General features: G+C 54.5%; 111 protein-coding genes (1 of these 111 only partly in view). 48 read left to right on the plus strand and 63 right to left on the minus strand.

The features are described from left to right. Positions 1–1,156: 1,156 nt before the first annotated feature. The 10 genes from ACR0CZ_RS04220 to ACR0CZ_RS04265 all read right to left on the minus strand — a co-directional run bounded on the left by ACR0CZ_RS04220 (position 1,157) and on the right by ACR0CZ_RS04265 (position 10,658). The gene (locus ACR0CZ_RS04220; RefSeq protein WP_480544554.1) at positions 1,157–1,417 is read right to left on the minus strand and encodes a transposase; all 261 of its coding nucleotides are present in this window, start codon (positions 1,415–1,417) and stop codon (positions 1,157–1,159) included. 267 nt (positions 1,418–1,684) lie between these two features. Beyond that, the gene (locus tag ACR0CZ_RS04225) at positions 1,685–2,782 is read right to left on the minus strand and encodes a M56 family metallopeptidase (RefSeq protein ID WP_170392849.1); all 1,098 of its coding nucleotides are present in this window, start codon (positions 2,780–2,782) and stop codon (positions 1,685–1,687) included. Then, on the minus strand, positions 2,769–3,164 hold the full coding sequence (locus ACR0CZ_RS04230; RefSeq protein ID WP_170392848.1) for a BlaI/MecI/CopY family transcriptional regulator: 396 nt from the start codon (positions 3,162–3,164) through the stop codon (positions 2,769–2,771). The genes ACR0CZ_RS04225 and ACR0CZ_RS04230 overlap by 14 nt, the downstream gene beginning before the upstream one ends. Positions 3,165–3,230: 66 nt before the next feature. Continuing rightward, positions 3,231–3,632 (minus strand): DUF2160 domain-containing protein, encoded by a 402-nt coding sequence (locus ACR0CZ_RS04235; RefSeq protein ID WP_170392847.1) that lies wholly within the window; start codon positions 3,630–3,632, stop codon positions 3,231–3,233. 8 nt (positions 3,633–3,640) lie between these two features. After that, positions 3,641–4,438 (minus strand): carbohydrate ABC transporter permease, encoded by a 798-nt coding sequence (locus tag ACR0CZ_RS04240; RefSeq protein ID WP_058280831.1) that lies wholly within the window; start codon positions 4,436–4,438, stop codon positions 3,641–3,643. Then, positions 4,435–5,298: a carbohydrate ABC transporter permease gene (locus ACR0CZ_RS04245; RefSeq protein ID WP_170392846.1), complete on the minus strand. Its 864-nt coding sequence runs from the start codon at positions 5,296–5,298 to the stop codon at positions 4,435–4,437. Before ACR0CZ_RS04245 ends, ACR0CZ_RS04240 begins: the two co-directional genes overlap by 4 nt. Then, positions 5,295–6,371 (minus strand): ABC transporter ATP-binding protein, encoded by a 1,077-nt coding sequence (locus tag ACR0CZ_RS04250; RefSeq protein WP_170392845.1) that lies wholly within the window; start codon positions 6,369–6,371, stop codon positions 5,295–5,297. Before ACR0CZ_RS04250 ends, ACR0CZ_RS04245 begins: the two co-directional genes overlap by 4 nt. A gap of 1 nt (position 6,372) precedes the next feature. Further along, positions 6,373–7,422 (minus strand): ABC transporter ATP-binding protein, encoded by a 1,050-nt coding sequence (locus ACR0CZ_RS04255; protein ID WP_170392844.1) that lies wholly within the window; start codon positions 7,420–7,422, stop codon positions 6,373–6,375. A gap of 81 nt (positions 7,423–7,503) precedes the next feature. Beyond that, on the minus strand, positions 7,504–9,243 hold the full coding sequence (locus ACR0CZ_RS04260) for an ABC transporter substrate-binding protein (RefSeq protein WP_170392843.1): 1,740 nt from the start codon (positions 9,241–9,243) through the stop codon (positions 7,504–7,506). Positions 9,244–9,725: 482 nt separating this feature from the next. Beyond that, positions 9,726–10,658, minus strand: a complete 933-nt coding sequence (locus tag ACR0CZ_RS04265; RefSeq protein WP_480544522.1) for a LysR family transcriptional regulator — start codon at positions 10,656–10,658, stop codon at positions 9,726–9,728. A gap of 189 nt (positions 10,659–10,847) precedes the next feature. On the opposite strand from ACR0CZ_RS04265, the gene ACR0CZ_RS04270 reads away from it, so the two are divergent. Then, positions 10,848–11,828: an alpha/beta hydrolase gene (locus tag ACR0CZ_RS04270; RefSeq protein WP_170465199.1), complete on the plus strand. Its 981-nt coding sequence runs from the start codon at positions 10,848–10,850 to the stop codon at positions 11,826–11,828. A 107-nt stretch (positions 11,829–11,935) separates the two neighbouring features. Further along, a complete protein-coding gene (locus tag ACR0CZ_RS04275) occupies positions 11,936–12,814 on the plus strand; it encodes a hypothetical protein (protein ID WP_170392840.1) in 879 nt (292 codons plus the stop codon). Between the two features lie 259 nt (positions 12,815–13,073). Here ACR0CZ_RS04275 and ACR0CZ_RS04280 read toward each other — a convergent pair whose 3' ends face one another. After that, a complete protein-coding gene (locus ACR0CZ_RS04280; protein WP_170392839.1) occupies positions 13,074–13,667 on the minus strand; it encodes a TetR family transcriptional regulator C-terminal domain-containing protein in 594 nt (197 codons plus the stop codon). 118 nt (positions 13,668–13,785) lie between these two features. Between ACR0CZ_RS04280 and ACR0CZ_RS04285 the strand changes: the two genes are divergently transcribed. The 6 genes from ACR0CZ_RS04285 (at position 13,786) to ACR0CZ_RS04310 (ending at position 18,623) form a co-directional block, all read left to right on the plus strand. After that, entirely contained in the window at positions 13,786–14,163 is a 378-nt protein-coding gene (locus ACR0CZ_RS04285) for a hypothetical protein (RefSeq protein WP_170392838.1), read from the plus strand. A gap of 9 nt (positions 14,164–14,172) precedes the next feature. After that, on the plus strand, positions 14,173–14,598 hold the full coding sequence (locus ACR0CZ_RS04290) for a GFA family protein (protein ID WP_170392837.1): 426 nt from the start codon (positions 14,173–14,175) through the stop codon (positions 14,596–14,598). Continuing rightward, the gene (locus ACR0CZ_RS04295; RefSeq protein ID WP_170392836.1) at positions 14,595–15,485 is read left to right on the plus strand and encodes a haloalkane dehalogenase; all 891 of its coding nucleotides are present in this window, start codon (positions 14,595–14,597) and stop codon (positions 15,483–15,485) included. The genes ACR0CZ_RS04290 and ACR0CZ_RS04295 overlap by 4 nt, the downstream gene beginning before the upstream one ends. A 113-nt stretch (positions 15,486–15,598) precedes the next feature. Next, positions 15,599–16,558 (plus strand): HlyD family secretion protein, encoded by a 960-nt coding sequence (locus ACR0CZ_RS04300; protein WP_480503697.1) that lies wholly within the window; start codon positions 15,599–15,601, stop codon positions 16,556–16,558. After that, positions 16,555–17,481 carry an ABC transporter ATP-binding protein gene (locus ACR0CZ_RS04305; protein ID WP_170392835.1) on the plus strand — a complete coding sequence of 309 codons (927 nt, stop codon included), beginning with the start codon at positions 16,555–16,557 and terminating at the stop codon, positions 17,479–17,481. The genes ACR0CZ_RS04300 and ACR0CZ_RS04305 overlap by 4 nt, the downstream gene beginning before the upstream one ends. Further along, the gene (locus ACR0CZ_RS04310; protein WP_170392834.1) at positions 17,478–18,623 is read left to right on the plus strand and encodes an ABC transporter permease; all 1,146 of its coding nucleotides are present in this window, start codon (positions 17,478–17,480) and stop codon (positions 18,621–18,623) included. The genes ACR0CZ_RS04305 and ACR0CZ_RS04310 overlap by 4 nt, the downstream gene beginning before the upstream one ends. Positions 18,624–18,738: 115 nt before the next feature. On the opposite strand, the gene ACR0CZ_RS04315 is transcribed toward ACR0CZ_RS04310, so the two are convergent. From ACR0CZ_RS04315 to ACR0CZ_RS04330, 4 genes are read right to left on the minus strand one after another with little or no spacing between them, the layout of a single operon-like run. Next, positions 18,739–19,419, minus strand: coding sequence for an NAD-dependent epimerase/dehydratase family protein (locus tag ACR0CZ_RS04315; RefSeq protein ID WP_480503694.1), 681 nt, complete (start codon positions 19,417–19,419; stop codon positions 18,739–18,741). After that, positions 19,403–19,882, minus strand: a complete 480-nt coding sequence (locus ACR0CZ_RS04320; RefSeq protein WP_170392832.1) for an SRPBCC domain-containing protein — start codon at positions 19,880–19,882, stop codon at positions 19,403–19,405. The genes ACR0CZ_RS04315 and ACR0CZ_RS04320 overlap by 17 nt, the downstream gene beginning before the upstream one ends. A 21-nt stretch (positions 19,883–19,903) precedes the next feature. After that, positions 19,904–20,347 (minus strand): hypothetical protein, encoded by a 444-nt coding sequence (locus tag ACR0CZ_RS04325; protein ID WP_170392831.1) that lies wholly within the window; start codon positions 20,345–20,347, stop codon positions 19,904–19,906. A gap of 21 nt (positions 20,348–20,368) precedes the next feature. Then, positions 20,369–21,250 carry an oxidoreductase gene (locus ACR0CZ_RS04330; RefSeq protein ID WP_170392830.1) on the minus strand — a complete coding sequence of 294 codons (882 nt, stop codon included), beginning with the start codon at positions 21,248–21,250 and terminating at the stop codon, positions 20,369–20,371. Positions 21,251–21,328: 78 nt separating this feature from the next. On the opposite strand from ACR0CZ_RS04330, the gene ACR0CZ_RS04335 reads away from it, so the two are divergent. Then, positions 21,329–21,901: a TetR/AcrR family transcriptional regulator gene (locus tag ACR0CZ_RS04335; protein WP_170392829.1), complete on the plus strand. Its 573-nt coding sequence runs from the start codon at positions 21,329–21,331 to the stop codon at positions 21,899–21,901. Between the two features lie 99 nt (positions 21,902–22,000). On the opposite strand, the gene ACR0CZ_RS04340 is transcribed toward ACR0CZ_RS04335, so the two are convergent. Beyond that, positions 22,001–22,987: an aldo/keto reductase gene (locus ACR0CZ_RS04340; protein WP_170392828.1), complete on the minus strand. Its 987-nt coding sequence runs from the start codon at positions 22,985–22,987 to the stop codon at positions 22,001–22,003. 82 nt (positions 22,988–23,069) lie between these two features. Between ACR0CZ_RS04340 and ACR0CZ_RS04345 the strand changes: the two genes are divergently transcribed. Continuing rightward, complete coding sequence (locus ACR0CZ_RS04345) at positions 23,070–23,897, plus strand: LysR family transcriptional regulator (protein ID WP_480537057.1); 828 nt, start codon at positions 23,070–23,072, stop codon at positions 23,895–23,897. Between the two features lie 20 nt (positions 23,898–23,917). Here ACR0CZ_RS04345 and ACR0CZ_RS04350 read toward each other — a convergent pair whose 3' ends face one another. The 12 genes from ACR0CZ_RS04350 to ACR0CZ_RS04405 form a co-directional block, all read right to left on the minus strand. Then, positions 23,918–25,285: a dipeptidase gene (locus ACR0CZ_RS04350; RefSeq protein ID WP_170392826.1), complete on the minus strand. Its 1,368-nt coding sequence runs from the start codon at positions 25,283–25,285 to the stop codon at positions 23,918–23,920. A 370-nt stretch (positions 25,286–25,655) separates the two neighbouring features. Continuing rightward, on the minus strand, positions 25,656–26,693 hold the full coding sequence (locus tag ACR0CZ_RS04355) for a glutathione S-transferase C-terminal domain-containing protein (RefSeq protein WP_170392825.1): 1,038 nt from the start codon (positions 26,691–26,693) through the stop codon (positions 25,656–25,658). A 10-nt stretch (positions 26,694–26,703) separates the two neighbouring features. Next, on the minus strand, positions 26,704–27,270 hold the full coding sequence (locus ACR0CZ_RS04360) for a hemerythrin domain-containing protein (RefSeq protein WP_170392824.1): 567 nt from the start codon (positions 27,268–27,270) through the stop codon (positions 26,704–26,706). Positions 27,271–28,183: 913 nt separating this feature from the next. Then, on the minus strand, positions 28,184–30,844 hold the full coding sequence (locus ACR0CZ_RS04365) for a nitrate reductase (protein WP_170465187.1): 2,661 nt from the start codon (positions 30,842–30,844) through the stop codon (positions 28,184–28,186). After that, positions 30,844–31,176, minus strand: coding sequence for a nitrite reductase small subunit NirD (gene nirD / locus ACR0CZ_RS04370; RefSeq protein ID WP_170392822.1), 333 nt, complete (start codon positions 31,174–31,176; stop codon positions 30,844–30,846). Before nirD ends, ACR0CZ_RS04365 begins: the two co-directional genes overlap by 1 nt. Continuing rightward, complete coding sequence (gene nirB / locus ACR0CZ_RS04375) at positions 31,173–33,608, minus strand: nitrite reductase large subunit NirB (protein WP_170392821.1); 2,436 nt, start codon at positions 33,606–33,608, stop codon at positions 31,173–31,175. Before nirB ends, nirD begins: the two co-directional genes overlap by 4 nt. 4 nt (positions 33,609–33,612) lie before the next feature. Continuing rightward, positions 33,613–35,292, minus strand: coding sequence for an ABC transporter ATP-binding protein (locus ACR0CZ_RS04380; RefSeq protein ID WP_170392820.1), 1,680 nt, complete (start codon positions 35,290–35,292; stop codon positions 33,613–33,615). 5 nt (positions 35,293–35,297) lie between these two features. After that, on the minus strand, positions 35,298–36,380 hold the full coding sequence (locus ACR0CZ_RS04385; protein ID WP_170392819.1) for an ABC transporter permease: 1,083 nt from the start codon (positions 36,378–36,380) through the stop codon (positions 35,298–35,300). 73 nt (positions 36,381–36,453) lie between these two features. Beyond that, a complete protein-coding gene (locus tag ACR0CZ_RS04390) occupies positions 36,454–37,818 on the minus strand; it encodes a CmpA/NrtA family ABC transporter substrate-binding protein (protein WP_170392818.1) in 1,365 nt (454 codons plus the stop codon). A 270-nt stretch (positions 37,819–38,088) separates the two neighbouring features. Further along, positions 38,089–39,258 (minus strand): ABC transporter substrate-binding protein, encoded by a 1,170-nt coding sequence (locus ACR0CZ_RS04395; protein ID WP_170392817.1) that lies wholly within the window; start codon positions 39,256–39,258, stop codon positions 38,089–38,091. Beyond that, positions 39,255–39,839, minus strand: coding sequence for an ANTAR domain-containing protein (locus ACR0CZ_RS04400; RefSeq protein ID WP_170392816.1), 585 nt, complete (start codon positions 39,837–39,839; stop codon positions 39,255–39,257). Before ACR0CZ_RS04400 ends, ACR0CZ_RS04395 begins: the two co-directional genes overlap by 4 nt. 908 nt (positions 39,840–40,747) lie before the next feature. Further along, entirely contained in the window at positions 40,748–41,668 is a 921-nt protein-coding gene (locus ACR0CZ_RS04405; RefSeq protein ID WP_170392815.1) for a LysR family transcriptional regulator, read from the minus strand. Positions 41,669–41,779: 111 nt separating this feature from the next. Here ACR0CZ_RS04405 and ACR0CZ_RS04410 point away from each other — a divergent pair, with 111 nt between their 5' ends. From ACR0CZ_RS04410 to ACR0CZ_RS04425, 4 genes are all read left to right on the plus strand, one after another. Continuing rightward, positions 41,780–42,703, plus strand: coding sequence for an SDR family NAD(P)-dependent oxidoreductase (locus tag ACR0CZ_RS04410; protein ID WP_170392814.1), 924 nt, complete (start codon positions 41,780–41,782; stop codon positions 42,701–42,703). A gap of 17 nt (positions 42,704–42,720) precedes the next feature. Continuing rightward, positions 42,721–43,095, plus strand: coding sequence for a DUF4345 family protein (locus tag ACR0CZ_RS04415; RefSeq protein ID WP_170392813.1), 375 nt, complete (start codon positions 42,721–42,723; stop codon positions 43,093–43,095). Between the two features lie 272 nt (positions 43,096–43,367). Beyond that, on the plus strand, positions 43,368–43,682 hold the full coding sequence (locus ACR0CZ_RS04420) for a winged helix-turn-helix domain-containing protein (RefSeq protein ID WP_170392812.1): 315 nt from the start codon (positions 43,368–43,370) through the stop codon (positions 43,680–43,682). Next, positions 43,679–44,068, plus strand: coding sequence for a VOC family protein (locus tag ACR0CZ_RS04425; protein WP_170392811.1), 390 nt, complete (start codon positions 43,679–43,681; stop codon positions 44,066–44,068). The genes ACR0CZ_RS04420 and ACR0CZ_RS04425 overlap by 4 nt, the downstream gene beginning before the upstream one ends. A 103-nt stretch (positions 44,069–44,171) precedes the next feature. Here the strand turns inward: ACR0CZ_RS04425 and ACR0CZ_RS04430 are convergent, their stop codons facing one another. Beyond that, positions 44,172–45,125, minus strand: a complete 954-nt coding sequence (locus ACR0CZ_RS04430; protein ID WP_170392810.1) for an SDR family oxidoreductase — start codon at positions 45,123–45,125, stop codon at positions 44,172–44,174. 168 nt (positions 45,126–45,293) lie between these two features. Here ACR0CZ_RS04430 and ACR0CZ_RS04435 point away from each other — a divergent pair, with 168 nt between their 5' ends. Then, on the plus strand, positions 45,294–46,193 hold the full coding sequence (locus tag ACR0CZ_RS04435) for an AraC family transcriptional regulator (RefSeq protein ID WP_170392809.1): 900 nt from the start codon (positions 45,294–45,296) through the stop codon (positions 46,191–46,193). A gap of 242 nt (positions 46,194–46,435) precedes the next feature. Here ACR0CZ_RS04435 and ACR0CZ_RS04440 read toward each other — a convergent pair whose 3' ends face one another. From ACR0CZ_RS04440 to ACR0CZ_RS04455, 4 genes are all read right to left on the minus strand, one after another. Then, complete coding sequence (locus tag ACR0CZ_RS04440) at positions 46,436–47,446, minus strand: DUF2955 domain-containing protein (RefSeq protein WP_170392808.1); 1,011 nt, start codon at positions 47,444–47,446, stop codon at positions 46,436–46,438. Next, positions 47,436–48,392 carry an HlyD family secretion protein gene (locus ACR0CZ_RS04445; protein WP_170392807.1) on the minus strand — a complete coding sequence of 319 codons (957 nt, stop codon included), beginning with the start codon at positions 48,390–48,392 and terminating at the stop codon, positions 47,436–47,438. Before ACR0CZ_RS04445 ends, ACR0CZ_RS04440 begins: the two co-directional genes overlap by 11 nt. Positions 48,393–48,496: 104 nt before the next feature. Then, positions 48,497–49,576, minus strand: a complete 1,080-nt coding sequence (locus tag ACR0CZ_RS04450) for an AI-2E family transporter (RefSeq protein ID WP_170465183.1) — start codon at positions 49,574–49,576, stop codon at positions 48,497–48,499. Positions 49,577–49,756: 180 nt separating this feature from the next. Then, the gene (locus ACR0CZ_RS04455) at positions 49,757–50,026 is read right to left on the minus strand and encodes a potassium channel family protein (protein WP_480439390.1); all 270 of its coding nucleotides are present in this window, start codon (positions 50,024–50,026) and stop codon (positions 49,757–49,759) included. A 423-nt stretch (positions 50,027–50,449) separates the two neighbouring features. Here ACR0CZ_RS04455 and ACR0CZ_RS04460 point away from each other — a divergent pair, with 423 nt between their 5' ends. Beyond that, a complete protein-coding gene (locus tag ACR0CZ_RS04460; protein ID WP_480537056.1) occupies positions 50,450–53,098 on the plus strand; it encodes an AsmA family protein in 2,649 nt (882 codons plus the stop codon). 529 nt (positions 53,099–53,627) lie between these two features. Here the strand turns inward: ACR0CZ_RS04460 and ACR0CZ_RS04465 are convergent. From ACR0CZ_RS04465 to ACR0CZ_RS04480, 4 genes are all read right to left on the minus strand, one after another. Then, entirely contained in the window at positions 53,628–53,969 is a 342-nt protein-coding gene (locus ACR0CZ_RS04465) for a dienelactone hydrolase family protein (RefSeq protein WP_480503684.1), read from the minus strand. 157 nt (positions 53,970–54,126) lie between these two features. After that, positions 54,127–54,306 carry a hypothetical protein gene (locus ACR0CZ_RS04470; protein WP_480503682.1) on the minus strand — a complete coding sequence of 60 codons (180 nt, stop codon included), beginning with the start codon at positions 54,304–54,306 and terminating at the stop codon, positions 54,127–54,129. Between the two features lies 1 nt (position 54,307). Further along, on the minus strand, positions 54,308–54,964 hold the full coding sequence (locus ACR0CZ_RS04475; protein WP_255611858.1) for a GntR family transcriptional regulator: 657 nt from the start codon (positions 54,962–54,964) through the stop codon (positions 54,308–54,310). A gap of 51 nt (positions 54,965–55,015) precedes the next feature. Then, complete coding sequence (locus tag ACR0CZ_RS04480) at positions 55,016–55,402, minus strand: YciI family protein (protein ID WP_170392802.1); 387 nt, start codon at positions 55,400–55,402, stop codon at positions 55,016–55,018. A gap of 84 nt (positions 55,403–55,486) precedes the next feature. On the opposite strand from ACR0CZ_RS04480, the gene ACR0CZ_RS04485 reads away from it, so the two are divergent. The 10 genes from ACR0CZ_RS04485 to ACR0CZ_RS04530 all read left to right on the plus strand — a co-directional run bounded on the left by ACR0CZ_RS04485 (position 55,487) and on the right by ACR0CZ_RS04530 (position 63,699). Continuing rightward, positions 55,487–56,371: a fumarylacetoacetate hydrolase family protein gene (locus ACR0CZ_RS04485; RefSeq protein ID WP_170392801.1), complete on the plus strand. Its 885-nt coding sequence runs from the start codon at positions 55,487–55,489 to the stop codon at positions 56,369–56,371. Beyond that, a complete protein-coding gene (locus ACR0CZ_RS04490) occupies positions 56,368–57,033 on the plus strand; it encodes a malonic semialdehyde reductase (RefSeq protein WP_170392800.1) in 666 nt (221 codons plus the stop codon). The genes ACR0CZ_RS04485 and ACR0CZ_RS04490 overlap by 4 nt, the downstream gene beginning before the upstream one ends. A gap of 18 nt (positions 57,034–57,051) precedes the next feature. Then, entirely contained in the window at positions 57,052–57,507 is a 456-nt protein-coding gene (locus tag ACR0CZ_RS04495) for an OsmC family protein (protein ID WP_480537055.1), read from the plus strand. Between the two features lie 35 nt (positions 57,508–57,542). Continuing rightward, on the plus strand, positions 57,543–58,616 hold the full coding sequence (locus ACR0CZ_RS04500; protein WP_170392798.1) for a C4-dicarboxylate TRAP transporter substrate-binding protein: 1,074 nt from the start codon (positions 57,543–57,545) through the stop codon (positions 58,614–58,616). Positions 58,617–58,646: 30 nt separating this feature from the next. Continuing rightward, on the plus strand, positions 58,647–59,198 hold the full coding sequence (locus ACR0CZ_RS04505; RefSeq protein ID WP_170392797.1) for a TRAP transporter small permease subunit: 552 nt from the start codon (positions 58,647–58,649) through the stop codon (positions 59,196–59,198). Beyond that, positions 59,195–60,499, plus strand: coding sequence for a TRAP transporter large permease subunit (locus ACR0CZ_RS04510; RefSeq protein ID WP_170392796.1), 1,305 nt, complete (start codon positions 59,195–59,197; stop codon positions 60,497–60,499). The genes ACR0CZ_RS04505 and ACR0CZ_RS04510 overlap by 4 nt, the downstream gene beginning before the upstream one ends. Before the next feature lie 10 nt (positions 60,500–60,509). After that, positions 60,510–61,376: a dioxygenase family protein gene (locus ACR0CZ_RS04515; protein WP_170392795.1), complete on the plus strand. Its 867-nt coding sequence runs from the start codon at positions 60,510–60,512 to the stop codon at positions 61,374–61,376. A gap of 21 nt (positions 61,377–61,397) precedes the next feature. Then, positions 61,398–62,204, plus strand: coding sequence for an amidohydrolase family protein (locus ACR0CZ_RS04520; protein WP_170392794.1), 807 nt, complete (start codon positions 61,398–61,400; stop codon positions 62,202–62,204). 68 nt (positions 62,205–62,272) lie between these two features. Then, positions 62,273–62,578 (plus strand): hypothetical protein, encoded by a 306-nt coding sequence (locus ACR0CZ_RS04525; RefSeq protein WP_170392793.1) that lies wholly within the window; start codon positions 62,273–62,275, stop codon positions 62,576–62,578. Further along, complete coding sequence (locus tag ACR0CZ_RS04530; RefSeq protein WP_480537054.1) at positions 62,575–63,699, plus strand: cytochrome-c peroxidase; 1,125 nt, start codon at positions 62,575–62,577, stop codon at positions 63,697–63,699. Before ACR0CZ_RS04525 ends, ACR0CZ_RS04530 begins: the two co-directional genes overlap by 4 nt. 70 nt (positions 63,700–63,769) lie before the next feature. On the opposite strand, the gene ureG is transcribed toward ACR0CZ_RS04530, so the two are convergent. The 9 genes from ureG to ACR0CZ_RS04575 form a co-directional block, all read right to left on the minus strand. Next, on the minus strand, positions 63,770–64,399 hold the full coding sequence (gene ureG, locus ACR0CZ_RS04535) for an urease accessory protein UreG (RefSeq protein WP_170392791.1): 630 nt from the start codon (positions 64,397–64,399) through the stop codon (positions 63,770–63,772). After that, positions 64,396–65,049: an urease accessory UreF family protein gene (locus ACR0CZ_RS04540; protein ID WP_170392790.1), complete on the minus strand. Its 654-nt coding sequence runs from the start codon at positions 65,047–65,049 to the stop codon at positions 64,396–64,398. The genes ureG and ACR0CZ_RS04540 overlap by 4 nt, the downstream gene beginning before the upstream one ends. Then, positions 65,033–65,485 carry an urease accessory protein UreE gene (locus ACR0CZ_RS04545; protein ID WP_170392789.1) on the minus strand — a complete coding sequence of 151 codons (453 nt, stop codon included), beginning with the start codon at positions 65,483–65,485 and terminating at the stop codon, positions 65,033–65,035. Before ACR0CZ_RS04545 ends, ACR0CZ_RS04540 begins: the two co-directional genes overlap by 17 nt. 28 nt (positions 65,486–65,513) lie before the next feature. Beyond that, complete coding sequence (locus tag ACR0CZ_RS04550) at positions 65,514–65,738, minus strand: DUF1127 domain-containing protein (RefSeq protein ID WP_170392788.1); 225 nt, start codon at positions 65,736–65,738, stop codon at positions 65,514–65,516. Between the two features lie 121 nt (positions 65,739–65,859). Further along, positions 65,860–67,569, minus strand: coding sequence for an urease subunit alpha (gene ureC / locus ACR0CZ_RS04555; protein ID WP_170465177.1), 1,710 nt, complete (start codon positions 67,567–67,569; stop codon positions 65,860–65,862). Then, positions 67,569–67,874, minus strand: coding sequence for an urease subunit beta (locus ACR0CZ_RS04560; protein WP_480537053.1), 306 nt, complete (start codon positions 67,872–67,874; stop codon positions 67,569–67,571). The genes ureC and ACR0CZ_RS04560 overlap by 1 nt, the downstream gene beginning before the upstream one ends. Further along, a complete protein-coding gene (locus ACR0CZ_RS04565; RefSeq protein WP_170392785.1) occupies positions 67,871–68,032 on the minus strand; it encodes a peptidase M23 in 162 nt (53 codons plus the stop codon). Before ACR0CZ_RS04565 ends, ACR0CZ_RS04560 begins: the two co-directional genes overlap by 4 nt. 14 nt (positions 68,033–68,046) lie before the next feature. Then, positions 68,047–68,349 carry an urease subunit gamma gene (locus tag ACR0CZ_RS04570; RefSeq protein WP_170392784.1) on the minus strand — a complete coding sequence of 101 codons (303 nt, stop codon included), beginning with the start codon at positions 68,347–68,349 and terminating at the stop codon, positions 68,047–68,049. Position 68,350: 1 nt separating this feature from the next. Beyond that, positions 68,351–69,118, minus strand: coding sequence for an urease accessory protein UreD (locus tag ACR0CZ_RS04575; RefSeq protein ID WP_480503672.1), 768 nt, complete (start codon positions 69,116–69,118; stop codon positions 68,351–68,353). A 443-nt stretch (positions 69,119–69,561) separates the two neighbouring features. On the opposite strand from ACR0CZ_RS04575, the gene urtA reads away from it, so the two are divergent. From urtA to urtE, 5 genes are all read left to right on the plus strand, one after another. Then, positions 69,562–70,842 carry an urea ABC transporter substrate-binding protein gene (gene urtA, locus ACR0CZ_RS04580; RefSeq protein ID WP_170392782.1) on the plus strand — a complete coding sequence of 427 codons (1,281 nt, stop codon included), beginning with the start codon at positions 69,562–69,564 and terminating at the stop codon, positions 70,840–70,842. Between the two features lie 63 nt (positions 70,843–70,905). Next, positions 70,906–72,858, plus strand: a complete 1,953-nt coding sequence (urtB, locus tag ACR0CZ_RS04585) for an urea ABC transporter permease subunit UrtB (RefSeq protein WP_480537052.1) — start codon at positions 70,906–70,908, stop codon at positions 72,856–72,858. Positions 72,859–72,861: 3 nt separating this feature from the next. Next, the gene (gene urtC, locus ACR0CZ_RS04590; RefSeq protein ID WP_170424908.1) at positions 72,862–74,091 is read left to right on the plus strand and encodes an urea ABC transporter permease subunit UrtC; all 1,230 of its coding nucleotides are present in this window, start codon (positions 72,862–72,864) and stop codon (positions 74,089–74,091) included. After that, on the plus strand, positions 74,088–74,828 hold the full coding sequence (urtD, locus tag ACR0CZ_RS04595) for an urea ABC transporter ATP-binding protein UrtD (RefSeq protein ID WP_480537051.1): 741 nt from the start codon (positions 74,088–74,090) through the stop codon (positions 74,826–74,828). Before urtC ends, urtD begins: the two co-directional genes overlap by 4 nt. A 3-nt stretch (positions 74,829–74,831) precedes the next feature. Then, on the plus strand, positions 74,832–75,527 hold the full coding sequence (urtE, locus tag ACR0CZ_RS04600; protein ID WP_170392778.1) for an urea ABC transporter ATP-binding subunit UrtE: 696 nt from the start codon (positions 74,832–74,834) through the stop codon (positions 75,525–75,527). Between the two features lie 834 nt (positions 75,528–76,361). Here urtE and ACR0CZ_RS04605 read toward each other — a convergent pair. Continuing rightward, positions 76,362–77,333, minus strand: coding sequence for a prephenate dehydrogenase/arogenate dehydrogenase family protein (locus tag ACR0CZ_RS04605; RefSeq protein WP_480544526.1), 972 nt, complete (start codon positions 77,331–77,333; stop codon positions 76,362–76,364). Positions 77,334–77,480: 147 nt separating this feature from the next. Next, positions 77,481–79,127 carry a hypothetical protein gene (locus ACR0CZ_RS04610; RefSeq protein WP_170392777.1) on the minus strand — a complete coding sequence of 549 codons (1,647 nt, stop codon included), beginning with the start codon at positions 79,125–79,127 and terminating at the stop codon, positions 77,481–77,483. Between the two features lie 450 nt (positions 79,128–79,577). On the opposite strand from ACR0CZ_RS04610, the gene ACR0CZ_RS04615 reads away from it, so the two are divergent. Next, positions 79,578–80,972 carry an alpha/beta fold hydrolase gene (locus ACR0CZ_RS04615; protein WP_170392776.1) on the plus strand — a complete coding sequence of 465 codons (1,395 nt, stop codon included), beginning with the start codon at positions 79,578–79,580 and terminating at the stop codon, positions 80,970–80,972. A 351-nt stretch (positions 80,973–81,323) separates the two neighbouring features. On the opposite strand, the gene ACR0CZ_RS04620 is transcribed toward ACR0CZ_RS04615, so the two are convergent. The 4 genes from ACR0CZ_RS04620 to ACR0CZ_RS04635 form a co-directional block, all read right to left on the minus strand. After that, positions 81,324–81,524 carry a hypothetical protein gene (locus tag ACR0CZ_RS04620; RefSeq protein ID WP_170392775.1) on the minus strand — a complete coding sequence of 67 codons (201 nt, stop codon included), beginning with the start codon at positions 81,522–81,524 and terminating at the stop codon, positions 81,324–81,326. 657 nt (positions 81,525–82,181) lie between these two features. Next, on the minus strand, positions 82,182–83,171 hold the full coding sequence (locus ACR0CZ_RS04625) for a HupE/UreJ family protein (RefSeq protein ID WP_170392774.1): 990 nt from the start codon (positions 83,169–83,171) through the stop codon (positions 82,182–82,184). Next, positions 83,168–83,998: a peptidyl-prolyl cis-trans isomerase gene (locus ACR0CZ_RS04630; RefSeq protein ID WP_170392773.1), complete on the minus strand. Its 831-nt coding sequence runs from the start codon at positions 83,996–83,998 to the stop codon at positions 83,168–83,170. Before ACR0CZ_RS04630 ends, ACR0CZ_RS04625 begins: the two co-directional genes overlap by 4 nt. Before the next feature lie 158 nt (positions 83,999–84,156). Beyond that, a complete protein-coding gene (locus ACR0CZ_RS04635; protein WP_170392772.1) occupies positions 84,157–86,079 on the minus strand; it encodes a DUF3604 domain-containing protein in 1,923 nt (640 codons plus the stop codon). A gap of 712 nt (positions 86,080–86,791) precedes the next feature. Here ACR0CZ_RS04635 and ACR0CZ_RS04640 point away from each other — a divergent pair. Both ACR0CZ_RS04640 and ACR0CZ_RS04645 read left to right on the plus strand, forming a co-directional pair. Beyond that, complete coding sequence (locus ACR0CZ_RS04640; protein ID WP_170392771.1) at positions 86,792–88,567, plus strand: amidohydrolase; 1,776 nt, start codon at positions 86,792–86,794, stop codon at positions 88,565–88,567. Positions 88,568–89,005: 438 nt separating this feature from the next. Beyond that, positions 89,006–89,707 (plus strand): hypothetical protein, encoded by a 702-nt coding sequence (locus ACR0CZ_RS04645; RefSeq protein ID WP_480544982.1) that lies wholly within the window; start codon positions 89,006–89,008, stop codon positions 89,705–89,707. 171 nt (positions 89,708–89,878) lie between these two features. On the opposite strand, the gene ACR0CZ_RS04650 is transcribed toward ACR0CZ_RS04645, so the two are convergent. From ACR0CZ_RS04650 to ACR0CZ_RS04665, 4 genes are read right to left on the minus strand one after another with little or no spacing between them, the layout of a single operon-like run. Further along, positions 89,879–91,396, minus strand: coding sequence for an ABC transporter permease (locus tag ACR0CZ_RS04650; protein WP_170392769.1), 1,518 nt, complete (start codon positions 91,394–91,396; stop codon positions 89,879–89,881). Between the two features lie 10 nt (positions 91,397–91,406). Further along, complete coding sequence (locus ACR0CZ_RS04655; protein ID WP_170392768.1) at positions 91,407–92,456, minus strand: quaternary amine ABC transporter ATP-binding protein; 1,050 nt, start codon at positions 92,454–92,456, stop codon at positions 91,407–91,409. 58 nt (positions 92,457–92,514) lie between these two features. Next, positions 92,515–93,483 carry an ABC transporter substrate-binding protein gene (locus ACR0CZ_RS04660; RefSeq protein WP_170392767.1) on the minus strand — a complete coding sequence of 323 codons (969 nt, stop codon included), beginning with the start codon at positions 93,481–93,483 and terminating at the stop codon, positions 92,515–92,517. Between the two features lie 35 nt (positions 93,484–93,518). After that, on the minus strand, positions 93,519–95,744 hold the full coding sequence (locus tag ACR0CZ_RS04665; RefSeq protein WP_480503667.1) for a DUF1989 domain-containing protein: 2,226 nt from the start codon (positions 95,742–95,744) through the stop codon (positions 93,519–93,521). A 203-nt stretch (positions 95,745–95,947) separates the two neighbouring features. Here ACR0CZ_RS04665 and ACR0CZ_RS04670 point away from each other — a divergent pair, with 203 nt between their 5' ends. After that, positions 95,948–96,958, plus strand: coding sequence for a LacI family DNA-binding transcriptional regulator (locus ACR0CZ_RS04670; RefSeq protein WP_170392765.1), 1,011 nt, complete (start codon positions 95,948–95,950; stop codon positions 96,956–96,958). Between the two features lie 737 nt (positions 96,959–97,695). Here the strand turns inward: ACR0CZ_RS04670 and ACR0CZ_RS04675 are convergent. Then, complete coding sequence (locus ACR0CZ_RS04675; RefSeq protein ID WP_170392764.1) at positions 97,696–98,544, minus strand: LysR family transcriptional regulator; 849 nt, start codon at positions 98,542–98,544, stop codon at positions 97,696–97,698. 86 nt (positions 98,545–98,630) lie between these two features. On the opposite strand from ACR0CZ_RS04675, the gene ACR0CZ_RS04680 reads away from it, so the two are divergent. The 4 genes from ACR0CZ_RS04680 to ACR0CZ_RS04695 all read left to right on the plus strand — a co-directional run bounded on the left by ACR0CZ_RS04680 (position 98,631) and on the right by ACR0CZ_RS04695 (position 102,044). Next, complete coding sequence (locus tag ACR0CZ_RS04680) at positions 98,631–99,098, plus strand: cytochrome c (protein WP_170392763.1); 468 nt, start codon at positions 98,631–98,633, stop codon at positions 99,096–99,098. Positions 99,099–99,111: 13 nt separating this feature from the next. Next, the gene (locus ACR0CZ_RS04685) at positions 99,112–100,020 is read left to right on the plus strand and encodes a cytochrome c (protein WP_480503664.1); all 909 of its coding nucleotides are present in this window, start codon (positions 99,112–99,114) and stop codon (positions 100,018–100,020) included. A 158-nt stretch (positions 100,021–100,178) separates the two neighbouring features. Further along, positions 100,179–101,060 carry a cation diffusion facilitator family transporter gene (locus ACR0CZ_RS04690; RefSeq protein WP_170392762.1) on the plus strand — a complete coding sequence of 294 codons (882 nt, stop codon included), beginning with the start codon at positions 100,179–100,181 and terminating at the stop codon, positions 101,058–101,060. A gap of 159 nt (positions 101,061–101,219) precedes the next feature. After that, entirely contained in the window at positions 101,220–102,044 is an 825-nt protein-coding gene (locus ACR0CZ_RS04695; protein ID WP_480537048.1) for a hypothetical protein, read from the plus strand. A 75-nt stretch (positions 102,045–102,119) separates the two neighbouring features. Here ACR0CZ_RS04695 and ACR0CZ_RS04700 read toward each other — a convergent pair whose 3' ends face one another. The 3 genes from ACR0CZ_RS04700 to ACR0CZ_RS04710 all read right to left on the minus strand — a co-directional run bounded on the left by ACR0CZ_RS04700 (position 102,120) and on the right by ACR0CZ_RS04710 (position 104,669). Then, on the minus strand, positions 102,120–102,767 hold the full coding sequence (locus ACR0CZ_RS04700) for a response regulator (protein ID WP_480537047.1): 648 nt from the start codon (positions 102,765–102,767) through the stop codon (positions 102,120–102,122). Further along, positions 102,764–104,167, minus strand: a complete 1,404-nt coding sequence (locus tag ACR0CZ_RS04705) for a sensor histidine kinase (protein ID WP_480537046.1) — start codon at positions 104,165–104,167, stop codon at positions 102,764–102,766. The genes ACR0CZ_RS04700 and ACR0CZ_RS04705 overlap by 4 nt, the downstream gene beginning before the upstream one ends. 103 nt (positions 104,168–104,270) lie before the next feature. Then, complete coding sequence (locus ACR0CZ_RS04710; RefSeq protein ID WP_170392759.1) at positions 104,271–104,669, minus strand: MerR family transcriptional regulator; 399 nt, start codon at positions 104,667–104,669, stop codon at positions 104,271–104,273. Between the two features lie 99 nt (positions 104,670–104,768). Between ACR0CZ_RS04710 and ACR0CZ_RS04715 the strand changes: the two genes are divergently transcribed. Together ACR0CZ_RS04715 and ACR0CZ_RS04720 are read left to right on the plus strand one after the other, a co-directional pair. Beyond that, the gene (locus ACR0CZ_RS04715) at positions 104,769–104,984 is read left to right on the plus strand and encodes a hypothetical protein (RefSeq protein ID WP_480562724.1); all 216 of its coding nucleotides are present in this window, start codon (positions 104,769–104,771) and stop codon (positions 104,982–104,984) included. 112 nt (positions 104,985–105,096) lie between these two features. Further along, on the plus strand, positions 105,097–105,348 hold the full coding sequence (locus ACR0CZ_RS04720; protein WP_480503660.1) for a GDCCVxC domain-containing (seleno)protein: 252 nt from the start codon (positions 105,097–105,099) through the stop codon (positions 105,346–105,348). A 199-nt stretch (positions 105,349–105,547) separates the two neighbouring features. Here the strand turns inward: ACR0CZ_RS04720 and mntR are convergent, their stop codons facing one another. Further along, complete coding sequence (mntR, locus tag ACR0CZ_RS04725) at positions 105,548–106,000, minus strand: manganese-binding transcriptional regulator MntR (protein WP_170392758.1); 453 nt, start codon at positions 105,998–106,000, stop codon at positions 105,548–105,550. Positions 106,001–106,116: 116 nt separating this feature from the next. Here mntR and ACR0CZ_RS04730 point away from each other — a divergent pair, with 116 nt between their 5' ends. From ACR0CZ_RS04730 to phnE, 4 genes are read left to right on the plus strand one after another with little or no spacing between them, the layout of a single operon-like run. Continuing rightward, positions 106,117–107,970 (plus strand): cytochrome c peroxidase, encoded by a 1,854-nt coding sequence (locus ACR0CZ_RS04730; RefSeq protein WP_170392757.1) that lies wholly within the window; start codon positions 106,117–106,119, stop codon positions 107,968–107,970. Next, positions 107,970–108,830: a phosphate/phosphite/phosphonate ABC transporter substrate-binding protein gene (locus ACR0CZ_RS04735; RefSeq protein WP_170392756.1), complete on the plus strand. Its 861-nt coding sequence runs from the start codon at positions 107,970–107,972 to the stop codon at positions 108,828–108,830. Before ACR0CZ_RS04730 ends, ACR0CZ_RS04735 begins: the two co-directional genes overlap by 1 nt. Then, positions 108,827–109,597 carry an ATP-binding cassette domain-containing protein gene (locus ACR0CZ_RS04740; RefSeq protein WP_170392755.1) on the plus strand — a complete coding sequence of 257 codons (771 nt, stop codon included), beginning with the start codon at positions 108,827–108,829 and terminating at the stop codon, positions 109,595–109,597. Before ACR0CZ_RS04735 ends, ACR0CZ_RS04740 begins: the two co-directional genes overlap by 4 nt. Further along, entirely contained in the window at positions 109,597–110,340 is a 744-nt protein-coding gene (gene phnE / locus ACR0CZ_RS04745; protein ID WP_170392754.1) for a phosphonate ABC transporter, permease protein PhnE, read from the plus strand. Before ACR0CZ_RS04740 ends, phnE begins: the two co-directional genes overlap by 1 nt. Positions 110,341–110,347: 7 nt before the next feature. Here phnE and ACR0CZ_RS04750 read toward each other — a convergent pair whose 3' ends face one another. Both ACR0CZ_RS04750 and ACR0CZ_RS04755 read right to left on the minus strand, forming a co-directional pair. Next, positions 110,348–111,097, minus strand: coding sequence for a transglutaminase-like domain-containing protein (locus ACR0CZ_RS04750; protein ID WP_170392753.1), 750 nt, complete (start codon positions 111,095–111,097; stop codon positions 110,348–110,350). Positions 111,098–111,194: 97 nt separating this feature from the next. Beyond that, a complete protein-coding gene (locus ACR0CZ_RS04755; protein WP_170392752.1) occupies positions 111,195–111,623 on the minus strand; it encodes a MerR family transcriptional regulator in 429 nt (142 codons plus the stop codon). A 177-nt stretch (positions 111,624–111,800) separates the two neighbouring features. Between ACR0CZ_RS04755 and ACR0CZ_RS04760 the strand changes: the two genes are divergently transcribed. The 3 genes in view from ACR0CZ_RS04760 to ACR0CZ_RS04770 are tightly spaced (at most 5 nt apart) and all read left to right on the plus strand, a layout consistent with a single transcriptional unit that may run on beyond the window. Beyond that, positions 111,801–112,400 (plus strand): SCO family protein, encoded by a 600-nt coding sequence (locus ACR0CZ_RS04760; RefSeq protein ID WP_480459756.1) that lies wholly within the window; start codon positions 111,801–111,803, stop codon positions 112,398–112,400. 5 nt (positions 112,401–112,405) lie between these two features. Continuing rightward, positions 112,406–112,828: a disulfide bond formation protein B gene (locus ACR0CZ_RS04765; RefSeq protein ID WP_170392751.1), complete on the plus strand. Its 423-nt coding sequence runs from the start codon at positions 112,406–112,408 to the stop codon at positions 112,826–112,828. Continuing rightward, a protein-coding gene (locus tag ACR0CZ_RS04770; protein WP_170392750.1) for a DsbA family protein crosses the window boundary here: on the plus strand, positions 112,825–113,281 show its 5' portion. The gene runs 203 nt beyond the window's last position; 457 of the gene's 660 nt are visible here — the first part of the coding sequence; the start codon lies at positions 112,825–112,827; its stop codon lies off the right edge, out of view. The genes ACR0CZ_RS04765 and ACR0CZ_RS04770 overlap by 4 nt, the downstream gene beginning before the upstream one ends.

Here is a 113,281-nt window from a genome sequence, read left to right on the forward strand (position 1 = left end):
GTGTCGCCCGACATTTCTGTTGAACTTCACACGAACCTGAGCCAACCGTCGCAGTTGGTCCAGAAAAGCAGTGAACGTTCGACGTCAGAAGGCGCCCCCAAAGTTGGACATCAGTTGAATTTGACCTTTGCGTTATAAACTAACACGCCGCCCCCATTTTTTGCTACCGCAGGCAGTTTGGTTTGTTCTGACTTCCCTTCCGAAAATCAGGGCTGAATTGCAGGTCAGACTGCGAAGCTGCCTGTTCCTGCTAATCTGCCACGTGGCGAACGCGGAAGGGGGCGAGGCAACGCTATTCGACAGGGGTGGTGCGGCCCGCAGGCAAAGCCGAGGACACGACCCTGTCTAAAAGGGTTGCCCGAGGGGGAGGGCCACGCCCTCACCCTGACGGCCAATGGCGTTTGGCTTGTCCAAATCCGCTGGCCCACCAAAGGAAGGTGATGGGAAAGAGGGCTTGCTGCTGTTTGCTATTGAACCCGTCTCTCAAGCTTCAAAAATAGTGGTGGCAACACAGCGGACTTTCGCTGCGCTTGAAAAACCTGGCTAGGCTCTGGGCGGTGCCTTCACAGCGGTGCAGCTCCGCAATGCTGTCCTCGCGCTTCAGGCCGTCCAGCACGATCTTGATTTGCTCTTCTGCTGAAAATTGCTATCGGGTCACACGGCGAGTGTCCTTTACACCTTCTCACCGTGGCTATGCTTGGTTCCGGGTTTCTTTCTCCTCGCTACTCCTTGGCGGTTATGGTGAGTCCGAAACCCTTCTGTAATCGGGCCCGGTATTGCAAGGATATTGCGCCCGAAAGTGCTTGCTTCTGTCCGTGATCTGCGTAGTGCACTCAAATGATGCGGTTGGCTCTGACGGGGAAAGCTTATTTCCCTTGCGGCATATATTTTTATCAGGGTTTCTGTCGGCATTTCCCGCGCTGCGTCCTTTCAGGGGCGCCTTCCTCGCGGAAGAGTTGGTACTCGTTGTCTTTCAGACGGTTCTGAATTCCGTGCCGTCTATCCACATCCGATGCATGATGACTGCCAGTTTCCTCGCGAGGGCAATTTTGGCGCGCTTTGCACCACATCGGGCGGCAACACGCATCGGCCATGCCTTCAACGGAGTCCATCAGGTGGTTCTCACAAGCATCACATGCGCTGCTTCGTAAAGCGTCTATCCCACACTGGCATCGCCGGCCTTGGTATTTGATGTGACTCGATCCGTTTGTCTGGATTGGTTTCGCCATGGCGTCAGGCAAAAGCAGGCTCCCACCGAATTAGATGAACGGAGACGTTTGGGTCCCTCAATGGCAACACGGAAGGTCATTGCAACTATGGCGCCGACACCGGGAGTTGTCATGAGGCGACGACAGACATTATCTTTGCGAGACTGATCTCGAACCTGCTTGTCCAATTCAACAAATTCTTCTGCCATCGCATCACGCGCTGACGGGAGCGGGAAGATTGCCGCCACCAGGACCGGGTTACCTGCGATCACGCAAATTGCCGCGCTCTTGACTGAAACATCAAGACCCACGAAATAAGTCTTGGTCCTCTCCTTTGAGCTTCAAATCACTACCACAATTATGGTGAACCGGCCCGATGACCGCATCTCCCTTATCAAATCAACCTAAACTAATCCATTGGCGCCGACGTCAGACACGTCTGCATGCCTGATCCGAGACGGCACATTGTTAACCCGTCAGTTCCCTCGATTGCGAGCCTCCAGCCGTTCCAGATTGATGACTGTAGACAGCATCAGTCGATCGTGGCTCCAGTCCTGTGTTTGGCGAACTGATGCTGATCCGATGGCGAGAACAAATGCAAATGAAAGTATCAGTCCAAGAAATACGGCAGGTAGTCGGGTGTCTGCCATCGGCGCTTCGGTCAACGCTAACACGCGCTGCCGCAGTACGTGCTTTGCCTTTGTTCCGTAAACCAGTGCCACATTAAGAACACGTGGATTGTTCAACGTAATCGATCGCGCGCAGAATTCCAGCAAACAGGTCGTATACTCCTTTGAATCTATGCCCTTACGAGACACGACGGATTGGTCACAGGCCAATTCGCGTAGCCGGTCGAATTGGTGTTTGAGCACCAGATAGGCCGGGTTCCAGAACAGCAAAGGTCGCAAAAGCTCGAACCCAAGCTCCCATTCCACGTCATTGGCTCGGATGTGCTGAAACTCGTGCGCCAGGGCAAATCGCAACTCATTTGGTGTGTTCAACAGATGACTGGGCAGCACGACGTGCCGGCGGCGAAGGCCACGCACAGCGAACGGTACGGTAATCCGATCTGACAGGCGAATGTCCACCTTGGCGGATTGCCGCCAAAGAAAACTGGTCGTGATCGCGCTGCGGATGGCCCATGCATCGCGCATCACACGAACTGTCAGCACCGCTGCAATAAGAGCGAATGCGATCAAGGCGCAGTTTGCGGCCATGCTTGCGCCTGCCAGTACGTGGTCCAGCCACCGCTCGCGCGTGTTCAGTAGGGTTTCAAATTGTGCTGCTGGCATGGCAATGTCGCCGCGCAGATAAGCGGCCACGGCAATATCCCCCAGTGCAACAGGTTGCCCCGGCCAGACCAGTCCTGCAAGGCTCGAGACCCCTGTAGCCAAAATGGGGCTGACAAGAACGCAGATACAAAGTGCCTTGAGCAAGCGAAGCTGAGCCACAAATCCATATCGCATCGATGTCCTATCCAGCGCCGCGCGCACTGCCAACCAGATAAAGGCCGACAATCCAAGCACGACATTCAGATCAAGAAACGTATCGAGAACCGGTTTAACCGCTGTCATTTTGCAGTCTCCTCTCTACCAGTGCTCGAATTTCCTCCAAATCATCTTCTGTCAGCCCCTCATCGTCGACCAGCCTTGCAACCAGCGTCGCGGGTGTGTCGTCAAACAGGGTCCGAGAAAGATTCTGCAGCGACCGCGACTGGTACCTGTCCTTTTCCAGCAGGGGTCTGTAGATCAGCGACTTGCCGTTCTTCTCGCTTTCGACGAACCCTTTTTCATCAAGGATACGCAGAATAGTCGCGCCGGATGTATAGGCCAAATTACGATCAGAAGGCAGGCGATCAAGGACATCACGGACCGAACCCTGACCCAGCGCCCAGAGTTCGTTCATGAACTCAAGTTCCACGTCGGTCAGAAGATTTGTTGTCTTTTTCTTTCGCATCGATCTCGGTGTCGCCATTTTCTAGTATGCCTGACAGACAAGCATCCTTTCGCTGTTTCTCAAAGCTTAAACTTTCCAGAAGACGAAGACGCCCCAACCGATGGACAGGAAAAGAGGCGTCCATACAGGTTGGCCTACCAGCCCAAGCCAGGCCAGGAAGATATAGGTCGAGCCGAGCAGTGTTATGAACAACCGATCGCCCAACGTGGTTGTCAGACCAAGTACACCGCGACGTTCAAGGCCGTCGCGGAACTTGAACCCTTCCAATAGTCCAATTAGTGCGATGGCCGCGAAGATACCCACGAATACCGCCAACGTCGCCGGGGTCCAGGCCATCCAGAAATCAGGCCAAAGAGGGGCGGTCCACGAGAATCCCTTTTCCTCTTGCTGGCCAACATTGCCCCATCCGGCTTGCTGGGCGAATGCCATCGAAGGCAGGAAGGAGAGGGTGAGAAGAAGTCTACGCATATCGAACCTCACACACGGCCCATCGCGAAACCGCGCGCGATGTAGTTGCGGACAAACCAGATGACAATGGCACCAGGGATAATGGTCAGTGTTCCGGCTGCTGCCAGCAGACCCAACTCATACCCCGCGCTGGAGGCGGTGCGGGTCATCACGGCGGCGATGGGCTTGGCCTCGACCGCGGTGAGGGTCTTGGCCAGCAACATCTCGACCCATGAAAACATGAAGCAGAAGAAGGCCGCGACGCCGACACCCGCTTTGATGTTGGGCAGGAAGATCGTCACGAAGAAGCGCGGGAAAGAATAGCCGTCGACATAGGCTGTCTCATCCAATTCTTTCGGGATGCCGCGCATGAAGCCTTCGAGAATCCAGACCGCCAGCGGCACGTTGAACAGCGTGTGCGCGAGCGCCACGGCCAGATAGGTGTCGAACAGGTGGATTGACGAATAGAGCTGGAAGAAGGGCAGCGCGAACACCGCCGCCGGCGCCATCCGGTTGGTCAGCAGCCAGAAGAATAACTGCTTGTCGCCCAGAAACCGATAGCGCGAGAACGCATAGGCCGCTGGCAGCGCTACACAGACCGACAGCACCGTGTTGATCGTCACGTAGATTATCGAGTTGATATAGCCCCAATACCACGTCGGATCGGTGAAGATGGTAATGTAGTTCTCCAGCGTGAAGGTCTGGGGAAACAGGGAAAAGCCCGACAGGATCTCGTTCGTGGTCTTGAAGGACATCGCCACCAGCCAATAGATCGGCAGCATCAGGAACGCGATATAGAGGATCGGGATAAGGGACCGCTTCTTCATTGCGCGTCATCCTTTGTCATCAGAGTGTAGAAGACCCAGCTGACCAGCAGCGTGATGGCGAAGTAGATCAGGCTCATCGCGGCCGCAGGGCCAAGGTCGAACTGTCCCAGCGCGATCTTCACAAGGTCGATCGACAGTAAGGTGGTTGAGTTGCCGGGACCGCCGCCGGTCAGAACGAAAGGCTCGGTATAGATGTTGAAACTGTCCATAAAGCGCAGCAGAACGGCGATGGTTAGTACAGTCTTCATCTTGGGCAGCTGGATATAGCGAAACACTGACCAGGGGCTGGCACCGTCTATCTTAGCGGCCTGATAATAGGCATCCGGGATCGACACGAGGCCCGCATAACACAGCAGCACAACCAGCGACGTCCAGTGCCAGACATCCATAACGATCACGGTGATCCAGGCCGACAGTGGCTGTTGTGTCATGTCATAGTTGATGCCCAGGACGTCATTCAGGAAGTAGCCCAGCAGGCCGATCTTGGGCAGAGTAAAGATATTCCACATCGAGCCGACCACGTTCCACGGGATCAGCATCGGCAGGGCCATCAGGACCAGACAGACCGGCACCCAGAACCCTTTGCGCGGCATGGAAAGCGCCACGATGATACCAAGCGGCACCTCGATCAGCAGGATCAGAAAGGTGAACAGGAACTGCCGTCCCAGAGCTGCCTGAAACCGGTCGGAACGCAGGATCTGTTCGAACCAGCCCAGTCCTTCCCAGAAGAACTGGTTGTTACCGAACGTCTCCTGCACCGAATAGTTGACCACCGTCATCATCGGCACCAGCGCATTAAACGCGACCAGCGCCAGCACCGGCAGGACAAAGAACCATGCTTTTTGGTTTTCCGTTCTCATTGCGTCCGCTCCTCGGTTGCGATCCAGCCGTCGCGGTAGACGCGAGATTGTTCGGGTTTGAATTGCAGGTACACATGTGAGCCAGGGTTGGGCGCATTGTGTTCTGCTACGGCTTTCACCGGCGTATCACCGACCATGGCACTGACCACATAGTGCCGTCCGATATCTGCGACCTTGGTGACATGGGCAGGGATGCCGGTTTCGCCAAAGCTTATATATTCAGGCCGGATACCCAGATCGGTGCGGCCTCCGTCACCGTGGGTCTGGCCTTCCAGCATCACTTCATGGCCTTCGAACAGGGCCCGATCGCCCTTCGCTTCGCATGACAGCACATTCATGCCGGGTGAGCCGATGAAATGGCCGACAAATGTGTGCTGTGGGCGTTCGAACAGTTCCACAGGGGTGCCGATCTGCACGACTTCGCCTTCCTGCATCACGACTACTTCGTCCGCGAAGGTCAGCGCTTCGGTCTGGTCGTGCGTGACGTAGATCATCGTGGCTTTGACGCGCTGGTGCAGCTCTTTCAGCTTGGACCGCAGTTTCCATTTCAGATGTGGGTCGATAACAGTCAGCGGCTCATCGAACATCACCGCGTTCACGTCGTCGCGCACCAACCCGCGACCCATCGAGATTTTCTGTTTGTTGTCCGGGCTCAGACCTGAGGCCCGGGTATTCAGCATATCCGTAACGTCCAGCATCTCTGCAATCTCATCGACGCGACGTTTGATCGTTGCAGGGTCGACTCCCCGGTTTTTCAGTGGGAAGGCCAGATTTTCGCCCACAGTCATCGTGTCGTAGATCACCGGGAATTGGAACACCTGCGCAATGTTGCGTTGATCTGGGGGCAAGGCAGTAACGTTCTGACCATCGAACAGAATCTGTCCCTCGGAAGGCGTCAGCAACCCCGAGATGATGTTCAGCAGCGTTGACTTGCCGCATCCTGATGGCCCCAGCAGCGCATAGGCGCCGCCATCGCGCCAGGTGACGTCGATTTCCTTCAGGGCGTAATCCTGTGGCCCCTTGGGATTGGGGAAATAGCTGTGTCGCAGGTTTGCAAGCTTGATTTGTGCCATGTCAGGCTATCCTTTTGCCGTCTTGGCCGAAATACCGGCAATGGGCCGGGTTCATGTAGAAGCTGTGGTCTTCGCCCACCTGATAGGGATGGACACCCGAGGCCAGGGACACCCACGCCTCATCCCCATGCTGGAAGTGCGCGCTGGAATCCGAGCCCGAAAGCTCGGTCACGATGACACGCCCGGTCAGCTCCACGTCGGCGTCGGAAGAGCGGAACGGGGTCACCCGGTGCGGACGCACGGCGACCAAGTAGTCACCATCGGCTATATCGGTGACTTTCCAGCCACCACCGCCGACCAATTGCGCCTGCGCATCAGACACGGTGATGCGCGCCACATTGATGGGCGGGTCAGAGAACACACGAGCTGCAGAGATGTTCTCGGGGTTGCGATAGATATCTGAGGTGGGGCCAAATTGGGTGACGCGCCCGTCCTCCATCAAGGCGGTGTTGCCGCCGAGCATCAACGCCTCTTCCGGTTCCGAGGTGGCATAGACGACCACGGCCCCGCGCCCGGCGAACAGGTCGGGCAGTTGTTCACGCAGTTCTTCACGCAGCTTGTAATCGAGGTTGGCCAGTGGTTCGTCAAGAAACACTGCGCGGCTTTCCTTTGCAATCGCGCGGGCCAGCGCGGTACGCTGCTGCTGGCCACCTGACAACTCATGCGGACGGCGCTGTAGCATTGGGCGCAACTGCAGCAAGTCGGCGGCCTCTTCGACGCGGCCTTCGATTTCGGATTTTGCCATCCCTGCCACGCGTAAGGGCGAGGCGATGTTGTCGAAAACGGTCATATGCGGGTAGTTCACGAAGAACTGGTGTACCAAACTGATCTGCCGCTTTTGCGTGTTCAGCTTGGTGACGTCCTGCCCGTCCATCAGAACTTTGCCCGAGGCGATCGGGTCCAGCCCGGCCATCATCTTGATCAGCGAGGTTTTGCCCGACCCCGTCGCGCCCAACAGCACATTGAAATGGCCAGTCTTGAGCGTCAGGTTCGTAGGCTTGATATGGATGACATTGCCAACCCGTTTGGTGGCGTCTTTAAGTTCGATCATGTCCGTGGGTTCCGGTCCTTCAGTGCGTCGCACTGGCCTTGGGGTGGGGATGCCGCACACGGCACCCCCGGTTTCGTTTGCTTACTGAGACTGCCAGCGCTGAACCAGTTCGTCATAGTTGACGGTCTGGCCCTGCGGCTTTTCGTTCTCAAGCTTGGCCTTGGGCGAGCCCGGCTTTTCCAACCAGAAGGCGGCATCCTGCGGCTCGTTCAGACGCGGGCCACAGCCACCGTAGACACCGGCGCTTTCGTCAGCGGCCTGCATCCGGGCCATAGTGATGTCCATCTCTTCTGCCAGACGGTCCATCGCCTCTTGCGGGGTGAAGGCGCCCGAGTTCACGTCACCGATCTGCTGCCACCAGATCTGGGCCAGCTTCGGATAGTCCGGCACGTTGATGCCGGTCGGTGACCATGCCACACGGTCGGGTGAGCGGTAGAACTCGACCAGACCACCCAGCTTGGGTGCGCGCTCGGTGAACGACTCGTGGTTGACCGAGCTGTCGCGGATGAAGGTTAGGCCCACATGGGATTTCTTCACGTCGACAGTCTTGGACGTCACGAATTGGGCATAGAGCCAAGCCGCCTGAGCACGATCCGCAGGCGTCGACTTCAGGAAGGTCCACGACCCCACGTCCTGATAACCAACCTTCTGGCCTTCTTCCCAATAGGGGCCGTGCGGACTGGGCGCCATCCGCCACAGCGGCGTGCCTTCGTCATCCACGGTGTTGTTGCCCTCGGACTTCGGCTTAACCATGTCTGCGGTGAAGGCGGTGTACCAGAAGATCTGCTGAGCCACGTTGCCCTGGCTGAGCGCCGGCAGCGACTGGTAGAAGTCGTAAGACGCCGCACCCGGAGGCGCATAAGCCCGCAGCCATTCATCCCACTTGCGGATCGCATAGACCGCAGCTGGGCCGTTCGCAGCACCACCACGCGAAACGGATGCGCCAACAGGGTTACAAGTGCCCGCTTCCATGCGGATGCCCCATTCGTCGACGGGAACGCCGTTCGGTTCACCCACGTCACCGGCGCCGGCCATCGACAGCCAGGCGTCAGTCATGCGCCAGCCGAGGTCAGGCGCGCGCTTACCATAATCCATGTGGCCATAGATCGTGGTGCCATCGACTTCTTTCACGTCATTGGTGAAAAACTCGGCGATGTCTTCGTAGGCCGACCAATTGACCGGAACGCCTAGATCATAGCCGTATTTCTCTTTGAACGCGGCCTTGTTGGCTTCGTCATCGAACCAGTCCTTGCGGAACCAATATAGGTTCGCAAACTGCTGGTCAGGCAATTGATAAAGCTTGCCATCAGGGCCGGTGGTGAACTGAATGCCCATGAAGTCATCCAGATCCAGCGTTGGCGAGGTTGTCGCCGCCCAATCACCTTCCATCATATCGGTCAGCGGATAGGCCAACTGCAGGCGCGAATGTGTCCCGATCAGGTCGCTGTCGTTGACATAGCCATCATACAGATTCCGTCCGGTTTGTAGTTGAGTCTGTACGGCCTGAACCACTTCGCCTTCGCCGAGAATCTGATGATTGACCTTGATCCCGGTTATTTCCTCGAACGCCTTGGTCAGAACCTCGGATTCATAGGAATGCGTCGGGATACCCTCGGACAGGACATTGATTTCCATGCCCGAGTACGGTTGTGCAGCTTCGATGAACCACTTCATTTCGGACAACTGTTCATCCTTCGACAAGGTCGATGGCTGGAATTCGTCGTCGATCCAACGTTGTGCTGCGGCTTCGTCGGCCCAAGCAGGACCATGCCCCGCAATGACGGCCGCTGCCGCCACGGCGGAAAGTAGATGTCTCCGCATCTGTCTCCTCCCAAAGATTATGTGATCCGGTGCAGACCGGATGGCAAACAGCATCAATGATATTCGGCGCTGCTGTCAAACTAATTTTTTAGTAGAAAGGAAGAAGTAGATCAACGCATTGTTTTATATCGATTATTACCGTTTACGTTGGAGGGTGAACTTCATGGATCACGCCAATTAGCATCAAATACGTGCGCTGCAAACGGCCCATTCCTTCCGTTCGACCCTGGTCACCTTCTCGCGGTGCTGACCGTCAAAGCTGTCGTTCGCTGCAATCGCGAAGCTGGAAAGTAGACGATGGTCTGGGGAACGGCTCTGAGCGGAGATGTAACTTTAACGGACGATGTTGCAGCTTAACCCAACAGACCTGCCATCTATGGATTGTGGTTTCGTCAGGACCCAAGGGCGGGTGCTGATTTGGATGGCCTTTGTGTACTTCGAAGATCTCACGTGCAAACTATCATCCCAGCTCGAACATCTGATCAGTCGGACTTGGCGATCTCCAATGCTTGTTCCCTTAGCCAATTGATCGCTGGATTGAAGCGGCTGCGCTCGTGGCGGACAAGAAAATAAGGGAAGCCACAACTCGGCCGAAACGGAGCTGAACAAAGAGAGGTCAATTTCTGGACTTGCTTTGCCAGCCGCTTGGGGACAGCTGCAACTGCATCCGTCTGTCCTACCAAAAAAGGTAATGTGGTGAAGTAAGGCTGCTGGAACACAGCATTCGAACCATCTCCCTTTTCCCTCATGATCGTATCGGGTTTCAGACCCGAAGTGCCCGGAAAACTGAACTCGATTAACCGGTAAGCCGAAACGTCTTGCGGAGTAAGTGCCCGTTTTGATGACGCATGTTCTTCAAGCGGATGGCCTTGTCGGAACAGGATTTTGTAGGTTTCATCAAATAGCTTCTGAACAAGCAAATCGTTCCTGGCATCCAAATCCGCGTATAGCAGCAGATCAATTGCTCCTTTTTCCAAATCGGTAAAGCTTTGCGGCACCAGTGGCGAGACATCGAACCTTATTGCTGGTGCGGTAACGGCAAAGACCTCCATCATGGGTCCCAGGACAGCCGCGACGCCGTAATCTGTCGAGGCGATGCGATAGCATTGGTTGGACTGTGCCGGATCAAAAGTGGATGGCCTGAATACATCCGCAATCGCCGACAATGCAGCATCGACGGGATCATTCAGGCCCAGAGCATGATCCGTTAATTGGTATCCGGACTGCGTTCGGATCAGCACCGGATCTCCAATAAGGTCGCGTACCCGGGCGAGGATTCGACTGGCGGCGGGCTGGCTGATCCCCAGATGTATTGCCGTGCGTGTCACGCTGCTTGTGCGAAGCAGGAGCTGCAGGAACCGTAGAGTCCTAACATCCAGAGAAGTTAAAATGTCATTCATTTTTTGCATGCTCATCATGCTATTTGCGTCATCCCAATTATGCCCGTCGCGAGTTAACTGACAAGTGAAGCTTAACCGGGCGCCCCCCAGATCGGGGCGCTCGATCCAAGATCGTTTGGTTGTCGAGACCATCAAACTGTATACGAAAGGGCAGCAGCTGTGATTACACGACGCATGTTCAACTCAATCGCGATTGCAACATCCATGAGCGGAGCTTTCACCTCCCGCGCTCGCACAGCGGAGGCATCCGGTGACCTAGATCAATCGGCATTTGGCTCTTATGATGTTGAAACAGTGTCCTTTGACAGCTCTGGGGAAACCCTTGTTGGAAAGTTGTTGAGACCTGCTTCGGAAGGACTTCACCCGGCAGCTGTGATCATCGGCCCTGTTGCATTCGTCAAGGAACAGTCACCGGTGCAATATGCAACCCGCCTGGCATCGCGCGGGCTGGCCGTTCTGATATTCGATCCACGCTATCACGGAGAAAGCTCGGGCACACCCCGACGCTACGAGTCTGGTGAAGCCAAGGTTGAAGACTGCCAAGCCGCCCTTGGTTTTCTCGCAAACCAAGAAGGCATCGACGCAAACCGGCTTCATCTTCTCGGGATTTGTCAGGGCGTCAACTGGGCGATTGAAACAGCGGTGACAGACGGTCGCGTGGCCTCTCTCGGGGTTGTCGCGGGCCACTATCTAACTGAGGAAACTGCCAGAATGTACCTTGGCAGTGATGCCGAGGTTGAAGCACGCATAGATCGCGCGGCCAAAGCAGCCACCGAATTCGAAAAAACGGGGGAAGCAAGCTACATCCCGATCGTCGGCTCTGAGGATGCCCTTCTGACCGCAACTGCCATCGCAGACTGGTACCTACCATGGGATAACAGGGCCCCTTGGCTGACTTTCAAAGGGGGTTGGGAAAACCGCATCACCGCGATGAGCGAAGCTGGCATTTGGGGCTGGCGGATCGACGAAACAGCCCCTCAACTAAACCTGCTTGTATTGATGATCCATGGCGACAGAGCTGCAAGCGGTCAGGTCATTCCCCGCCGCATTTTTGAAGAAATCGCGTCAGAAAAGAAGACGCTGTATTGGATCGACGGCGCCAACCAGCTTCAGTTTTACGAAGACCCGTTGATCATTGATGCCGCCGTCAATGCTCTGGCTCCGCACTTTCTTGCCTCCAATTGAACCCTTTGATGCAAACCGCTCGGTTCATTGACGCCGCCCCGGAACAATCATTGCCGGAAAAACGGGCGGCAACATCAAAGCATAGATACACCGGAGAATTATTTGAGATGAAAGTTCTTTCGTTATTGGTCACTTGCACCACGGCCTTCCCTGTTGTCGCCGAACAGGAGCTGCCGCCCTTTACCGAAGCCGTTTTGCCGATGGGAAATGATGTCTATGCCGTATCGATTGGACCGGGTGGGCCAGATGAAGAGTTCAGCTCAGACGCCACTAACGGCGGGCTCTACAAGCTCACTCCTGATGGCGTGTCCGAAGAAATCAAACTCTCAGATGGGCAAGGTCTTCGTAACCCAACAGGAATGGTGCGTTCCGGCAACCAGATTGTCATTGTGGATGGCAATGAGGTCATTTCTACCGCTTCGGATGGCACGGTAAACTGGCGTCAGGCTCTCGATGACGATGGTGTTTTTCTCTACGATATCGAAGCCCTCGACGACGACACCCTTCTTGTGAGTGATTTTGGGCGCGGCGCATTCCTATCGGTCGCAGCCCAAACCGGACAAATTCAACCTCACCTCGGCGATTTGCGCATCAGTGGTCTCGCCCGCTTTGCAATCGCAGAGACAGGTATTTACGCTGTGTCCTGGGGTAGCGACGACGCCTGGGACAGCGCTTTGTATTGGGTTCCGCATTCAGGCAACGGAGATACTGCGGTAGCTGTTTCAACCGGCTTTGGTAGCTTGGAATCCGTTGAAGTCGTGCACGGCACAGTTGTTGTCGGGGGTTACCGAGGCCACGAGAAATACCCGAATGCGAGGCTCTTGCGCGTTGAAACTGATGGGTCCGTAGATCCACTGAGCGTCGGGTCTCATTCGCGTGGGATTTCCGATATACTCTTCGATGGGTGGTCGATTTGGCTGAGCTATTTCTATGACGCATCCTATGCGGAGTTGCCGTCTCAGACGGTGAAAAGTCTCGACCAATAGACGCACGCACTCCGGTTTTCATGGCGCCTGGCTTCCGCAGTAGCATATGGTCGGGGAGCTAACTAGCGGTCCAAAGCGGCCACTGGACATGCTGCAATGGCAGCGCAATTCCAGACATTCGCTACAGACGCGTAATGCTCACGCTGCAGGTGGTCACGTTAATTGTTTCCCATTGCGTGCTTTAGATATCACGTTCGTTCGAGTGTTAGTCTTTTGATGTCAGATTATGGCAGCCGATCACGCCTGCATATTTCATCGCTTACAAATTTCTCCACCCATTGATCAACCCAACCGCCGCGTCTGCATAGCTCCTTGGGAACTGGTCGGATGTCCGGGCTTTCATGATCGTATGAAGTCCCAGCAACAGGCCGATCAGCAGCTTTGCCGCCTCATCCGGGTCAACATCGATGTGCACGGTCCCTTCAATTTTGGCGCGGCTGAGGATCGCAGCAAACCTTCTTTCCAAGGCGGTGAGGTATCTCTCGATTCGGGCATTCACCTCGGGGTCAGTGCGGTGAAACGAACTGATCGAATTGAAGGCAAGGCACCCCGCATCCTCGATCTTCGGCATACGTTCTGCCGAGGCGATACCCTGGAACCAATCGCTGAGGTCATTCAGCGAATAGGTGTCGGGGTCGGGGAAGTGCCGAGCCTCGGCATTGTCCAGATAAGTATCAAGTGTCTTTAGGAAGAACTTCTCTTTTCCGCCATAGGTGGTTTGCAGTGTGAACCGAGTTAGCCCGGTCTCCTGCTCCAGTTCCCGCGTGCTGGCACCATGGTATCCCCGCCGCCAAAACAGGTCCAAAGCGCCTGCCACAGCACTGTCGTGATCCGTCTTGCGTTTGCGCGCCACAGATTTCTCCTTGCTTTTTCTATCCGCATGGATAGTAATAAATTCCTATCCACTTGGATAGCATTGCGGGCGCGCGGCTGCAAATGCCGCGTGGCCCCACGTCAAACGGAGACCTGACATGACCGCCATCGACCCGACAACCGGGGCCTCAAAGCCCGTAACACTGCGCGCCATCTTCATTCTGAACGCGCTGAAAATCCTGCTGGCCCTTGGCTTCTTCGCCGCGTTCAAATTCTACGGGCTGCAGGTCGGAGAACTGGCAGGCCCCCAAGCCGCCAACCTGATGCTCTATACGATGCTGGGATATATGGTGACTTTTGCCTGCATCATCGCATCCATCCTCAGGCGCAGCCTGGTCGGTATCCGCGCAGCGATTGCCGTTGATTTTCTGGTCTCGATCCCGGCAACGGCGGTCATCGGCTTTATCATCGCGATCATCAGCTTGGGCCTGACTTTTACGGCCTCTGTCCGCTCCTATTTCGCCTATCGCGGCTGAGGTGTTCAGATGAGTCACCCAAACACGATCGACGGCCAATGTATCTGTGGCTCGGTGCGCTATCGGGTGCGGGAAAACATGGCCGCCTTCAAACTCTGCTATTGCAGCTTCTGCCAGAAGGCCTCGGGCTCGGCCCATGTTGCGAATGCGTTCACCACGCCCGATCAGATCGAATGGCTGGAAGGCAAAAACATGCTGACCACCTTCGACGTGCCCAATTCCCAAGTACGCCGGGTGTTCTGCCGGAACTGCGGGACGACGCTGCCATTCGAGACTCAAAACGGCAAGATTCTGATTGTCCCCGTTGGCAGCTTGTCCTGCCCGCCGTCCCAACCCGTCAACGCGATCGTTGGCTGGTCGTCCCGACCTGCGTGGTATGGTGAGGCGCTGGGCCTGATCGAAGAGACTTGCAATGCAGAAAGAGTGGCTCAATGAGTACCGAACAAGAGATCTCAGCCGACTTCCCGTTTGACTCGAAATATGTCGAGGTGAATGGGCAGCGCATTCACTATGTCGAGGAAGGCGACGGCTCGCCGGTTCTGTTTCTGCACGGCAATCCCACCTCGTCTTATCTGTGGCGCAACATCATTCCCTATGCCGCCGGGCAGGGCCGCGCTATCGCGATGGATCTGATCGGTATGGGCAAATCGGATAAGCCGGATATTCCCTACCGCTTTGTCGACCACGTTCCCTACGTTGACGGATTCATCGAGGCGCTGGGGTTAGAGGACGTAACGCTCGTCATTCATGACTGGGGCTCGGCATTGGGGTTTCACTATGCGCACCGACATCCCGAGAACATCCGCGGCATGGTGTTCATGGAGGGCGTGGTCCGCCCGATGAGTTGGGCGGGATTCCCGCCCGATTTCCGCACCGGGTTTCGCTTGATGCGGACGCCGGGTCTGGGATGGATGATGATCTCGGGCCTGAATATGTTCGTCGAGAAAATCCTGCCAAGCGCCATAGTACGTGATCTGGCACCGCAAGAAATGTCGCAGTACCGTGCGCCCTTTCCCACAGCACGAAGTCGCAAGCCGGTTCGTGTGTGGCCTTGCGAGATTCCGATCGATGGCACGCCTTCTGACGTTCATGAGATCGTCAGCGCCTACAGCCGTTGGTTGGGAGAAACGCAAACCCCGATGCTGATGTTCCACGCCACGCCCGGAGGCACCATCGGGACAAAAGAGGTCGCCTGGTGCCATCAGACCATCCAGAACCTCGAAGCGGTGGATATCGGCAAAGGCATTCATTTCCTACAGGAAGATAACCCCCATCTGATCGGAGAAAAGCTGGAGGAGTGGTTGGCGCGATTGCCCGCATGACCCCGTGCTGCCACGTGTAGCGGCTGAGCCGTATACATAAATCAGATTTCCTGATTTTATGCTTTAACTATCACCCAATACGTTCAAAGGCCAAACACCGGAGGGAAACCCTGTTGAATCTGACGACCCCCATCCCTTTGATTCTAGCGGCTGTACTGCCCGCCTTTCTGGACCGGTGCTCAGGGTCTGATACCAGCGTCGCTTTGGGCGTATTGGCGCGCGACCGGGTGGCCTTGACCGCGACAGCCAGCGAAATCGTCGTCGATTTGCCTATTGCCGAAGGTGCCGTGGTCAAGGCAGGCGACACGCTGGTTCAGCTTGATCCAACATTGCAAAGCTCAAAACTGGCACTGGCGCAGGCTGAACTGGAAAAGGCGCAGGCCACGCTTCTGAAGCTGCAGGTGGGGCCGCGAGAGGAGGAGATTGCGATAGCCGAGGCCAAAGTCGCGGGCGCTGTTGCACGCCTTGCCGATGCCGAAGCCATCTATGACCGAAACGCCAGACTGGTCGAAAACTCGGTCGTGACCGAAGCGCAGGTAGCAAATGATCTGGCCCTGCGCGATTCCGCGCGAGCTGAACTGGCCAGCGCTCAGGAATCGCTTAAAGAGTTGCAGAACGGCACCAGACCCGAAGACCTGGCGGTTGCCGAAGCCAACGTACGGGCCGCCGAAGCGTTGGTTTCCGCCGAGCAAACAGTTCTGGACGACTTGACGGTTACGGCCACCCGCGACGGCGTGCTGGATTCTCTGCCGTGGAATTTGGGCGAGCGGGTAACATCCGGCAGCCCGGTTGCCGTGATGGTCACGGGCCAGACGCCTTACGCGCGCGTCTATGTGCCCGAGCCGCATCGCGTCAATCTGAAACCCGGCGACACGCTGGAAGTACGCATTGACGGGCTGGCCGATCCGCTGGACGGCGTGATCCGCTGGATCAGCGACGACGCGTCCTTCACCCCCTATTACGGATTGAACAAGGACGACCGCACGCGCCTTGTCTATTTGGCCGAGATTGACTTGCCCACTGCAACACCCGACCTGCCCGCCGGAGTGCCAGTGCAGGTCCCCATGCCATGAGTGATATCGTCGTCTCGACGCAGGGTCTGACCCGTCGGTTTGGGGAAAACACCGCAGTCAACAATCTGGACCTCGAAATCCGAACGGGCCAGATATACGGGTTTCTCGGCCCCAACGGCTGCGGCAAGACAACTACCATGCGCATGCTGACCGGCCTACTGACCCCCAGCAGCGGGGCAATTTCGGTTTTGGGCCGATCAATGCCCGAAGCGGCTGAGCCGTTAAAAAATGAGATCGGGTACATGACCCAGATCTTCTCGTATTACCGCGACCTGACAGTGCTGGAGAACCTTCGGTTCGCGGCAGAAATTTATGGCATTCCAGTGAAGTCGGCCAAGGACCGGATTGAAGAACTGCTGCACACCTATGACCTGACAACCAACATTGATCAGCTCAGCGGCAGCATGAGCGGCGGGCAAAGACAAAAACTCGCCCTTGCAGCGACCGTCATGCACCGACCAAAACTGTTGTTTCTGGATGAACCGACCTCGGCCGTTGACCCCGAAACCCGACGCACTTTCTGGGAACAGCTGTTCGATCTGGTCGATCAGGGCGCGACGATGATCGTCTCGACCCATTTCATGGACGAGGCCGAACGCTGCCACCGCTTGGCGATCTTGCAGCACGGGGTGAAGAAGGCGGACGGCTCTCCGCGTGAGTTGATGGATGATCTGCAGGCCGATGTTGTCGAAGTTGAAGGCCCGGACCTGCGCAAGGTCAAACACGCGTTGGACGTCCAGCCCATGATCTTGTCGACCGCGCAAGTCGGATCGCGGCTGCGTGTGCTGGTGGATAAATCCGAACCTCAGCCGGTGGACATGTTGCGCGGCCAACTTGCTGCGTTTCCCGACCTGTCCCTGACCCTGCAGCGACCAAATCTGGAAGACGTGTTCGTCAGCGCCACACGGGGGCCAAAACAGTGATCTCGCCACGCCGCATCGCTGCTGTACTGAAGAAAGAACTGTTACAACTGCGGCGGGATCGGATGACCTTTGCCATGGTGATCATGATCCCCCTGATCCAACTGCTGCTGTTTGGCTATGCGATCAACACCAACCTGCGCCATGTGCCTGTCGCACTGGTGGACCAGTCCGGAACAGAGTTGTCCCGAACATTGGCGCAGATCGTTCAGGCCACGCAGGTCGTGACCATCACCGAACATCTAACAACCCCGCAAGAAGCCGAGCGCGCGATCACTGAATCCCGCGTGCGCGCCGCGCTTATCATCCCATCAGACGTCAGCCAACGCCTTGCCCGAAGCCCGTCTGTCGGGCTGGGCCTGCCCAACGCAACGGACAAGACCAGTAGCCGACCGGTTGCCCATTGGATCGTCGATGGCTCGGACACGATGGTGGCCAGCGCAATCAAATCCCTGCGCACGATGCCTTTGACAGAACTGCTGAAACAACCACCAAACCGGCAGGTGCCTACCTTCGAGGTGACGCTTTACTTCAACCCTGAACAGCGATCAGCAGTCAATATCGTGCCAGGTCTTGTCGGCGTGATCCTGACCATGACGATGATCCTGTTCACTTCAGCCGCCATCGTCCGCGAACGCGAACGGGGCAATATGGAGATGCTGATCAACACCCCGATCAAATCGATCGAACTGATGATCGGGAAGATCATCCCCTATATCTTTCTGGGCCTGATACAGGTCGCAATCATCCTCGGCCTCGGGCATGTCCTTTTCGATGTCCCGATAAACGGCGGATTGGGCATTTTGCTTGTGGTGACCTTGTTGTTCATCATCGCCAGCCTGTCGCTTGGGCTGGTGATTTCCACGCTTGCGCAGAACCAATTGCAATCAATGCAGATGACTATCTTTGTTCTGCTGCCATCGATCCTGATGTCGGGCTTTATGTTCCCCTTCGACGGCATGCCGCAACCAGTCCAGATGATTGCTCAGGTTCTGCCCGCCACTCATTTTATGGACATGATCCGCGGCGTGGTCCTGCGTGGCGCGTCGCTATACGAGTTGCGCTGGGGAATTCTCTGGATGATTGGATTTGCGGCATTCGGATTGTTGGCGGCCACTCTAAGGTTCAAGAAACGGTTGGGTTGAAGGCGGCCCAGAGCTGCCGTCCGTGCGGGAATTGAATGCTGCATTGAGGCTTCCCAGAATCGGGAATTGAAAGACCTCTGTTGAAAACTAAACAACTCGAGGCGCAACCGCAGCCTCATCCGAGCAACGTACGCATCTCACCGTTTTCAAGAGCAGCAGTACGACGAGGATCGTGCATCGCAGTTTGAAGCATGGCATGAGCCAATTCATCGGAAGTTACACCGATGGGCGGCATCAGCCTTTGGAGCGGTTTGAGAAGATAATCACCCTTCTTCCACGTGTTCCTCGGCCCCGACGGCGCAATATAGCCTGGACGAAAGGCGAATTTCCTTTCGAGGTCAGATGCAAATAGCTTGCTCTCCGCTTCGCCCTTAATCTTCAAAGCAAAGGACATGCCGCCGCCAACAGACCCAGCGCCTTGAGCGGAAAACAAGCAGAACGTCACACCGGGCGCAGACCTCTCGCAAGCCACCAGCAAAGCGCGCATCCAATCGACTGTGATTTCCTCGTATTCTGTTCGACTGACGCGCGCGGAATAAGTGGCAAGGCAATGGAAGACGGTGTCGATGCCATCAAGATAAGTTTCGATGGCTTGGGTGTCGCCGAATGCTGCAAACCTCACATCGGTCAGCTTTGGTTGATTCATATTGCATGGGCTGCGCCCAAGCGACACGATTTCGCGCGCAGTTTTTTCGTTCAGCAATGCCGCAAGTACCGAGGTACCTACCATCCCCGTCGCACCGGTCAGCAGGACGCGTCCAAGTGGTCGTGTTGTCTTGTCAGGTGGATTGGGCACGGCGCTCTGCCTCGGCTTTCAAGCCGCGATTGAAAGCTTGGTAACCTTCCACATACATCTTTGCCAATCGTCCGCCCATCAGGAAAGTGATGCCCCCCATGATTTCATCGGATTGTAAGAAGCGAGTTTTGCCACCCTCCAACGGCTCAACACAAAAGTGGTGGTTATCGCGAATGCCACCCGGCCCCTTCTCAGCCCAGAAAAACTCCGTCCCCTGCACGACCGAGATGGTATGATCCAAGGTGGTCAGTTTCTCCTTTGATGAATCAAGCTGAAAGTCGACGGTGATTGTCGATCCATCCTTGATCTCTCCGTGGATGCCCACAAGGAACGCCGCCCAGTCCTTGTAGTTTGGCGTGTCGGTCAACGCCGACCAGACCACGTCCGGCGGCGCATCGATCACAATATCGGTGTGGATTTTGTAATGTGAGAGGCTCACTTTTTCCGATGATCCGGTTTCCATGACAATCCTTCCTTTGAGGTCTCAGGCGTTCTGTGGTGATACGCGATCCCCGCCCTGAATTGTGATCTGCCCAAAACGATCCCGCATGCGCTTGGATCGAAAAAGGTAGATCGAGATGATGATGTAATTGATACATTCCTGGGCGAAGTTCCGGTAGCGATCCGGATTTTCCAACATGTCTAAGGATTGCACAGCACACATCGTGGCAAGCGCGGTGAACATGACCAGCATGGCAATCGGAGTGACGCTCCAGCGCAGGACGTATCCGGCCAGATAAGTGGCACCCGAAGCGGTGATCAAAATCCAATGGAGAGTTTGCATGCCCGGCGGAAAGGTCGCGTTTTGCAAAGGCATAAGCGGCGCCAGCCCGGTGAAGTATTCAAGAAACCCGAGAAGTCCCCAGCCCAACATGATAGCTGAGGCGAGCACGATCAGATACTCGAACCCCCGCGAGAGTCGCTGCATGAACCTGTTCATCCCCGTCCCTCAGATCGTGAATGTCTGGTCGGTCATCTCTTCCGAGAGACGCCACAAACGTTCGGTCAAACCGTAGTCTTCGCAAATTGGATTGCGGATCGCGATCCCGGTCTTGCCACTCATTTCTTCGGGGCCTGTAGGGCCGTAGTACTCGCCGCCTTTGACCTGATCAGACAAAGCGGCGAACAGAGATGGCCTCGCAGCGTCTTCATTGGAGTGCAGAAGTTGTTCGACTTGTGCCTTCATGTTAGCGCGCGTTTCTTCGTCCAAATCGTTGAACAGACCGGAATCCGACCCGCCCGGATGCACAGTTAGCGACTTCAGCAACTTGCCCGAAGCCTTGAGTTGACGGTCCAGTTCGTCGCCGAACAGAAGGCAGGCGAGCTTTGATTGACCGTAAGCGACACCACCGTCCCGGTCGCATGTAAGATCGTCAAAGTGAATGTTCGCGTTCTTGTGGGCGATACTGGAAAGCGAGACGATCCGCGATGCGGGGTCGTCCAGGAACATGTCGATCAGCAGTGCGGTCAGCAGAAAATGTCCCAGGTGGTTGATTGCGAATTGCAACTCGACACCATCAGCATTTGTTTGAGCTGAGTAAAGCAGAATACCCGCGTTGTTTATCAGCACATCCAGCTTGGAGTACCGGGCGCGGAAAGCCTCAGCGAACGCGCGAACCGAAGTCAAATCACTTAAGTCCAGTACGAGGATGTCGATTGATGCGGAAGGAATCCGCGCGAGAACGTTTGCTTTGGCGGCTGCGGCCTTTTCAAGGCTGCGGCACGCCATGACGACGTGAAAACCTGCTTCGGCCATACCGACTGTCGTTTCAAACCCGATTCCATTGTTTGCACCGGTGACGATCGCGACTTTTCCAGATTGTTTAGACATCTAGCATCCTGACAAATTGACATATTGTGAGTGATTGTCAATGTTGACACTAAGTGCTCATTTGTCAATATGTAAATCATGGAAGATCGCTACGACTATATCCTCGAAGCCGCGAAGCAGCTTTTTCTTCGCTACGGCGTGAAGCGAACGGGCATGAACGACATCGCCCATGAAGCGGGCATCTCGCGGCAAACACTATACAAAGCATTCGCAAACAAGGATGAGGTGCTGCAGGCTACGATCCGGTCGCTGGCAGACAGAGTCGTTCTGGATATCGAGGCCGGTCTTAAAAAAGCTGACGGACTTGGAGCACAACTTGATATCGTCTTCAAATATGCCGTCATTGAGCACTATGATTTCTTGCAGTCTTCGCCCAATGCCGAGGACATCATCGCTGGCGTAACTTCGACAAGTCAGAATGAGCTGGAGGCCGGCGCAAAGCGAAACACCGAGATCATCGCGCGTGTCCTGGAGCCGTATTCGAGTGCGATTGAAAGCTGTGACCTGACTGTTGATCAGTACGCGGATTTTATCCAGCGCACTTCAACAGCGGCCAAGTACAGCGCAAAGAACAAGAAACACTTGATCGGATTGCTGTCCGCTTTGCGAATGTCGGCGTTGAAAGTCACCAGCAGCGTTCAGACGGGCTAGGCCCATAGCAGACCTTGAACAGAAAATTGAAATGCTGCGTTGGCAGCCCGCGTTGCCGACATTGGCGGCAAGCGCACAGTATCGATACAGTTCTGAAAGCTACCTAGGGCGGTCTGGGGCGTGGGGGTTACGCGCAATCAAGCTTTCTATTTCGTTTATTGCTGCAACCGGCAAGGCACCGAAGGTCAATGCCGCTGAAATACCCTCAATTTGTTCTTCTGTCCGAGCGCCTGGAATCGGAATGTATGTTTCAGATTGGCCCCAAATCCACCCGAGAGCCCCCTGCACAAGCGTTCGGCCATTTGTGGTCAGTAAATCGCGAACCGAATCGAGTTGTCGCATGAAATCTGGATTTGCCCTGCCATCCGTATAGTACTCCATCCAGCTTTCGCCGGATGCGCGCACATCATCCGATGCGATAACGGTATTCTGATGGTACTTCCCTGAAAGCAGCCCCATCGCAAGTGGTGAGCGGATAAGGGACAACAGTCCTTCCTCTTGGACAACCTGTTGCATGCGAGGCGCATCGAAAAAGACGTTCATCACGTATTCGACCGCCTTGAAACCATCCCTGGACGAGGCCGCCCTGGCGTTTTGGGAATAGTCAGTGCTCCAACCATAGGCGCGCAACTTCCCCGCCTCTTTTAAACGGTCCAGTTCGTCAAACACGGCCTCGGCCTGGTCTATTGGCATATCGTTCACATGCAACAGCAAGAGATCAATCCGATCCCGTTCCAGCCGCGACAGACACCCATCTAGGGCAGGGCCAACCTGAGCTGGGGTGAAGGGGTCAAATGAAATCTGCCTGCTCGCTTCATCGATCCCAACCCCAATCTTTGTGACAATCAGGGTGTCGGGTCGATGCTTGAGCGCTTTGCCTAACAAACGTTCCGAATGCCCCGCGCCATAGGCGGCAGCGGTGTCAAAAAGTGTGATTCCACCATCCAATGCGGCGTGGATTGTACGAATGGAGACACCGTCGTCCGATCGGGTGTAACCCAACGACTGCTCGCCACAATACATTTTGCCGCCAATCGGCCAGCACCCCATGCCAAGGGGTGAGATTTCGGTTTCGAGAAAGTTCATGTGTGAGTCTCCTGACTGATCCTTCAGAAGAAACGCCATCACAGTCTTTTCATCAACAATACAAAAATGTAAGTTTCATTTCATGTATGAAAGTTACTTTGACTGGGACAACCTGCGGCTTTTTCTTGCGGTTGCCAGAGCGGGCGGGCTTGGGCCAGCAGCTGAACAGACCGGCAAGAGCGCACCCACACTGGGTCGGCGCATGATCGAGTTGGAACGCAATCTGGGAACTGAGTTGTTTCACCGTAAACCGCGTGGGTACGATCTGACTGAGGACGGACATGCGCTGTTGAAAAAAGTCGAAAGCATCGAAGCGCGTGTCCTACCTGTCACGGAAAGCGGCCTTGCCACCTCACCACCGTTGGTCAAAATTTCGGCCGGGACCTGGGTGACAAGGATTTTGATCAGCGCTGTCGGAAGACTTACGGGATCAATGTCAGTTCGGCTGCGTTTCATCTCGTCAGAAGACCTACTGAACATCGGGCACAGGGAAGCCGCGATTGGTATTCGAAATCACCGGCCAGAAGAGATAGGCTTGGCCGGTCGCAAGATCGGGCGAGTTCGGTTTGGAGTCTATGCTGCGGATGAAAGCATTTCGACCTGGGTTCGCGTGATGTCCAAAACACCCTCGGCCAGATGGGTGAGAGAGCATTCGCAAGAGGACGACGCCATCGAAGTTACGGCGCCACAAAATGCGCTTGAGCTTGCAAATGCAGGTCTTGCCCGAGCGGTTCTGCCAACTTTCATTGGAAACACGCAGCCGGGCCTGATACCAGTGTCACCTTTGATTGACGATCTGGAACATGATCAATGGCTCGTCACGCATCATGAAGATCGGTTTCTTGCTGAGGTGCGGCATGTCATAGATCGCGCTCATGCAGTGATGTCGGAAGCTTGTGAAAACGGTTGAACCGATGTTGGCTGTTAGCACTATTCGCCCAACAGTTCCATCAACCGCGCGTAAGCTGTTTGGCCGCGTCTGAAGGTTGGCAGACGGAAAAACTCGTCCGGTGCATGTTGGTTTTCATCCTCATGTCCAAAGGCAAACATGACAGCGTGCAAACCCAGTTCGTCCAGTAAGGTCGACATCACAGGGATCGAGCCACCAACGCGGGTTTTATAAGCGGGTTTGCCGTAAACCTCTTCGAGAACCTGACCCGCGATGGCAGTTGCGTTGTGGCCAGCAGGTACAAGAAATGGGTCCGCGCGCCCAGGGTTGCGCGATACCTGAGCGGTGACACCCGGCGGGCATTCGGCCTCGACATGGGCGGAGATCAGATCAAAGATCTTTTCAGGACTCTGATTGGCGACCAAGCGACACGTGATCTTAGCCGAAGCAACCGCGGGCAAAACGGTCTTTGTGCCTTCCCCTTGCCAACCGCTGGTCAGCCCATTGACCTCAAGCGTCGGACGTGCCCACAGATTTTCACGTGTGGAATATCCTGGCTCGCCCAAGGTCTCTGGTGCTCCAGTCTGGGCAAGATAGGCCGCTTCATCCCAAGGCACCCGCGCAATTGCCGTGCGATCTTCATCGGTCAGCTCGATGACATCGTCGTAGAAGCCATTCACCGTGATCCGACCATTGGTCGATTTCATACTGGCCAGCAACTGGGCAAGCGCCATCGCGGGATTTGCGACGCCGCCGCCATGCATGCCAGAATGCAGATCGGATTTCGCGCTCTGAACCGAGATCTCAAGTGAGGTGAGCCCTTTCAGACCCAGAACCAGTTGCGGCGTCTCGGTATCCCACTGACTTCCATCGGCTGAAAAGATCATATCGGCCTGAAGTCGGTCGAGATTCGCCTCGATAAAGGGCGGAAGGTCGGGCGATCCGATCTCTTCTTGGCCCTCAAAGAAAAACCGCACGTTCACAGGCAGCTTCCCAGTCTTCGCCAGCAATGCCTCAGCCGCGAGGATCGGTATTAACATTGCACCCTTGTCGTCGGTCGCCCCACGCCCGTAAATCCGATCGCCGCGGATCGTCGGCTCGAACGGAGGCGAGGACCAGAGCTCAAATGGTTCGGCTGGTTGCACGTCAAAATGGCCATAGATCAGGATTGTAGGCGCATCCGGCCCGGCATGCAGCCAATCGGCACAGACCACCGGATGACCTGCTGTCTCCATCATCTGAACGTTTTCCATTCCCGCCATAACCAACCGATCAACCACCCACTGCCCGGCCTTTCGAACATCGCCCGCGTTTTCGGGTTTGGCTGATACCGATGGAATACGAATGAAGTCGCACAGCTCTTCAACAAAGCGCGATTGGTGTGTGTCGAGATATTCGGTCCAGCTCATTCCATACCCTCTCTGATGCTGGCGCTCAACTTACGAAACTGGCCGTAGCCCGCAAGCCTGCGGAAGATAAATTGGGGTCAGGATCATAGCCAGCGCTCTTGCTCAACACCCGTTTGATATCAACCCGAGGCTTGCCGTGCGACTTAGTGGAGAAGGGGGCGAGCTTCGCCATCTACTCGTCGGTTAGCTGATAGAGGTCTCTTATGTCACCGCACCGCTTTAGGAGCCGTGAACCATACAGCAAGCGAAAATCAAGGCATCCTGACCCTAAAATAGTAACATTTGAAGACGGTCGCGCTTCGTCTGCGTTTGCAAAACAAGTCTGCTGCATTTGCAGCAATGTCAGTTTCAAGGTCGAGATTATGAAAAACTAAACTGACGATGCCTTCAGCACTGCGAGATCAGGGCGTAGATAGGCCTCAGGGTAAGACATTGGTTTAGATGGCCCTCGGGGAACAACGCCATTCCAACTGCGCCCGAAATATCCCTGGCGGCAATGCACAAGGGATCCGGAGTTTGCAACGCCAGGCAGTGCATACACACGGCATAGCCAACGCCATAAGTATGGGTAGTCCAATATCCGCGCTCCGTTAAGCTTCATCCGCACATAGTAGACGGGATCATGGCGATAAAGCGTAGGGAACAGGCGCAGATCGGCCTCTGTGAAGTGAATGCCGGTTAAAAAAGGCCTGCCATCAGAAAGGAGCTGCTCCAATTGTTCAAGTGCCTCGAAATAGGCGTCAAATGCTGCCGTATAGATCGTTTGATCGGACGAAAATCCGGCCTTGTAGGCGCCGTTGTTGATCGCAGTGTAGATCAAGTCATTCAAGTTATGGATGTGTTGGCGCAGTGCTTCGTCGTCCGGGTAAAGCCTCACGCGCCTCTTTGCTGGGATGGTGCCGCCAAGGGACTCTGCAGAGGCATCCAACATGCGGATAATTTCGGCGCTTTCGTTGCTCACGATTTGGCCTGATTTCTTATCATAAAGGATCGGCAGGGATTGTTCTTCGGAGCCTTCGGCACGGTAAATATCTTTGGCAAGGCGCAGTCCTCTGCCAGTTCCGGTCTCTCCGGTGCACTCTGGCAAGGTCTCGCTTGTGAGCGAAGCAATGCGGTTGGGTGCGAACTCCCACAGGTTCGGTCCTTCTGGATCGTCTTTGCCAGTGCGGTTGGGAAATGCCACATCCATCGTGACGCCGTCCTGCAACCCCAGAACACTGCGCGCCAAGGTCACGCGATGACACCACGGGCAATTCAGCGCCACAAACAGGTGATATCGGTTGGGTTCTGCAGGAAAATCCGGATCGCCAACGGAGTGGCGAAAGCCGCTGACGCCGCGCACAAATTCACCCCGTGCGCGGCGCTCAGTGATGGCAGTCTGGTCTTCTTCAGTAGATGTGTCGGTCATGACGTCAGCATCATCCTCTGAGTCTGTGATGCAAGATAATTGGTACGGCCAATTCTTCTTCATCACTCAAGTGGCGTTCCAGAAACGCTTTGATCGCTTCGCTTGTCGCATGGAGCTGCCCGGTCTCATCATAGGCTTGGGCCTCATCCAGAGCAGACAGTTTGATCACACGGTTCGCTGCGCGGGTGAAATCATCCAACACCTTGTTCAGATCGGCGTGATCCTGTTCCAGAAGCTCAAGCCCCGCATCAAATCGCGGGTCTGCAGTCGACAATTCAGGGAAATAGCTACGATCTTCCCAGCCGTGATGACCATGCAGGCTCCCGACCAGGTTGCCGCCATAGTGGGACAGCCGCCCAGCATAATCGTCCAACCCCAAATCGTTGTTCAACACATTTTCCGTGTCCAATCGAATACGTTCCGCCAAGTGGTGGAACATCAGGTGTGCGCCGAGCCAATGCTTGGTTTTTTCTTTGAACCCAGGGTGCGCATCCCAGCTGTCGCGCGGGTATTTTTCCAAGAGAAACCGCATCTCTTTCGGCATATCGTCTTGGCGGATAGTGTATTTATCGAGCATCGGTCGTCTCCTTTCGTGACATAGGTGGGAAATCGGATCAGTCTCACCAGTAGCGCAAAACGCACAGTGACTATGCGTCAGCGAACCCCCGCAAAGTGCATGCCGCCTTGATCAGCGATCGCGTATTTAAGTTGGTGATGTCACGTTGCGTGAAGTCAGACAGGCTGTCTTGGCCGCAAACGCCAGCGTAGACCTGCATAAATTGAGCGGTTATACCAGAGTTTCGCGCGAACCGTTCCGCACCGACCTTCAATTCAAACACTGGGTTGTAATGCACGCTCTAGTGCGCGCTTCTCCGTTGGCCATTCAGATTAGAAGTGCGGGGCAAAAAAAACGCACCCCGCACCAGCTTCTAACGACCGCCCGCTTTCCCGGGCATGTTCATCCGCTTGGCCGTTCGTCGTGGCATTTTCATGCGCAGGTCACGCGGCGGTTTGGCTTTGGTCTTCACACGATTCGCAGATTTCGATGTGTCCTCCGCAGCAGGAAGGGTTCGCACAAGGGCGATTTTTGGTGGCTTAAAGGGCATATTGCACCTCATGACAAAAAGAAGGTTAAGTCGCGCAGATGCACGACTACGAATGCCCACAAGGGGCTAGCGTCGTGTGTCCATTGTCAGAGACCTCCGCAGGAGTGTTTCGGTGCGCATTCTGCCATTTAGGTCAGCGCGCGGCGGGATCAGAAAGTATGCTGGTCCATTGTCAGAATATCCTTTGCGAGTGTTGGGAGCGTCTCAGACAACCGAGTATCTGTCAAACCTGTTCAACGAACAGCGACATTTGTCGCCTCGCTTCCGAGCGCGGCCCTGAACTGCGGTTGGTCGATCGGTATCATTGCAATTGCGCGTGGCGTCAGAGAAGAAAATTTCTGCTCAACCAAAACAGACTGCAGTCCTGCATCAAGAACCTTGAGACTACCCCAATTGTTCATGCGGGCATTTCTTAGGCTTATTGCTGATCAATTTCGAATGCTCGGCGATCAAGTCAGCCAACTCTGGCCGGCATGAACCGCAGTTCGTTCCCGCATTAAGGGCGTCTCCGATATCGTCCATATTGATCAAACGCTTGTCGTGAATGGCGCGGATAAGGGTTTTTAATCCGACCTCGAAACACGAACAGACGATTGGCCCGCAGTCCTCAGAACCAACAGATGACTGGCCAGACAGAATCTGCTGAGGCGTTACCTCAGGCAAAGTTGCCAAATAGTCTCGCATCAGGGTGATAGGTCGGCGCGAGACGAAGAGCACTGCCAGAATGCGCTGACCGTCTGACAGCGCAATTCTATAAGAGCCGCGTTTGGGATCTTCTACCGAAGTCGCCATCGCATCCGGTAAACCAAACCAAACGCGAGCAGTCCTTTCCCAGTCTTCAATAATCTGGTTCCCTGCCAACTCCATCCTGTAGCCGTTGGTTGTTCTGGCTGTCGCCGAATACTCTGCTTCAGGGAACGCTGCATCGGCTGAAACGGCGAAACCGTACCATGCTGCTCTCATACGTCGAACAGATACTGCTGTTGATTTGCTTTCCGGCTGACCAGAAATCGGGTCAGTTACACTAGGAATTATCTCGTTTACACGGGCCGACGGTGCCGTTTCTCCGGTCCAATGAATGGGCGCAAACACATTGCCACGCGCAATAGATTCCGTAATGCGAAGCCGAAATATGCCGCTTCCGACTGAACTACTAACTTCGACCAAATCGGCAGGACCAAGCCCCAGTTGATCAACGTCCTTTGGGTTCATTTCCAAATAGGGCTCGGCAAGGTGGGCCGATAAACGAGGCGACAATCCGGATCGGGTCATGGTGTGCCACTGATCCCGATTTCTCCCTGTGTTCAACAGGAAAGGGTAGTGTTCTGATGGCTCTGCCTTGGGCGTTCGATGGGTGACCGGCACAAACCGCGCCTTGCCATCAGGATGAAAAAACTGCCCGTCTCCGAAGAAACGACCGTCAGTTTTCCGCGATGCCGTGGGCCATCGTGTCGGGCACATCGCATCATAATCTTCGTCGTTGATGTCCGAAAAGCCAGCAATCTCAAAATCTTTGCCAAATGAGACGGCAAGCGAGGACATGTTCGCATATTCCCTAAAAATCTGCGCCGCAGACTCATAGCTGAAGGCCTCGGCCCAACCCATGCGGCGGCCAACCTCGGCCAAGATATCCCAATCCGCACGTGCCTGTTCCGGAGGGGTCAGAACGGCGCGTTGCCTGCTGATCATGCGGTCGGAATTGGTTACTGTGCCGCTTTTTTCGCCCCATCCTGCTGCTGGAAGCAATACGTCTGCGAGACGCGCGGTGTCTGTTTGGGCAGTCAGGTCGCTTACAACGGTGAATGGGCAGTTTTTGATCGCCGCCTTGACTCGATCGGCGTCCGGCATCGTGGCCGCTGGATTGGTGTGGATGATCCAAAGTGCTTTGATCTGGCCATCTTTAACGGCGCGAAACATGTCGACAGCTTTGAGCCCCTGCTTTTCTGGCAGGATGGGCGCTTTCCAAAAGTCCCGGACGGCTGCTCTGTGGGCCTCGTTTTCGATATCCAGGTGACACGCAAGCATGTTGGCCAGACCGCCGACCTCTCGACCACCCATGGCGTTCGGTTGGCCGGTAACCGAGAACGGGCCCATCCCTGCGCGTCCGATGCGCCCCGTAGCCAGATGGCAGTTCAGGATCGCGTTGACTTTGTCTGTTCCGCTGGAGGATTGGTTTACGCCTTGACTGAAAATCGTAACAACCCGCTCGGTTCCAATCCACAGATCGCAAAACGCTTCGATTTCACCTGGGGTAAGTCCGGTCTCATCCGGATCATCAAGCTGTGCGAGTTCGAGGGCTTCAGTGTACCCTACGCTGCGATCCAGAAAATCCGGTGCCACATGCCCCGTATGGTGAATTCTGCTCAGCAAGCGGTTGAACAATGCCACGTCGCTGCCGGGTTGCAACGCCAGATGGAGATCGGCCTGATCGCAGCTTGCAGTTCGACGTGGATCGACAACCACAATCTTCGTACCGCGCGCCTGACGCGCAGCTATGACGCGTTGATAGAGAACGGGATGGCACCATGCGAGGTTTGAGCCAACCAAGACAACCAAATCAGCCTCATCCAGATCCTCATAAGTCCCGGGCACGGTATCTGTGCCAAAGGCGCGTTTGTGTCCGGCCACAGTTGACGCCATACACAGTCGAGAATTGGTGTCGATGTTGGCTGACCCCATAAAACCCTTCATCAGCTTGTTGGCGACGTAATAATCCTCTGTCAGCAACTGCCCCGAGACGTAAAATGCCACGCTGTCCGGTCCATGGTTCTTGATTGCGGCAGAAAACCGATCTGCGACCAGTTGCAGCGCGTTGTCCCAGTTTGTGTCTCGGCCGAAGGCGCGAGGAGCCAGCAACCGATGTTCCAGCCCAACTGTTTCGCCCAAAGCCAATCCTTTCGAGCATAAACGCCCAAAATTCGCTGGATGATCCGGATCGCCGCGAACGGTCAAGCCTCCGGCCCCATCGGGCCGCAAAAGCACACCGCAGCCGACCCCGCAATAGGCGCAAGTCGAGCGAACTTCAGGCAGACCACTTCCGTCCATCAGGCGGCGCTCCGCCGGGTAACTGCGCTGTCGTCTAACAGGATACGGTCGTCTTCAATGCGCACGGGATAGATGGTGATGCGGCCATCATCCGCGCCTTGCGCCTCGCCCGTATTCAGGTCAAATACCCAATTGTGCAAAGGACAGGTCACCGACTGCCCGTGCACGATACCCTCAGACAAAGGACCGCCCTTGTGCGGACAGCTGTTAGTCGCAGCATAGACCTCCACCTCGGCAGTACGGAAGACAGCGATGCAGCCGATATGCGTCTTGACCAGACGCGCCCCACGCAAGGGAACCTCGTCGATATGTCCGATGTCGATCCAGCTCATTCTGCGGCCTCCAGTGTGAAATCTGCAATTGGCGCGTAGGTTTGCGCTTTTTCTTTGACGTGTTCGGCCCACGGGTCTTTGCGGTAGATGTTTTGCGACAGTTCGAACCGCGCGACGAGGGCCGCGCGATTTTCATGGTCGTCCACGACCTGCACCTTGACCCAGTCCATGCCCACCTTACCCAGCCATTTATATAAACGGTCCAGATACTTGCCGCCTTCGCGATAGGCTTGCGTGACGGCCATCACGATCTCGATCGCTTCTTCTTCGGTGGGAATCTGACAGAGTAGCTCGGTCTCTTTGACATCCATCCCTGCGGCCCCGCCGATGCTGATCTGATAGCCAGATTCGACGCAGACCACGCCGATGTCCTTGCAGGTCGCCTCGGCACAGTTTCGAGGGCAGCCAGATACGGCCAGCTTCAGCTTGTGCGGCGTCCACGACCCCCACAGGATTCTTTCAAGCTTTATGCCAAGCCCGGTGCTGTCCTGAGTACCAAACCGGCAATGATCGGTGCCGACGCAGGTTTTGACCGTGCGCAGACCTTTGGAATAGGCGTGGCCAGAGACCAGCCCGGCTTTGTTCAGGTCTGACCACATGGCGGGCAGATCTTCGCCTTTGACGCCCAGCAGATCGATCCGCTGACCGCCTGTGACCTTGACGGTGGGAACATCGTATTTATCCGCCGCATCTGCAATGGCGCGCAGTTCGTCGGGCGTGGTGATCCCGCCCCACATACGCGGTACAACGCTGAACGTGCCATCCTTCTGGATGTTGGCGTGTTTGCGTTCATTGACGAAACGGCTTTGTGGGTCGTCTTGGTATTCCAGCGGCCAGTCGGCCAGCAGGTAGTAGTTGATCGCGGGCCTACAGACATGGCAGCCATTGGGCGTCGTCCAACCCAGTTCCTGCCAGACGGCAGCCTGACTTTTTAACTCCTGCCCTTTGATCAGGCGTCGCACATCCTCATGAGTCAGGTCGGTGCATCCGCAGACCGGCTGCGCGGCAGGCATCTGGAACGCGTCGCCCAGAGTGACCTGCAACAATTGCTCAACCAATCCTGTGCAAGTTCCGCAGGATGCGCTAGCCTTTGTGGTCGTGCGCACCGCGCCCAGATCACCCGCCCCCGCATTGATCGCCTCGACGATGTCACCTTTGCATACGCCGTTGCAGCCGCAAATCTCCGCCTCATGCGGCAATGCTGCAACGGCTGAGAGAGGGTCCGCAGTGTCGCCCCCCTGATATGCGGGTCCGAAGATCAGCGTCTCGCGCATTTCTTCTACGCTGGCGCCGTCTTTGATGAGGCCAAAGAACCAGCTGCCATCAGTGGTGTCACCATACATGACCGCGCCGACCAGCCGATCCTCTTCAATCACAAGCCGTTTGTAGACCCCGCGCGAGGGGTCGCGGAACACGATATCCTCGCGCCCCGGCCCATCCGCAAAATCCCCCGCACTGAACAGATCGCAGCCGGTGACCTTCAACTTGGTCGATAGGGTTTTCTGAGCAAACGCAGCCTCTTCACCCAACAAAGCCTGCGCAGCCACTTTCGCCTGATCGTAAAGCGGCGCGACAAGACCGAAGACTGCGCCGTCATGTTCGACGCATTCACCTACCGCAAAGACATCCGAATCCGAAGTCAGCATCTGGTCATCCACATGGATACCGCGCCCGGTGGCCAGCCCAGCCTCTTGCGCCAGAGCTGTGTTGGGGCGGATACCCACGGCCATGACAAGCAGATCACAGGGCAATTCGGTCCCGTCGTCCAGAAGCAGCGCGCGGACCTTTCCGTCCTGTCCGAGGATTTCTTTAGAGTTCGCCTGCAGGCAAATCCTGATGCCTTTGTCTTCCAGCGATTTCTTCAGCAGGTAGCCTGCGGCCTCGTCCAGCTGTCGCTCCATCAGGTGACCCATGATATGCACCACCGTTACGTCAACGCCATGGGCAGCCATACCCGCGGCGGCCTCGAGCCCCAGCAAGCCGCCGCCGATCACGACCACCTTGTTGTCAGGGCCCATGCCTATCATCTGCTCGGTGTCTTCCAGATCGCGGTAGGCAATCACGCCCTCCAGATCATGCCCTGGCAGAGGGATCATGAACGGGTTAGATCCGGTCGCAATCACCAGCTTGTCATAGGGAACGTGGCCGTTCTGACCTTCGACCACCTTCATCTCGCGGTCGATCTTCGCGACCTTTTCACCAAAGCGGCAGGCAATGCCCCGCGCGGCATACCACGCGTCGTCATGGGTGACGATCTCGTCATAGGTTTTCTCGCCCGACAGCACTGGGCTGAGCATGATGCGGTTGTAGTTCCCGCGCGGCTCGGCATTGAACAGGGTGATTTCGAACGTATCCGGCGCGGCTTCGGTCAGGTGTTCCAACACCCGGCCTGAGGCCATACCCGCGCCTATGACAACAAGTCTTTGCTTCATGATTTCACTCCGCTGCAATCGCCTTGGGGGCGGGTGTTTTTGGCTTGGCGCCATGTTCATATTCTTCGAGGAAATCGAGGACTTCCTGCCGGTAAGCATAGTAATCCGGGTGCTCCAGCAGCGCTTTGCGCGTGCGCGGACGCGGCAGCTCAACCTTGGTGATCTTGCCGATCGTTGCCTGCGGACCGTTGGTCATCATCACCACGCGATCGGCCAGTAAGATCGCCTCATCCACGTCGTGGGTAACGCAGATCGCAGTGACCTTGGTGCGGGACCAGACCTCCATCAGGACTTCCTGTAATTCCCATCGGGTCAGGCTGTCGAGCATCCCAAAGGGCTCGTCCAGCAACAGCAGCTTGGGGGACAGGGCAAAGGCGCGGGCGATGCCGACGCGTTGCTTCATGCCGTTCGACAAGTCGGAGGCGGATTTGTCCATAGCATCGGCCAGTCCGACCCGTTCCAGATAGTATTCGACCACATCCTGACGCTCGGCCATGCTGGCCTTTGGATAGACCTTGTCCACCCCAATCGCGACGTTCTCCTTGGCGGTTAACCATGGGAACAGGTTGGGGGATTGGAACACCACCGCGCGTTCGGGATCGGCCCCTTCGACGTGACGGCCATCCAGCTTGATCGCACCCTTCGAGATGTCGTTCAGCCCCGCCGCCATGGTCAAAACCGTGGACTTGCCACAACCCGAATGGCCGATCAGCGAGATGAACTCGCCCTTGTCGATCTTCAGTTCGAAATCCTCGACCACGGTCAGAGGGCCTTTGGGCGTCGGATACACCTTGTGAAGCTGCGAGAAGTCGAGGAAGCGGTTGTCGATCAGCCCCTTTTGCGCCTCGGCCACTGCCGTTGGAACACCGTGGATTGGGGTGACATCCGGGAGGATACGCGAGCCTTCGACCTTGGCCTCGATCCCCACATCCATCAGGTATTTGGTAACGTCCGCGCGCAGGCGTTTGAAAGTCTCGTCATTGTTCATCGCAGCGCGTTCGCGCGGACGCGGGATTGAGACAGGGAATTCCTGCCCCAGCGTGCCATCCGGGTTCAGGGCAATGATACGGTCGGCCAGAATGATCGCCTCATCAACGTCATTGGTGATGAGGACACAAGTTTTCTTGTCGGCTTCCCAGATATGTTCGATCTCATCGGCCAGATTGGCGCGGGTCAGCGCGTCGAGCGCCGACAGAGGCTCATCCAGCAACAAAACCTCGGGGTTCATCGACAACGCACGCGCCACGTTGACCCGCTGGCGCATCCCACCCGACAGCTCTGCCGGTCGGCGCGTCGCGGCCTGACTGAGGCCGACCATCTTGACGTAATGCGCGACTTTTTCGGCCTTCTCGGTCTTGCTGAGACCCGGAAATACCGTATCCACCGCCAACCCCACATTGCCACTGACCGTCAGCCAGGGCATCAGCGAGTAGTTCTGGAAGATCACGCCACGCTCAGGGCCCGGCCCTTTGATCGTAGTGCCTTTGAAGGTGACCTCTCCGCCGGTTGGGGTGTCCAGCCCGGCCATTAGATTGATAAGGGTGGTTTTGCCGGTGCCGGAAAAACCGAGGATCACCAGAAACTCACCCTCTTGCACGTTAAGATCGATGCCTTTCAGCACATCCGTGCGAGCGGTGCCTTCACCGAAGGATTTCGAGGCGTTCTTGAAACTTAGGATGCTCATCGCACTCACCGGTTGTTTGTGAAGGTAAACAGGGATTGCAGCGCGTACATCACTCGGTCCAGCAGGAAGCCGATGATACCGATGGTGAAGACCGCAACCATGATCTTGGCGAGCGAACTGGAGGAACCGTTCTGGAACTCATCCCAGACAAATTTGCCCAGACCGGGGTTCTGCGCTAGCATTTCCGCCGCAATCAGAACCATCCAGCCGACGCCCAGTGACAGGCGCAGGCCGGTGAAGATCAGAGGCAGGGCAGAGGGCAGCACCAGTTTGGTGATCTTGGTATAGGTGTTCATTTTCAGGACTTTGGAGACATTCACCAGGTCCTTATCGATGGAGGCTACACCCAAAGATGTATTGATCAATGTGGGCCATAGCGAACACAGGGTCACGGTAATGGCCGAGATCAGGAAGGATTTCGCGAACCAACCGTCATTGGTGACGTAAACGGCCGAGACGATCATCGTGACGATCGGCAACCAGGCCAGAGGCGAGACCGGTTTGAAGATCTGGATTAGCGGGTTTAGGGCTGCATTTGCAGTCGGAGACAGGCCGGCCGCGATACCAAGTGGGACCGCGATGACGGTGGCGATCAGAAACCCAAAAAACACTGTTTTGATCGAAGTCCAGATTTGCTGGTAATAGGTCGGAGCACCCGTGAAGGCGACCTCTTTCACTTTCTCCGACTGGCCAGCGTCAATGAATTTCTGATTGCGCTTCTCGACCATGGCCTCGAACTTCGCGCGTTTGGCCGCTTTGGCCTTGGCATCCTGGTTCAGGCTGACCATCTCTTCCCAAACCTGCGCCGGCCCCGGAACCGCGCCGAGAGAGGTCTGCACCTTGGGGGCCAGCGTTCCCCACAGCAACAAGAAGGCGCAGATCGACAACAGAGGCACGATCAGCAACCGCCAGATCTCGGTCATCTGTGCGCGCGGGTTGTCCCCGGCGGCGGCTTTCAGGACCGGGGTAGCCCAGCTGAGACCCAGAACCTGGAACCATTTGTCGGCTGCATTGATGCGGGTGAAAAGGCGGGCGCGACGTTCCTCTCGGGCAGCGTCTGCGTTGAATTCGGGATCGACCGTTGTCATCTGATGTGTCCTTGCGATGGCGGGGCACTTTGGGGGCTGTGCCCGGCGCGGGCCCGGCGCAGGATTTGGGGAATTAGCCTTGCACGTCCGAGCCGATGATCTTCTGCTCGCCCTTCAGGCCTATGGACAGGCTTTCGAGATAGGCGTTGGGTGTGCGTCCGTCGTAAGCGACGCCGTCAATGATATCCTCGGCCGGGGTCGGCGCTTTGTAACCATCGCTGTCCCAGGGGAAGTCGGCTTCATTCGCCAGACCTTCGTCGACCAGCAAGCGGGCGGCTTCCAAATAGATCTCGGGTTTGTAGACGGACTTGGCGACCTCGTCATACCAGCTGTCGGGCTTGGACTCGGCAATCTGCCCCCAGCGGCGCATCTGCGTCAGGTACCAAACGGCGTCCGAGTAGAACGGATAGGTCGCGTTGTAGCGGAAAAACACGTTGAAATCGGGGACCTCACGCTTGTCGCCCTTCTCATACTCAAACGTGCCGGTCATCGAGTTGGCGATAACCTCATAGTCCGCACCCACATATTCAGCCCGGCTCAGAATCTCGACGGCTTCAGGGCGGTTGGCATTTTCGTTCTCGTCCAGCCACATCGCTGCGCGGATCAGGGCCTTGGTCACGGCCAGAGTGGTGTTGGGGTACTGTTCTGCGAACTCGGCATTGAGACCAAAGACCTTTTCGGGGTTGTTCTTCCACAGCTCGTAGTCGGTAATAACCGGAACGCCGATACCCTTGAACACAGCCTGCTGATTCCACGGCTCACCCACGCAATAGCCATAGATCGTGCCGGCCTCCAACGTGGCAGGCATCTGCGGTGGAGGGGTCACCGACAGGAACACATCCGCACCAATCTGACCGGTCACGTTTTCAGGGCTGTAGTAACCCGGATGCAGACCACCGGCGGCCAGCCAATAGCGCAGTTCGTAGTTATGGGTCGAAACTGGGAAGACCATGCCCATGTTAAAGGGCTTGCCTTCTGATTTGTACTTCTCGACGACCGGGGCCAGAGCCTCGGCGCTGATCGGATGCTGGGGACGGCCGTCGTCCATCACCGGGATGTTCGGCTTCATCTCTTCCCAAATCTCGTTGGAGACGGTGATGCCGTTGCCGTTCAGGTCCATCGAAAATGGCGTGATGATATGGGCTTCGGTCCCATACCCGATGGTTGCGGCCAATGGTTGTCCGGCCAGCATATGTGCGCCGTCAAGCTGTCCGTCAATCACGCCATCCAACAGCACCTTCCAGTTTGCTTGTGCTTCCAGCGTCACGAACAGGCCTTCGTCCAGAAAGTACCCATTCTCATAGGCGACAGCCAGCGGCGCCATGTCGGTCAGTTTGATAAAGCCAAAGGTCAGCTCGTCTTTTTCCAGTTCCAATTCGGCCAGTGCTGGAGACACAAGCGCCGTCGTCGCGGCGAGGCCTAAAAGAAGCTTTTTCATCTCGATCCCTTTCGGTTCAGCCCAACCCCATGGGCAAACAAAAAAGCCGCCGACACAGTCCGCCGGGAGGAGGTGGCGGATGGTCGAGCGGCTTTGCTCTTCTAAGGTGCCCTGGATTGTGGGCGAATTCCGTCGGTGGGCGTCGTTGCCTTCCGATGTCCCGATTAAGTCAGACGCGCAGTGCGACGTCATCATTTTTTGACATCTTCACTTCGAGAATTCTGCAGCGCAGCAAAAAGAGATGCTGCGCTGCAAAAATTTTGTGCAATCTTACCCTGCGGGCTCGAAAATGCGCCGGTCGAAGAAGACGTTCCGAGACAGAATCAGGCTGCCATTGGCCGAGGCAACTGCCGTCGACTCAGACAAAGCTCCTTCAAGTTTCTCGGATGCGCCGGGTGTCTCCACACCAAGCCCTTGCAACTCGCGACGATAGAGATCACTTCGAAAGACTTTAGCTGCTTGTCGTTCCGCTGTCCCGACGTCCAGCCCGTTTCTTAGCGCCAATTGATGCGCGACCCATTTGGCCTGACTACGCCACGGGAAGGTGGCAGCACCGTCAAAAAACTCGACAAACCCTTCCACACTGCGTTGCTCGCCGCGTGCAGATATGGCGAACTCACCCATTAACGCTCGGTCAATCAGCTCGGGTGAGACATTGAGGTAGGTTTTGCGTGACAGCATCTCGGACGCGGTTGTTCGGCTGTCAGTGTTTGACAGCCAGCGTCCCGCACGCCATACGGTCCGCATGAGACTTCCCAGCAAATGCGGTTCCGTCTCGGCCCAGTCGTTTCTGACTGCCAACACCTTTTCAGGTGCACAAGTCCAGATCGCCTTTCCGGGCAACAGCAGTGCGCCAACACTGTCGTCCACTGCGAAGGAGCCCCAAGGCTCGCCCACGCAAAAGGCATCGATCTCGCCTCCCGCAAGCGCCTGCGCCATGAGTGGCGGCGGGACGGTGCGGATTTCGACCTGTTTTGAGGCCAGTTTGGTTCCCGCAATCCAATAGCGCAGTAGCTCGACATGCATTGAAAATGGGAAAGGCACGCCAAACACCAAGACTTCATCGGCAGCTTTTGCCAGTGCAGCCCCAGCCACAGCGGCATCGGTGAAATCAAAACCATAGCCCTGGTCGATCAGTCGCTCGGCCAATTGCGTTCCAACACCTATAACATTGCCGTTCAAAGACAGGACAGATACCGCAGATAGCGGTGTCGCGATTCCACCAAGACCCAAAGCCATCGCAACGGGGACAGGCGATAGTAGATGCGCCGCGTCCACATGCCCAAAGGCCAGCATATCGCGCAAAGAGGACCACGATGGTGCCGGACGCAGGTCCAGCGAGATGCCTTCAGCATGGTCGAACCCCATTTCGCGCGCAACGATCAACGGGGCCGCGTCGACAAGCGGCATATACGCGACGGGCAGTGTTACGGTTCTCATGACAACAACCCCGAAGCAGTGACCAAGGCTTCGGCCACCTCGGCGACGCGGCGGTTTTGGTTCATCGCGGTTTTTCGGAGTAGCGCATAGGCTTCATCTTCCGAAATGCCCTTGGCTTTCATCAGCAAACCTTTTGCGCGGTCGATCACTTTACGCTCTTCAAGCGCACGGCGGGTTTCTGCAAGTTCAGTCCGCATCTGGCGCAGCACCTGAAACCGAGCGATGGCGGTATCGATAACAGGTTTAATTCGCTCAGCTTGCAATCCATCGACAACATAGGCCGATACACCGGCCTCAACAGCAGCTTTTGCCAATCCGCCTGCGGCGCCTGAGACGAACATAGCCACGGGTCGTTCCAATGGGCCCGAAGCAACGGTAAGTTCTTCCAACATATCTCGAGAGGGGTTGTCGATATCGATCAGGACAATGTCTGGGCTTTGCATTGCAATTTTACGTGCTAACCCAGAGACGTTGCCGATTACAGAAACGTCTACGTCTCCGGCCTCTTTAAGAGCATCTACAATCGCAAAGGCTCGTTCTTGGTTCTGCTCGACTACAACGACAGTTAGATGTTGGTTCATAGGGTCACAAGTGAGGCCAAGGCGCATTGGTAGCAATTCCAGCGCCATTTAATGCTTCATCAGGCTGCCGTTCGCCCAATTTTTCAGCTTGATTTCACACTTAGCGGAATAGCTGCACAGTTTTTCTACATGCCATCAAAGAAATCCGTGATAGCACATCGCATCATTTTTTGGTTTTTCAGTTGCGCTACCAGTTTGCTTGAGGCACCAGATTCCACTTCCATTTGCAGATCAAAACCGAAGGTCCGCTTTGACAACTAATACAATGTGTTCCCACGCCTGCAGCAAATGACTGCTTTCCGCCGATTCTTTAGAAAAGCAACGTGTTCTGGAGCAGAAGTAACGGCACAGCCAACTCAGCCGCACTTGTTTTTGGGGCTAGTAGGATTTGGACAAGCCAAACGCCTCTGGCGAACAGGGGTAAGACGCTGCCTTCCCCCTCGGGCAACCCTATTAGACAAATCCGTGTCTTCGGCTGCGCTTGCGGGCCGCACCACTATTGTCGAATAATATTGCGTCGCCCCCAAGCGCGTTCGCCACGTGGCAGAGCAGCAGGAACAGGCGCCTCCGGCGTCTGATCTGCAAATCAGCCCTGGTTTTCTCGAAAGGAAGTCAGGATCAACTAAATCGGTCCGGGTTCTGGATGAAGGAAGGGACGCGAAAACGGCAAGGCTCTGTCGCTGCTGGCAGAACTATGTGTCGCCTTACAACAAGGAAATGTGGAACTTCACTGATCGTGGACTCAATCGACAACCAAAACCTCAACAAAGCGGTCGATCACGTCATTCAATTCTGACCCAAACGTCAAGCATTTCTGACCCAATACTAGTAACCGCCATTCAACGACGCTGCTGTTAGTGTCTCAAAAGAGTACAGTTTACCGTCCATCTTTCCGAATAGAATAACCGCTACTCCCGCTTTGAGGTTCCCGAAACCCAGAACTCGTTTCGCCTAGACCTGACCCGCTCGGACATAAAATCGACGAAGAGCCGGACACGCGTGGTGTTTCTAAGATCACGATGCAGCAATAGCCAAATGTTTCGGTACGGTATCGGCTTTTGGAAGGGCGCACGGATCAGATCGGGATGGCGGTCGCCAAGATTGCACGCAAGATAGGCCATGCCAAGACCGGACGCCGCCAATGTGATCAAGGGCACAAGTTCTGAAACACGATGCTTAAGCCGGGCTTTCGGATAGTAACTGTCTTTGATCCATTTGGCTGTAATGGCCTCTTCTGGCTCATGCCAACCGATGAAATGCAACCCCTCGCCGCCATTGTCGCAGATCCGTTCGGCGTAGTCTCGCGTGCAATAGGCTGCTTGAGACATCTGGACCAACTTTCGCCCGACCACATCGTCCGTCACCTCATCCGCGATACGCAGGGAGATGTCAGCCTCTCGTCGCATCAGGTCTCGGATGTCGTTGGTGAAGTTCAAGCTCAGGATGATGTCTGGGTAAAAATCTGCGAAGGCGGCAAAATCATCCATCAACGATGTCATTGCCAATCCATGGGGAAGAGTAACGTAGACCGTGCCCGAGGGTTGCGCATCTCTGCCAACAATGACGCGAGACGCAGCGGTCATTTCAGCTTCTACCCGTTCGGCGTGAGGCATCAGATCTTCGCCGAGCTGAGTCAGGGCGAGGCCGGTTTTTGAGCGATCAAACAACCGGCTGCCGACGCGTTCTTCCATGACTGAAATCCTGCGCGTCAGCGTGGTGTGGTTCACCTGAATACTGTCAGCTGCCCCCCGAAGAGTTCCGGTTCGGGCAACCGCCAGAAAGTACTTCAGATCGTCCCAGTTCAGGGAATGGCTTTCCTTGATCGACATACATCTTGTGTTTCATTTTTGAAGCACTGTGTCCAGAAATACCTATCTACAGATCATTTATTGGCCATCCTACCTTGGGCGCATCAATCGCAAACCCAAGGACCATACCCCATGAACCAAATACAATCTGTATTGATCACAGGCGCAAATGCCGGACTGGGCCGCGAGGCGGCCCGACAACTTGCACTGCAAAAGGGTATATCCAAAGTTTATCTGGCTTGCCGCAACCCAACGAAGGCGGAAGCCGCAATTGCAGCGTTGGAACGTGAGACCAGGCGCAAAATCTTTGAAATCGTCCTGATGGACGTGACCGATCCGGCTTCGGTTCGCGCCGCTGTAGCCGAACTTTCCACCCCAATCGACGCCGTAATCCTGAATGCAGGCGGTACGGGTGGACGGCATCCGAACAGCCTCACCAGCGATGGCGTGACCAACATCTTCGCCACCAATGTTCTCGGCCACGTGGTGTTGGTAGACGCATTATTGGAGCGTCAGTTGGTAACGTCCACAATTCTGTATGCCGGATCCGAAGCCGCACGCGGCATTCCCAAAATGGGTATGCGCCGCCCGGACTTGTCCGATAGAACAGTCGACGAATTCAAATCAATCGCTGATGGCAGCAAGTTCGGCCCCGAGGGCGATCCGATGCAGACCTACGGCTACGCCAAGCTCACCGCGACCCTGTGGATGGGAGCGATGGCACGTCAGCACCCCCATATTCGCTTTGTCACAATGAGCCCGGGTGGTACCGCAGGTACCGCTGGCTTTGACGACCTGCCGTTTATAAAACGTATTGTCTTCAAACATATTGGCGGCGTTCTGATGCCCATATTCGGGATGATGCACGGCGTTGAGGCTGGGGCAAAACGGTATCTGGACGGTTTGCTGAACCCGGAATTCAAGACTGGCCACTTCTACGCCAGTCAAACCGGCTATCCCACCGGAGCAGTCGTGGATCAAGCTAGCATCGACGGGGCTCTGTCAGACGTCACCACTCAGGATAACGCGAACCAGGCACTACGTCAGTTCGCCTGAAGCAAAGGAGAAATGAAATGGAAACCATACTGAACATCTTGGTCATCCTTGCAACTCTTATGCTGTCTAGTCTCGGCCTCATGTCAATGTTTGCACCCCGGCGCATGATAGCCAACTTTGCTATCGAGCCGGTCGGCACCACTGGACTCAGCACGATCCGTTCGGTGATCGGCGGGCTGTTTCTGGCCTCAGTGGCTTTGCTGGTGATCGGTCTGACCACTGGGCAGACACTGGGATATGTGGCTGTTGCAATCCTGATGGCGGTTGTTGCTGTCGGACGTATTGTGGGAATTCTTGCGGATGGGTTTGACAAGGCAGTTCTGCCACCGTTGGTCGTTGAACTTGTGATCATCGCGGTTTTGCTGTCAGCCTACTACCAGCTCTCCTACTAATCGCCTTCGAAATAGATGGATGGTGGCGAGAGTGAAGTGGCCGCCGTCCAATCAGCCCATCATTATTCGCACCAGCTAGCATTCGAACAGTTTCCGCTTTGTCCCGTATAGCGACCGGATCAGATCACGGGACCGAACATTCCGGATATCCAAATCTGTCATTCGTGAGGGGCACAAAGAATGTCAGCGACGAGCCCTAAGAAATGAATGCCGTGAACTGCTCGAACTGATAGTTCGATTTGACATGCAACATTATTGTTGCATGATGAAGCATGAGCGTTCACTTTGATCCGCAACTAAGCATTCTTTTCAACGCCCTTGGCGACACCACGCGGTTGTTGATCCTTGAAGAGCTGAGAAAGCGTCACGACCAGACACTTTTCGAACTTTGTGCTCGTTTGTTGGAAGAGCATTCAGTCACAATTTCCAGACAAGGCATAACTCGACATCTGAATACGCTTGAGCAGGCAGGTCTGATCACCACGACTTGGCGGGGGCGCACAAAAATTCACACCCTGGAGGCCGCGCCGATCGCGGGTGCGATCAATCCCTGGGTGGACCTATATTCCCAAGGAGACGCACTATGAAAATGTACATGAAGAGTATTTCTGTGGACGATCAATCTAAGGCTCTGGATTTTTACACCAACAAACTTGGGTTTGTTGTGAAGCACGATATTCCACCCGGCCAGCACCGCTGGTTAACACTGGTATCAGCGGAGGAAGCCGAAGGAGTGGAGTTAGGCTTAGAGCCGAATGTGCATCCGGCGAGCCGTGCCTATCAGGAAGCACTTGTGGCTGATGGCATTCCCGTTTCGGCATTCAGTGTTGACGACATTGACGCTGAGGTTGGCAAGTTCGAGGCGGCAGGGGTGGAATTTATTCAACCCCCAGTGAAGGCAAGTGGCGCAACAATGGCAGTGTTCGACGACACCTGTGGAAACCTTATTCAGCTAGTTGAGTTGCATGTCTGACCGTCAAGAATGGCAATCCCGTCAGTTAGACGACGTGGGTATGCAAGACATCGATGTCAGCTTTAGTGATGGAACACTGGGGCACGTCACACAACCCATCAACTCAGACCTCCCAGCTGAAACCAGTCGCCTTTTCGGATACGTTCCATAGCTGAACCATCACATCCTTCTCATATGCATGTGGGTTCAATGTACCCTTGCCGACCGGGCCAACAGCTTCTAAGCGGCCTGTTGGTCCGTAGAGTGCGCGTTGTTCGGTCAAAGTCTCTTCGATGGCGCACATGACTTCGGGATAGGACCCTTGCTCGGCTGTTTGAACCATAGGTGTCTTGGTCATCAGCCACCAGATGAACCGCATCGTCCGGCTGCCGCTCGTACTGATCAGTGACGTTGCCGACGAGCCGGGGTGGCAGACATAGACCTCGACCTCGGTGCGCCCGGCGGCGGCAAGCCTGTCCTGTAGTTCATAGGCGAACATCATTTGCGCCAGCTTGCTTTGCGAGTAGGCAGTGTTTGGGCCGTAACCCTCTCCCCAGTTCGTGTCGTCGAACTTGATCGTCTTCAAACCCATGTTGTAGCCGAGACTGGCGACAACAACGATCCTACCTTTCGAGGCTTCGATCCGCTCAAACAGAAGACCACAGAGCAGGAAGTGACCGTAATGGTTGGTACCGAGCTGACTCTCGAACCCATCCTCTGTCAGCTTGCGGGTTGGCACCTGCGCGATGGCAGCATTGCAGATGAGCGCATCAATCCGGGGAACAGAATTCAGAACTTCTTCCGCAGCTTCGCGTACGCTTGCCAGCGAGGCCAGATCCATGCGAATGAAGCTCACTTCCGCCTCGCTGCCGAACTCAGTTTTCAGGTCCTCAACAGCTGCCTGAGACTTCTCAACCGAGCGGTTCAACATCACGACCTTGGCGTTCTTTTTTAGGAGCGTCCGCGCGGCCTGGAACCCGGCACCGGCGTTAGCACCCGTGATGAGGTAGGTCTTGCCGGAGAGGTCGCCGAGGCGCTCAGGCATCCAGCCTTTGGGTCCAAAGGTGGTATCGGGCATCTTTTGTCTCCTAACTGCGTCAGCGCAGGGATCGAGTGAAGAGTGTGTTAACTTGGAAATGCATATAACTCTCACCAAAGCACAGAAACAGGCGAGATCATCGCGAATACTTGCCCGATTACATCAAGGTAGTTGCCAGCATCGATCTGGAGCCATTACATCTCTGTTATGAGCAAGGATCAGATTAAACAAATCATCGCTAACCGAACCGAAACAGACGGCCTGACCGAGACAGGCATCAAGGGCGTGCGGCTATTTCGCGCCACGCAATCAATCCCCTGTGTTCCAGCCGTTTACGAGCCCTGCATCGTGGCCATTTTGAGTGGTGTGAAGGAAGCCGTTCTGGATGGCCGAAGATACGAATATGACAACAGTCAATACCTCTGCTGCCCAATGTCGATGCCGGTCAAGGCGGGGACGCCTTTGGCCTCGCATGACAACCCTCTCTACGGGGTTATGATCTCTCTTGAGCAACGCGCCATGGCCGAGTTGGCAATGGAGATGGAAAATGCCGGGGGCGTTCTGCCTTCGGTCAAAGGAGATCTGCGGGAGGCAGGAATTAGGTTTGCACGATGGGACGATGGATTCACTGAAGCTCTGCTGCGGCTACTGCAGCTCGGAAACAGCGAGACGGATACAGCAGTTCTTGGCGAGGCGCGATTACGTGAGGTGCTCTATGCGATCCTGAGGGGAGAAGCTGGCACCTTCGCCCGGCAGGCATTCGGTGCTGGCAACGCCATCGCACGTTCAATTGCACATGTGTCGTCACACTTGGATGCGCCGGTCTCGATTGACGATATGGCAAGCCGAGCGGGCATGAGCCGGGCCGTCTTCCATCGTAAATTCAAGCAAGTCACGACGATGGCACCAATCCAATTCGTTAAGTCGATGCGCCTCAACAACGCCGCCATGAAGATCGCGGGCGGGATGCCTGTGAACGAAGCCGCAATGGACGTTGGTTATGTCAGCCCGTCCCAGTTCAGTCGCGAGTTCAGGCGCATGTATGGGCAATCGCCGAGGCAATGGGGTGAGGCACAGAAACTTCCGGTCAGTGTTGCTCAACGCTGACTTTCGAAGGGAAGGCAGACGTTGGCGCAGCTTCGGCGAAAGCTTCATTCGTCCCGCGAGGAGGCAGCCTTTCGAACTTGTTCCACAGAACGGCCATCACTCAACCAGAGATCGCTTGACATAAAACCGCTTCAGCGATGTTCGCGGTTTGCCATGGCGCTGCAATTCGAGAGATGGTTGCAGAAAATCGGTCAAACTGGGAACTCTGCTGGTTTCAGCGCCAAGCTTTGCCGCAACTAACGTCATTGACTCGCCTGGCGCTCTTTTTCTGGCCAGAATTCATCCACCACGACATATGCGATGATTACAAAAAAAGCGGCGCTGGCGACTTGCAATACTCGAGTGATGCTCTTGACGTCAGCCTCGTCTGAAAACGGCGCAACCGAACCGCCATATACAATCAGAGCTGTTGTAATCGCGGAACCGGCGGCGGCGGCGAGCGGGACTTTTGACTTTCCAAGTGCTCCGAGTGTTAGGCAAAAGAAAAAACACAGCAGAATGGGGGTTAGAATAACCGGAGCTATTACGTTTATTTCATAGCATATGATGGAGACTGCCGCCCCAAGTAGATTTGCCGTCAGCATTGCTTTTGCAACTGCTTTGCCTGCAGCAGGCATTGCTGCAAGTTGCTGGCTCAGCAGGGCGACAAAAAACAGGACTAACAAAGCAGAAGCGCCGGAAATAAAGAACGCCATAGCAAAGGGCACTGTGACAAGAGACATCCTGACTATTCGGCGATGTGAGTCGAAGTCCGGCGATGCTGCAGCTTTCTTTTGAGGTGCCGTTTGAGGTGCAGCGGGTATCAACACGAACATCAGCGTCGATACGAAGCCAGCAAACAGCAGGTTCAACGGGATCCAATACACAAGCACCAAAGCCAGATCCTGTGATTGCAGCACCAAATTCGGAATCATCAACGCCCCCATGAGAGCGATGACACCCGGCAATACTCCGGCACCGGAAACTGACCAAATGAAAGACAGGATTATTCCAATGGCCACCAGAATGAGAAACACAAGTGGATAAGGTGAGAAGATTGACGACAAAAGGAACGAAATGAACATCAATCCAATCGAGAAGACAAACAGCTTACCAAATGCTGCCAAAGGTAGTGCCGCAGGTGCTTGAAGGAAAAGGGCAGTGAACACCGCCCCAACAACGGCAAGGGGCCACCCAAGAAATAGGCCCAATGCAAAGACACCGGTAACACCCAGCGCAAGCCGGGTGACAGAGCTTTGATCCTCAGTACGCATAGGAGAAGATTGAAACCACGCGGATGTAGGCGCGGCCTACGAGGTTCAGCAACGAGTTGTCGCTTAGATACATGATCACATCGGCCTGCCCGTTCAGTTGAAAGCGAAGATCGTCTTCGGCACTTCCAGCTTCATAGCCGGGTAAAACAATCCTGACCGGAAACCTTTCAGGCTCCCGCAAAAATCCCTTGGTGCTTGGCGGGCTCGCCAATTGCCCCGGCTCATCACCGCCACTCAAAGAAACAGCAGCACTAAAGCTCTCAATGACGCCCGGAACAATCTTACCTGGATGCATATCCAACACCACATCAACCGGAGACCCTATTGAAGCTCTTCCCAGATTGTTCTCGGTAAAATACGCCTCGATCCAGACGTCGGTTGCATCCAGAAACGTCAAAAGATCCTGACCGGATCGCGCATACGTTCCGGGGGCAATCAGCAGATTAGAAATGACACCTGTCGCCGGAGCACGCAGTTCGGTCCATTCAAGGTTCAGTTCCGCATCCGCCAAGGCCGCCAGTGCGCGCTGGATTTTCGGGTTTTCAATCCCATCGTCACCAAGCCTTTGCTTCGCTTTTTCCAGATCAGCTTTTGCGTTCTCAAAGTTTGCCTCAGATTCTGCCAGTTGTCCTCGTGCATCATCGGCCTTTGAGACGGCAATCAACCCTTTCTTTTCAAGCGCAAATACACGTTCCGTCTGAATGCGCATCGTATCCAGATCGCTCTGCGCCCTTGCGAGTTTGGCTTGTGCCGCACTTACCTCTGCCGAAGACGCACCCACCTCTTGGGTCGCCGCTTCAAGATCAGCCTCCGCCTTTGAACGCTCGATTTCGTAGGGTCTGGAATCTATTCGAACCAGAACATCACCTGCCGAAACGACTTGGCCGTTTTCTACCAAAACTTCCGTTACCGTTCCGGTCACCTGAGGCACGATTTGGGTGGCCACAGCTTTTACTCTGGCGTTCCCTGTAAATGGCGTTTTCCGATCAGCGACCAAGTACCAAACAAGAAAAAACAGAATGACAGCGAGGGTTGTCCATATTGTCTTTCTCATTTCACCGCACCTTCAGCAGCGTCATCGGCTTCGGGCGAGGTATCAATCCAAACCTTGAACAGCTCATAGAAGACAGCAAAGAGTACCGGCCCCATAAAAACGCCGATCAAACCGTACGCCATCATACCTCCGAGAACACCGATGAGGATGACCAACATGGGAGTCTCAAGGCCTTTTGAGATGAACACGGGTCTTAGGAAACTGTCCATTATCATGACTGGAACGGCCAGTATGGTGAAGATCAAAGCAGTTCCGCCAGACATGGAGCTCCATGCGTAGATAATTACCGGTATAAGAACCAATCCGGGCCCGATTTGGATAATTGAGAGTATGAGGCAGACAAATGCCAGTGTGGCGGCCGAAGAAATCCCGAACAAAGCCAGCAGTATCCAAACGAAAACAGCCTGAATGGCTGCTACGCCAATCACGCCTTTTGTAACGTTCCGGATCGTTGCGCCTGCCAGTGTCACGAATTCACCGCCGCGTGGTGCAAAGACACGGTTGGCAAAGCGCTGAAGACCCTGGACCAAATTTGGCCCCGGGCTGAACAATGCCCCCATAATCAATACGGACAGAGCTAAGCCAAGAAGCCCGATACCAATGCCCAACACCTTTCCGAAGAGCGATTTGGTGATCTCAAGGATTTGCGCGCCGTATTTTGCAAGCGCGCCGTCAAGATTGCGCTCAAACATTCCCCAGACATCGGAGATTTTATTTCCAACCAACGGCAATTCCTTGAGGCCCTCGGGCGCAGGGGGGATTTTCAATTCACCCTTGTCTGCTTGTTCCGCGAATTCAGACCCTAGTTCTGCAGCACCAGACACCGCAGTTGCGACTGGCCCCAGGGTCAGAACAAGGCCCAACAGAACGATAATTGTTGTGGCAAGCTTCTTACGTCCTCCCAGCTTGGATTGCAGCCAATCAAATGCCGGGTAGAGCGCGACGCAGAGTATCGTTGCCCAGATAACCACACTTGCAAGCGGAGCCACCATGACCAGGGCGCTGTAGAGGAATAATCCGAGAAAGAGCAATCGTATCGCGAGGTCGACAATCTTCGCGTCCTGGGTCTTTTCCATTCCATCCCTCCACTATCTGTTTTCCAAACAATACACTCAAAAAACGTAATATGTATATTTTTTGAGTTTTCGGCGATCATCTATCAGTTTGAAGGTACGAGTGAATCCGAGGCACGGCTTCAGATGCGCGGTCGCACTGATACCTGCGCATGAACTCAAATTGCCTTAATTTGGGATAATCTATTTGTCCGTTTTTTCGTCGTCTTGGGACAAGATTGTATCTGCCACTGTGGTCGCCGCAGTCACGAAAACACCCAAGCCTACAATGATATACACCATTGTGAAGATTTTCCCCGCCGCAGTTTCAGGTGAGAAGTCACCGAACCCTACGGTCGAAATTGTCACTACGGAAAAGTAGATCGAGTCTAGCCAACTCCAACCTTCGACAAAGTGGTAGAAGACCGAGGCCCATAAAATCATTCCGACTGTGAAGGCAAGAAGGCCTTTCACTCTACCGTCCTTGAAAGCGACGCCTATCCCACGTGTTATTCTAGTTAGCGAATTCATTGTGTCCCCGTCGTTTGAAGAATTCACATATAACAGTAATTAGATGGATGTGGGAAATTGAAGCATTTTAACCGCGTCTAGTTTAATTGGGGCGTCCAGGCGCAGTCGTCAAAGCTAATGCAATGTGCTCGTTTATGAAACGTTAAACGCGTTTCAAGCCAGCTATTTTGAAACTGGATCAGCAGCACATCCTAAATTTAGTCCTTTAACCGTTTCTTGGCCGCCCGACCAATTCCGCAAGAGAAGTCGGCTAAATGGTCAAGGTCATTTAGGGTTCAGCAAAATAAGAAGCCACATATTCCATTAACATGATGCTTTAATGGTCTAGTCTGCCCAAGAAAGGAATCAGAACCTTAGGAGAAAAGCGTGCGGTTCATCACAAGAGGTGTAATGGTTTGTTGCGCTGTCGCGTTCGTCGCGGTTGTTGTGGCATGGCTTTTCCTGTCCTCTGCGTTGTTTTCTTCTGTCAGAACCACTTTTGTTGAAAACCTGATCTCGAAGAAACTTGGTCAGGACGTGTTAATAGAAGATGAAGTGCGTCTAGGCCTTGGTCGGCAACTGCAGGTATCCGCAGCGGGATTGGTACTACCCGGCGCGATCAAGACCAAAGCGAATCTGGCGGCAATCGACAAACTTGAGTTCAATATTTCTGCCCGCGACCTTTGGAACAGCAAATTGTCGCTGAGTGAGCTTTCTATCTCGGGTGTTCACCTCAACTTGATCACGGACAAAGACGGTGTCGGAAACTGGCAGTCCGCTTCCCAAACGGGCGCTAAAGCCGGGGATCCGGCCAAACCTGCAAACCTGTCTATGGCTGGAATTCTAACGGACCAAAAAATTGACCTGACCGATGTTGCCGTTCTTTACCAGAACGATCTAAACGGGCTTGTGCTGGATCTGCAGCTTCCTGAGCTGTTTTTAAAGCGTGATACGGAAACCGACGTTGCGACCGCGGTTGGGGCTGGTTCACTAAATGGAGAGAAGTTTGATCTGAACGCGAGCATTCCCGCGGACGACCCGTTTCAGGTCGCAGTGAACTTCGAACAGATTGCGATTGCCGCCGAAGAAGTCCCTGAAGAGAACGGGCTACAAGTGAATACGACCATAGAGGTTGCCGAACTTGGTCAGCTTCTTGATATCCTGAAACTCAATCGCGTTCTGGAGGGTTCAGGAAGCATTGGTGCAACATTCAAATCAGTCGACGGCGTAGCCCGGATTGATGACCTGGCTGTATTGACTGAATTGGATGGTGGGCAAAGCCTTTCGCTGACGGGACAAATCGGAGAGTTGGGAAACCCAGAAGACGTATCCCTGACAACCCGCATTCGGTTGTACCCTGAAGATGCTGAACCCGCCCCAGCCGCGTCGCGGTATGATCTAAAACTAATAGCAGTTGACATGGTTATCGATAGCGTACCCGGGCAGGTCCCGCAGCGGCAAATGGTCATTGAAACCAACGGGTTCACATTGGATACCTCTGGTGAAGGGCCGCCCCCGATTAAGTTTTCCGAGCTTTCCAGAACACCCGAAGGCGCCTTGAGTGTTGGAAACATCAATTTGAGAATTGGGAACCCTGCTGATCCATTTATCATTTTGGACGGTTCGGTCGAAGACGCGTTGCAATTACAAGGCATATCGGCCGACGGGTTAATGGATATACCCGCAAGCAGCTTGATCTCATCAGAGCTTCTGGGACCGGATGATCAACTTGGTCGATTTTCTGGTAACTTTCATTTGAACGGCGACATCAATCAGCTTTCGCTGACAAATTTGGATGGCCAGACAAGCGAAACGGAACTTTGGAACCTTGAGGTGCATGGCTCTGTCAAAAATGTGCTCAAATTCGAGAACCTGGACTTGGCAATTCAAGTAGAAGTCCCCTCCGGAGCGGACCTGTTAGAAGCCCTATCGCTTGAACGGGTGGAAACTGGACAGGCTATCTTTGAAATTGGCCTTGCCAGCGAAGGAACCGATTGGGATGCGAATGCCAAAGTCAAGGTTGCCGACTCTGTCCTGCAAATTATGGCCGATCTTGATGATGCAACGAGTGATCCTGTACTGCAGGGTTCCATAGAGAGTGACTTGATAAAGATAGATCAGATCCGAACCATCGTTCAGGCCGCTGCACAATTGAGGAAAATTGGCGGTCCAGAGCCCGACGAGGAAGACGTCATTGAGGAATCCGGCGACACTAGTCCTCTAAGAGACGTAACACTTAAACCTATTGGGCGTTCAATTCTCTTGTCCGGTATGGATATGGATGTCGACGTTGATCTTCGGCACATAGAGGGCGCCAAAGGCATCAGCAGTTTGCAGAGTGAACTGACGCTCAACGAAAATGAACTCAAGGCCGGACCTTTGAATTTTGAATACGGAGGTGCTCATTTCGATGTCAGCGGACAAATGGATCTATCGAACGACGCGCATCTGCTCACGCTGACCGGCACAGCAGGCGGCTGGCAGCTGGATGAAATTCTTCACAACCTGAACTTCAAAAAGGGCGCTAGCGGTACCATCTATGCAGATTTTTCGGTGACCGGCGGAACCGATTCACCTAAGCATTTTGCCAACAGCATGAACGGCAATGCCACGGTCTCAATGCGTGACGGCTCGATCGAGACCCAGCTTTTGGATCTGGCAGGGCTAGGGATACTACCTTGGGTGTTTACCAAAGAGAAACAAAAGGTTGCTCCGATCATATGTTTGCGTGCACCGATTAGTATTTCGAATGGAAATATTTCGACGAAACAAACCACATTGGAGACAGATCATGTCCAAGTCGTCGTCTTTGGCGGTGTTAATGTAGCGGGCAAGGTTTTGGACCTAAACCTGCAGCCCCGCAAGATTGGCGAACCGCTTTCGAAGAGTCCCTGGCCCGTGACCTTGAAGGGCCCACTAGCAAAGCCGAAGATCAAGGTAAAAGACGGTCCCAAGCGACTGAAACGATCGGATGGTGCGGACAAAATGCCGGCAAAAAGAAAACTTTGCGTTCCGGATATTTTACAACTGCAGTAGTGGCGAAGGCAGTCGACAAAAGAACACAAATAAAGTTCAAAAGCTTAGTTAAGCGTGACCGACACATAGTTCTGTCACCAGTGACAAAACTTTGCCATTTTCGCCTCACTTCTTTCATCTGGTATCCAATTCAACTTCATCTTTTGGGATTACTTCCGGCGGAATGCGGAAATTCGCAGCAGGTGAGAGGGATATCCGGCGAACTTAAGTAGCAAGCATTCAGGCTTAGGTGACTGTGCAGGCTGTACTCTGACGAGCCGACCACTCAACCAGAGAACGCCTCACATAACTCCCACAGGACGCTCGTGTTTCGACGTTTTTAGTAAACAACCAATGGTTTTGTATCCCGCCAATGAAGGCTTCTTTTAGCGATGATGTCGTTTTTCCCAAGCCTTGTAGCCAAGCGTTCCTTTCGACCTATCTGATCATGGAAGATAGATTACTGGAGCTTAAAATGAATCGGCACCGGTAGACTGAGGGTTACGACGAAGCGATTAAAACACAATGCGCGCTTCGCCGTACACTGTAGTTACTTCAGATAAGTGTTGAGCCAATCAATGGTGCGGTACCAGGCTAGGTTTGCCATTTCCTCGTCATAACGAGGCGTGCTGTCGTTATGAAAACCATGGTTGGCATTATCGTAGATGTAGGCTTGGTAAACCTTTTCGTTGGATTGCAGGGCGGCTTCAAAATCCGGCCAACCTGCGTTGCTGCGCTCATCAAGCTCTCCCATCTGAATCAGCAACGGCGCCTGAATTTTGGCCACATCCTCAACTGCTGGCTGGCGACCATAGAATGGCACGCCCGCCGCCAATTTTGGGTAGGTCACGGCAATTGCGTTGACCACACCACTGCCATAGAAGAAACCCACAACTCTTCCCGCCCTGGCTCTGAAGCTTCACTAAGCCTTTGATAAAAATTGACACTTTGATCACTGGCGTAGATGCGGGCTGTCGCAGAAAGTTGATCCGCATCCAACTCAAGTTGGTCATTCAACTAGACAAAATAGTCTAGTTTCTCCGTATCATTCAGGGTGTGGCAGCGCCATAGGATCGTAGACGCGAGCATGAAGCCTGAAACTTCACCTTCGGCAGACAATAGCGCTTCGCATAGTTCGGCAATGGACCGTTTGTCATCTTGGCCACGCCTATTTCAGTACGCTCCAGAAATTGGTTCAATAGATCACCCAGAAACCAATTCCGCTGCATTTCAGGGCTCCATCTGACTACTCAGGTATTCGCCTGTTCGACGATAGTGATCAACCAGGTGCCGAGTTGCGCTGTCCGCGTCGTGGTTCAGTGCGGCGTCCAAGATTTGCTGGTGCTCAGCGGCAATGTCCCGCTTCTTGTAGCTCGAACCGCCAGCCGCCAGATAGCGATAGCGAATGTTCAGGTCGTAAAGCTGCGAGCAATACCGCATCAGCAACGGCAGATTCGAATTGTCCAACAAGGCCATATGAAACTCCTTGTGAGCGTCTTCAAAGTCACGCGCGCCGTTCTGGCCGGCCTTTTTCATATGATGGTGACGCAAAACAAGCCGATCTTCCCAGGCCTCATCCGCGTTGGTGATAGAGGCGCGCAACGCGGTTTCCTCAAGGTTGCAGCGCAACAGAAGTATTTCTTCGAAGTTACACTTGCTGACTGGTGCTGCCCGAAATCCGCGCTGATCAATCCGCTCGACCAACATGTCCGAAGTCAAAAGGCTAAGCGCTTCGCGAACCGGACTAGCGCCGGTGTCCAAAAGCCCCCGAAGCTGCTCGATCTTGAGTTTTTGTCCCGGAGGTAATTCTCCGGTCAAGATCATGTCGCGGAGCCTTCGATACGCGCCATGCGTGGCTGATGTCTCTTTACCCTCAGTATCAAGCATGGCGTCCATATCCGACCGTTCCTTTGTTTGCGGCAAAACTCTTGATTGCTCTTAACTGAGGGCACTCGTTCCAGTCGATAGGCCAACTGAAAGGCTCAGCGAGCCTTCGTTGATCATCCAGCGCCGAAGTTCAAATTCGCGCGCACCGCTTTGGTGCATCGGATCGTCCTCGGCCAGTTTTCGGGCAGCCTCAAGACTGTCAGCACGATAGATAATCAGGCCCATTCCTTGCATGTGCTCACCAGTCTCATCCGACATTGGCCCTGCAAAAGCCAGCTGTCCCGCGCGTTCAAGCTGTGTCTGATAGGCCAGGTGGTCAGGTAGCGACGCCTTTACATCTTCGGGTTTTTTGGCAGGCGTGCTGAGTACTACGTAGAGTTCCAAAGCAAGTGCACCACGGCTTTTTGCTTCTGATTTGTAGTTCGCCCAGGCAACCATTTGCGTCCTCCAAAAATATCGATATTATTTGACATATTGCAAAATAGTAGGCAAAAATCAAGTGAACTGACATGGATGGTGAAAATGAAATACCTGGTGGGAGAGACTTTGGATGGCACAGCGGTTTTTGCTGTAAATGGTGAAAACGCAGTGAATCTAACGGCTTTGAACCCTGTCGTCGGTTCGGATTTGATGGGTTTGATAGCCAAGCCTGAACTGGCCGACTCACTTGCCCCCAAAATTGACGCGGCAGACAGTGTGCCCGTGTCTTCCATCACTCCGGCATTGCCCGTTGCCGCTCCCGGAACGATCATTTGCATGGGGTTGAACTACACGGACCACATCAAGGAAGGCGGGTATGATATCCCGGAGTATCCGACGCTGTTTATGCGTGGGAAGAATTCGATCATGGCGGCAGGGCAACCTATGGTGCGGCCTACCTGTTCCGAGAAACTCGACTACGAAGCCGAGCTTATGCTGATCGTTGGAAAACGCGGCCGTCATATCTCGGAAGAGGACGCATTGGATTATGTCTTCGGCTACACCGTGTTTAACGACGGGTCGCTGCGGGATTATCAGCGTAAAACCGTTCAATGGACGCCCGGCAAAAACTTCGATGACACAGGCGCGATCGGCCCTTTCACTGTAACGCCGGAAGACTTGCCGGAGGGAGCATCCGGCCTGAAAATCGAAAGCCGAGTGGGGGACGAAATCCTGCAAAGCTCGAACACCGCCAACATGATCTGGGGGGTCCCTCAGGTCATCGCCACGATCTCGGAATATACCACTCTCGAACCCGGTGATCTGATTGCGTTGGGTACGCCGCCGGGTGTTGGTCACGCCAAAAAGCCCAATCCACGTTGGTTGAAGCCGGGTGAAACCGTCGAGGTCGAGATTGAGGGCATCGGCATATGCGCCAGCCCCGTCATCGACGAAAAGGACGCCGAGACTAAGGTGGCCGCAGCATGAGCGCACCAACCGGGGCAGAGCTGGAGGCACTTCGCGCTAAGGCGCAGCAAGATCATCGCGATCTGCGCGAGCGCATTCCACGTCTTTCAGACGACGCAATTGCTCTGATCCTCCGCGAATCCAGATCTCATTACGCCTGGACCGACAAGGCTGTTTCTAACGAATTGCTTGAAGAGATCTATGAAATCACGATCAACGGCGCGACCAGCATGAACACGCTGCCCGCCCGCTTCGTTTTCGTTAAAAGTGCGGAAGGAAAAGAGCGCCTAGCTAAGTCGTTAAAGCCGAAGAACGTGCCAAAGATGATGGATGCGCCGGTCACTGCGATCATTGCTTATGACATGGACTTCTGGAAGGAATTACCTTTTCTTTTCCCGCACGAAGATCGACGGTCACTTTTCGAAAATAATCCCGAATATGTAGCCGATACAGCGTTTCGCAATGGAACGCTTCAGGGCGCTTACTTCATGATCGCCGCGCGTGCGGTTGGGTTGGACGTCGGCGCCATGTCTGGCTTTTCAAACAAGATCGTCGACGAGGAATTCTTCGCGGGTACGACGCTCAAGTCGAACTTTCTTTGCAATCTGGGCTACGCAGACGAAACAGGATTGTTTCACAAGCTGCCTCGCTTCTCATTCGAAAAGGTTTGCTCTTATGCATGAGGAGGTGATCCTGTGGCGATGAAAGTGAAACCTGTCGTAACCTACCGTACGACAGCTCAATGCCCGACACACGCGCGGACTGAGATACCAATTCGCGATCTGGACGTGATTATCGACGAGCCCGTGGAACGAGGCGGAACAAATCTTGGCCCGTCTCCGACCGAAACCGCAATGGCTGCTTTGATCGCCTGTACGAATGTCATCGGGCACAAGAATGCGCACCGTTTGGGAATTGATCTTGGCACCGTGAAAATCGACGCGAAATGCAGGCTGGATCGGCGCGGTGTCCTGATGGAAGAGGAGATCGATGTTCCGTTTCCCGAAATCGAACTCACTGTGAAGTGCGATACGCCTGCCAGTCAGGAGGAGCTGACACGCGTGGGCGAGGAGACAGCCAAATATTGCGCCATCGCAAAACTGTTTGAAGCGGCAGGCACGGACCTGACCGTCAACTGGGTCAAAACCAACCAATAAAAATCGACAGGACCCGACTTTCTGGGAGGAGAGAAATGAAAAACTGGACTAAACGCAGCCTAATGGGATTTGCTCTGGCAGGCACCATGGCGTTGCCTCTTGCAGCAGAAGAGACCATTTCCGCCGTCGTGATTGATGGCTATCCCGATCGGGCCTTGTGGGTGAAAGAATTCACCAACTTCTTCATTCCAGAAGTGGACAAGCGGCTGGCCGACTCCGGCAACTACAAGATGAACTGGCAAGAGAACTATGGCGGTTCGATCGTAAAGCCGAAGGGTGTGCTGGAAGGGATCCAGCTTGGCCTTGGCGACATCGGCATTGTCACAACTATCTTCCATTCGTCCAAGTTGCCCAGTCAGGGGATATCGGGGTCGACCCCCTTCGTGTCATCGGACTCTCGCGCGGTAGCCAAAGCCGTGGATGAGATCGCGCGCGAATACCCAGCGATGCAAAATGAGTTCGCTGCGCAGAACCAAGTCTATCTGGCGACCGGTGTAGTGCTCGATACTTATCAGGTTTTTTGTACAGAGCCGGTCTCGGCTGTTTCTGATCTGGAAGGCCGAAAAGTGGCAGGGGCGGGACTGAACCTCCGATATCTCGAAGGTATCAAAGATGCTGCGGGGGTTCGTGGTGGCCTGACCGATTTCTACAATATGCTGCAAACCGGCCTTGTTGATTGTGCGATGCTGTGGCCTGAAGCCGCCAAGACCTTCAAGATCGCCGAAGTAGCTCCTTACATGCTCAAAGCTGACTTGGGTGCCGTGAACTCCAAGACGATCACAGTGAATTCTGACTATTGGGCAAAGTTGCCGGATGAAGTCAAAGGCGTTCTGCAGGCCGTCGCAATTGACTACCGTGATCATGTGGCCGGCATTGCTATGGACCGGGCTGCGGCCTCAAGGGACGCATACACCGAAGCCGGCGGGACGATTGTCGAAGTTTCGGACGAAGACCGAGCGGCCTGGGCCAACGCAATGCCAAATGTAGCACAGGAATGGGCAGCCACACTGAATGAGAACGGTGAACAAGGCGACGCGATACTGGCCGCTTATCTCGGCAAGCTGCAGGACGCCGGTTTTACCGGAGTGCGTGACTGGACGGCCGAGTAACAGTCTGGCGATCCACGAAAGGGGCCTTTCATGCTGAAGACCGCAGTTGCTGGCTTGTCGCGGGTCGCCAATTCGCTTGCTATCGCCGCCAACGCATTGGGTACGCTTGTCGTCCTTGCGTTGGTGGTCATTCTGAATGTCGACGTCATTGCGCGCGGTCTGTTTTCGGCACCTCTGCGTGGCACCTATGAAATGGTGCAGTTTTCGGTCGTGATGATCGTTTTTTTGCAGCTGGCCGACGTAGTCAGAGTGGATCGGCTGACGCGCTCGGACGGGTTTCTGAACCTGCTACACCACCGCCGTCCTGGGCTAACGGCCAACCTGAGGCGCATTATCAATGCCATCTCCGCAATCTTCATGGGTCTGATTGCTTATGTAACCTTTCCCGAGTTCCTGCATATGTGGGAGACACAGGACTACTTCGGAGTTCCGGGTCTTTTTACTCTGCCATGGTGGCCGGTCAAACTGGTCATCGCGTGCGGTACTGCGCTTGCCTGCGTGATCTTCCTGCTCAAGGTTGTCACGGCGCAGGACCGCCCGCATCTAATTCGCGCACCTGAACATGACGAGGCCGCAGAATGACGCCGATTGAGATTGGCCTGATCTCGGTCATAGCCATCGTCTTTCTGATTTACGCAGGCGTTTACATTCCCATCGCATTGGGCGTGGTCTCGCTCGTGTCGATCTGGCTGATGCGGGACAATTTCACGCTTGCGCTCAACCTGCTGAAAGTGGCGGTCGGCGACAGCGCGATGGAATACAGCTTCGCAACCATCCCGTTGTTTACTTTCATGGGGCTCATTGTCTCAAAAGCCGGGTTGGGCAGGGACATCTACGAGGTCATGACCATGCGATTTCGCAAGGTCAAAGGCGGTATCGGTATGGCAACCGTTGGAGCCAACGCCGTCTTTGCCGCAGTGACTGGGTCGTCAATAGCCTCCGCATCCGTGTTCACCAAGGTCTCGGTCCCGCAGATGATGGCGCAGGCTTATAACCCACGCTTTGCTGTTGGCGTGGTCGCCGGGTCTTCGGTTTTGGGGATGATCATCCCGCCCTCGGCGATGCTGATCATCTATTCCTTTGTCGCCGAGCAATCTGTAGGGGACATGTTCCTTGCGGGGGTTATTCCGGGGATCATGCTGGCGATCGCTTATGTAGGCGCGATTTGGGTTATGGGTCGTTTCACCCCTGCATTCGTCGGTGGCCGCGTTGTCGAAGACACCGAGTGGATGTCAGGGCGCGAGATAGCTTCCAAAACACTGCCGACACTGTTCATCATTACCATCGTCCTTGGTGGTATCTACACAGGTTGGTTGACTGCCGTAGAAGCAGGGGCCGCCGGAGCTCTCGTTGCGCTAATCATCGCGGTTGCCCGCAAGTCGATGTCTCCACGCGCATTCTGGGACGCGTTGCTGGAAACCGGTCACATCACAGCGGCGATCCTGTTCCTGATCACGGCCGCTTCAATCTACAGCCGCATGCTGGGACTGGCCGGGCTGCCCAATCAACTGCAGGATCTGCTTGCGGGGAATTCCGCATCTTTCTGGTCGATCATGCTGCTCTATGTTCTGTTGATGCTATTTCTGGGAACATTGCTCGACACCGCGTCGATCATTCTGATTGTAGTACCGCTGTTCTTACCCATGGCCGAAGCGCTTGATATGTCGCTGATCTGGTTTGGCATTATCACCGTGGTTGGGGCTGAAATCGGTCTTTTGACACCACCTTTGGGTATATCCTGCTTCGTTATCAAATCCACGATTAACGATGACCGCATATCACTTAAGGACGTGTTCATGGGCGCACTTCCCTTTGCGTTCGTAATGCTGATCGTTCTGTTCATTCTGATCGAGTTCCCGATCCTCAGCCTTGCCCTGATTTAAGGAGGACAAGATGCGCTCTGTCACCAAAGACAATATCACCGACGTCTTCATGGGGTACCTGTCCAAAGATACTGATCCACGGATGCGTGAAATCATGGGCTCCCTGGTCAAACACCTCCACGACTTTGCGCGGGAAACCAACCTGACGCATGACGAGTGGCGGGCCGGGATTGCGTTTCTGGAAGGCTGCGCTGCGGTGGAAACCGAGGATAGGCATGAATTCGTGCTAGCCTCGGACGTGTTGGGCCTGTCGTCATTGGTTGATATGCTGCATTCCAGTGCCGATGCGACCAGTTCGTCCGTTTTAGGTCCATTTCACGTCTCGGGCGCCCCCCCGCTGCCAATCGGTGGCGATATGAAGCGTCACTACGGCGGGCCGGTTCTACTTGCAGAGGGCGTGATCCGCGATACCGAAGGTAACCCTATCGCCGGGGCAGAACTGGATATCTGGCAAACGGCACCCAACGGCCTCTACGCCAGTCAGGATGAAGAACAGGACACCTATTCTTTCCACGGGCTGATGTCAGTTGGCGATGATGGCAGATATGCGTTCACCACAGTTAAACCAGTTGAATACACCGTGCCGTCTGACGGGCCAGTCGGTGATATTCTGCGCGCTTGTGGTCGCCATCCATGGAGGCCCTCACACTTGCACTTTATCGTCAAAGCCCCCGGGTATCGCTCACTCGTGACGGAGATTTTTCCGGACAATGATCCCTATTTAGATCAGGATACTGTCTTTGGCGTTCGGGACGATCTGGTAATGACATATGTTGAACGACCTGCATCAGAATTTCCCGATGGCATGGAGCTTTCTGGTAAGATCGCCGAACCTTTCTTGCACGTGAATTTCGACGTGACGCTTGCCAGGGTCTGAATGATATTGAGGAGGCTTGAGGTGCTGAAACATATCTCCATTTTAAGTGCAGCGTTATTTTGCAGTACCGCCGTCGCAGAACAGCGACCGATCTTTGACGCACATATTCACTACAGCCACGATGCCGTCAAACTGGTTCCACCTGAACAGGTGGTCGAAATCCTTCGAGATGCAGGCGTGCGTAAAGCGCTGATTTCCAGCTCGGATGACAATGGCACTCAGCTATTGTTGGCCGTGGCACCGGACATCGTTGTTCCGGCGCTTCGCCCTTATCGTCGTCGCGGTGAGATCAACACCTGGATGCACGATGAAACTGTAATCGAGTATCTGGAAACAAACCTGGCAAAAAACAACTACGAGGCCATCGGCGAGTTTCACGCTTACGGTGATGACATCAAAACGCCGGTCATCCAACGTATGATTGCACTGGCGAAAGAGCGGAACCTAATCCTGCACCACCATGGTGATCGCGAGGCCGTTGATTTGATCTTCGAAACATGGCCGGAAGCTCGGGTATTGTGGGCCCATTCTGGGTTTGACGATCCAGCCAGTGTGGTCGATGCGCTAGACATCTATCCCGGGCTATGGGCCGATCTGGCATTTCGTTCGGACATGGTTTCGCGGGGCCGTGTCGACCCGGATTGGAGGGCTGCGTTCCAAGCCCATCCCGATAGGTTCATGGTCGGTACGGATACGTTCGCACCTGAACGTTGGTACTACGTAGGCCCTCATGCCGATTTTTCGCGTGAATGGTTGGATTTGCTGCCGGACCAGATCGCAGACAACATTGCCTATGCTAACGCAGAACGTTTGCTGGCATCAGAATGACCCACTGCGCTGCTTGGTTTCTTATATGGTCCAGCGCGGCGGTTGCTTGTGAAGCGACGGGGCAACGCATGAATTCGGAAGTTCAAAACGCACCCAAGGTTTATCTGACGGTCGACGAAATTCCGTTGGCCCAACCGTTTTCGGTGTTGGTTTCAGTTTGTAGTGAAACTGCTGTGGGCCAAATGCGTGTGGATGCAATCATGCCCGCTCATCAACATGGTATGAACTATACTCCCAAGGTTACCGCATTGGACGGCGGAGTGTTCCGAATTGATGATATGTTGTTTCACATGCCGGGTTTGTGGGAGCTGCAAATCGATGTCGACGTCAGTGGCCAATCGGTTTTCTACACGTCAGAAATTGCGCTGAAATGAAGCTGTGGATGACAGCTGCGCTAATTTTTCTGACCGGGGCAGTACGTGCAGATGTCTTGTTGACCGAAGACGAAATTGAACAGACGTTGTCCTTTGGGCCGTGGCCACCATCCTTCCAGTCGGATCCAAGCAATAGGTTTTCCAAAGACGCCACGGCAATCAAGCTCGGACAGGCTTTATTCAACGATCCGGTGTTATCAGTCGATGGTGCATTTTCCTGTGCAAGTTGTCATGATCCTGATCAGGCATTTACGACGCCGGAGGCGCGGGCACTCGGTCGTGATTTGTTAAATCGAAACACACCATCACTGCGAAACCTTGCCGGGCTGCGCTGGTATGGTTGGGGCGGCAAAAGCGATAATCTTTGGGCAGCCAGCCTGCATCCGATCATCGAAGAACAAGAGATGGCGCATAGTGCCGAAAGCCTAAAGATAGCTATCTCTGAAAGTACCTACATTGATGATTTTGAAGCCATATTTGGTCACCTCCAGGATCAAAGCCCGGAACTTTTTCTGGTAAATACTGCAAAAGCTCTTTCTGCTTACTTGGAGACCTTAGCCACCGACCGGACGATATTTGACGATTTTCGCGATGCTTTGGAGCGCCGAGATATTGCAGCGGCTAAGGAATACCCCGAAGCAGCTCAGCGAGGTCTTCAGCTCTTTTTAGGGCGCGGAAAATGCGTATTTTGCCACAACGGTCCGAGGTTTTCCAACAACGAGTTCCATGACGCTGGTGTGCCATATTTTCTGAATGAAACCGAGGTTGACCAAGGTCGGTTCGGAGGATTGAACAATTTACTCTCAAGCCCCTACACACTGGACAGCGACTGGAACGACGATCCGGAAAAGAAAGGTGCCTGGGCCGTGCGAAATGTACGCAGGAGCCATTCTGATTTTGGAACCTTTCGGACGCCCAGCCTGCGGGGAGTGGCTGAAACCGCTCCTTACATGCATAACGGCAGCTTAGATGATCTGAAATCTGTGATACGGCATTACAGCAAAATTGATACTGAAAGGCTGCACGCCGACGGTGAAGCCATTCTTTCGGAATTGAATTTATCTGAGCAGGAGATTGCAGACTTAGTTGCGTTTTTGGTCACGCTCTCCAAGGATTCTTAATAAAGCACTGGTGTAAAGGGCTTGGGAATGGGCTAATTGGCGAGCTATCTTAGCCTCTTCGTCTCTGGGACTAATTCGCTTCCGAAATTCTTAAACCTCCGCCTTTCACAAGCAGATCCACAATTGCGTCGACCCCGCTTCTGTGACGAAGTGACGAAAACAAGAATGGCCTTCCTTTACGCATCATTTTCGCATCACGTTCCATAACCTGCAGCGAAGCGCCAACATGCGGTGCAAGGTCGGTCTTGTTGATTACGAGGATGTCTGATTTCGTAATCGCCGGCCCGCCTTTCCTGGGTATTTCTTCGCCTGCAGCGACATCTATCACGTAGATGGTCAGATCCGCCAGTTCCGGGCTGAATGTGGCTGATAGATTGTCGCCTCCGCTTTCAATCAAAACAATATCGAGATCCGGATGACGTGTCTGCATCTCGGCGACGGCGGCCAAATTGATCGAGGCGTCTTCGCGAATTGCTGTATGCGGGCAACCGCCAGTTTCGACGCCGATGATCCTGTCCCGCGGCAGGACCTGCATGCGCATCAGCGCTTCGGCATCTTCCTGAGTATATATGTCGTTGGTAATAACACCCACCGAACAGACATCGCGCAGCGCTTCAGACAAGGCGGCGGTTAACGTGGTTTTTCCGGCTCCTACCGGGCCTCCAATACCTACGCGAAGCGGGCCGTTCATACTGGTCATGTGCGGAAAATCCTCGAATATTGTGTTTCGTGTTTCATGGCCGCAATGTCCCCCAAGAACGCAGTAGAGCTTAACTCGTCCAGACTCGCCCTGTTTGCGCTTTCAGCAATCTGGGCACACAGCGGCGTCAGCTGGCGGATCAACCGCTGAGCATCGGTCTGCCCCAGTGGCACAAGGCGCGTCGCACAGGCGACAAGGTTGCTTGCGAATGCTTGCAGAAACATCTTGGTCGTCAGCAGCAAAGGAAGGTTTTGTAGTCTTGCAGCCCGTCCAATCGAGACGGGGTAGGTGAACTGCCCAAGGTCCAATTCCCAAACACCTTTGGTGACATTTCCGAAGGCCTGTCCCAGCAACTCGGTTTCCATGAGCCTTTCGGATGTCGCGCAAAAGGCGCGCGCCGCGATATCGACGTTGATCAGTTCTTCTTTGTCATGCGCGTTGAAGGCCGCCACAACGAACACAGCATCATTCCACCCAGAGCCATGTTCAAGCACATCTGAAATCCAGGCTTCAGTATCCCGAGAATTCGCGACAGTTCCCCCGTCAATCGCAGCTTCAAGCCCGTGAGAGTAGGCAAACCCTCCAACAGGATAGGCAGGGGACAACCATTGTGTCAGCGTCAGGATGTCGGCGTCAGTGGGTGTGGCCATGGGTCCTGCCGTGGCCATAGGCCCCGCCTTCGGGGTTGAATGGTTCATTCACCTCTCGCACCTTTGCTCCGATTTTAAGAAGCATATCACGGATGACGTGATCGACTTGGATCAACAGGCGGGTCTTTTCGATCTGACAAGGCGTGTGCCGATTGCCGATATGCCAGGCGATACGTGTCAGGTCCGGTGCTTTTACCTCCAGCAACACTTCCGGTGCTGCCTGTATTTCCACTTCGCGACCGTCGTCCAAAACCAACGCGCCACCGTGGTTCAGTGAGGTCGTTTGCGCGAGATCGATGAGAATCTGTTCGCCGCTTTCGCAGGTAAGAACCTTACGCCGCAAAAAACGGTCGTCGTAGGTCAACGAGAGACAGTCTGCCGGATCGCCATGCGTGTGATCCGAATATTGGCGCGCAGTGCAGAGCAGGGCGGTCATACCATCACCTCCTCTGCAGCGGGAATAGTCAGAGCCAGATTGAGTCCGAGAACACTCGGTGCACGATCCGTTCGCGCGTCAGACCGCGGTTTTTCAGCTCTTCGTCGCTGAGCGATTGCAGGAATTCGACTTGCCGGACGCGAGATTGAGCTTCGGCTACGCTGATCAGGGCCGAGTAAATTGACGACCCGATGGATACGATTAAACCGGCCAGCGAAAAGCGCGTGTTTGTATGTGTTGCTGAGTGTGCCATTTGGACCTTCGTAAACGTTGGTCCTCCCATGGGTTTTTATATCTGTCATATTGGCCTCACTTAGAAGTGCGTATTTGGTCATTGCTGCCTTGCACGCGCCGCAACGCAGCACATTTTTTGATCAGAATAAAAAATATCGTTGCGCCATCGGCAGCGTTTCGGCGGGTTGGCAAGTCAGCAATTCGCCATCCGCACGCACCTCGTAGGTTTCCGGGTCGACCTCGACATGCGGTGTCGCGTTGTTCAGCAGAAGATCCTGCTTGCCAATTTCTCGTGTGTTTTGGACGGCGACGGTTTGCTTTGCCAATCCCAGTGTATCACCGATCCCATCCGCATGGGCCGCCTGCGAGACAAATGTGATCGCCGAGTTTTCCACCGACCGTCCGTAAGCGCCAAACATCGGCCGACTATAAACCGGCTGCGGTGTAGGGATCGATGCGTTGGGATCGCCCATTTGCGCGCAGGCTATGGTGCCGCCCAGCAGAACCATCTCGGGCTTCACGCCGAAAAAGGCCGGGTTCCACAGGACGAGGTCGGCGCGTTTGCCTTCCTCGATGCTCCCGATCTCGTGGCTGAGCCCATGGGCAATAGCAGGGTTGATCGTGTATTTGGCGATATAGCGGCGGACGCGAAAGTTGTCGTTCTCACCGGTTTCTTCGGGCAGGCGCCCGCGCTGTTTCTTCATCTTGTCAGCGGTTTGCCACGTGCGGATCAAAACCTCTCCGACCCGACCCATGGCCTGACTGTCAGACGCAATGATGCTGAATGCGCCCATGTCGTGCAGTATATCCTCGGCTGCGATTGTCTCACGCCGGATGCGGCTTTCGGCAAAGGCCACGTCCTCCGGGATGGATTTGTCGAGGTGGTGACAGACCATCAGCATATCCAAATGTTCCTCAACCGTGTTCACGGTGAAGGGCCGCGTGGGATTGGTCGAGGACGGCAGAACGTGGTTCTCGCCGCAGATCTTGATGATATCCGGAGCATGGCCTCCGCCAGCGCCTTCGGTGTGGAAAGCGTGAATAGTGCGACCCTTCATGGCCGCCACGGTATTTTCAACAAAGCCTGATTCATTGAGCGTGTCGGTGTGAATCATCACCTGCACGTCCATCGCATCGGCCACCGACAGGCAGCAATCAATGGCGGCCGGGGTGGTTCCCCAGTCCTCGTGCAGTTTCAGGGCACAGGCTCCGGCTTTGACCTGTTCTTCGAGCGCGGCAGGCAGCGAAGCGTTGCCCTTACCCGCAAAGGCTAGATTCATCGAGAAAGCATCCGCCGCCTGCAACATCCGCCCGATATGCCATGGACCGGGGGTGCAAGTGGTGGCCAATGTCCCATGCGCAGGACCTGTGCCCCCGCCCAGCATGGTTGTCAGGCCGGAATGCAGCGCGTCTTCGATCTGTTGCGGGCAGATGAAGTGGATATGACTGTCGAACCCACCTGCCGTCAGGATACGACCCTCGCCAGCAATGGCCTCGGTTCCGGGCCCTATGATGATGTCGACACCAGTTTGTGTATCGGGGTTTCCCGCCTTGCCGATCTTGGCGATCCGCCCGTCTTTCAGGCCAACGTCGGCCTTGTAGATGCCCGAGTGATCAACGATCAGAGCATTGGTGATGACCGTATCCACAGCGCCTTCGGCGCGCGTGGTCTGAGATTGCCCCATCCCGTCGCGGATTACCTTTCCGCCACCAAACTTGACCTCTTCGCCATAGCTGGTCAGATCACGTTCGACCTCGATCACAAGATCGGTGTCGGCCAACCGCAGCTTGTCCCCTGCGGTCGGGCCGAACATCGCGGCGTAGTCTGAGCGCTTGATCTTTGCTGGCATCAGAGTGCCCCCATGACCTTTTGATTGAAGCCGTAGACCCTGCGCGCACCACTGATCGGGATCAGCGAAACTTCGCGGGCCTGCCCCGGTTCGAACCGCACAGCGGTGCCTGGCGCAATGTCCAGGCGCAGGCCACGCGCGGCAGTTCGGTCAAAGTCGAGCGCCGGGTTGGTTTCGGCGAAATGGTAGTGTGAGCCGATCTGAACCGGGCGGTCGCCGGCATTGGCGACCATCAAAGTGATCGCATCAGTGTCGGGGTTCAGGGTAATTTCACCATCAGCCGGGAACAGCTCCCCGGGGATCATTTGTTCAGCTTTGTGATCAGCGCGACAGCAGCCAGCGCAACAACCGCCAGCCCAACGCCCATCGCCGCATAATCGGTGCCGTGCGCGTGGATATGCGTTCCGTTATGGGCGGCTGCCGGGCCAGCGAAGATCAGGGCGGGGAAAAGCATGCGTGTCATATTGGTTTCCTTTTTCAGCGAATGGGGTTGTGGACGGTCACCAGCTTGGTGCCATCTGGAAAGGTGGCTTCGACCTGAACTTCGTGGATCATTTCGGGCACACCTTCCATGCATTGCTCTCGAGTGATCACCTCGGCCCCGGCTTGCATCATGTCAGCAACTGAACGCCCATCGCGTGCACCTTCGACCACGGCATCGGTGATCAGGGCGATCGCCTCGGGGTGGTTCAGTTTGACGCCGCGGTCCAGGCGTTTGCGGGCGACTTCGGCGGCCATGGCGACTAACAGTTTGTCTTTTTCGCGAGGGGTCAGGTTCATGTCAAAGCATCCAGCATCGAGGCAGCGTGTCTTTGTTCAACCGTCGCAAGATCGGCATCAATGTGCGACGGAGGGCAAAGCTGTTTTCGGCAAGAACACGAGCAACCAACAGGTCATTGCGGATCATAGTTGCACCTGCGGTGTCGGGCAGCATCTGACGAATGGCATTCAGATGACCTTCGGCTGACTCCGATACAAAGACGATCAACGCCATCGCACCCGCGCCGTTTGCAATATGCGGTTTGGACAGATGTTTGTGCCAATCACCCGAGAACTGGATCGCGTCAAGGAACACCTTTTTTCCTTGGTACCGTATCTCGATCCGATCGTTTAGACGGATATCGGTCAGCGTCTCGCCCATCGCAATACGGCCGAAGACCAGCGGCTCTACCATCAGCATCTCGGCATCTGGCGCCATCTCGATTTTCAGGCGTCGCTCCAGAGCGCTGCCATTGAACAGAATAGTCTCTTGCGGCAACCAGTTCAGCCGGGCTTCAGTCTCAACAGTCAGATGACTGGTAATCTGGCCACGTTCTTGCGGCTTGGCCTTGTAGGCGCGCTCGCAGGCTTGTGTTGTCAAAGTCAGCGCCGTTCCTTTTGCTGCCTTACCGGAAAGTCGAAATGAGTCGCCTCCGGTTACGCCGCCTGCCGTGTTAAGAAGAACCGCGTCAAGATCAGGTGTGTTGGTTCTGGGGAACAGACATTTATAAGACCCGGACTGGCGAAACTTGTTCAGCACCGTCCTGTCACCCAATTGCTTGGTACTCAAACTGACGGCGCCTGCAGCGCGCGGTGGAATAGCACTGTGCATAGGCAATATGGCTGCAACGTGGGTAATAGGGCACCTTTGGAGCTTTGATTGGTGCCACTTGTTTCTCTGTTGAAGGGGCGGAACACTAATCTACAGTGTCGAAATCTGCTTAATTCGACATCGCGCGTCTAAATTTTAGACAGCGACCCCGGTCTTGGATGAAAAATTAGGCGCATCGCGCCGATTTTCCGAATTGGGTTAAAGGTAAGTTGCCAAGCTTGCTGCGATGCAGAAACCGTATGGGTGCCACCGCGGAAACGACCCGGGGGTGTGTGACGGCTGCGCGAATTGGACCTCGAACACAACCGCCACACGGAACGCAACAACAGTTGCGGGGATCAGGTAGAAGAAGAGTGTGCCTTTGTGCAAGCCCTCTCTCCCGGCCCCGCCAGGAGGATCACATGAAATCGCTCAAATCCACACTCGCCGGATCGGCAGTATTTGCTGTCATGGCCACCGCCGCCTTGTCGACCGAAGACACGATCAAGGTTGGAGTGCTGCATTCGCTTTCCGGTACGATGGCGATCTCGGAAACGACGTTGAAAGACACCATGCTGATGCTGATTGACCAGCAAAACGCCAAGGGCGGTCTGCTGGGTAAACAGCTTGAAGCTGTCGTGGTCGACCCGGCCTCTGACTGGCCTCTGTTTGCCGAAAAAGCGCGTGAGCTGCTAACCGTCCACGAGGTGGATGTAATCTTTGGCAATTGGACTTCGGTGAGCCGCAAGTCGGTTCTGCCAGTGATCGAGGAGCTAAACGGTCTTCTGTTCTATCCGGTCCAGTATGAGGGCGAAGAAAGCTCTAAAAACGTCTTTTATACCGGTGCTGCTCCGAACCAACAGGCCATCCCCGCCACGGACTATTTCCTGGAGGAACTGGGGGTCGAGAAATTCGCTCTGCTCGGCACAGACTATGTCTACCCCAGGACCACCAACAATATCTTGGAAAGCTATCTGAAGCAAAAAGGTATCGCGGAAGCAGATATCTTCGTTAATTACACGCCTTTCGGCCATTCCGACTGGTCCAAGATCGTGGCGGACGTGGTCGCGCTGGGCGCGGATGGTAAAAAAGTCGGTGTGATCTCGACCATCAATGGTGACGCCAATATTGGTTTTTACAAGGAATTGGCAGCGGCTGGTGTTTCGGCAGATGACATTCCGGTCGTGGCCTTCTCGGTCGGTGAGGAAGAACTGTCCGGTTTGGACACCACCAACCTCGTCGGTCACCTTGCCGCTTGGAACTACTTCCAGTCGGCGGATACTGAGGCCAACGCGGAATTTGTGGACACCTGGAAAGCCACCATGGGTGATGAACGTGTGACCAATGACCCGATGGAGGCGCATTACATCGGCTTCAACATGTGGGTAAACGCCGCGACCGAGGCCGGTTCGACCGAGGTCGATGCCGTGCGCGCCGCGATGTATGGGCAGGAATTCCCGAACCTGACCGGAGGCACCGCTGTGATGCTGCCGAACCATCACCTCGCGAAACCGGTTCTGATCGGTGAAATTCAAGAAGACGGTCAGTTCGATATCATCAGCGAAACCGACGTCGTGCCGGGTGACGCCTGGACCGACTTCCTGCCGGAGTCGGCTGTGCTCGTCTCGGATTGGAAAGAGCTGGGTTGCGGTATGTACAACACCGAGACCAAGACCTGCGTTCAGACCCTGTCGAACTACTAACCGACACGCAAGGCGGGTTTGTTTGCCCGCCTTGCTAAAATAAAGACATTCGGGTTTCACCACATGGTACGACTTTTCCTTGCGGGCCTCGCAATCCTGTGCGCCTGCCTGACTGCCAACGCACAAGAGGTCGGTCTGCAACCGATCCTGCAAGAGCATCAGGAGATCATCGCCAAAAGCTCGCGCAAGACGATCAAACCGGCGATTGATGCGATTGCGTCAAGCGGCTTGCCTCAGGCGCAAGTGATGCTTGAGACATGGGCAGCCAAGAACATGTGGATGCGCAAGTCGGACGGTCTGTTCTTTTCTGGCCAGAAAGGAGAGGGGCGGTCGTATGAATTGACCGACTTCGATACCGGAGAAGTCGTCGGTACGTTTGAGAAATCCGAGCTTAGGCAGCTGAAGCCCAACAGCGGTATCCGCGCGATGATCGGGACCGCTCTGGTCCGGTTCCAACTGACCGATCCGGATCGCGCAAAACGTCTGGCCGCATTGCAATCCATCCAACGTGATCCCGAAAGTGCACTCTTGGAGCCACTTCGCGCTTCGATAGGGGATGAACCCGAAGCAGAGTTGAAGGCGCAAAAGCAGCGGCTGGAACGGTTGCTGACGATTGGTTTTGACGAAGATACCGCAGCCCGCGTGGCGGCGATCAAAGAAATGTCCGGCGATCTGGGCGTAGACGTTCGTGCGGCTCTGAACCCGTTGCTCGTCACTGCCCGCCAAGCCGCTACCGAATTGCCCCAGGACCTGAACGTCGCCGTTATTCTTGAAGCGGGCTCAGACGCCTTAACGTCTGACGAAGCATATGACTTGCTCGTTGCAGGTAACCTTGCCGCACCGCGTGTTTCGGCGGAAGATATCAGATCGGCACTGGCGGCCAATATAGAAGGTGGTCGTGTAGGTGGTACTCCCGTCGCACAGTTGAATTCAGATACAATGCGCGCGCGTGCGTATACCTCTCTGGCAGAGGCGGGGACTGTGCCAGCCTTGGTCACGAAGACGGATGTCAACGCTGCAGTTAACACGCATGTATTCTTCGAAACCTACAGTGAGCCATCTGCCGAGGTCACTGAAGCAGCAGAGAAAGCCCTGCAACAGATCGAACTGAAGGTCGGCCTGAACCAAACACTCGACCTGACGCTGGACGCGATCTCACTGGCGTCGATCTATTTCCTCGCCGCCATCGGTCTGGCCATCACCTTCGGCGTGATGGGCGTGATCAACATGGCCCATGGCGAGTTCATCATGATGGGTGCTTATACCGGCTACGTGGTGCAGCAGATTATCCCTGATCATACGCTTTCGATCATGGTTGCTATTCCAATTGCTTTTGCTGTCACCTTCGCGATGGGCGTCGCTATGGAGCGGTTGGTGATCCGCTGGCTTTACGCTCGCCCATTGGAGACGTTGCTGGCAACGTTCGGCATCTCAATTGCCCTACAGCAGCTGGCCAAGAATATCTTTGGCACGCAGGCGCGCCCGCTGACTGCTCCCGATTGGTTGGATGGTTCGTGGATGCTGAATGACGTGGTTTCAATCAGCTACATCCGCATTGCGATCTTCGTTCTGGCGCTTATTTTTCTGGGACTTTTCCTCTACATCATCAAACGGACGAGGCTAGGGCTTGAGATGCGTGCAGTAACGCAGAACTCGCGCATGGCGGCGTCAATGGGGATTAATCCCGGGCGAGTGAATATGCTGACCTTTGGGCTTGGCTCCGGCATTGCCGGCATCGCCGGGGTCGCGATTGGCCTATTCGCCAAGGTCACGTCCGATCTGGGCAGCGACTATATCGTGCAAAGTTTCATGACAGTGGTTGTGGGCGGGGTTGGTAACATCTGGGGGGCGCTTGCAGGTGCGGGTATGATCGGCTTCCTGCAGAAGGGGATCGAGTGGATGAACCCGTCGAACACCCTCGCGGCCCAAACCTACATGATCATCTTCATCATCATTTTCATCCAGTTTCGGCCGCGGGGCATTATCGCCCTCAAGGGTCGCGCGGCGGGGGATTGAGCCATGGAACGCAGCTTTATCGCCAAGAACCCATCCGTGCTGGTCTTTCTTGCCATCCTGTCCCTGTTCACCCTGAGCGTAACCATCCTGTCCGAGGGTTTCGGGATCGGTGTAATCTCGACCAGTTTCGTCAAAACGCTGGGCAAAACCCTGTGCCTTTGCCTGATCGCAGTGGCGATGGATCTGGTCTGGGGCTTCACCGGCATCCTGTCACTGGGTCACTTCGCCTTCTTCGGGCTGGGGGGCTACATGATCGGCATGTGGCTGATGTACGAACGCACGCGCCTGATCGTGGTCGACTCGCTGGCACAGGCCGAAATTCCACCGACGTCGTCCGAAGTGGTGGACGCGATTGGAACACAAGTCTTTGGCGTTGTCGGATCGTCGGAGTTTCCGTTGATCTGGGCGTTCTCCCACAGCCTGACCCTGCAACTGATCCTGGTTGTGCTGGTCCCGGGTCTGTTGGCGCTGGTCTTCGGATGGTTGGCTTTCCGGAGCCGTGTCACCGGTGTATACCTATCGATCCTGACACAGGCGATGACGTTGGCACTGGCCCTGTATCTGTTTCAGAACGACAGCGGGTTGCGTGGGAACAACGGCTTGTCCGGCCTGCAGAACCTGCCAGGTGTCACCGCCTCGCAGGACGTGGTGTCGATCTGGTTCCTCTGGGCCTCGGCGCTGGCCTTGGGTCTGGGCTATATGCTAGCAGCCTGGATCGTGTCAGGCAAGTTCGGCTCGGTCATCCGCGGCATTCGCGATAACGAGGCACGGGTGCGCTTCCTTGGCTATTCAGTCGAGGTATTCAAGCTGGCCGTCTTCACCCTGACTGCTTGTATCGCAGCCATTGCCGGCGCGCTTTATTACCCGCAAGCAGGCATCATCAATCCCGAGGAAATGGCCCCTATCGCCTCGATCTATTTGGCCGTCTGGGTCGCCATCGGTGGACGAGGCCGATTGTATGGCGCGGTAATTGGTGCAGCTTTTGTCAGTCTTCTGAGCACGTGGTTCACGGGCGGACAGGCCCCGGATATTCCGCTTGGATTTTACACGATCAAATGGGTCGACTGGTGGCAGGTGCTATTGGGCATAACTTTTGTGTTGGTTACGCTGTTCGCCCCGCAGGGTATCGGAGGATTGTTCGACTTGTGGACCGACAGCCGCCACCCGGACAGGCATGGGGCAAATCTGGGACCGGATGACGGCGCTCTGCGCGAGAAGGAGGCCATCGAATGAGCACTTTGCTTGAGGTTAGCGGCGTTTCGGTCACTTTCGATGGTTTCCGAGCTATCAACAACTTGTCGTTTCAGATCGGCGAGGCCGAGCTTCGCGCCGTGATCGGCCCAAACGGGGCAGGCAAGACCACGTTCATGGACATCATTACAGGTAAAACCCGGCCCGATGAAGGACGTGTCATCTGGGGGGAGAAATCGGTATCTTTGTTGGGGCTGTCCGAGGCAAAGATCGCGCAGGCTGGGATCGGAAGGAAGTTTCAGAAACCCACGGTTTTCGAAGACCAGACCGTGCAGGAAAACTTGCTGATGGCGCTTCAGAACAAACGTGGCTGGCTTCACGTGCTTTTCTATCGAACCTCCACTGACGATTTGCAGAAAGTTGAAGATCTGGCTGTCGAAATCGGCCTGTATCAGAATCTAAGCCGCAAAGCTGGTGAACTGAGCCACGGTCAAAAGCAGTGGCTGGAAATTGGCATGCTGCTGGCTCAGGAGCCACGACTTTTGCTCGTGGACGAACCTGCAGCTGGCATGACACCGCAGGAGCGCGAACACACAACCGACTTGCTAGTACAAGCCGCCAGAACCCGTGCCGTTGTTGTGGTGGAACACGATATGGAATTTGTCCGACGCCTGAATTGCAAAGTCACGGTTCTATACGAAGGGTCCGCCTTGGCTGAAGGCAGTCTTGATCACGTGACATCTAACCAGGACGTCATCGACGTATATCTAGGGCGCTAAACAATGCTGAAGCTAACAGATCTGACTTTGCATTATGGGCATTCGCAAATCCTCAACGGGATTTCCATGGAAGCCAGACAAGGTGAAGTGACTTGCGTCATGGGGACCAATGGTGTCGGGAAAACCAGCCTTATGAAAGCAATATCAGGTACGCATCCGCGATCGGGCGGCAGTCTGGAACTGGACGGGGAAATTCTGGGCGTCCTGCCTGCTCATCAAATGGCGTGGAAAGGTGTGGCCTATGTCCCACAAGGTCGTGAGATATTTCCTTTGCTCACAGTTCGCGAAAATCTTGAAACGGGGTATGCCTGTCTGCCTGCCAGCGAACATTTCATTCCAGGTGATATATTTGATATGTTCCCGGTCCTCAAACAGATGCAAAACCGTCGCGGAGGTGACCTTTCTGGCGGTCAGCAGCAACAGCTGGCGATTGCACGGGCATTGATAACACGACCACGCCTGCTTCTGTTGGACGAGCCGACCGAAGGTATTCAGCCCAACATCATCCAACAGATAGGCGAAGTCATCCGACACCTCAGAACCACGAGAGGAATAGCAATCATTCTAGTGGAGCAATACTTTGACTTTGCCTATGAACTTGCCGACAGATTTATCGCGTTGCGACGAGGAGAAGTCATAAGCAACGGCACCAGGGAAGACGTGACACGCGGTGAGTTGCTGCAGGCTGTAACAGTCTAGTGCTGATACTTGAAATTGGTTTCGGAATTGAAGGATGAAATCCAAAATTTGGCACAATCTAAGCTCGGGACATGGTTTGATGATCTGAACAGGTTCAATTGAAACTGTATTTTCTTCTGAAACCCCATCGCGTGGTGTCTTCTGGCTTGAAGAGTAAATATTTTTTGATCAGATGACGGACTTCATTTCGTCCTATGGCTCGACGTGGACGCTCCTCCAACTTGCACCGCAATTAACGTAGTGACGGCTTTCTAGACGCACCTTTGTTGTGGAAGGCTTTTGAGCCGCAAACGGCAAAACCTGTACGCCGAAGAATTACCGAATGACTAATAGTCAATGACTTAAGTGTCATTGGAGGGTAAAACTATGTATCGCACAACTTTCCTGTTGAATGTCACACAAACCTGATCCAACCGTCATAGTCAGACCAGAAAAGCAGGGTACTTTCGACATCGGAAGGCGCTGCCAACGTTGGGCATCAGTTGAATTTGACCTTTGCGACCTAAGCTTTCCGCAATAGCGGGGGCGCTGCAGCCGGAGGGCGGCCCGGTTACGCGAATCTACTCCGTCCGAGGCAGGAGCAAAGCAGTGCATCTTGATGAACTGTAAGAAGCCGCATCGCGTTACAACAATCTAACCTTTGTCCTGCGCGAAACATCCAAAGTGGACCGCTTCGACGCATCGGCCTTTTTCGGTTTCGCGAGAGACATGGTAGAAAAACCGTTTTGCATTGCGGACCCGTCACCCTTCGGGATGCATTTTGGAAAGGCCTTAAAGAAAAAGGCCAGTTCGCCCGACGCTTTCACTATGCGTTGTTCGAGATCCGACAGGTATTCAACGTCCGTTTTTGTTGTTGGCGGTGTAATCAAATGCTGCCTCCAGCTCTACACTCAGACTTGCGGCCAAATCAAAAAACCGTCGTCGGACGGTCTCGGCGTAGGGATTGGCCTTCTCAATCGCTTCGAATACTTCTGGCGCATCGTGCTGAACCATGGAAATCGCCTCAGACAGCAAGTCAAAACTCTTCGTGGTCATGCGCGTTGGCAGCGGTCCCATTCGCAGAAGCACTTTGGCGATGAGGTGCGTGAGCCCTTGGACTACTGCCGCTTCTTGGTCGTGATCTTCTGGAGTTGTCATGATGACAGTCAGACCCAGTGTCTTGCGCAAAAACGCAGCAAGTCTGGCATGTTGCCTTCCCTGAATGGGGCAGACGGCAATTTTCAAACCCTTAATACCTGTCGCAGCACTCTGAGGACCAAACAAGGGGTGGGTCGCGATTATGTCTACATCGTTCGGTAGCCGCCGCCGCATGATTTCCGAGGGAACTACCTTTACTGAGCCTACATCAACAATCAGCGCGCTGGGCTTACAAGCAGCCGCGATCTCGCTGACAACTTGCTCAAATGAGGATACTGGTGCAGCAATGAGGACCACGTCAGCCTGCGATACTGAGTATAATGATGACAGACGTACTCCGAGTTGCTTTGCGGCCTTGGCAACGTCTGGGGACGGATCGTAAGCAGATATTTCGAAGTGCTGGCTAAGATGAAGGGCTGCAAGCTGTCCGAACGCACCAAACCCCACGATACCTAGTGAAGTGTTTTGATTTCTTCTGTTGTTGTTCATTTTTCGACCTTTAAATTTGCCGCCCGGCACAAGGTCGATTGTTTGTTGACCGCTGTCAGGGGCAGCGGAAACTAATGATGAAGCACCCGCAGCTATCGAAGCTGAGGATAATAGTCCTGGAGTGCAAAGAACGATTTCATCATGACAACAGCGATAAGACACCCGAGAGAGCAGAGTCAACGATATTGCTGCATAGCGGCAATCGGCTAGGGCGCTGCGTTTTAGAGTTTTGGATTCTATGCGGCCGTTCGGCCAACTCGATTTGAAGCCCGCATTGCGGGTAAAGTAGATGTTGCTTTTGACTCAGACTGTCCTTCTGGCAGCCGATTACTCGGCTGCCAAAACCTTGTGCCGGCAATAACATGATGCTTTGATTGGCACTTCGGCTCGGGCAGCGGCCTTGTCCAGTTGTAGTTTTATTTGGGGCGCTTCAACCGTTTCACCGCGCCGAGTCAGGCATTCGTACAAGCCGTGCAAGCTCCAGACATTGCCTGGGTGCTGGCAGGCCCGGCTAAGCGTTGCATCCAGACCAAGGTCGGCGCGATAGACGCTTTCCGCTTCCACCATATGGCCTTGCTCCAATAATAAAGCGCCGAGCGCATGCCGAGTGGGCTGCATCCAACCCCAGGGTTCGTCATAGGGCAGCGCATCATCAATCTCGACCGATCTGCGAAGATGCTCGAAAGCGCTCTCGTGCTCTCCCTTGTGATAGGCTAGCTCACCTAGCATCATTTGCTCAGCAACCTTCAAGATGTCGAGGCACGTGTTGTTGAACAGCATTCTGGTTTCAGGCACCCGATCCAAATCTTCATAAAACTTTAACTTTTCACCATCGGCTTCAGTGATCTTGTGCTGGTTCGCCAAGGCAACGGTTCGCGCGTACCGCATCATGGCGGTAGTGACGCAGAAAAGCTCTTCATCCACTGGCAGGTCCTGATCGAGTATCTCTTGCCAGCGTCCGAACCGGATCAGAACATGTTGCTTCATAGGGATGAAACCTTCGAACCAGTCGGCCATGGGGCGAAGGGTCTCCGCAGGTAATGTCGCAATCAATTCTTCCGCCGCTTCTATCGCTGCACTCGGTTGTCCGAGGAACATCGCCCCGTAGATCTTGAAGTGGTAATTGTGGCAGCGATAAACGGAGTAGAAGTTGTCGGGGCCTTCGTGCTTCAGAAACTTCCTGTCGGCAACGATGGCCGCTTGATTGCGAAGCACCACGTTCATGTAGTCACCGCACAAAACGTCGACATGAGTAGGCATATGCAGTAGGTGCCCGGCGTCCGGAATCAGTGTGCTGAGCGCATCGCCATGGCGCAGCGCCCTTTCGGGGTGTGGGGACATTTCCATCAGATGGATATACATGTGTAGAAGCCCAGCATGTTCCCATGCGCCAGGAAGAGAGGAGAACGCTGTGTCGAGCACGCCAATTGCCTCAAGCGTGTCTGCGCCTTCGGCTGGCTTCCCGGTCCGTAAATCCCAAAGCTGCCAAGGCGTCCGGTTCATGATAGCCTCGGCAAGGACGGCGCACACGTCCAGATCATTGCTGAATTCGGCATGGACTTTGCGCATTGCGGTAGCAAAGGCATCATTCCAGGGTCTGAAATCCTCTACGTCTGGCGAACTCGGATAGCGGGATGGGATCGCCTCGATCAAGGCACGTTCAATTGGTGTCAATCGATCTAAAAGCGCGTTAGCGGCTTCGATTGATGCACTTGCCAATGCGATGCAGTCGGGCTTCTCGTCGTCCTCAAAAGTTTCCCAAGGCTTGTTGTAGTTAGGTCCGATGCAATACGCGATGCCCCAATGCGCCATCGCACAATCGGGGTCGGCGGCAAGAGCCTTTTGAAAGCAAACTATCGCCTCTTCGTGATTATAGGCATATGTCCACGCCAAGCCCCGATCAAACCATCTCTGAGCGTTATCTGACGACGTTGAAATCTTACGAGTGTAGTCGCCGAGGTCGTAGTACTCCATCGGGATTTTCCCCCACTAAATTCGCTAAGTTTATCATGGAACGCCTTGAGTCGATAGCGACGCCGCAATTTGGCGAGAAATGGAGTACCTGCTCATTCTTTTAGCTGATTTGCGCTCACTGTTGTCATGTGGGCGCTTCTGTCTGATGACGCCTGTCTTCGCTATGCGGTTCTTGGCTGTCTCCGGTTCGAGGTTTCAGTCTTTCAGGTCCGGTTCTTCCGTCTGCGTAAGCTCATCAAGATCGAGGCAAGGACAGAGACTCGGACAAAACGGCCTTTCGCAAAAAGACGTATCTGCAGGCACTTTACGTGACTGTATCTCCGATTTTCCGACTTTTAGAGACCTTGCGAACGGTAATCTCGAAGCAAAAAACACGCCTTCTGACAAGTTATCGATTCTAACATCTTATGGGCGTGGTAGAGTTTTCGAGCAATCTTGCGGGAAATAACCATGAGCCAACGTCGCCTTGCTGCAATCCTGTCTCTCGACGTCGTCGGCTTCAGTCGGATGATGCAGGGTGGCTCAAAGGCACTGCTCAAAACACTGAACACGCTGTACCGCGATTTGGTGACACCAATCGTCGGACAGCACCATGGCCGGGTGGTCAAACTTCTTGGCGATGGGGCACTAATAGAATTTCCGTCAGCGAGTCACGCACTCGAAGGGGCAATCGCGATTCAATCCCACCTTAGAGAGCCAGACCATCCATATTTGGTTCCAGAACGCATTCAGCTTAGAGCAGGCTTGCATGTAGGCGATGTCACTGTGGACGGTGAAGATATCTTCGGAGGCGGCGTAAACATTGCGGCACGTCTCCAAGCGGCAGCTGAACCCGGTGGCATTCTGGTCTCAAAAGTACTCTGCGATCTTGCCGGGTCGGATTATGCCAACCGATTGCACAGAGAGGGACTGCGGACACTCAAAGGTATTGCACAGCCGATTGAGGTATTGTCGATTAATTTCACTGATGAAGGTGTATCAAAGTCACGAGTTGATTTCGCCAAAACACAAGAAATCCGCTACTGTCAAACTGATGACGGCATTAGTCTGGCTTGGAGCGTAGTGGGTGACGGATCCCCGGTTGTTAAAGCACCAAGTTGGATTGGACATCTAGAACTGGACTGGCGCAATCCTGCGGTGGCTCCAATTTGCACTTCGGTTGCGCAACATCACCGACTAATTCGATTTGATGCACGGCTCAACGGTCTTTCCGACTGGGATGCAGAAACTTGCACGTTCGATAGGTTCGTTGATGACTTGGAAACCGTTTACGACGCGGCTGGTTTAAAGCGCGCGCCAATCCTTGCGATTTCACAGGGGTCTGCTGTAGCCGCCGCCTTTGCAGCCCGTCGACCAGACCGGGTCTCGGCAATTGTTATGATCGGTGGTTTCCCAGTAGGACGAGCAAAACGGAAGTCTCCGAAGGATGTGGCGCGGGCTCTGGCTATGAAACACATGATGACTGCAGGGTGGGACGACGAGTATCCGTCTCTACGCGATTTGATGGCGCAGATCATTGTGCCTAGCGCGAGCCAAGAAGCCCGGCGGCAATATGCAAAAGACATGAGCCAAATGATCTCGCCCGAAAACATGGGACGGTATCGCGATGTGATCGACCAAATTGATATCCGGCAAACATTGTCAAAGGTTGAGGTGCCGTGCCTGGTTTGTCATGCGACGGGAGACAGGATGCAACCGGTCGATCAGGGACGGCTGTTCGCAAAGGGATTGCCCAACGCGAAGTTCATCGCCTACGAAAGCTCTAACCATGCCATGCCGGACAACGACCCAGAGTGGCCGCGTTTCGAGAGAGACGCATTGGCTTTCTTAGCAGAGCACAACTGAAAGGTTTTGTCAGATTAACTACGCTTCACCGTGGCGCGGGATGGCGTTTGGGAATGACCAGACCAAACTCCGTCAAGTACTTCAAAAGCATTCCTGGGGTCATTCGCCCAATCGTGATCCTGGTAGGCATCGACCTCTATCCGGCGATTGAAGTAATGGTTTGCTTGGTCCGCAGGAGAACTGACCACTCAACCAAAGATCGCTTCATGTAAAACCCGTAAAACATCGCTTGTCGTTTGTTTTATCCCATTTATGGCGAGCGGGTTTGAAGGTGCTGGCTGAAGTATGCGTTCCGCAATTACCATGAATTCAAATAGAATGGCTAACGTTAGTTGTTTAACAAGTCCGCGCTCAAAGTGCTTTTTCATATGCAAATTTGCCAGCATCGGCTTTGGTTTCTTTCTCACCATTTACATACGTCCAAGTCACCTCGTCGCTGGAAAAATCTAGTTTCAAAACGCCGGGAGCATTGGTGATCAACTGATCCGCAAAAGCGGCGGGTTCTAATCGATCGGTTTCTGTATTCCCTCCAGCGCCTGAGATGAAATTCATAGTGCCACCCTTGGCGGGCCTCCCATTTCCATCCGTCGGCTCGGTGCGCTCGTAAAATGGTTATGCCCATATAACACAAATAAAACACCGGAATCTGCAAGGACTTTAAAAAGTGCTTTTGCGTCGGAACCGCCCCTCGGAACGGTTGAGTAGGCAGGTTTGTGATAAAAGTCACCAATGCAAGCATCTGGGTTTGCGGTAATAATTTCGTTCAACCAGGTTGCCTGTGGAGAGCCAGGCGACGCATCAGCCTCGCTATTTAGCGATAGCAGGGGCCAATTACCTGATCGAAGCGCATAGTAGCCCTTCCGATCTGGCCCTGCGCGTTCTCGCCAATAATCATAGTATCCATAAGCACCCGGAGATTTGCATTCATGATTTCCGGGAGCAGGCCATGTCCGTGATTTTGCCGCCCTCCAGTAAGGCTCATGGTAATCGTCAAACGCGGCAGGTTCTCCACGCCCATACCCGATCCACAGTTTGGATATGTAGCAACTATGGCCGCTTAGGTAAACTAACGTTGGGCATGCGATGAAGTGGGCTTTTTTCGCAACCTATTCTGCGCGGTTGCACCTGCATCCGGTCAATTTGCGCGCTTCGCAATCGACTAGTGCCTTGAGCCGATCTACCACCTCAACGACATCGAGGTAAATCGCTTTAGAACCCACTTAAACGTTCTATGAGCCAGTACATCGATACCGACCCGATGCCATAAGCGGCAATCACAGTCGCCCTTTGGCTAACTGGACGTGCCATCAATCGCCAGATCGCGACAAGAAGTGCCAAAGCTCCGACAAAGCTCAACTGACCAGCTTCGACGCCTAGGTTGAAGGCAAACAAGGCTGCAGGAATATCGTTGGAGGGAAGTCCTATCTCGGCCAAAGCGCCTGCAAAACCAAGGCCGTGCAAAAGCCCAAATCCGAAACAAACGATCCAGGGCTTTTGTTTTGAAAGTCGAAAACGCCCGTCACCGCCCTTAACAATTTCCATTGCCAAAAAAACGATAGAAAGCGCAATGACGGCCTCGACCGGCGGGCCGGGGACATTCAGAAATCCCAGCGTTGCCAGTGCCAGTGTTATTGAATGTGCCAAGGTGAATGCCGTGATTGCTCCCGCCAGTCTCCACGGATCAGGGACCAAAATAAATAGGGCGAAGACGAAGAGCAGATGATCCCAGCCTTCTAGTATGTGTTCATAACCCAACTGAAAATAGGCTATGAAAACAGACCATGTTGTCTGTTCAAAAGGTATATTTTGGATGGCAGCATCCGGGGTGAAACGAAGCGTGGCAGGCTCGGAGTGCAGAGGATGCACACGGACCAAAACGTCGTTCTTTTGTGCCGCCAGTCCGTCGATCTCGATGGATTGGCCCGCGATCTCAGCACGGCATTCGACAATCCAGGAAGAAACCCACGCTCGCCCATCGGAGATTGGGTCAGGGCCGTGTGAGGGTGTACAGCCATCCGGTAACACCGCATCAATCGCCATTGGTTGACCATACACATCTGGTTTTCGCCAATGAACACTCCAAGTGTCCGTAGTGATTTGTCGAATTTCCAAGTATCCCGGATCAAGCGCATGCGCGTTGGCGTACCCCGTGGGCCACGTGAACAGCAGAGCAAACATCAAGCTGAAGATGAAGTTCATTTGACCTGACCTGTGAGATCGGGTGCTGTGATCTCATAATTGTCGGCAAGAGCCTCGTATTGCGCCTGCGCCAAATCTTCGCTCATGGCGCGACGCCAATCACGAAGCACCACACTGTGGATCTCTTGCAAGCGAGGTATCCGGCTTGGTTCAATGGCAAGCACTTTCACCAGATGGACGCCGTAACCCGATTGGACCGGCCCCATCCACTGGCCTTTTTCGAGATTGGCGAGACCATTGGAAAATCCGGTTCCAAAGACCGAGTCGATTACCCGTGTCGCGGATAGGGGCATTGATGCAGGCAGTAGTGTCGCGCTTTCCAAGCCGGAAGTCTCTTGTTCCGCACGCAAGGCGGCCAGTGCCCTTTCAATCTCGGTCTCACTTGGTCCTTCACCAAGAAAAACTTGAGTGAACGCGACCTTGTTGGGTGTCGCGTAGCGGTCCGTGTTTTGTTGGAGGAAAGCCTCTAGATCTTCGTCTTCTGGAATAACTGAAGCGGCGATGGCTTCGGTCAGAAAATCCATCTTTTGGCTCAGCCGCGACCTGATCACGCTATCTCCGCGTTCTAAACCAAGTTTTCTTGCTTCCCTAACTAATACTTCTTCGCGAATTGAAGCGTCGACCAACGCTTGTAGCTCAGAACCGCTTGGCTGGCGTTTCCACCTTGCTTCGAACTGTGAAGCTAACAGCGCGGCATCACTTTCGCTTATAGTTATCGTCTCCGGATCTGCAGCGGCGTCGTTATCTGGTGATATTATGTGGAACCAAATGAATATGGCAGCTCCGATCAAGAAGAAATGGAACAGAGGTTCTTTCACTATTCGCATGAAGGCTCCTGCGTGAAACGCGATACGGCATTATGTTTTATGCTGGCATCAGGCAGTTGAGTAACACAAGGAATTGCAACTCAAGGCGCGCCGCTTATCATAAGAGCGTCCCGAGTTAGTGATTGCGACCTGGGTCCCCAAATCTGCACGAAGTAAGGTCACTCTGCCGGCGTGTACCAAATCGGCGAGGAATACGCGCGCTCCTGATGCGTAAGTACCGCATCTTCTGGCAGCTCCGCACCAAACCTCAGTTTGTCGTACAACACCCAGCGTGGGGTTGGGATTTCGAGCGCACGTACGTAATAGAATGCCCGCGCATTTGGATCGAAATCAGGATCAGACCAAACAGTTACCAGTTCGGCGGTTCCAATTGTATTGGTCCAGCTGGCGGTTTCCAGATCCACGGTATTCCCAACCGCAGGGATCTTGCCGTTTTGATCGGCAACACGGTTGTCCGACCATGCCACGTCATAGACGTTTTCCTGCAAAGCACCTTCGGAATCGAGCCATCCCTTTATCACCTGCACGCGATCCAGGTTGGCCCCGACCGGGTCGCGCAGAGCAGCGATCAGGAATGTGGGCGGACCTTCACCCTCGCGAGGTCGCAGATCCGAACCCATTGGAACACCTTTTGTGTAGCCCACATCCGCAAGGAAGCGAGTTTCAACATCAGCGTCGAGGAAATCCCATCCGCCAAAGAACCGTAGACCAATCCGCGGTCCAGTGCTCGCGTAGGTTTCGCGCCGCTTGAACGCATCGAAGATCGCAGCGCGAGTATTGTCGGTCGCCCAAACGGCCGTGTACCCGGAAGCTACAAGGAGGTCGCCAGGAATTTCGCCAAGATCGTTGGCGATGAAAGGATGCTTTATTCTCGTGGCCGAAGGTTCAACGCTGACGGATTTTCCGAAGAAGTTGTCTTCCTCAGCAGTTGCCAGAGACGTATGGCTGTCCGTCGCGCCACCCATGCCAAACTTATATGGGTTCACGCCGAACTTATCTTCCAACAACAAACCGCGCTTCAAGGCTTCTCGGGCGTACTCGCCGGCCAGCATGTCATCAGTTTTCAGCTCGGTTATGTCGAGGTTGCCAACGTCCCAGTTTTCGTAATCCGCGAATTCGTCGTCGGGGCTCAGATAGGGGTGCGCTTCGCCATCGCCCTTGATCTGAGTGACTTCGTAATGGGGTTCCCATTTTGCGCGGGCAGCCACATATTCCTCGTCGACCTTGCCACCGTGATAGGTGTCTTCGGTCGGGAACATCCATCCGTTCGACAGGTTGCCATTATGGGCGAAAGCTACCGCGCGACCACCCGTTTTTTCTTGATAGTCATCTAGCCATGAATACAGCGTTCTTGGGTCGGTATCACCAAAGGGCGGTTGCGTGACTGGCGGCACCATCTGAAGCGCCCTGATGGGCCCATCGCGCAGCATAACATTCCGGTGCAGGTTGAAGCCCTTGGGTACGGAAGTCCACTCGAACCCTATGAACGCCGTGAAATTGCCGGGGTCGTTATGTTCTTCCGCAGCCAGAACGATTTGCTCCCATGTAAAAGCAAAAGCGTCAGCACCCGGGCTGTAGGAGTCCAGAAGGACTTCTGGCAGGGTCATTTGCGAGAAATTGGTAATGATATCGAACGCCGCTTTGCCGGCCTCTTCGCCGCCTGCCTTGTAACCTTCGTACCATTCCAAACCTTTCGGATCGGCAAGAACGCCTGGCTTGCCAGCCTGAAGGTCAGGGGCGAATCCCATTAGGTCAGTGTGATCCGTGAGAACCATCCAGTCCAAAGGCCGGGCCAGTCTTACTGGTTGACCCGTTGAAGAAGTAACCTGTTCACCTTTTGCAAAACGCCATGCTTCATCAGGCAACAGAGTGTTCCCAAAAGCACCTGCGTCCAGCGAAAGCCCGGTGTGAAGATGCGTGTCTCCCCACAGCGGTCGCTCGGGGAAAGTGCGTTCGGCATACGGGGAATACGGTTGATCTGAGAACAAGCCTGCCGCGGCTTCTTCACTTGGAACAGCATCTGCAAGGACAGTCGATGATGCCAGCCCTAGTGAGATAGAACAAACAAAAGCTCGAAGCATGTGGAACTCCTAAATCAAGATAGCGCGGTGGTGCCGATGACTTACAACTCAAGAATTTATATTCCTATTTATCTATATAACATCAATTTTCCGTTTGTGGGGATATTCCGCTTTTGGCATTGTCACGATGGTACACTTAGGAGTTTGTCTGAAGAAGTTGGTCTAACAATAACTCCATAAGCCATCTCCTAGATTGTTGTGCTCAACATCGAGAACGGAAGCTTTAGAGAAATTGCGACTCAGCACCGTTAGGATTGGCAAATGCTCGGCCGCCCTCCATTGCAGCAGCCATCTAACTTTAAGATGAAGGCCTGAGATGGATCTTGGGATGATTTAAGATCAGCAACTCGCCGCAGCCCAAACCAGGCCTTCAAACTTGCGCCTTGCAATTCTAGCTTTGCAGACTTTGCCGCTATTAGCGATTAACTGTTTTAATGTCCGCTCTCAGATCAAAGAAGAAAGCGAAAAAAAGCGGTCAGGCTAAGGAAAGCTGATCTTCGACGACCCGGAGCTGAAGGCCCCGCTTGCGGACAAAGCAAGGGTAAATCTCAAAACTGAATCGCGGTAATTTAAGTTGCTAATAGTATCAAGATATTCAACGCTGTGCATCAGATGGGCGCGCGCGCATTGCTCGAAAGCTTGCTTGAGGGTCCCGTTCAGCCAATCCCTGCGTTGGCGAGGATCAATGTTTGCACAATGATTGGATAGCCCCATGGCCTTCTCATTTCGCTTCCAGTTAGCGCCCGTTGCATTAATCGCCCTTGCGACGACGGCAGTACACGCTCAAACCGCCGACACCATATACACCAATGCGCAGGTCTATACGGTCGACCCTGAACAAGAATGGGCCCAGGCGTTTGCGATCGAGGATGGACGTTTCATTGCTGTCGGTTCAGCAGAAGAAGTCGTTGCGCTGGCTGGGAGCGAGACTGAAACGATCGACCTTGCGGGTGCGATGGTATTGCCGGGCCTTTATGACATCCATGTTCATTTCCGCAATTGGTACGTTGCTGCGGCATTGTCTGACGAGGTGATCCTACTCCCGGGCGATGCCGACCCGGAAGCGGCAGCGGAGTTGATTCGCGAATTTGTAGCTGCGCGCCCAGATCTCGAATACCTTTTTGGATCTGGATTGGCCAACGAGCTGTTTGATGGAGAACCGAATACTACTTGGCTTGATGAGGCAGTCTCTGATATTCCGGCCTATATTATCACTGCAACCGGGCACGAGGCAGTGCTGAATACACCGGCGATGATCGATAGCGGTATTGATGTCGATACGCCGGACCCACGGAACGGGATCATTGTGCGGGATCCAGAAACAGGAGAAGCAACAGGCTACATGAAAGAGGCCGCGATGGGTCTTTACGCGATGCCATTTCTACGCGGGCTGGATATCGAAACCCACGTTGATGGCGCAAGGGACGTGCTACACTTGCTTGCCTCAATGGGTGTGACATCTGCCAGAAACATGCATAGCGAATTGATAAATGTGCAGGCGCTACATCGGCTTGCAACGACCGAGGGGCTTCCGATCAGGGTTAGTGTGGCGTGGACCTACGATTCTCCGACGCGGGCATATCAATCCGTGGAAGACCAACGTGCTGCAATCGACACGTTTCAAGACTTGATCGCGCCACGGCTGGACCCAACCTTTATTAAGGTCAATATCGATGGCATCCCGACTGAAACCGGTGCGATGCTGGAACCTTTCCTGACGAACGCCTCGAAAGCGGAGCAGTCCCAATCTGACGCGGTTTCAAAGTATGATCCTCTTGCTTCTGGTCAGGGCGACTATGGGCTAATCTTTTTCACCGAAGAGGAACTTGTGGCCGACATTATCCGGTTTGAAGAACAAGGTATGAAAGGCATGGTTTTCCACACTGTGGGTGATCGCGGTGCTCGGCTTGTTCTGGACGCAATGGAAATCGCACGAAACCAACTGGGCGAGCTGAAAGGCCGCTACCAGCTTGCCCATTCGTTTTTCATATCGGAAGATGACATGCCAAGACTGGCAGAACTCGATCTGACACCGGAATTTTCGCCAGTACTATGGTTTTCGAACCCCCACAACGATGTCGTCAACCGCGTGGTTGGCCCGGAACGCGCGCAGAGGGTTTTCCCAATGCGCTCTGTGGCTGACGCCGGAGGACGGGTCGTTATCGCTTCTGATGGTCCGTTGTTCATGCAGACCCCATTGGCATCGATCGAGGCGGCCGTGACCCGTATCGATCCTGTGGCTGACACGAGTCCACCCGATCCTGCGGTGGGCCAAGCGATCACGCTGAAGCAGGCAATTGATGCCCGCACAATCAACTCTGCATACTTGGATTTTGCGGAAGAAGAGCTTGGCTCAATCGAAACAGGCAAGCTTGCCGATTTCATCGTGCTTGACCGCAACCTATTTGAAATTCCGATCTCGGAGGTCAGTGAGGCGCAGATATTAAAGACGTTCGTCGAGGGCGAGATGGTTTTTGAGGCCAAATAACGTTTTGATCTGAGTTTATTTAACTCACTGGCAGCAAGGCTTCCGAAAGAGACGCATGGTCCAGGCTCTCTTGGGGGTTACAAGGCCATGCGCTTGTGAACGCACCGGGTTCAATTCGGCAAGGCCGAGCGCCTGTACAAGTGTTTGTTTCAAGGCACGCCTTCAACCATGTAATTCTCGCTTTCCGTGCTTCTTTTTCATTGGCAAACCTTGCGTCATTGGGCGCGATGGGCTCGAGGCACGTGTTTGGCAAACTTGAATAATTGGCTGTTAAGCAGACAAAAGCTGCCGTTGATCGTTCAGTACGATCGGTACTCAAAAAACTAATCGGTGGGCATTCTGAGAAAGCCGCTATCGCACCTTCTTCACTTTCTGGGTTGTGCTTTTGATCACAACGAGTGTCTCATCTGCTTGTAATATGTTCGTTGGATCTTAGCCGTGTTCGAAGCGCCGACATACCTCGCGATAACATCGATTGCAGTCATTGGTACTGTTCACGTCTTCTGCGTGTCTTTTTTCCGCAGATTCCCGGCCCCGGCAAGCTGGCTATCTGATTTTTCATCAGGGATCGGACTTGGCTATGCTTTCCTTTTCTTGCTGCCAAAAATCGGTGAATTGTCAGCCGGTTTAGCTGCAACCGGGAAATGGGAACACTCGCTGTATGGTTACTCTCTGCTAGGATTTCTCGCTTACTACTTGTTGGAAGCCGGTCGCGAGATAGGGGTCGACAACAGGTTGTCTCTTGGCTTGGATACAGTGGCACTCGGAACCTATAACTGCTTGCTTGCCATTACAGTCATGCAAGCAACCGCAACTTCGCCTGAACTGTACGTCATAGGAACGTTGGCCTATTCGCTGCATTTATTTGGAGTGAATATTTATCTCTATAAAACCCACCCCGGGCATATGTCTGGATGGTTACGTACATATTTTGTCGCTTCACTTACGGTCGGCATATTGATCGGTCTCAACGCGGACAAAAGTAGCATGCTCTATTCAATCGCGACCGGGTTAACGGGGGGGGTGATTATAGCTCTATCTCTTCGGGTTAAACTGCCCGATCGTTCTTCAATGAATACAAAGGCTCTTTTGATTGGTTTGGTGTTCGCTGCGGTCGCAGTCGTTGTAACCCGGTACTGATCCGAGGACACTATTGGACTTTTCTTTAGATTAATGCACCGGATGTTTCTCAGCCTTTTTTGAGAGGTATGGGCAAAGCATCGGATTGCTCTTCAGGCAGCGCCCTCTACCAATTGGCTTTGAAAACACACTTAGAACTTCAGTCGGATGATCGTGCGTTTGCCACAATTGTTATTTTCGTCCGGCCACAATCCGATCCAAGATTAACGCGCAGAACAAGATTGCCAAACCGGCCAGAATTCCTTGTCCCGCCGCTGCGTATTGCAGTGCCTCTAGCACGTCCTCGCCCAAACCCTTGGCGCCGATCAGCGAGGCGACAACAACCATTGCCAGAGACATCAGGATAGTCTGGTTCACACCTGCCATGATGGTTTTGTGCGCCAAGGGCAGGTCTACCCGCCATAGCAGGTAACGAGGCGTTGCTCCAAAGGCCAAAGCGGCTTCCCGCACAGTTTCAGGGACTTGCTGCAGGCCAAGTACCGTAAAGCGGATTACCGGAGGGCTACCGAAAATCATGGTTGCAACTACGCCTGCAGGCTTTCCAGATCCAATAAAAGCCACCACCGGGATCAGGTAGACGAAGGAGGGCATTGACTGCATGAAATCTAGAATGGGCCGCACGATGGCAAAAGCACGTGGGCGACGGGCGCAATAGATACCCAATGGAATGCCCAGCGTGATCGAAATCAGCGCCGCGGCGCCCAACAGGGCGATTGTAGTCATCGCCTTTTCCCAAAAATCCAGCAGGCCTAGATAGGCCAGCGCGGCTCCGGTGAAGATCGCCACACGGGGACCAGCCGACAGGTAAGCCAGCATGATGATCACCAAAGCTACGACCGGCCAGGGGGTATCGACCAGCACAACCTCGATCCAGTCCAGCAGGGTGCGCATCCCATAGGTCAGCCCATCAAAGAAGCCGCGCCCGGCAGTCTTGGTCCACTCGAACACCGCTTGCACACCATCGCCTACGTTCAGACGCCAGTCCCGGTTGGTTGGGAAGGTCTTGAGCACAGCCACCGCGTCCGGTTGTGCAAATTTGATCATAGACAGGATCACCACCACAGCGGTCAACGCCGTCGCCACAATCAGCCGAGAGATAGACCAGCCGTGGGCTACACTTGGGTCTGAACGCCAGCGCGCGAATTGACCTTCAAGCGTCCAGTTGGCCAGCGAAGCAGCTAAAAACTTGACTGCCAGCAGAAGGGCGATCCCAATGATCAGATACGTGACACCGGTAGAGTCCGCCGTGCGTGCGGCCTCCTGCGCGCCAGCCAGAGCTCCTTCAAGTGATTCCGCCGCGCGTTTCAACGACTCCAACGTGGTCGACCCGGATTGCTCCGCAGCTGCAATCTGCTGTCGGCGCAGCTCCAGTGTCTGCTCGATCTGTATCGCCCGCTCGCGGAACTCGCGCCCAAGATCACCAAACAAACCCAGACCGATCTGGATGTAGGCCAGCGTTTCCAAAACCAGAAACCCAAGAAACCACGACCACAGCCCGCGTGCGCCAAACCAGATCGGCCCGAGGATTGCTGCAGCTGTGTTTAATGTAAAGCGATAGCCTGGGGCCTGCATCATATAGGCGAAGGTCTTCTGGTAATAGGCGTTCCCCTGACCGACAAAATCTCCTATTAGCCCATTCAGGCGGTCGGCGGTTTCCGGTTGGATCTGTTGCGTATCAACATGTTTCATATCGTTGCCCTTACGCCTGACTGTCCTGAATCGCGCGGATCAAACCCGCACGGTTAATAACACCTACCGTCTTGCCATCCTGCGTCACAGCTACGACTCCATGTCCGTCCACGCAGAGGTTCATCAGGTCGGACAGATCCATATCTGGGTGAGCTTCTTTGGCATCCTCCGGGAGTTCGCCGTGATGCGCCTCGAACTCATCGACCGGTTTCATGACCGCATGGGCGAAGATCATATTGAGTTTCGAAATTCCCGCCACAAAGTCGGCCACATAGTCGTCAGCGGGGTTGAGTATGATCTCTTCCGGCGTGCCGATCTGCACGATGCGCCCGTCCTTCATGATCGCGATGCGGTGGCCGATGCGGATTGCTTCATCCAGGTCGTGGGTGATAAACATCGTGGTTTTGTTCAGCTTGTGACTGAGGTCCATGAACTGATCCTGCAACTGCTTGCGGATTAGCGGGTCTAGGGCCGAGAACGGCTCATCCATCAAAAGGATTTCAGGGTCTGCAGCGATCGCACGGGCCAGTCCCACGCGTTGTTGCATACCGCCTGACAGCTCATGTGCGTATTTGTCTTCCCAACCGTTCAGTTCAACCAGCTCCAGCACCCGGTCCGCTTCTTCCCAGCGGCGTGCTTTCCCGGTTCCGCGAATTTCCAGCGGCATTGCTACATTGTCGCGGACTGTGCGGTGAGGCATCAGGCCAAAGTTCTGGAACACCATCGCAACGCGCCGGTTACGCAGATCGCGCAGACCTTCATCGTTCAGGCCCATCACATCCTCGCCATCCAGATAGATATGGCCGTCAGTGGGCTCCAGCAGACGGTTCACATGACGCACAAGGGTCGATTTACCCGAACCCGACAGGCCCATGACGCAGAACAGTTCACCTCGTTCGATCTCAAAGCTGGCATCAGCCACGCCGACAACGCAGTTGAAGCGTTCCAGCACCTCAGCCTTGCTCAGGCCCTCGCTGTGGATAGCGTTCAAAGCCTCCTGCGAGCGTGTACCGAAAACTTTCCACACGCCTTTTGCGTCGATTGCTATTTCCGCTGTCATATTGGCCCCATTGGAATTGTGTTGGTTCGCGCCCCCGATAGTCAGGGGCGCATGGGCTTTAGTTGGTCGTCAGTCCCAGCCAACCGTCGACGATATCGCCGTTGGCGGCGATCCATTCGGCTACGACTTCATCCGTGTCACGGCCCTTGACTACGACTTCATAAGTCAGACCGCTTAGCTCTCCCGCATCCATGTCGATATTGGCAAGGAAAGAGGCCGCTGCCGGGTTGCGCTGTTCCAGCGATTTCGAATGCGCTACTGTCACGGTTTTGACCGGTTCACCCGTGCTGACATGGGATTTGTTATACCAATCGGCATCCTGATCGGGCTGAACCATCTTGTAGGTGGCCGCGTCGTGCTCGGGCTCTTCCAGAATGGTCACATCATATAAGGCGTGTACGTAGTGTGGCGCGTAGCAGTAGAAGGCCGCGCCTTTCTTCTGGTCGATCTGATCTTTCAGACGGGAATAGAACACGGTTTCGTCTTCGGTGGTCGGCGTCAGAAATGTCTCGATCCCATAATCCCGCACCCGCACCTTGAACGTGTTGGTCGAGGCCCAGCCCGAGGCACCAACCCAGACCTCACCCATGCCGTCGCCATCGGAGTCAAACAGCTCTTGCGCGACGGGTGTCGCCAGGTCGTAGATCGAACGGATGTTGTGATCTTCGACCATGTAGTTTGGCACGCAAATCCCAGCGCGGCCTTCGTAACTGCCTGAGGACAAACCTACGGTGCCTTTCTGATCGACATATTCATCCGTAAAGGACGACTGGTTCGGCAGCCAAACATCCGGGTGTACGTCGATGTCACCACGACCGCCATCCATGGCGGCAAAGATCACCGCGTTTGCTCCGGGGGCATAGCCAGCTTCTCCACCCAAGCGGGTCTCAATGATCTGGCCGATCACACGGCTCATTATTTTGGCACCGGGCCAGCTGGGCTCGCCCACCATAACCTTTTCTTGTGCCATCGCCGTTGTTGCGCCGAAAGCAAAGGTCAAGGTTGCAATAAGTTTCAGTTTTTTCATGTACTTTCTCCCGTTGCGTTGAGTTGCATGCGCCTTCAGGCGCGCGCCCGCTTACGTTGCGGGTCTATGAATGGAATATCCGAGACGGTGGCGCGCAGGCGTTTCATCCGCCCGTCGAGTTGACCGATCTCAAGTTGAGTGCCGTTTTCCGCGTGTTCGATGGATAACCGTGCCATTGCGATTGCGTGTTCCAGCGTCGGTGATCGGGTGGCAGACGTTACCACTCCTACTTGCCGTTCACCTGTATAGACGGGTGCACCGTGCGCTGGCACATCATCGCATCCGATTAAAAGCCCTTTAAGCGCCCGACGTGGCTCGCGCAGGTTGCGTTCCAGTGCGGCTTTTCCAGTGAATTCGGTTTTTGTCAGATCGACGGCGAAGCCAAGACCAGCCTCAAAGGCATCGACACCCGGCGCAAATTCGGCATTGGCCGCGGCCAGCCCTGCCTCTATCCGGATGATGTCCAGGGCGGCCGAGCCCATTGGCGTGATCCCAAACTCTTCCCCAGCCGCCATCACCGCATCCCAGATCGCAACGGCGTCGGATTTGGAACAGAAGACCTCATACCCCAACTCACCGGTATACCCCGAGCGTGACAGCATAAACGGCGCACCCTCGCGGTCACGTAGCCGCGCGACGGTGACGCCGAACCATTTCAGATGATCCAAGCCTGGCACATGCGGTTGCGTAAAGGCGATCTTGCGTAGCAGTTCGCGCGACTTTGGCCCTTGAATGGCCAGGTTGGGCATTGCTCCACGCAGCGCATGGATCCGCACTTGCAGGCCACGCGCATCGGCCAGTTCTTGCAACGCGCGCCCGCTTTCCTCGGTGCCGCAACACCAACGGAAGATTTCGGGCGCAAGTCGGAACAGGGTGCCATCGTCGATCACCGAGCCGCTCTCGTCACACATCAATGTATAAGACCCGCGCCAGACCGATAGCTTCGCCACATTGCGCGTGGTGGCCAATTGCATCAGAGCCTCGGCATCCGGGCCGACAATATCGAATTTGCGAAGCCCGCTCATGTCCTGAACAGTCACCGCCTCGCGACAGGCCCAGTATTCACCCAACGTGCCGTGGGCAGGGTAACTGACGGGCGCCCATAGGTCGCGCGCAGGTGCGAAATGCTGGGTTAACGGGGCCAGACGGTCGTGAAAGGCCGACTCCTGACTGATCGACATGGGCGCGTCTTCCTTTTCACGATAGGCAACCGCACGGCGGATGGGCGTTTTGGGGCGGTAGATGCGTACATGCACATCGGTCGGGTTCCAGCCATTGATGGGATCAATGTCGTCCGGGCAGGCGGTCGAGACGCAAACCAGATCCTCAAGCGCGCGCATGGCGACATAGTCACCGGGACGCGAGTGGGATTCCTCGGTTAGAATGTGATGGTTCGTCGGGTCGATCCATGTATTCCAGAAGAAATTGATTGCAGGCCACGCAGCCCGCTGTGAAACACCGTAAGGGGCCAAGGCATTTGACATATTATCCGAACAGTTCAGATGGCCGGGGAACCCTCGCTCCTCATACCCGCGAGCGGTACAGGCTAGCCCGAATGTGTCATGCCGACCGCAGGTATCCTGAACCACGTTCAACAGCGGGCGCATCTCACGATCAAAGAATTTGTCCAGCAAGCCGGGGCCGGGATAGGCACGGCGCACCATCGAGCGAGTGGCAGTTGAATCGATCATCCATTCCTGGCCACGATCCAGCCCATCAGTTCGCAGCGCCATGAAGTCAGAACACTGCTGGCCTTCAATGTCGATGATTTGAACAAATTCTCCAGCCTTCAGTTCATAGGCCAGAGCGCTACCGCGTTGCACGGTGAATTCGTCCCGTGTATCACCCAGCAAAGGTGGCAAAGGCGGCCCTTTGACCATTGCTGGTTTGTGCAAGACTGTGATGTTCCCGGACGTACTGCCTTCAATCAACCCTGTGACCGCGGTTGTACGGATCACCCAGACAGTAACCGTGCGGTCTGCGCGGAGAATCAGCGGCTCGGGTATGTGGTCCAGCATGTGACAGGGAACCTGCCGACTGCCGCCATGCGCCGTAACCCAAGTCAGGAGCTGTGTACTGTCAAAATCGTCCCATTTGACCTGCCCGGTTACAGTCAAACTCAGTGCCGCCAGTCCCGACTTTCCATCATTGGTGAACGCCACAACATCCAGTGCCTGCTCTGGACCAACCCCTTCTATCGAAAGCAAATCACCGGGCTTTACGACCAGTCGAACAGCCTCACGTGGGGCAAGGATATGCATGCGGGTGTCAGAAGCGTTTTGAAACCCAGGAAACAGGCGGCCAGGGCTGTCAAACCCCGAGTTGGTAAACGCATGTAAGACGGATGACCCCTGCATATCGCTGCTGAATTCCCAAAATGTAACTAGTTACATAGGTTGATGAAACTAGTTACATATGTCAACTCTTTACTCAGAAATCCGCGAAATGGACACCAAATCCTACGATGCAAAAAGCCCCAGAGTCTAAAAAACGCGCAAATCTCAGAGATGTAGCAAAAGCTGCTGGCGTGTCTGTCGCGACGGTGTCGCGCGTGTTGAACGAACCGAGTGTGGTTAAGAAAGATACTCTGGAAAAAGTTCAAGCCACCATCGCTGACCTCAAATTTGTCCCAAGTGCGGCCGCGCGCGCGATCAACTCCGGACGCACTAGATTTGTCGGCGCATTGGTCCCAACTCTGGACAACGCAATCTTTGCCCGCTTTCTTGCGGCGCTAGAGCGCAAGCTGTCGGACCACCAATTGTCACTGATCGTAGCAACCACCGAGGCAAATCTGGATATCGAAGCCAAGAAAGCCAAAAGCCTGCTGGATATCGGAGCTGAGGGGCTGATTGTCACCGGAGCCACACACAATGCCGCGCTGCTCGATCTGATCGAGCGCACTATGCTGCCAACAATCATTACGTCTTTCTTTGACCCCGAAAACCCGTTGCCGACCATCGGGTATGATAACGCAGCCGCGGCGCAACTTGCATTGCAGCACCTTGCAGATCTCGGACATCGTGACATTGCTGTCGTACATGGCCCGGTTCACGACAATGATCGCACACGAGCTCGCCTTGCAGGCATTACAACCTTTCCCTTCGCTGGAAATCTTTCAACCTTCGAAACCGAGATCAGCCATCAGGGCGGAGTAAACGTTGCAAAACACCTCGGCGGTCTAAACACCAAGCCAGATGCAATTTTATGCCTATCTGACGTCGTTGCGCTTGGGGTTTTGCTTGGTCTTCAAGCGCAAAACATCAGGGTCCCGGACCAGATTTCTATGATGGGCGTTGACGACCTTCCAATTTCGTCCGTGACCGTTCCGCCTCTGACAAGCGTGCATCTACCTGTTTCTAAGATGGGTGAACGAGCAGCAGACGCGCTAGCCGATTGGATCGCTTCTGATCAGGCACCTAAATCCGAAGAGCTCGCCACACGACTCGTTGTTCGGAGCTCTACAAAACGAATTTAGACGACCTGGACATCACGATTTGCGAAACGAACAACGCTATGGATGATGCCGAAGGCCTAGTGCGGGCTCTGATCGCCAGTCGGCGCAAACCACGGTGGATGTCAGCGAGAAGCGCGTTTGCTCATTAGTCGAGGCGCAGCGAATACCTGAGAAATTCTAAGAAGGGCGCTGACTAACCGGAAATGCCTTGACTTGCGAATGTTTATGTCTGCGCTCCTCTGAGGAAAAATAACATATAAAATCAGTAAGCTAATATCTATCAAATGGCGAAGCTGTGTGTCTCACCACACTCCTGTTGTTTAAAGTCAAACGAACCCGATCTAACCGTCATGGTTGGACCAGAAAAGCGGTGGACGTTCGTCATCAGAAGACGCCCCCAATGTTAGAAATTAGTTGAATTTGACATTTGCTTCATAAACTAACCCACCGCCCCCAGTTCATGCTCCGACGGACTGTTTGGTTTGATCTGACTTCCCTTTCGGAAAATCAGGGCTGATTTGTAGGTCAGGCAGCGAAGCTGTCTTGGGGACGAGGTAATGCTATTCGGCAATAGTGCTGCAGCCCGCAGACGCAAGCTGAGGACACGGTTTTATCCAATGGAGTTGCCTTAGAGGTCAGCCGCGCCTTTTGCGACGTTCGTAACCGTAATGATCGCGCGCTTCCTGCCACCGGACGAAACCCTTGAAGGCCTGAAAGCGTACAGTCCGCCTGAGCGAGGGCGCGACTTCCCGTTGTTCTCAGCGGCAGAGTGTTTTGTTGGCTATGCGATCAACCAAAGCTCGTTGTACAATGGCAAACCTCGGAGTGTGTGCTATTTCATCAAGTGTCGCGACCCACAGTGGAACATCAATTCCAGGATCCATCTCGCTCGATAGCTGAAGCCGAGGGTCCGCGTTCCCGATGAACAAAGGCAGAAACGCTCTGCCCACCCCAGATGCAGCCATCTGCTGAAGCACTAAGAAGCTATCTGCTCCGTTGGTCATTTCATCCGCACTGACATGATCGGCAAGCCATTTTGCTGGAAGAGAACGACTCAATGCCCCATCAAGCCGCAACCATTTTCGATTGGTGCCGCCGTCGTCGAAAACTCCAAATGACAGCGTACCTGCGCGTTCCCCAACAAGCCCTTCTTCAAGTTTTATGGAGGGTCTTACGGCGATGTCCGCAGTTAATCTCGATAAATCATGATGGCTGTTGCCGCTCAATAAAGTCAGCTCCAAGCCAGGGTATAACTGGGATATCTCTTTAAGTATTTGGGGCAAAACAAGCTGGCAAAGGCTGTCAGTTGACGCGATACGTACGTGACCTACCGGAGACCGGTTTGCTCCTACAAGCGCACGTTCGACCGATAGCACCGCATCTTCGACGCTTTCCATAGCCGACAGAACTGCTCTGGCCTCGGGCAGGGCGGAGTATCCCGAAGGGCTTTTCTGGAAAATCACACAGCTATTGCGCTCTTCGAATGCGGCCACCCTTCGCAACACGGTCGCATGCGTGACGCCCAGTGCCGCTGCCGCTGCATTGAGTGAGCCGTATTTGCTTACGGCGAGCGCGAACCGAATATCATCCCAGTTTTCGTTGTTCATAAATTAACAAGTGACGACCAATAACAAACAATTACAAGAAAAATTGTTCAAGCTAACATTCGGAGCATTAAACAGGGAGACACATCATGAAGAAGAAGTTCTCAGTATTCGCGGCAGGTCTTTTATCATTGGCCGCCATTGGCACAGCCATCGCCCAAGAAAGTGAAAACCCGGCTGTGAAAGCTCGTACCTCAATCATGCAACTCTATGCCTTCAATCTTGGTACACTTGGCGGAATGGCTAAGGGAGAGGTCGATTATAATGCCGAGGCCGCAACTCGGGCCGCGAATAATCTTGTTGTACTGACACAAATCGACCAATCCGCGATGTGGCCCCAGGGATCTGACAATGTGTCCGATCCGACCACCCGTGCATTGCCTGCGATCTGGGAGAACTTCCCTGACGTGGGTGCGAAAGGGCAGGCCATGGCAGACGCCGCTGTTGCGATGCAGGCTGCGGCAGGTCAAGATGTTGATGCCCTAAAAGCAGCGATGGGCGATCTGGGCGGAAGCTGTTCGGCATGTCACAAAGCATACAGAGCTCCAAAGAACTGATTGGGCCCTGACGGTGCGGCGCTTTCTTTTCTTTGTCGCAATCGTCATTGCGCTGGTCGGGTTGGCCGGTTTGGTGCTGACCCGACCTCAACGAATGGAACAATCACGACTCGACGGTTTGAACCCAGATCTTGCCAGAGGTGAAATCGTGTTCCACGCGGCAGGATGCGCATCCTGTCATTCAGCGCCGGATGCGGTCGGTGAAGACAAGCTCGTGCTCGCTGGTGGTCGCCGGTTTGAGACGGAATTCGGCACGTTCATTGCCCCCAACATTTCCAGTGACCCGGAAACTGGTGTCGGATCCTGGTCTGCCCTGGATCTGGCCAATGCCTTGATCCATGGAACCGGACCCGAAGGGCAGCACTATTTCCCAGCGTTTCCCTATACCTCTTACGCCAACATGTCGGCCGAAGACGTGGTTTCGCTACACGCATTCCTCGGCACGCTGCCAGCGGCCGCAACCGAAAGTGTTGCGCATGAAGTAGGTTTTCCTTTCAGCGTTCGGCGCGGACTGGGGGGATGGAAGCTCTTGTTCATGTCATCAGGCTGGGTGGTCGAAGGTGATCTGACCGACCAACAAAAACATGGCAGGTATTTGGTCGAGGCGCTGGGTCATTGCGCTGAATGCCATACCCCGCGAAATGGTTTAGGGGGCCTGAAACGAGACCTTTGGCTGACGGGTGCACCAAATCCAAACGGGAAAGGTCGTATCCCCGGCTTAACCTCAGACCAGCTTGATTGGTCAGAGGCAGACATTGCCGAATACCTAAAATCTGGCTTTACACCAGACTATGACAGTGCGGGTGGTGAGATGGTGGACGTCATCGAGAACACCTCACGGCTGACGGATGAGGACCGTTTGGCGATTGCTGCCTATCTCAAGGCTGTTCCTGTTTCGTCGACCGGGCTTTCATCCGAATAACAGTCGTTTGGCGCCACGCAGCGGCGACCAGATGCTGTCGCCGATAGCATGCCGTAAGACCTATTCCCTTTTCGCCAAACACCTGTTTTACGTTTTGAACATCGGAGCTCACCAATCACCCGAGTTTCTGTTCATAATTGACTGAGGGTCGCGGCCAAATGACACAAAAGATCGCTCTTTGGTCCATTCCGATGTCCATTGCGGTACTGGCCCTGAAACTGTTGGCTTGGTGGCTGACAGGCTCGGTGGCGCTATTGTCGGACGCGATGGAATCTACCGTGAATGTTGTTGCGGCACTGTTGGCGTATTTTGCGGTTCGGATTGCCAACATACCCCCTGACGAAAACCACCCCTTTGGTCACAAAAAAGCAGAGTATCTTTCTGCCGTCGTCGAGGGCGCACTCATTGTGCTGGCAGCATTCTTGATCATCAGAGAAGCTATACTGGCACTTCCAAACCCGCATCTTGAGGATGCGCCGCTTCTTGGAATCGTCGTGAATGTCATTGCAACGGGTGTGAATGGCGCTTGGGCTTACCTATTGCTCAAAATTGGCAGGCGCGAGGGTTCGCCTGCATTGGAGGCGAGCTCCCGGCACATTTTCACAGATGTCATGACCTCAGTTGGTGTCATCGCAGGTCTGATACTGGCGCTTGTCACCGGCTGGTTGATCCTCGACCCGATCCTGGCAATTCTTGTTGCACTGAACATCTTGTGGGAGGGCTGGAAAGTTATTCGGGCATCCGTCGATGGCCTGATGGATGTGACACTTTCGGACCATGACTTGCAGACCATATCAGATGCAATCGAAGCAAACCTCGGTGCCGCCTTAGAGTATCACGACCTCAAAGGGCGCAGATCCGCGAATGTCATATTTGTGGAGTTTCACCTTGTTGTGGACGGCACCATGCCAGTCAGTGCCGCGCATGATATATGCAATGACATCGAGGAAGAACTGGATCGTTTGTATCCGGGTTCCGTCTTTGTCATTCACCTCGAACCTGATGACGAGCTGAAAGGCGACGGGGTTAATCCCCACTAAACTGCTCATTTGGTTCTGCAAAAAATCTATTGGTTTGACTGATCTGATTAAGACGTTCGGCTTGAAATTCGTCAGACCTAAGCCCGATGTGGGAAAGTCGGACCGGCAGTAGCCTGTCTCCAATGTCACGAAGCGTGTCGATCGAAATTGGAGGCGAAAATGAGAATTCAAAGAAAGCTGGGTCAACTTCTAAGTACCGCGGCGTTGGCTTCGTTGATTGCCGCGACGCCTTATGTGCCAACCTTTGATGAGGATGGTCGCCTACTTTTTGAACCGTCATATGCCTTTGCCAAAAGCGGCAAAGGGAAAGACGGGGATGATCGTGACGATGACCGGGATGATGATCGTGACGATGACAGGGATGATGATCGCGATGACGATAGAGACGATGATCGAGACGACGACAGAGATGATGACCGGGACGACGACAGAGATGATGACCGGGACGACAATTCGGGATCAGGAAAAAGTGGTCGTGACGACGATGACGATGACGATAATGACGACGATGACTCCAAACGCTCCAATAAGGGCAGCGGAAAGAAGGATCGGTCTCAATCAGGGGGTAAATCGTCGGGTTCGGCTGGGATAACAAAGGTCGAAACAAACGCCAACGGCATTGAAGTGCGTTACGCCGACGGAACCAAGGAAGAGATCGAAAACGGGCGGTATGAGAGAAAGAATGCTCAGAACCGGGCTGTTGAGGAACGCCCCGCGACCGGTGCTGACGTTTCAAGGCTTCGGTCCTTGGCGAATGGTATCTCAATCGACAATGTACGCTCATCTGGGCAAGGCGGCACTGCTGGAAGTCGACCCACGAAAATCGAACGCCAAGGCAACAATATCGAAGTGAATTATGCCAATGGTTGGAAAGAGGAGATCGAGTTTGGGCGTTACGAGTTGAAAGACCCTTACAACCGGACTGTTGTTGAAAGAAACGCAACGGCCTCTGATCGCCGGAGGTTACAGTCGATCGCCAACTGAGCTGCAATTCCAGTCGATAATCCGTTGGCGGCTTCTCTTAGTGAGAGGTCGCCATCGTCGTCAAAGAGACCGCAGCTATTCTCCCTTGTTCCAAACATCATGTGCAATGAGCGCGGCCTCTACCCGATTTCGCGCATGAAGCTTGGACAGAACTGCGGTCATGTAGTGCTTCACGGTCTTTTCTTGGAGGTCTAACTCGTCAGCGATTTCACGATTACTCAATCCTTTGGCCACACGTCTCAGTATTTCTTCCTCACGATGTGTAAGGTCATCTAGAACGCTGCTGTTAACAGACATGCCGGTGTCAGCGTTGATTTGAAGAAGTACCCGCGAGGCCAAGCCAGGAGAAACGAACCCTTCACCTGCGGCGATGCTGCGTAAAGAAGCGGTTAGTTCGCTCGCGGTTACTCCCTTCACAATGTACCCAATCGCACCCGCCTCCAAGGCGTCCGCGACATCGCCGCTGTTCTCTGAGACTGTCAAGATTGCAATGACAGGTGGATTTGCCATTGCCGCGATTTTACGTGTCGCGCTTATCCCGCCACCGGGCATCGAGAGGTCAAGAATAGCTATGTCCGGCTGATGCGTGCCGACCAGCGATACTGCCTCTTCAGCACTGGACCCAGCGGCTAAAACTTCGAAGCCATCAGCTTCATCCAACGTGCGCTGCAAACCATCCCTGAATATCGGGTGATCATCGGCTATTACGACAGATGTAGTCATGATGTGCCTAACTTTCTGGGAAATAGTGTCATAGCTATGGTGGTGCCTTCGCCCGGTCTCGATGCGACGTCGAACCTGCCACCAATACTCTCGACCCGATCTCGCAAGCCTATAAGCCCCTGGCCACCATCATCTCGCAACGCGGTTTCTTCTGACCTGTCAAATCCTGGTCCGTCGTCTGTGACCTTTACAACTATGCGGTCGTTCTGCGCCTCAGCGATAACAGTGCACTTGGAAGCTGGAGCATATCTCGCCGCATTGGAAAGCGTTTCCTGGAGGAACCGAAAAACGCACAGTTTGTCGGACAATGACAACTCCGGGGCCTGGCTACCCAGGAATGAAATATCCGGTCGCAACGGGCTGTGTTCGGCGTGATCCTCTACGGCTCTCTTGACAACATCGACGAGTGACAGGCTATCGATATCTGGCGCGGACAGCCCTCGCGAAATTGCACGAATTTCAGCCAGCGATTTTTGCAAAGACTGCTGAATTTCCACTGCCTCTTTAGGCCTTTCCGACTCTTTGGAAAACGCCGCCTCCAGTCTAAGGGCGGCGAGCGACAGGTATTGCGCAGGGCCGTCATGTAGCTCAGCTCCAAGATTCTTGAGGAACCGATCTGTTTGCGTGGTATATCTTTCTGACGCCTCGACCACACGCGACCGCAGCAGCGCATTCTGCTCAGCCATCTTCTCACTTTCTTTCAACCGCTGTTTAAGAAGAGACCCCTGTCGTCGAATTGTTTTGTCGCCAATTGCGACGATGGAATACAGAACAATAGTACTTGCCAGAAATGCGGAGCCGACGACCAACCAACTTGTTCGCCTGGCCTTGGCTAAGTCTAACTCAAGCTGGTCAGCTCTTTCGTAGAACTCCGCAACTGCGATGATTTCGCCGGACCAGAGTTCGCGAATTGGGCTGTAAACTTCCAGCAGTGGTATCCCCAATGCCGCCTCGGCGGCGCTCTCGGCATGATCAAGTTCTTCGAAAGAGCCGGAGATATCACCGTTCCACGCTCGCCTTAAATCATCCGTTGGATTGAAACGGTTTCCTATGATGTCTGTATCCGAGGCATGCGCAATCACACCGCCTTGCTTCCAGAATTTGTAGGAAACGATACGGTCACGCATTGGCTGGGTCATGAAAATCTCATCCAGCGCCAGGCTCGCCTGCTCAGAAAGGCGGTCGCCATGTGCCAATTCCTGGCTGAGCGGGGAAACTACGCTTTCCATATACAGCGCTGCGGAGTTGGCGGAGTTTTGCACGACTGCGTTCTGAATTCGATTAGACACCCAGACCCCAACGATTGCGGTAGCAGTACCCATCACGAAGATACTTGCCGCAAGAAAGACTCGCGACAACGACCAATTGCCAATCGTCAGGTCAGTTACTTTCGCTCTCATCGTGAAATCGACTATGAACTACAATCTGTTACCGCACCACAGACCTTGGTCTGAGGTGATCTGGCTAAATCTCAGACCCTGAGTTTCCGCCCAGTGTCCAGAGTCAGATATCATCCATCGTTCGCAGACTTTGCAGCATCGGGCAGTGAACGTTACCACTATCACAATTGGCGGTAAGCTCACTCAAGGCACGCTCCAGACGTCTGAGCTCATCAATCTTGCTTCGAACGCTGGCAATATGCGCCTCGGCCAATTCTTTCACTGACCAGCAGTCTTCGGCACTTCCTTCTGACAGCTCTAAAAGCGCCTTTGCGTCTGGGAGAGGAAATCCCAGGTCGCGGCACCTCTTCAAAAATCGAAGTCTTCCCACATCGCTTGCTGAAAAGAGGCGACGATTGTTCAGAGCTCGCACAGGTCTTGGTACGATACCTTCGCGTTCGTAGTAGCGGATGGTTTCTATGCCAACCCCGGATTGCCGGGAAGCCTCACCTATCGCAATCATGTGAAGTGCCTCCACTTGATCCTGTAGTTACTACAGGAGTTATACGCTCTGAATACCGGTGCTTCAACACAATCAAATCGAGCATCTCGGGAGCAAAAGATGAAGAAATACGTGAACCTCAGCTACTTGGGATCGGTTTCAGCTCTGGGCGTCGCAACATGCTGTGTTCTTCCAATGGCCATGATGTTGTTAGGCTTGGGCGGCAGTTGGTTGGCTGTATTCGGAAAAATAGCGGCGGCAAGCTACTGTGTTCTCGCCGTCTCAACAGCTCTGGCCGCGGTTTCGTGGTTCTTAGCGCATCTAAACGGGACGTAGGCAAATCTGAAATGGTGGCTTTTCGAAAGCACGGCGATTACCGCGTTGGCATGGGTCATCGTGTTCAATGAGGCTCAAATCAACGACTATCTAATCATGCAGATGTGAGACAATGACAAATCAAACTGTGGTGCTCGATAGCACTTTGACCTGCCCAAAGTGTGGGCACATTGAAACCGAAAGAATGCCAACTGACTCGTGCCAGTGGTTTTATGAATGCAAATCATGCAAGGCAGTCTTGAAACCGTTAGAAGGCGATTGCTGTGTCTTTTGTTCCTACGCAACTGTACCGTGTCCGCCAATTCAGTTGGGGGATAGCTGCTGTAGTAAGGCCACTGCCGCTAAAGGTTTCGATCCCCAATGAAAATAAATGAGCTAGACCGATTATTACCTTGGCTGCTTGGGAAAAGATTCAATCATTAAATCCGCTCAATATTCGCTTTTCAGATGCGACAAGGGTTCGTGCGGGGCTAGTGCAACGGCCCAACAAAGGTTTAAGTGGTCTTAGTCTTTCTAAAACTAAGTGTGTCAGAATTCGCCAGCACAACTTAGGTTTTTAGTTTCTACTTTGTTTCCTCAGTCCGCCCAACGAACCTTTTAAAAACTGCAAGGGTCTCTTCGCTTACATGATGCTCAATACCTTCAGCATCATGCTCTGCGACTTCCTTTGAAACACCCAAGGCGATCAGGAAATCCACGACAATTCGGTGACGCCTTCTACAAGCTTCCGCCAATTGACGCCCGGCATCGGTCAGTTGAAGTGAGCGGTAGGGAATTTGTTCTATGAAACCTTCTCGTTTCAAACGGGCCAAATTCTTCGAAACCGTAGGTTGGGTTACGCCCAACCGCTCGGCTATTTCGACCGGGCGCGCCGAGCCATTCTGATGGATCAACTCCGCAATAAGTTCAACGTAGTCTTCAACCATTTCGCTTTGGTGGGCCTGTCGCACAGCCTCAAATCCACTCGCCTGAGTGTCAATAGTACGATCTGAATCTTGCGGTGTCGTTTCAGTCATCGGCTCACGATTAGGTCGGTAATCCAGTCACTAGTGTATGCACCTGAAAGCCGAACTTGACAATGAGCATGCCTTCATCAATAAATTAGACAAGGCTAACTTTAATAGACAGGGCTATGAAATATCTAATAGCGTCCACACTTCTTTGCGCATTGCCAGTGATCGCCGATGCCACGGCGATTGAAGAATCTCCTTGGGCTCCGCGCGCTGCCGCGTATCGACTGACCTTGTTCATGGGAAATCTAACCCCGGTTCCCTGGGATGAAATTGAGAGGAGTTGGACCTCGCCCGCACCTGGCAGTGACATTCAGGTCGCTCCATTGTCACGCGTTTCCGACAACGAGGCGCTTGCGATCAACCAAGCTATGCAAGCCGAAGATCTCCAGGCGCTGTTCGAAGCAAGCACAATTGCCATTGCTGAAGGAATCCTGCGCCATCTGGATGTCGCAAAGACCGCGCTGGGTCAGCCTGAAGCGGCACGCGAGGTTGCGCAAGCGGCAGCTCTGTTCCGCGCATTCGAAGATGGTATCAAGGCTGCGGATGCGTCGGCGGCTCGCGATCTGGGCCGGGCATGGCTGGTTCTGAACTCCACCCTTGGCAGCGCAGGAGTACTGGGCAATGGTGCACAAACGGTGGATGTCGACCAATTTGCGGAAGCTCAGGCCATTGTCGCTGCCTATATTCGTGCCAACTATCTGCCATCCGAGTATGCCCAACGCGACAAGTTAACACCGCTGCCTGAAACAGTTGTGCTTTCCGGCGAACAAATCACAATGCCCGCCACGCTGCCGCCAGGGTCGAACATCGGAGATCAGGCGCAGCTGCCGCGGCTGGTTCTTCAGTTTGAAGAGGCGGGTGAGGATGAAGCCAATCTGCCGCTGGTGGCCTATGGCGATATGCTGTTCGACAGCCCTGAAATTTTCGGCGGCCCGGCGCGCGAGTTAGGCATCGCCTGCTCGACCTGCCACAACCGCTCCGACGTGAACCGGGATTTCTTCATACCGGGCCTGTCATCCCATCCGGGTGGGATGGATGTGGACGGTTCGTTCTTCAATCCAATGTTCAATGACCGGACCGATGATCACTTGGACACGCCTTCCATGCGTGGCATCCGCTTTACCGCACCTTATGGCCGCGACGGGCGCGAACCCAGCCTACGTCGCTTCATCCGAAATGTGATTGTGACTGAATTCGCCGGAAAGGAACCAACACCGTTCCAACTGGATGCGCTGGAAGCCTATGTCAAACAGTTCGACTTTCTTCCCAACCCAAAGATCGACCGGTCCGGCAAGCTGACCGATCTGGCGTCAGATGACGCCAAGCGCGGGGAGGTGCTATTCAACACCAAATTTGCAGGACTTGGTGACAAGTCCTGCGCTTCGTGTCACACGCCTGACCGTCAGTTCCGCGATGGTCTGACCTACGACATCGGCAGCGCGGAACCACCATTCCCCGGCGGCACGGCTACCGCGTTCGAAACCCCGACACTGCGCAACGTCAATTTCACTGCACCTTACATGCATGACGGATCGCTGCCGACGCTGGCCAGCGTTGTTGACTGGTTCAATGATACCAAAAATTTGGGTTTGGACGAAGCACAGCGCGCAGATCTGACCGCCTACGTCGAAGCTGTTGGAGACGGTGAAGACCCCTATCAAGTATTCGAAGGTCGCAACAGCGTATTCCGCTTGTCCTGGGAGGAGCTGACAACATTCGCCAGCACGCTCGATACCCTGCTGCCGATGCAGGATGCCGAAAACATAGCGGTTCTGATCGACACGGTAGCTCCTGATCTGGCCGCGGATGCCAGTGTCATGGTCAATCAGAACGCCAAGCCCGAAATCTACGAATTCGCCGCGATCCTGCGAGCGGTTGGCGATGCCAGCGCCGAAGGAAACTGGACCGAAGCCACCCGCCAGTGGGAACTGTTCAAGGCCATGCAGGCCGAAATTGACGAGAGGATGTTCTGATGTTGTCGCGCCGCAATTTTCTGGTCGCTGCAGCCGCATCTGCAGCCCTGCCCGTAATGGCTGCAACTGACCGGGGGCTGAAGCTGGCCTTCATCCCGCAGGAGAACCCCGAAAAGCTGTTGGGTGACATCAACGTCATCACCGGCTGGCTTTCAGAGCAGATGGGCGTCCCGGTCACGGGGTTTGTCACGTTCGACCACGCTGCTGCCGTTGAGGCGCTGCGCAACGGTGATGCCGATATCTCGTTCATGGGAGCGTTGCCCTTTGTGTTGGCCGAAGACCAGATCGGCGCCGTACCGCTATTGTCCGAGGTTTATCGCGGGCAACCCAGCTATTCGGGCCGGGTCTTCGTGCGGCGTGACAGCGGAATCGAAACGCTGGCCGATCTCCGGGGACGTGACATCGCCTTTTCCGATCCGGTCTCGGAATCCGGTTACATCTATCCCCTTGATCTGTTTGTGCGCGCCGGGCTGTTCTCGGGCACGGGCGATGCCGACAGCTTTTTCGGGCAAAAATTCTTTGCTGGCGGATATCAGCAAGCGATGCAGGCCATGGCCAACGGACTGGTCGATGCGGCAGGCGCAAGCCAGTATGCCGATCTCTATCTGACTCCGGATCAGCAGGCCGAGGTCAAGGTGCTGGCGGAATCAGAACAAATTCCCAGCCACGCAATCATTGCCGGCCCTGATCTGGACGCCGGGCTGCAGGCGAAGTTCATTGAAACCATGCTGCGCCTCAACGAGAGTGAGAACCGTCATCTGCTGGCTTACCTCTATGGCCCGGACGGGTATCTTCCTGCTGATCCTTCGGTTTACGAAGGCGTGCGCGAGACTGCGCGGCGCTATGGGTTTCTGAAATGAACCCTATAGTTTCACTCAACGCGGTATCGCAGCACTTTGCCAGTGCGGCAGCTCTTTCAGATGTTTCGCTGTCGGTGCAGCCCGGTGAAAGCGTCGCGCTACTGGGTCCTTCGGGTGCGGGCAAATCAACGTTGCTGGCGTTGTTGGATGGTCGTTTGAGTGGATGGCAGGGCGAGGCACAGGTGCTGGGCAAGCCACTTTTGGCAACAGGAATTCCATCCCGCGAGGACCGTGCCAATACTGGCTTTGTCTTCCAGGAATTCGCCCTGGTTGATCGGCAGAGTGTTTATCAGAATGTGATGAACGGCCGGATGGGCCGGATGAATATCTGGTCCTCACTCTGGGGTCGGTTCCGGGAAGAGGACCATATGTGCGTGACACGGGCGCTTCAGGATACGGGGCTGTCCGATCTGGCAAGCCGCCGTGCCGATCGGTTGTCGGGTGGACAACGGCAGCGCGTTGCGATTGCCAGATGTCTGGCACAAGAGCCCGAGTTGATCCTTGCGGATGAGCCCGTCAGCAATTTGGACCCTGCTCACGCCGAACGCATTCTGAGCCTGATCACCAGCTCTGCACGTAGCCGCGAAATCGGCGTCATTTTCAGCTCGCATCAGCCCGACCTGTCACGCCGCTTTGCTGAGCGCATCATAGGCCTGCGAGATGGCGTGGTATTGTTCGACAAACCGTCGGCTCAGTTGACCAGCGGGGACATCGATGAACTGTATCACGGTGCCGGTGTCACATCGGGGCTGCGTGTAGTCAGTTGATGGGCCGATCTGTCATTTGGGTCATGCTGGCACTGGCGATCCTATGGTCGCTGACCAGCGGGGATATGGGATTGGGCAAGCTGCCAGGCGCGGGCCCCCGTCTGGCAGAGTTTCTGGGGCGCATGATCCCACCTGACCTGTCCGTTTGGCGCGAGGTTCTGACCGGGCTGGCGGAGACACTGAGGATCGCCATTCTGGGAACATTGTTCGCTGTGATCCTGTCGGCGGGACTGGCCGTTTTGGCCTCTGAAACTATGGTACCAACAGCGATCTGGCGTCCCGTCCGTGCCTTGCTTGCGGTTATCCGGTCGATCCCACTGATCCTGGTCGCTATGCTAATGGTGGGCGCTGTTGGGTTGGGCCCGCTTCCCGGTATACTGGCAATCACATTTCACGCGACCGGCATGTTGGCAAAGTTCTATGCGGAAGCCATCGACAATGCTGCCACCGCTCCTGTGGCGGCGCTTGAAAGCGCAGGGGCCAACAGAATTCAACAGTTGCGTTGGGCAATCTGGCCGCAGATGGCGCCTGTGATCATGCGCGATACCGTATTTCGGTTTGAGCTAAATCTGCGCGAAAGCCTGATACTGGGCATTGTCGGTGCCGGTGGCATCGGGTTGTATGTACAAACCTACGTACGGTCGTTTCAGTATGAAAAGGCTGCGACCGTGACGTTGGCAATCATTGTTCTGGTGCTATTGTCAGAGGCACTGAACGCAGCCTTGCAAAAGCGTTTCAGTTGAGGCCCCGCTATGCATTTCCGTGTGTATGCGTGGCCGCCATTCGAGCCTTCAGCTTCCCATTGCGTAGGGATCGAACGCGCGCGTTCATCCAGTGACGGAATATGCAGCGATAAAGCCAACCCCGAATGCTGCCGAAACTTTGCGCATGATCAGCATAGAACGCATCCGGACTATCAAAAACGCCAAAATCCTTCACGATGCCGGTTTTCTGAATGTACGTGTCGCGACCTTCCCATTCGACCTGTGGGTTGCTCAAACAACCGGTACCCGCCCCGTAACCGCACAGGCTTTCTGTTTCTGCAAAGTTATGCTGCAACGCCTCCAGGTATGGCTGATCCAGAATAAATCCTTCGAGGTTGACCCAACGATCGCCTACTTCAACTTCGACCCACGAATGCAAGATTTCTTCTGGCGCCAGCGGATAAATCAATTCGGGGACCACACCCCTCTGCAACTCTTTGTGGATCATAAAGCCATGCAAACGGCATCGAATACCGCTGCCGCGAAACAGTGCCATCAAAAGAGTGCCCTTGGTATTGCATTGCCCAAAGCCGTTAGCGAGCACCTCTGAAGCCGGGATATCGTCTGCACGGTTGTAACCAAAGGCAATCTCGTTACGAACGAAATCATAAATAGCGCCAATTCGATCCCCGATAGGCAGATCGGGCCAGCGCCGTTCCGTTATGAGCCCAGAAATTGCGGGTGTTTCAAAATCAAGCAGAGGTGTGGCGGTTAACAACGGGTCTCGGTTCAGCATTTGGTCTCTCGTCGAATCGACTCAGAAAGACTTGTAATTGCTACAGTGACTGTAGCTTCAAGAGGCTATTTCCAGTTCGCAACAACGCTGCCCAGGGTTACGCGCCGATGTCTTCGTGATCAGTAAGACATTCGGAGTGATCGCGTAGAACTTCGAGTACACGACAATCCGAAGTGTTGCCGCCACTGCATTCATGCACCATGCGCTCCAGCTCGGTCCGCAACGCTTCTAGCCGCGCCATTCTTTGCTCAATCTGTTTGAGTTGCCGGCGCGCAATACTGTCGGCTTCATGACATGGGCGATCCGGATCGTCGGACAAATCAAGCAGTTCGCGTATCGCCTCAAGCGAAAACCCCAATTGGCGGGCGTGACGGATAAAAGCCAGGCGATCCAGTTCGGTATGGCCATAACGCCGCTGGCCACCCTCGGTGCGCCCCGGTTCCGGCATAAGTCCGATCTGCTCGTAGTAGCGGATCGTCTGAACCTTGGTTCCGGTCTTTTTTCCAAGCGTTCCGATCGTCAGCATCTGGGTCTCCTTACAAAGCTACAGCTTATGTAGGCTCGGGTTGACGCCGCACAATAGAACCTTCCAGCCGGTGGACCTGTGACACCCAGCCGCAGGCTCAAAATCCCCTTTGAACCTCTAGCAGGTAGAGGGTGTACATGCCGTTCTGAACCAAGAATCACAGGCGGACGGCTAACTTTGAAACTGACCGTATTTCAAAAAATCTTATGGGTACTGGCTGGTGTCGCAACGGCGGCATTTGCCTATCTGATGCTGTGGTCAGAATATAGACCTGCGCGGATTGAGGAGGGGTCTGTTCCGTTCGAAGCCAGGTTCGAACTGACAGATCACTCTGGTGTTGTCCGCACCCAGAACGACTTTGCAGGCAAGTGGATGTTGGTGTTTTTCGGTTTCACCAACTGCCCCGACGTTTGCCCTACAACACTGTCCGAGGTGGCAGCAGTGCAGGAAGGTCTGGGAAATCAATCAACCCAAGTGCAACCTATCTTCATATCCATCGACCCCGAGCGCGACACTCCGGCCGTGCTGGCCGAGTATGTGCCACTTTTCGATGCGGGGATCATTGGGCTTACAGGCACGCCGGAACAGATTGCGGAGACGTCCAAGACCTTTCCGATTTTCTACGAACGGATCGAACAAGCTACTGCACCGGACGGGTATACGATGGGGCATACCTCTCATCTGTTTCTGTTCAACAAGAACGCTGGATTCGTTCAGTCCTGGTCATATGGCACGCCAGCCGAAGAAATTCTTGCGGATCTGAAACAAAGACTCTGAGCACCATGTCCCGGTTTTCCAAAGATACACTTCTTGCCCTGGCCTGGACGATTGCCCTGGTTGCGTCTCTTTCTGTTCTGTTCATTGGAGAGATCTTGGGGCAGAAGCCCTGTGTGCTTTGCTGGTTCCAGCGTGCGTTCATGTTCCCATTGGCGATCGTACTGGGGCTTGGCCTGTGGTGGCAGGACCAGAACGTGGGCCGCTACGGAATAGCACTGGCATTGGGGGGCGCTGCTGTCGCCTTGTGGCACATGGGCCTGTATGCTGGTCTAATCCCAGAAAAAATCCAACCATGCTCGGCCAGCGGTCCGTCCTGCACGGATGCAAATCAAACTGTTTTGGGCATCCCGATTCCGCTGATGGCGCTCGTTTCATTCGCGCTAATCGGCGTTCTGTGCGCCCTTTCACTCAAGGAGAAACAAGTATGAACAGACGTGGCCTGATTTTGTCCGTTCTCGCATTCGGTGGTGCCGGATTCGGAGCCGCTTCCTGGTACGTGAACCGTCCGGCTGCTTCAGGCAACACCGAGCCTGTCGCACCCGAAATCGCTGAAACACTTATCCGTTCCTACTCGCCTGTTCTCGGCCCAAAGGACGCACCGGTTACAATCGTCGAATTTTTCGATCCGGCTTGTGAAGCCTGCCGCGCCTTTCATCCGGTCGTGAAGGACATCATGGCACAGCATGGAGACGCCGTGCGCGTTGTGATCCGGTACACTCCTTTCCATGGCGAAGGCTCAGAGGAGGCGATCCGCGTGCTTGAAGCGGCACGCATGCAGGGGGTCTTTGAACCGGTCCTGGAAGCTGTGCTGCGAGAGCAGCCCAAATGGGCCGCGCATGGTGCGCCTGAGCCTGGTCTTATTATTCGAATTGCAGCAGCAG

The organism is Ruegeria sp. H9 (assembly GCF_056532915.1).

Bases quoted from the DNA above. Each gene is read 5' to 3' on its own strand.
- ACR0CZ_RS04220 (WP_480544554.1), bottom strand. From the start codon at position 1,417: ATGGCAGAAGAATTTGTTGAATTGGACAAGCAGGTTCGAGATCAGTCT.
- ACR0CZ_RS04225 (WP_170392849.1), bottom strand. From the start codon at position 2,782: ATGACAGCGGTTAAACCGGTTCTCGATACGTTTCTTGATCTGAATGTC.
- ACR0CZ_RS04230 (WP_170392848.1), bottom strand. From the start codon at position 3,164: ATGCGAAAGAAAAAGACAACAAATCTTCTGACCGACGTGGAACTTGAG.
- ACR0CZ_RS04235 (WP_170392847.1), bottom strand. From the start codon at position 3,632: ATGCGTAGACTTCTTCTCACCCTCTCCTTCCTGCCTTCGATGGCATTC.
- ACR0CZ_RS04240 (WP_058280831.1), bottom strand. From the start codon at position 4,438: ATGAAGAAGCGGTCCCTTATCCCGATCCTCTATATCGCGTTCCTGATG.
- ACR0CZ_RS04245 (WP_170392846.1), bottom strand. From the start codon at position 5,298: ATGAGAACGGAAAACCAAAAAGCATGGTTCTTTGTCCTGCCGGTGCTG.
- ACR0CZ_RS04250 (WP_170392845.1), bottom strand. From the start codon at position 6,371: ATGGCACAAATCAAGCTTGCAAACCTGCGACACAGCTATTTCCCCAAT.
- ACR0CZ_RS04255 (WP_170392844.1), bottom strand. From the start codon at position 7,422: ATGATCGAACTTAAAGACGCCACCAAACGGGTTGGCAATGTCATCCAT.
- ACR0CZ_RS04260 (WP_170392843.1), bottom strand. From the start codon at position 9,243: ATGCGGAGACATCTACTTTCCGCCGTGGCGGCAGCGGCCGTCATTGCG.
- ACR0CZ_RS04265 (WP_480544522.1), bottom strand. From the start codon at position 10,658: ATGAGCATGCAAAAAATGAATGACATTTTAACTTCTCTGGATGTTAGG.
- ACR0CZ_RS04270 (WP_170465199.1), top strand. From the start codon at position 10,848: ATGAGCGGAGCTTTCACCTCCCGCGCTCGCACAGCGGAGGCATCCGGT.
- ACR0CZ_RS04275 (WP_170392840.1), top strand. From the start codon at position 11,936: ATGAAAGTTCTTTCGTTATTGGTCACTTGCACCACGGCCTTCCCTGTT.
- ACR0CZ_RS04285 (WP_170392838.1), top strand. From the start codon at position 13,786: ATGACCGCCATCGACCCGACAACCGGGGCCTCAAAGCCCGTAACACTG.
- ACR0CZ_RS04290 (WP_170392837.1), top strand. From the start codon at position 14,173: ATGAGTCACCCAAACACGATCGACGGCCAATGTATCTGTGGCTCGGTG.
- ACR0CZ_RS04295 (WP_170392836.1), top strand. From the start codon at position 14,595: ATGAGTACCGAACAAGAGATCTCAGCCGACTTCCCGTTTGACTCGAAA.
- ACR0CZ_RS04305 (WP_170392835.1), top strand. From the start codon at position 16,555: ATGAGTGATATCGTCGTCTCGACGCAGGGTCTGACCCGTCGGTTTGGG.
- ACR0CZ_RS04320 (WP_170392832.1), bottom strand. From the start codon at position 19,882: ATGGAAACCGGATCATCGGAAAAAGTGAGCCTCTCACATTACAAAATC.
- ACR0CZ_RS04325 (WP_170392831.1), bottom strand. From the start codon at position 20,347: ATGCAGCGACTCTCGCGGGGGTTCGAGTATCTGATCGTGCTCGCCTCA.
- ACR0CZ_RS04330 (WP_170392830.1), bottom strand. From the start codon at position 21,250: ATGTCTAAACAATCTGGAAAAGTCGCGATCGTCACCGGTGCAAACAAT.
- ACR0CZ_RS04335 (WP_170392829.1), top strand. From the start codon at position 21,329: ATGGAAGATCGCTACGACTATATCCTCGAAGCCGCGAAGCAGCTTTTT.
- ACR0CZ_RS04340 (WP_170392828.1), bottom strand. From the start codon at position 22,987: ATGAACTTTCTCGAAACCGAAATCTCACCCCTTGGCATGGGGTGCTGG.
- ACR0CZ_RS04345 (WP_480537057.1), top strand. From the start codon at position 23,070: ATGTATGAAAGTTACTTTGACTGGGACAACCTGCGGCTTTTTCTTGCG.
- ACR0CZ_RS04350 (WP_170392826.1), bottom strand. From the start codon at position 25,285: ATGAGCTGGACCGAATATCTCGACACACACCAATCGCGCTTTGTTGAA.
- ACR0CZ_RS04355 (WP_170392825.1), bottom strand. From the start codon at position 26,693: ATGACCGACACATCTACTGAAGAAGACCAGACTGCCATCACTGAGCGC.
- ACR0CZ_RS04360 (WP_170392824.1), bottom strand. From the start codon at position 27,270: ATGCTCGATAAATACACTATCCGCCAAGACGATATGCCGAAAGAGATG.
- ACR0CZ_RS04365 (WP_170465187.1), bottom strand. From the start codon at position 30,844: ATGGACGGAAGTGGTCTGCCTGAAGTTCGCTCGACTTGCGCCTATTGC.
- nirD (WP_170392822.1), bottom strand. From the start codon at position 31,176: ATGAGCTGGATCGACATCGGACATATCGACGAGGTTCCCTTGCGTGGG.
- nirB (WP_170392821.1), bottom strand. From the start codon at position 33,608: ATGAAGCAAAGACTTGTTGTCATAGGCGCGGGTATGGCCTCAGGCCGG.
- ACR0CZ_RS04380 (WP_170392820.1), bottom strand. From the start codon at position 35,292: ATGAGCATCCTAAGTTTCAAGAACGCCTCGAAATCCTTCGGTGAAGGC.
- ACR0CZ_RS04385 (WP_170392819.1), bottom strand. From the start codon at position 36,380: ATGACAACGGTCGATCCCGAATTCAACGCAGACGCTGCCCGAGAGGAA.
- ACR0CZ_RS04390 (WP_170392818.1), bottom strand. From the start codon at position 37,818: ATGAAAAAGCTTCTTTTAGGCCTCGCCGCGACGACGGCGCTTGTGTCT.
- ACR0CZ_RS04395 (WP_170392817.1), bottom strand. From the start codon at position 39,258: ATGAGAACCGTAACACTGCCCGTCGCGTATATGCCGCTTGTCGACGCG.
- ACR0CZ_RS04400 (WP_170392816.1), bottom strand. From the start codon at position 39,839: ATGAACCAACATCTAACTGTCGTTGTAGTCGAGCAGAACCAAGAACGA.
- ACR0CZ_RS04405 (WP_170392815.1), bottom strand. From the start codon at position 41,668: ATGTCGATCAAGGAAAGCCATTCCCTGAACTGGGACGATCTGAAGTAC.
- ACR0CZ_RS04410 (WP_170392814.1), top strand. From the start codon at position 41,780: ATGAACCAAATACAATCTGTATTGATCACAGGCGCAAATGCCGGACTG.
- ACR0CZ_RS04415 (WP_170392813.1), top strand. From the start codon at position 42,721: ATGGAAACCATACTGAACATCTTGGTCATCCTTGCAACTCTTATGCTG.
- ACR0CZ_RS04420 (WP_170392812.1), top strand. From the start codon at position 43,368: ATGAGCGTTCACTTTGATCCGCAACTAAGCATTCTTTTCAACGCCCTT.
- ACR0CZ_RS04425 (WP_170392811.1), top strand. From the start codon at position 43,679: ATGAAAATGTACATGAAGAGTATTTCTGTGGACGATCAATCTAAGGCT.
- ACR0CZ_RS04430 (WP_170392810.1), bottom strand. From the start codon at position 45,125: ATGCCCGATACCACCTTTGGACCCAAAGGCTGGATGCCTGAGCGCCTC.
- ACR0CZ_RS04435 (WP_170392809.1), top strand. From the start codon at position 45,294: ATGAGCAAGGATCAGATTAAACAAATCATCGCTAACCGAACCGAAACA.
- ACR0CZ_RS04440 (WP_170392808.1), bottom strand. From the start codon at position 47,446: ATGCGTACTGAGGATCAAAGCTCTGTCACCCGGCTTGCGCTGGGTGTT.
- ACR0CZ_RS04450 (WP_170465183.1), bottom strand. From the start codon at position 49,576: ATGGAAAAGACCCAGGACGCGAAGATTGTCGACCTCGCGATACGATTG.
- ACR0CZ_RS04470 (WP_480503682.1), bottom strand. From the start codon at position 54,306: ATGCAGCGGAATTGGTTTCTGGGTGATCTATTGAACCAATTTCTGGAG.
- ACR0CZ_RS04475 (WP_255611858.1), bottom strand. From the start codon at position 54,964: ATGCTTGATACTGAGGGTAAAGAGACATCAGCCACGCATGGCGCGTAT.
- ACR0CZ_RS04480 (WP_170392802.1), bottom strand. From the start codon at position 55,402: ATGGTTGCCTGGGCGAACTACAAATCAGAAGCAAAAAGCCGTGGTGCA.
- ACR0CZ_RS04485 (WP_170392801.1), top strand. From the start codon at position 55,487: ATGAAATACCTGGTGGGAGAGACTTTGGATGGCACAGCGGTTTTTGCT.
- ACR0CZ_RS04490 (WP_170392800.1), top strand. From the start codon at position 56,368: ATGAGCGCACCAACCGGGGCAGAGCTGGAGGCACTTCGCGCTAAGGCG.
- ACR0CZ_RS04495 (WP_480537055.1), top strand. From the start codon at position 57,052: ATGAAAGTGAAACCTGTCGTAACCTACCGTACGACAGCTCAATGCCCG.
- ACR0CZ_RS04500 (WP_170392798.1), top strand. From the start codon at position 57,543: ATGAAAAACTGGACTAAACGCAGCCTAATGGGATTTGCTCTGGCAGGC.
- ACR0CZ_RS04505 (WP_170392797.1), top strand. From the start codon at position 58,647: ATGCTGAAGACCGCAGTTGCTGGCTTGTCGCGGGTCGCCAATTCGCTT.
- ACR0CZ_RS04510 (WP_170392796.1), top strand. From the start codon at position 59,195: ATGACGCCGATTGAGATTGGCCTGATCTCGGTCATAGCCATCGTCTTT.
- ACR0CZ_RS04515 (WP_170392795.1), top strand. From the start codon at position 60,510: ATGCGCTCTGTCACCAAAGACAATATCACCGACGTCTTCATGGGGTAC.
- ACR0CZ_RS04525 (WP_170392793.1), top strand. From the start codon at position 62,273: ATGAATTCGGAAGTTCAAAACGCACCCAAGGTTTATCTGACGGTCGAC.
- ACR0CZ_RS04530 (WP_480537054.1), top strand. From the start codon at position 62,575: ATGAAGCTGTGGATGACAGCTGCGCTAATTTTTCTGACCGGGGCAGTA.
- ureG (WP_170392791.1), bottom strand. From the start codon at position 64,399: ATGACCAGTATGAACGGCCCGCTTCGCGTAGGTATTGGAGGCCCGGTA.
- ACR0CZ_RS04540 (WP_170392790.1), bottom strand. From the start codon at position 65,049: ATGGCCACACCCACTGACGCCGACATCCTGACGCTGACACAATGGTTG.
- ACR0CZ_RS04545 (WP_170392789.1), bottom strand. From the start codon at position 65,485: ATGACCGCCCTGCTCTGCACTGCGCGCCAATATTCGGATCACACGCAT.
- ACR0CZ_RS04550 (WP_170392788.1), bottom strand. From the start codon at position 65,738: ATGGCACACTCAGCAACACATACAAACACGCGCTTTTCGCTGGCCGGT.
- ureC (WP_170465177.1), bottom strand. From the start codon at position 67,569: ATGCCAGCAAAGATCAAGCGCTCAGACTACGCCGCGATGTTCGGCCCG.
- ACR0CZ_RS04560 (WP_480537053.1), bottom strand. From the start codon at position 67,874: ATGATCCCCGGGGAGCTGTTCCCGGCTGATGGTGAAATTACCCTGAAC.
- ACR0CZ_RS04565 (WP_170392785.1), bottom strand. From the start codon at position 68,032: ATGACACGCATGCTTTTCCCCGCCCTGATCTTCGCTGGCCCGGCAGCC.
- ACR0CZ_RS04570 (WP_170392784.1), bottom strand. From the start codon at position 68,349: ATGAACCTGACCCCTCGCGAAAAAGACAAACTGTTAGTCGCCATGGCC.
- urtA (WP_170392782.1), top strand. From the start codon at position 69,562: ATGAAATCGCTCAAATCCACACTCGCCGGATCGGCAGTATTTGCTGTC.
- urtB (WP_480537052.1), top strand. From the start codon at position 70,906: ATGGTACGACTTTTCCTTGCGGGCCTCGCAATCCTGTGCGCCTGCCTG.
- urtC (WP_170424908.1), top strand. From the start codon at position 72,862: ATGGAACGCAGCTTTATCGCCAAGAACCCATCCGTGCTGGTCTTTCTT.
- urtD (WP_480537051.1), top strand. From the start codon at position 74,088: ATGAGCACTTTGCTTGAGGTTAGCGGCGTTTCGGTCACTTTCGATGGT.
- urtE (WP_170392778.1), top strand. From the start codon at position 74,832: ATGCTGAAGCTAACAGATCTGACTTTGCATTATGGGCATTCGCAAATC.
- ACR0CZ_RS04610 (WP_170392777.1), bottom strand. From the start codon at position 79,127: ATGGAGTACTACGACCTCGGCGACTACACTCGTAAGATTTCAACGTCG.
- ACR0CZ_RS04615 (WP_170392776.1), top strand. From the start codon at position 79,578: ATGAGCCAACGTCGCCTTGCTGCAATCCTGTCTCTCGACGTCGTCGGC.
- ACR0CZ_RS04620 (WP_170392775.1), bottom strand. From the start codon at position 81,524: ATGAATTTCATCTCAGGCGCTGGAGGGAATACAGAAACCGATCGATTA.
- ACR0CZ_RS04625 (WP_170392774.1), bottom strand. From the start codon at position 83,171: ATGAACTTCATCTTCAGCTTGATGTTTGCTCTGCTGTTCACGTGGCCC.
- ACR0CZ_RS04630 (WP_170392773.1), bottom strand. From the start codon at position 83,998: ATGCGAATAGTGAAAGAACCTCTGTTCCATTTCTTCTTGATCGGAGCT.
- ACR0CZ_RS04635 (WP_170392772.1), bottom strand. From the start codon at position 86,079: ATGCTTCGAGCTTTTGTTTGTTCTATCTCACTAGGGCTGGCATCATCG.
- ACR0CZ_RS04640 (WP_170392771.1), top strand. From the start codon at position 86,792: ATGGCCTTCTCATTTCGCTTCCAGTTAGCGCCCGTTGCATTAATCGCC.
- ACR0CZ_RS04650 (WP_170392769.1), bottom strand. From the start codon at position 91,396: ATGAAACATGTTGATACGCAACAGATCCAACCGGAAACCGCCGACCGC.
- ACR0CZ_RS04655 (WP_170392768.1), bottom strand. From the start codon at position 92,456: ATGACAGCGGAAATAGCAATCGACGCAAAAGGCGTGTGGAAAGTTTTC.
- ACR0CZ_RS04660 (WP_170392767.1), bottom strand. From the start codon at position 93,483: ATGAAAAAACTGAAACTTATTGCAACCTTGACCTTTGCTTTCGGCGCA.
- ACR0CZ_RS04665 (WP_480503667.1), bottom strand. From the start codon at position 95,744: ATGCATATCCTTGCCCCACGTGAGGCTGTTCGACTGGTCGTAAAGCCC.
- ACR0CZ_RS04670 (WP_170392765.1), top strand. From the start codon at position 95,948: ATGCAAAAAGCCCCAGAGTCTAAAAAACGCGCAAATCTCAGAGATGTA.
- ACR0CZ_RS04675 (WP_170392764.1), bottom strand. From the start codon at position 98,544: ATGAACAACGAAAACTGGGATGATATTCGGTTCGCGCTCGCCGTAAGC.
- ACR0CZ_RS04680 (WP_170392763.1), top strand. From the start codon at position 98,631: ATGAAGAAGAAGTTCTCAGTATTCGCGGCAGGTCTTTTATCATTGGCC.
- ACR0CZ_RS04690 (WP_170392762.1), top strand. From the start codon at position 100,179: ATGACACAAAAGATCGCTCTTTGGTCCATTCCGATGTCCATTGCGGTA.
- ACR0CZ_RS04695 (WP_480537048.1), top strand. From the start codon at position 101,220: ATGAGAATTCAAAGAAAGCTGGGTCAACTTCTAAGTACCGCGGCGTTG.
- ACR0CZ_RS04700 (WP_480537047.1), bottom strand. From the start codon at position 102,767: ATGACTACATCTGTCGTAATAGCCGATGATCACCCGATATTCAGGGAT.
- ACR0CZ_RS04705 (WP_480537046.1), bottom strand. From the start codon at position 104,167: ATGAGAGCGAAAGTAACTGACCTGACGATTGGCAATTGGTCGTTGTCG.
- ACR0CZ_RS04710 (WP_170392759.1), bottom strand. From the start codon at position 104,669: ATGATTGCGATAGGTGAGGCTTCCCGGCAATCCGGGGTTGGCATAGAA.
- ACR0CZ_RS04715 (WP_480562724.1), top strand. From the start codon at position 104,769: ATGAAGAAATACGTGAACCTCAGCTACTTGGGATCGGTTTCAGCTCTG.
- ACR0CZ_RS04720 (WP_480503660.1), top strand. From the start codon at position 105,097: ATGACAAATCAAACTGTGGTGCTCGATAGCACTTTGACCTGCCCAAAG.
- mntR (WP_170392758.1), bottom strand. From the start codon at position 106,000: ATGACTGAAACGACACCGCAAGATTCAGATCGTACTATTGACACTCAG.
- ACR0CZ_RS04730 (WP_170392757.1), top strand. From the start codon at position 106,117: ATGAAATATCTAATAGCGTCCACACTTCTTTGCGCATTGCCAGTGATC.
- ACR0CZ_RS04735 (WP_170392756.1), top strand. From the start codon at position 107,970: ATGTTGTCGCGCCGCAATTTTCTGGTCGCTGCAGCCGCATCTGCAGCC.
- ACR0CZ_RS04740 (WP_170392755.1), top strand. From the start codon at position 108,827: ATGAACCCTATAGTTTCACTCAACGCGGTATCGCAGCACTTTGCCAGT.
- phnE (WP_170392754.1), top strand. From the start codon at position 109,597: ATGGGCCGATCTGTCATTTGGGTCATGCTGGCACTGGCGATCCTATGG.
- ACR0CZ_RS04750 (WP_170392753.1), bottom strand. From the start codon at position 111,097: ATGCTGAACCGAGACCCGTTGTTAACCGCCACACCTCTGCTTGATTTT.
- ACR0CZ_RS04755 (WP_170392752.1), bottom strand. From the start codon at position 111,623: ATGCTGACGATCGGAACGCTTGGAAAAAAGACCGGAACCAAGGTTCAG.
- ACR0CZ_RS04765 (WP_170392751.1), top strand. From the start codon at position 112,406: ATGTCCCGGTTTTCCAAAGATACACTTCTTGCCCTGGCCTGGACGATT.